This is a genomic window from Paenibacillus sp. GCM10012306 (assembly GCF_042649265.1).
Classification (GTDB): Bacteria; Bacillota; Bacilli; order Paenibacillales; family Paenibacillaceae; genus Paenibacillus_AQ.
The window spans coordinates 1-115343 of the sequence record NZ_JBHRYW010000009.1 but is presented as its reverse complement, the minus strand read 5'-3'; the positions used below and the strand labels follow the sequence as shown (position 1 = coordinate 115343).

Annotated in this window: 90 protein-coding genes, 1 riboswitch and 1 other annotated feature (1 of these 92 running past the window's edge); of the genes, 24 read left to right on the top strand and 66 right to left on the bottom strand. The window is 50.1% G+C overall.

Annotated elements, in window-relative coordinates; translation table 11 throughout:
- Positions 1-73, bottom strand: partial view of a co-chaperone GroES gene (gene groES / locus ACFORK_RS19675; RefSeq protein WP_175373947.1) — the 5' portion only. Its footprint begins 209 nt before the window's first position; only the first 73 of its 282 coding nucleotides appear in the window; the start codon lies at positions 71-73; its stop codon lies beyond the left edge, outside the window.
- 324 nt (positions 74-397) lie between these two features.
- The gene (locus ACFORK_RS19670) at positions 398-1288 is read right to left on the bottom strand and encodes a LysR family transcriptional regulator (RefSeq protein WP_379202083.1); all 891 of its coding nucleotides are present in this window, start codon (positions 1286-1288) and stop codon (positions 398-400) included.
- Between the two features lie 192 nt (positions 1289-1480).
- Between ACFORK_RS19670 and ACFORK_RS19665 the strand changes: the two genes are divergently transcribed.
- Positions 1481-2743 (top strand): MDR family MFS transporter, encoded by a 1263-nt coding sequence (locus ACFORK_RS19665; RefSeq protein WP_379202081.1) that lies wholly within the window; start codon positions 1481-1483, stop codon positions 2741-2743.
- Here the strand turns inward: ACFORK_RS19665 and tatC are convergent.
- The 4 genes from tatC to ACFORK_RS19645 form a co-directional block, all read right to left on the bottom strand.
- Positions 2724-3494, bottom strand: coding sequence for a twin-arginine translocase subunit TatC (tatC, locus tag ACFORK_RS19660; protein WP_379202079.1), 771 nt, complete (start codon positions 3492-3494; stop codon positions 2724-2726). The genes ACFORK_RS19665 and tatC overlap by 20 nt on opposite strands.
- Before the next feature lie 159 nt (positions 3495-3653).
- On the bottom strand, positions 3654-3896 hold the full coding sequence (locus ACFORK_RS19655; RefSeq protein WP_379202077.1) for a twin-arginine translocase TatA/TatE family subunit: 243 nt from the start codon (positions 3894-3896) through the stop codon (positions 3654-3656).
- Between the two features lie 139 nt (positions 3897-4035).
- Positions 4036-4521, bottom strand: a complete 486-nt coding sequence (locus ACFORK_RS19650) for a MogA/MoaB family molybdenum cofactor biosynthesis protein (RefSeq protein ID WP_020429419.1) — start codon at positions 4519-4521, stop codon at positions 4036-4038.
- Positions 4522-4607: 86 nt separating this feature from the next.
- Entirely contained in the window at positions 4608-5258 is a 651-nt protein-coding gene (locus ACFORK_RS19645; RefSeq protein WP_379202075.1) for a 5-formyltetrahydrofolate cyclo-ligase, read from the bottom strand.
- Between the two features lie 278 nt (positions 5259-5536).
- Between ACFORK_RS19645 and ACFORK_RS19640 the strand changes: the two genes are divergently transcribed.
- On the top strand, positions 5537-7495 hold the full coding sequence (locus ACFORK_RS19640) for an ABC-F family ATP-binding cassette domain-containing protein (protein ID WP_379202073.1): 1959 nt from the start codon (positions 5537-5539) through the stop codon (positions 7493-7495).
- A 558-nt stretch (positions 7496-8053) separates the two neighbouring features.
- Here ACFORK_RS19640 and ACFORK_RS19635 read toward each other — a convergent pair.
- The 7 genes from ACFORK_RS19635 to ACFORK_RS19605 form a co-directional block, all read right to left on the bottom strand.
- Positions 8054-9598: a 2-isopropylmalate synthase gene (locus ACFORK_RS19635; RefSeq protein WP_379202071.1), complete on the bottom strand. Its 1545-nt coding sequence runs from the start codon at positions 9596-9598 to the stop codon at positions 8054-8056.
- A gap of 1114 nt (positions 9599-10712) precedes the next feature.
- Positions 10713-11001, bottom strand: a binding site (T-box leader).
- 420 nt (positions 11002-11421) lie between these two features.
- Entirely contained in the window at positions 11422-12471 is a 1050-nt protein-coding gene (tsaD, locus tag ACFORK_RS19630; protein ID WP_379202069.1) for a tRNA (adenosine(37)-N6)-threonylcarbamoyltransferase complex transferase subunit TsaD, read from the bottom strand.
- Positions 12468-12992, bottom strand: coding sequence for a ribosomal protein S18-alanine N-acetyltransferase (rimI, locus tag ACFORK_RS19625; RefSeq protein ID WP_379202067.1), 525 nt, complete (start codon positions 12990-12992; stop codon positions 12468-12470). Before rimI ends, tsaD begins: the two co-directional genes overlap by 4 nt.
- Positions 12989-13867 carry a tRNA (adenosine(37)-N6)-threonylcarbamoyltransferase complex dimerization subunit type 1 TsaB gene (gene tsaB, locus ACFORK_RS19620; protein ID WP_379202064.1) on the bottom strand — a complete coding sequence of 293 codons (879 nt, stop codon included), beginning with the start codon at positions 13865-13867 and terminating at the stop codon, positions 12989-12991. Before tsaB ends, rimI begins: the two co-directional genes overlap by 4 nt.
- Positions 13857-14354: a tRNA (adenosine(37)-N6)-threonylcarbamoyltransferase complex ATPase subunit type 1 TsaE gene (gene tsaE, locus ACFORK_RS19615; RefSeq protein WP_379202062.1), complete on the bottom strand. Its 498-nt coding sequence runs from the start codon at positions 14352-14354 to the stop codon at positions 13857-13859. Before tsaE ends, tsaB begins: the two co-directional genes overlap by 11 nt.
- 474 nt (positions 14355-14828) lie before the next feature.
- On the bottom strand, positions 14829-15011 hold the full coding sequence (locus tag ACFORK_RS19610; protein WP_379202060.1) for an H-type small acid-soluble spore protein: 183 nt from the start codon (positions 15009-15011) through the stop codon (positions 14829-14831).
- Positions 15012-15049: 38 nt separating this feature from the next.
- The gene (locus ACFORK_RS19605) at positions 15050-15259 is read right to left on the bottom strand and encodes a hypothetical protein (RefSeq protein ID WP_379202058.1); all 210 of its coding nucleotides are present in this window, start codon (positions 15257-15259) and stop codon (positions 15050-15052) included.
- Positions 15260-15443: 184 nt separating this feature from the next.
- Here ACFORK_RS19605 and ku point away from each other — a divergent pair, with 184 nt between their 5' ends.
- From ku to ACFORK_RS19585, 4 genes are all read left to right on the top strand, one after another.
- Positions 15444-16514 carry a non-homologous end joining protein Ku gene (gene ku, locus ACFORK_RS19600; RefSeq protein ID WP_379202056.1) on the top strand — a complete coding sequence of 357 codons (1071 nt, stop codon included), beginning with the start codon at positions 15444-15446 and terminating at the stop codon, positions 16512-16514.
- Positions 16515-16525: 11 nt separating this feature from the next.
- Complete coding sequence (locus ACFORK_RS19595) at positions 16526-17488, top strand: ATP-dependent DNA ligase (protein WP_379202054.1); 963 nt, start codon at positions 16526-16528, stop codon at positions 17486-17488.
- Positions 17489-17632: 144 nt separating this feature from the next.
- Positions 17633-18517 carry a non-homologous end-joining DNA ligase gene (gene ligD, locus ACFORK_RS19590; RefSeq protein WP_379202052.1) on the top strand — a complete coding sequence of 295 codons (885 nt, stop codon included), beginning with the start codon at positions 17633-17635 and terminating at the stop codon, positions 18515-18517.
- A 196-nt stretch (positions 18518-18713) separates the two neighbouring features.
- Positions 18714-21050, top strand: coding sequence for an S-layer homology domain-containing protein (locus ACFORK_RS19585; protein WP_379202050.1), 2337 nt, complete (start codon positions 18714-18716; stop codon positions 21048-21050).
- Positions 21051-21252: 202 nt separating this feature from the next.
- On the opposite strand, the gene ACFORK_RS19580 is transcribed toward ACFORK_RS19585, so the two are convergent.
- A complete protein-coding gene (locus tag ACFORK_RS19580) occupies positions 21253-22200 on the bottom strand; it encodes a YitT family protein (protein WP_379202421.1) in 948 nt (315 codons plus the stop codon).
- A 117-nt stretch (positions 22201-22317) separates the two neighbouring features.
- On the bottom strand, positions 22318-23748 hold the full coding sequence (gene cls, locus ACFORK_RS19575; RefSeq protein ID WP_379202048.1) for a cardiolipin synthase: 1431 nt from the start codon (positions 23746-23748) through the stop codon (positions 22318-22320).
- A gap of 205 nt (positions 23749-23953) precedes the next feature.
- Here cls and ACFORK_RS19570 point away from each other — a divergent pair, with 205 nt between their 5' ends.
- Positions 23954-25255, top strand: a complete 1302-nt coding sequence (locus ACFORK_RS19570; RefSeq protein ID WP_379202045.1) for a M23 family metallopeptidase — start codon at positions 23954-23956, stop codon at positions 25253-25255.
- Between the two features lie 39 nt (positions 25256-25294).
- Positions 25295-25741 carry a bactofilin family protein gene (locus tag ACFORK_RS19565; protein WP_379202043.1) on the top strand — a complete coding sequence of 149 codons (447 nt, stop codon included), beginning with the start codon at positions 25295-25297 and terminating at the stop codon, positions 25739-25741.
- A 10-nt stretch (positions 25742-25751) separates the two neighbouring features.
- Here ACFORK_RS19565 and ACFORK_RS19560 read toward each other — a convergent pair whose 3' ends face one another.
- From ACFORK_RS19560 to ACFORK_RS19540, 5 genes are all read right to left on the bottom strand, one after another.
- Complete coding sequence (locus ACFORK_RS19560) at positions 25752-26540, bottom strand: ABC transporter permease (protein ID WP_379202041.1); 789 nt, start codon at positions 26538-26540, stop codon at positions 25752-25754.
- Positions 26533-27456 carry an ABC transporter ATP-binding protein gene (locus ACFORK_RS19555; protein WP_379202039.1) on the bottom strand — a complete coding sequence of 308 codons (924 nt, stop codon included), beginning with the start codon at positions 27454-27456 and terminating at the stop codon, positions 26533-26535. The genes ACFORK_RS19560 and ACFORK_RS19555 overlap by 8 nt, the downstream gene beginning before the upstream one ends.
- A 198-nt stretch (positions 27457-27654) precedes the next feature.
- A complete protein-coding gene (gene gltB / locus ACFORK_RS19550; RefSeq protein ID WP_379202037.1) occupies positions 27655-32250 on the bottom strand; it encodes a glutamate synthase large subunit in 4596 nt (1531 codons plus the stop codon).
- Positions 32251-32624: 374 nt separating this feature from the next.
- Positions 32625-34979 carry a YhgE/Pip family protein gene (locus tag ACFORK_RS19545; protein WP_379202035.1) on the bottom strand — a complete coding sequence of 785 codons (2355 nt, stop codon included), beginning with the start codon at positions 34977-34979 and terminating at the stop codon, positions 32625-32627.
- Between the two features lie 267 nt (positions 34980-35246).
- Positions 35247-35822, bottom strand: coding sequence for a TetR/AcrR family transcriptional regulator (locus ACFORK_RS19540; RefSeq protein WP_379202032.1), 576 nt, complete (start codon positions 35820-35822; stop codon positions 35247-35249).
- Positions 35823-36094: 272 nt separating this feature from the next.
- Here ACFORK_RS19540 and ACFORK_RS19535 point away from each other — a divergent pair, with 272 nt between their 5' ends.
- Positions 36095-37282 carry an MGDG synthase family glycosyltransferase gene (locus ACFORK_RS19535; protein ID WP_379202030.1) on the top strand — a complete coding sequence of 396 codons (1188 nt, stop codon included), beginning with the start codon at positions 36095-36097 and terminating at the stop codon, positions 37280-37282.
- A 119-nt stretch (positions 37283-37401) separates the two neighbouring features.
- Here ACFORK_RS19535 and ACFORK_RS19530 read toward each other — a convergent pair whose 3' ends face one another.
- From ACFORK_RS19530 to thpR, 3 genes are all read right to left on the bottom strand, one after another.
- On the bottom strand, positions 37402-38085 hold the full coding sequence (locus ACFORK_RS19530; RefSeq protein WP_379202028.1) for a metal-dependent hydrolase: 684 nt from the start codon (positions 38083-38085) through the stop codon (positions 37402-37404).
- A 74-nt stretch (positions 38086-38159) separates the two neighbouring features.
- Positions 38160-39080, bottom strand: coding sequence for a cell wall hydrolase (locus ACFORK_RS19525; protein ID WP_379202026.1), 921 nt, complete (start codon positions 39078-39080; stop codon positions 38160-38162).
- An 82-nt stretch (positions 39081-39162) separates the two neighbouring features.
- A complete protein-coding gene (thpR, locus tag ACFORK_RS19520; protein WP_379202024.1) occupies positions 39163-39768 on the bottom strand; it encodes an RNA 2',3'-cyclic phosphodiesterase in 606 nt (201 codons plus the stop codon).
- 81 nt (positions 39769-39849) lie between these two features.
- Between thpR and ACFORK_RS19515 the strand changes: the two genes are divergently transcribed.
- Positions 39850-40806, top strand: a complete 957-nt coding sequence (locus ACFORK_RS19515) for a D-2-hydroxyacid dehydrogenase (RefSeq protein WP_379202022.1) — start codon at positions 39850-39852, stop codon at positions 40804-40806.
- Between the two features lie 294 nt (positions 40807-41100).
- Here the strand turns inward: ACFORK_RS19515 and ACFORK_RS19510 are convergent, their stop codons facing one another.
- The 3 genes from ACFORK_RS19510 to ACFORK_RS19500 form a co-directional block, all read right to left on the bottom strand.
- The gene (locus tag ACFORK_RS19510) at positions 41101-42888 is read right to left on the bottom strand and encodes a methyl-accepting chemotaxis protein (RefSeq protein ID WP_379202020.1); all 1788 of its coding nucleotides are present in this window, start codon (positions 42886-42888) and stop codon (positions 41101-41103) included.
- A 123-nt stretch (positions 42889-43011) separates the two neighbouring features.
- Entirely contained in the window at positions 43012-43974 is a 963-nt protein-coding gene (locus ACFORK_RS19505; protein ID WP_379202017.1) for an MsnO8 family LLM class oxidoreductase, read from the bottom strand.
- Between the two features lie 36 nt (positions 43975-44010).
- Entirely contained in the window at positions 44011-45420 is a 1410-nt protein-coding gene (locus tag ACFORK_RS19500) for a deoxyguanosinetriphosphate triphosphohydrolase family protein (RefSeq protein WP_379202015.1), read from the bottom strand.
- A 404-nt stretch (positions 45421-45824) separates the two neighbouring features.
- Here ACFORK_RS19500 and ACFORK_RS19495 point away from each other — a divergent pair, with 404 nt between their 5' ends.
- From ACFORK_RS19495 to ACFORK_RS19475, 5 genes are all read left to right on the top strand, one after another.
- Positions 45825-46124 (top strand): hypothetical protein, encoded by a 300-nt coding sequence (locus ACFORK_RS19495; RefSeq protein ID WP_379202013.1) that lies wholly within the window; start codon positions 45825-45827, stop codon positions 46122-46124.
- Between the two features lie 44 nt (positions 46125-46168).
- Entirely contained in the window at positions 46169-46810 is a 642-nt protein-coding gene (locus ACFORK_RS19490; RefSeq protein ID WP_379202011.1) for a class F sortase, read from the top strand.
- Positions 46810-47940 carry an amidase domain-containing protein gene (locus ACFORK_RS19485; RefSeq protein ID WP_379202009.1) on the top strand — a complete coding sequence of 377 codons (1131 nt, stop codon included), beginning with the start codon at positions 46810-46812 and terminating at the stop codon, positions 47938-47940. The genes ACFORK_RS19490 and ACFORK_RS19485 overlap by 1 nt, the downstream gene beginning before the upstream one ends.
- A gap of 78 nt (positions 47941-48018) precedes the next feature.
- Entirely contained in the window at positions 48019-49506 is a 1488-nt protein-coding gene (locus tag ACFORK_RS19480; RefSeq protein WP_379202007.1) for an oligosaccharide flippase family protein, read from the top strand.
- Positions 49507-49604: 98 nt separating this feature from the next.
- Complete coding sequence (locus ACFORK_RS19475) at positions 49605-50372, top strand: polysaccharide deacetylase family protein (RefSeq protein ID WP_379202005.1); 768 nt, start codon at positions 49605-49607, stop codon at positions 50370-50372.
- 93 nt (positions 50373-50465) lie between these two features.
- On the opposite strand, the gene nikC is transcribed toward ACFORK_RS19475, so the two are convergent.
- The 8 genes from nikC to ACFORK_RS19435 form a co-directional block, all read right to left on the bottom strand.
- Positions 50466-51362, bottom strand: a complete 897-nt coding sequence (gene nikC / locus ACFORK_RS19470) for a nickel transporter permease (protein ID WP_379202003.1) — start codon at positions 51360-51362, stop codon at positions 50466-50468.
- Positions 51363-51372: 10 nt separating this feature from the next.
- Positions 51373-52377, bottom strand: coding sequence for an ABC transporter permease (locus ACFORK_RS19465; protein WP_379202001.1), 1005 nt, complete (start codon positions 52375-52377; stop codon positions 51373-51375).
- A 69-nt stretch (positions 52378-52446) separates the two neighbouring features.
- Positions 52447-54114, bottom strand: a complete 1668-nt coding sequence (locus ACFORK_RS19460) for an ABC transporter substrate-binding protein (RefSeq protein ID WP_379201999.1) — start codon at positions 54112-54114, stop codon at positions 52447-52449.
- A 104-nt stretch (positions 54115-54218) separates the two neighbouring features.
- Positions 54219-55211: an ABC transporter ATP-binding protein gene (locus tag ACFORK_RS19455; RefSeq protein ID WP_379201997.1), complete on the bottom strand. Its 993-nt coding sequence runs from the start codon at positions 55209-55211 to the stop codon at positions 54219-54221.
- Positions 55208-56197 (bottom strand): ABC transporter ATP-binding protein, encoded by a 990-nt coding sequence (locus ACFORK_RS19450; RefSeq protein WP_379201995.1) that lies wholly within the window; start codon positions 56195-56197, stop codon positions 55208-55210. The genes ACFORK_RS19455 and ACFORK_RS19450 overlap by 4 nt, the downstream gene beginning before the upstream one ends.
- A gap of 254 nt (positions 56198-56451) precedes the next feature.
- A complete protein-coding gene (locus ACFORK_RS19445) occupies positions 56452-57417 on the bottom strand; it encodes a helix-turn-helix transcriptional regulator (protein WP_379201992.1) in 966 nt (321 codons plus the stop codon).
- Positions 57418-57636: 219 nt separating this feature from the next.
- On the bottom strand, positions 57637-58329 hold the full coding sequence (locus ACFORK_RS19440; RefSeq protein ID WP_379201990.1) for a hypothetical protein: 693 nt from the start codon (positions 58327-58329) through the stop codon (positions 57637-57639).
- A 189-nt stretch (positions 58330-58518) separates the two neighbouring features.
- Positions 58519-59202 carry a M50 family metallopeptidase gene (locus tag ACFORK_RS19435; protein WP_379201988.1) on the bottom strand — a complete coding sequence of 228 codons (684 nt, stop codon included), beginning with the start codon at positions 59200-59202 and terminating at the stop codon, positions 58519-58521.
- Between the two features lie 199 nt (positions 59203-59401).
- On the opposite strand from ACFORK_RS19435, the gene ACFORK_RS19430 reads away from it, so the two are divergent.
- Both ACFORK_RS19430 and ACFORK_RS19425 read left to right on the top strand, forming a co-directional pair.
- Positions 59402-59869, top strand: coding sequence for a coiled-coil domain-containing protein (locus tag ACFORK_RS19430; protein WP_379201986.1), 468 nt, complete (start codon positions 59402-59404; stop codon positions 59867-59869).
- A gap of 52 nt (positions 59870-59921) precedes the next feature.
- Positions 59922-60626: an AIM24 family protein gene (locus ACFORK_RS19425; protein ID WP_379202419.1), complete on the top strand. Its 705-nt coding sequence runs from the start codon at positions 59922-59924 to the stop codon at positions 60624-60626.
- Positions 60627-60678: 52 nt separating this feature from the next.
- Here ACFORK_RS19425 and ACFORK_RS19420 read toward each other — a convergent pair whose 3' ends face one another.
- The 6 genes from ACFORK_RS19420 to ACFORK_RS19395 form a co-directional block, all read right to left on the bottom strand.
- A complete protein-coding gene (locus ACFORK_RS19420; protein ID WP_379201984.1) occupies positions 60679-61593 on the bottom strand; it encodes a methyl-accepting chemotaxis protein in 915 nt (304 codons plus the stop codon).
- Between the two features lie 22 nt (positions 61594-61615).
- Complete coding sequence (locus ACFORK_RS19415; RefSeq protein WP_379201981.1) at positions 61616-64102, bottom strand: EAL domain-containing protein; 2487 nt, start codon at positions 64100-64102, stop codon at positions 61616-61618.
- Between the two features lie 126 nt (positions 64103-64228).
- Positions 64229-65368 carry a response regulator gene (locus ACFORK_RS19410; RefSeq protein WP_379201979.1) on the bottom strand — a complete coding sequence of 380 codons (1140 nt, stop codon included), beginning with the start codon at positions 65366-65368 and terminating at the stop codon, positions 64229-64231.
- Positions 65349-68435 (bottom strand): histidine kinase, encoded by a 3087-nt coding sequence (locus ACFORK_RS19405; protein WP_379201977.1) that lies wholly within the window; start codon positions 68433-68435, stop codon positions 65349-65351. Before ACFORK_RS19405 ends, ACFORK_RS19410 begins: the two co-directional genes overlap by 20 nt.
- A gap of 289 nt (positions 68436-68724) precedes the next feature.
- Positions 68725-69180 carry a Dps family protein gene (locus ACFORK_RS19400; RefSeq protein WP_379201975.1) on the bottom strand — a complete coding sequence of 152 codons (456 nt, stop codon included), beginning with the start codon at positions 69178-69180 and terminating at the stop codon, positions 68725-68727.
- A gap of 411 nt (positions 69181-69591) precedes the next feature.
- The gene (locus ACFORK_RS19395) at positions 69592-71064 is read right to left on the bottom strand and encodes a potassium/proton antiporter (protein WP_379202417.1); all 1473 of its coding nucleotides are present in this window, start codon (positions 71062-71064) and stop codon (positions 69592-69594) included.
- Positions 71065-71261: 197 nt separating this feature from the next.
- Between ACFORK_RS19395 and ACFORK_RS19390 the strand changes: the two genes are divergently transcribed.
- Positions 71262-72467, top strand: a complete 1206-nt coding sequence (locus ACFORK_RS19390) for a GNAT family N-acetyltransferase (protein WP_379201973.1) — start codon at positions 71262-71264, stop codon at positions 72465-72467.
- A gap of 1012 nt (positions 72468-73479) precedes the next feature.
- Here ACFORK_RS19390 and ACFORK_RS19385 read toward each other — a convergent pair.
- The 21 genes from ACFORK_RS19385 to ACFORK_RS19285 all read right to left on the bottom strand — a co-directional run bounded on the left by ACFORK_RS19385 (position 73480) and on the right by ACFORK_RS19285 (position 101094).
- Positions 73480-76026, bottom strand: a complete 2547-nt coding sequence (locus ACFORK_RS19385) for a discoidin domain-containing protein (protein WP_379202415.1) — start codon at positions 76024-76026, stop codon at positions 73480-73482.
- A gap of 183 nt (positions 76027-76209) precedes the next feature.
- Positions 76210-77697, bottom strand: coding sequence for a glycosyl hydrolase (locus ACFORK_RS19380; protein ID WP_379201971.1), 1488 nt, complete (start codon positions 77695-77697; stop codon positions 76210-76212).
- 175 nt (positions 77698-77872) lie between these two features.
- The gene (locus tag ACFORK_RS19375; protein ID WP_379201969.1) at positions 77873-79492 is read right to left on the bottom strand and encodes a glycosyl hydrolase; all 1620 of its coding nucleotides are present in this window, start codon (positions 79490-79492) and stop codon (positions 77873-77875) included.
- A gap of 10 nt (positions 79493-79502) precedes the next feature.
- A riboswitch (cyclic di-GMP riboswitch) is annotated at positions 79503-79583 on the bottom strand.
- Positions 79584-79750: 167 nt separating this feature from the next.
- Positions 79751-81124: a sugar phosphate nucleotidyltransferase gene (locus tag ACFORK_RS19370; RefSeq protein WP_379201967.1), complete on the bottom strand. Its 1374-nt coding sequence runs from the start codon at positions 81122-81124 to the stop codon at positions 79751-79753.
- 1076 nt (positions 81125-82200) lie between these two features.
- Positions 82201-83541, bottom strand: a complete 1341-nt coding sequence (locus ACFORK_RS19365; RefSeq protein ID WP_379201965.1) for a UDP-glucose dehydrogenase family protein — start codon at positions 83539-83541, stop codon at positions 82201-82203.
- Positions 83542-83545: 4 nt separating this feature from the next.
- Positions 83546-84646: a glycosyltransferase gene (locus ACFORK_RS19360; protein ID WP_379201963.1), complete on the bottom strand. Its 1101-nt coding sequence runs from the start codon at positions 84644-84646 to the stop codon at positions 83546-83548.
- Between the two features lie 111 nt (positions 84647-84757).
- On the bottom strand, positions 84758-85903 hold the full coding sequence (locus ACFORK_RS19355) for a glycosyltransferase family 4 protein (RefSeq protein WP_379201961.1): 1146 nt from the start codon (positions 85901-85903) through the stop codon (positions 84758-84760).
- A complete protein-coding gene (locus ACFORK_RS19350; protein WP_379201958.1) occupies positions 85897-87090 on the bottom strand; it encodes a glycosyltransferase family 4 protein in 1194 nt (397 codons plus the stop codon). The genes ACFORK_RS19355 and ACFORK_RS19350 overlap by 7 nt, the downstream gene beginning before the upstream one ends.
- Complete coding sequence (locus tag ACFORK_RS19345; RefSeq protein WP_379201956.1) at positions 87077-87979, bottom strand: glycosyltransferase family 2 protein; 903 nt, start codon at positions 87977-87979, stop codon at positions 87077-87079. The genes ACFORK_RS19350 and ACFORK_RS19345 overlap by 14 nt, the downstream gene beginning before the upstream one ends.
- A 39-nt stretch (positions 87980-88018) precedes the next feature.
- A complete protein-coding gene (locus ACFORK_RS19340; RefSeq protein WP_379201954.1) occupies positions 88019-89407 on the bottom strand; it encodes a lipopolysaccharide biosynthesis protein in 1389 nt (462 codons plus the stop codon).
- Positions 89370-90866: an O-antigen ligase family protein gene (locus ACFORK_RS19335; protein ID WP_379201952.1), complete on the bottom strand. Its 1497-nt coding sequence runs from the start codon at positions 90864-90866 to the stop codon at positions 89370-89372. The genes ACFORK_RS19340 and ACFORK_RS19335 overlap by 38 nt, the downstream gene beginning before the upstream one ends.
- Complete coding sequence (locus ACFORK_RS19330; RefSeq protein ID WP_379201950.1) at positions 90863-91642, bottom strand: WecB/TagA/CpsF family glycosyltransferase; 780 nt, start codon at positions 91640-91642, stop codon at positions 90863-90865. The genes ACFORK_RS19335 and ACFORK_RS19330 overlap by 4 nt, the downstream gene beginning before the upstream one ends.
- Positions 91643-91670: 28 nt before the next feature.
- A complete protein-coding gene (locus ACFORK_RS19325; protein WP_379201948.1) occupies positions 91671-92984 on the bottom strand; it encodes an O-antigen ligase family protein in 1314 nt (437 codons plus the stop codon).
- Between the two features lie 10 nt (positions 92985-92994).
- The gene (locus ACFORK_RS19320) at positions 92995-93930 is read right to left on the bottom strand and encodes a glycosyltransferase (RefSeq protein WP_379201946.1); all 936 of its coding nucleotides are present in this window, start codon (positions 93928-93930) and stop codon (positions 92995-92997) included.
- A 25-nt stretch (positions 93931-93955) separates the two neighbouring features.
- A complete protein-coding gene (locus ACFORK_RS19315; protein ID WP_379202413.1) occupies positions 93956-94648 on the bottom strand; it encodes a sugar transferase in 693 nt (230 codons plus the stop codon).
- Between the two features lie 56 nt (positions 94649-94704).
- A complete protein-coding gene (gene galU, locus ACFORK_RS19310) occupies positions 94705-95595 on the bottom strand; it encodes a UTP--glucose-1-phosphate uridylyltransferase GalU (protein ID WP_379201943.1) in 891 nt (296 codons plus the stop codon).
- 42 nt (positions 95596-95637) lie between these two features.
- Entirely contained in the window at positions 95638-96279 is a 642-nt protein-coding gene (locus ACFORK_RS19305; protein WP_379201941.1) for a CpsD/CapB family tyrosine-protein kinase, read from the bottom strand.
- Positions 96263-97003, bottom strand: a complete 741-nt coding sequence (locus ACFORK_RS19300; RefSeq protein ID WP_379201939.1) for a YveK family protein — start codon at positions 97001-97003, stop codon at positions 96263-96265. The genes ACFORK_RS19305 and ACFORK_RS19300 overlap by 17 nt, the downstream gene beginning before the upstream one ends.
- Positions 97004-97302: 299 nt before the next feature.
- Positions 97303-97938, bottom strand: coding sequence for a response regulator (locus ACFORK_RS19295; RefSeq protein WP_379201937.1), 636 nt, complete (start codon positions 97936-97938; stop codon positions 97303-97305).
- 23 nt (positions 97939-97961) lie between these two features.
- Complete coding sequence (locus ACFORK_RS19290; RefSeq protein WP_379201935.1) at positions 97962-99608, bottom strand: sensor histidine kinase; 1647 nt, start codon at positions 99606-99608, stop codon at positions 97962-97964.
- Between the two features lie 631 nt (positions 99609-100239).
- Entirely contained in the window at positions 100240-101094 is an 855-nt protein-coding gene (locus tag ACFORK_RS19285; RefSeq protein WP_379201933.1) for an AraC family transcriptional regulator, read from the bottom strand.
- Between the two features lie 84 nt (positions 101095-101178).
- Here ACFORK_RS19285 and ACFORK_RS19280 point away from each other — a divergent pair, with 84 nt between their 5' ends.
- Positions 101179-103107, top strand: a complete 1929-nt coding sequence (locus tag ACFORK_RS19280; protein WP_379201931.1) for a beta-N-acetylhexosaminidase — start codon at positions 101179-101181, stop codon at positions 103105-103107.
- A gap of 371 nt (positions 103108-103478) precedes the next feature.
- On the opposite strand, the gene ACFORK_RS19275 is transcribed toward ACFORK_RS19280, so the two are convergent.
- Positions 103479-104555 carry a Gfo/Idh/MocA family protein gene (locus tag ACFORK_RS19275; protein ID WP_379201929.1) on the bottom strand — a complete coding sequence of 359 codons (1077 nt, stop codon included), beginning with the start codon at positions 104553-104555 and terminating at the stop codon, positions 103479-103481.
- Positions 104548-104886, bottom strand: a complete 339-nt coding sequence (locus ACFORK_RS19270; RefSeq protein ID WP_379201927.1) for a hypothetical protein — start codon at positions 104884-104886, stop codon at positions 104548-104550. Before ACFORK_RS19270 ends, ACFORK_RS19275 begins: the two co-directional genes overlap by 8 nt.
- 112 nt (positions 104887-104998) lie before the next feature.
- Between ACFORK_RS19270 and ACFORK_RS19265 the strand changes: the two genes are divergently transcribed.
- Entirely contained in the window at positions 104999-105943 is a 945-nt protein-coding gene (locus tag ACFORK_RS19265) for a hypothetical protein (protein WP_379201925.1), read from the top strand.
- 71 nt (positions 105944-106014) lie between these two features.
- On the top strand, positions 106015-106254 hold the full coding sequence (locus ACFORK_RS19260) for an NHLP leader peptide family RiPP precursor (protein ID WP_379201922.1): 240 nt from the start codon (positions 106015-106017) through the stop codon (positions 106252-106254).
- A gap of 16 nt (positions 106255-106270) precedes the next feature.
- On the opposite strand, the gene ACFORK_RS19255 is transcribed toward ACFORK_RS19260, so the two are convergent.
- Positions 106271-108187 carry an ATP-binding protein gene (locus tag ACFORK_RS19255; RefSeq protein WP_379201920.1) on the bottom strand — a complete coding sequence of 639 codons (1917 nt, stop codon included), beginning with the start codon at positions 108185-108187 and terminating at the stop codon, positions 106271-106273.
- A gap of 114 nt (positions 108188-108301) precedes the next feature.
- Positions 108302-110203: an ATP-binding protein gene (locus tag ACFORK_RS19250; RefSeq protein WP_379201918.1), complete on the bottom strand. Its 1902-nt coding sequence runs from the start codon at positions 110201-110203 to the stop codon at positions 108302-108304.
- A 258-nt stretch (positions 110204-110461) separates the two neighbouring features.
- Between ACFORK_RS19250 and ACFORK_RS19245 the strand changes: the two genes are divergently transcribed.
- On the top strand, positions 110462-111076 hold the full coding sequence (locus ACFORK_RS19245) for a hypothetical protein (protein WP_379201916.1): 615 nt from the start codon (positions 110462-110464) through the stop codon (positions 111074-111076).
- Between the two features lie 95 nt (positions 111077-111171).
- On the opposite strand, the gene ACFORK_RS19240 is transcribed toward ACFORK_RS19245, so the two are convergent.
- Positions 111172-112395, bottom strand: coding sequence for an MFS transporter (locus tag ACFORK_RS19240; RefSeq protein WP_379201913.1), 1224 nt, complete (start codon positions 112393-112395; stop codon positions 111172-111174).
- A 210-nt stretch (positions 112396-112605) separates the two neighbouring features.
- On the opposite strand from ACFORK_RS19240, the gene ACFORK_RS19235 reads away from it, so the two are divergent.
- Together ACFORK_RS19235 and ACFORK_RS19230 are read left to right on the top strand one after the other, a co-directional pair.
- Positions 112606-113313, top strand: coding sequence for a peptidylprolyl isomerase (locus tag ACFORK_RS19235; RefSeq protein ID WP_379202411.1), 708 nt, complete (start codon positions 112606-112608; stop codon positions 113311-113313).
- Positions 113314-113478: 165 nt separating this feature from the next.
- Positions 113479-115086: an S-layer homology domain-containing protein gene (locus ACFORK_RS19230; protein WP_379201911.1), complete on the top strand. Its 1608-nt coding sequence runs from the start codon at positions 113479-113481 to the stop codon at positions 115084-115086.
- Positions 115087-115343: the final 257 nt, after the last annotated feature.

Sequence of the window (115343 nt, the reverse complement as noted above, 5' to 3'; positions counted from 1 at the left end):
CGATTCCGAAAGAAGTAGTTTCCTCCTGCTCGCTCGGTTCTACCAATACGCGTTCACCTAAAGGTTTGATCATGAAAAATAGCCTCCTTTAAAATTATGTGATTGATCTTGAAAACAGAGATTAGGAATATCGCTACAGTCTAGAGACTGCGATATTTTGAAAAATATGAATCTGGCATAGAGAATGCTCGTCATTCCATATTTTTCAGCAGCATTAGCACTCGACACTCCGCAGTGCTAACAACAATTTTTATGATACTCAACTTGAGAGCGGATTTCAAGTCCTTTTACACAAATTCGTATTTTGTTTTCGGGAAAAAATGGTTTTATACGGTTGTCCGACACATACCCCTTTACATTCTATCCAGCCATCGGAAAAATATGCCTTCCCCCGCTCTCACCCACCCGTAACAGCATCTTGTCTGTGCTTTCGGATATAATCGAGGCTTAGTCGTATGAATTCGGCAGCCAGCGGCGGGATATCGAGGTCATTCTTGACCGCCATCACCACTTCCTGCATGAGTACAGGCGCAAAAGAAACAGCCGGTAGCTTGGCACCGAGTCTGGAAATATAGAACCGAGGCAGTATGGACAAGCCCAAGCCTTCTTGTACCATCGCCTGAATCGTATTGAAATCCTTCACTTCCATCACAACATTGAAGCCGGGATGACGAGATAGCAGCAGCTTGCGCAGATCCTCGTCCTTCGGCATAAGGAAGCATTGCTCTTTGATTTGCTCGAAATCCAGAAAGGGTTCCTGCCCTAACGGATGATTCTCCGGCAAAAGCACGACCATCTCATCACGGATCAGGGGCACACTATGCCACTGCGGGTCCGGGAACATCGTTATCCCAATATCAATAATGTCACTTGCGATCCATTCGTTGATCTCCTCGGATTCTCCCTCGAAAACCACAACCTCTGCGCCAGGAAAAGACTGCTTGAACGCCTCGGACAATTCTGGCACGAACCGGCAGGCAATATCCGGCGTAGCACCAATCCGCAGCGAACCGGCCTGCATTTGCGCGGCGAGAGCCGCTTCTTCCTTCATGACCTGGGTTGTATGCAAAATAAGACGGGCATGCTTCAACATCGCCTCCCCGTTCCCGGTCAGGACAATGCCTTGACGGCTGCGGTGAAACAGCAGAATGCCCAATTCTTTCTCAAGACTCTGAATCATCTGCGATACGGCGGATTGGGTAAAGCCAAGATCTTCGGCAGCCCGGGTGAAGCTCTTCGCTTCTGCTGCGGCCGCAAATACTTGCAACTGAAGTATGGTCATCTTCATCCCTGCCGGAAGCCGACAGAAGAATCCTCCCCTCTATAGTACATCTGAACATCATGCCCAAACCAGCCATTAGTAAAAACTAATATCAACATCATCAACCTTAATTTTACTAACAAAATAGCGGCATGTATACTCCAGTTGTGCAGATCAGGAAATGCACTAGCCGAGTGAAAGAAAGCGGGGAAACACCATATGTCAGCCAAAAAAATCAACCGATTATCATTCTTTCAGTCCTATGACGGAGCAGTTTGGCTTCAGTTCACAGGCACTATTCTCAGTTCATTAACAATGTTCATGATCCGGCCCTTTCTGGTCTTATACCTGCATGACCAAATGAACGGCTCTGTGCTGCTGCCGATCCTGATTGTCGGCCTACAGCCCGTATTTGGCATCTTCGTCGGAATCGGCGGCGGGAGCCTCAGTGACCGATACGGACGCAAGCCGGTCATGGTTGCTTCACTGCTGCTGCAGACTCTATCCTTCGCGGGCTACGCCCTGGCGGACGGAATTCTCTTGTTCGCAGCCGCCTCCATCCTGAATGGGATCGGCTCCGCCCTGTTCCAGCCAGCGGCCAGCGCCCAGATCTCCGACATTGTCCAGCCGGAAAAGCGGGCAGAGGTCTACGCGCTGCTGCACATGGCGCTAAATTTCGGCGCTGCCTTCGGTCCCGCTCTTGGACTCATGCTGTTCTCCTGGAACGTGCATATCGTCTTCTGGAGCGCCGCATTGCTGCTGGCCGCCTATTCAGGGCTACTCTGGCTTCGCCTGAAGGAATCGGCACCGTCCAGGCTGCGGGGAAGCGGACATTCGACTGGGCCAACCGTGCCTTGGCTGACAGCAGCCAAACAGCCAGAGAACCGGATGATCCTCTGGCTGACACTCTGCTATCTGCCTGTCGGCTTTCTGTATGCCCAGGTGGACTCTACATTACCTTTTCACCTGCAGACTCATTTCGATAACTATAAAGCCGTACTTGCTACGATGCTAACCTTCAACGGTGTGACGGTCATCCTGCTCCAGTTGTTGGTCGCCAAAGTGACGGCACGCTTCACCGCACGCCGTATGCTCAGCATCGCCTACCTGCTCTTCACTGCAGTCGCACTGGGCTACGGCTTCGCCCCCACACTTGTCCTGCTTCTGACCGCAGAGTTTATCTTCTCTGTCGGCGAGATGCTACATGGACCTCATGCACAGAAAGCCATCGCTGAGATGGCTCCAGCAGAACAGAGAGGTTATGCCTTCGCCATCTATGGCATGGGTCCTCAAGTCTCCAGGGCGCTTGGCCCACTGTTGGGCGGCATTATCCTGGATCTCTGGAACGGCACTGCCCTGTTCGTGCTGATTGGCCTGTTTACCCTGATCATGGGGAGGATTCAGTCAAGCTTGTTACGCGATGCTGCTGCTTCAGGGAAGAATCGCTCGACAAGCACTCCCGCTAATCCTCCTGTTGCTTAACATATCGCTCCTCCAGCTCCTTATCCGCAGCCAGTTGCTTACGGTAGACAAAGGCAGAGAGGAACACGCTGAATTCATACAGAATCAGCAGCGGAATCGCTACCAGAAAGTCAGAGATGAAATCCGGCGGAGTAATCACGATCCCGATAAAGACAAGGACGAAATACGCGTAACGCCGCAGTTTACGCAGGCGCAAAGGATTCAGAATTCTGATTTTCGTCAGGAACATCACTACCAGCGGTAGCTCAAACAGCAGTGCCATCGGTAAAACGAGGCTGAACATAAACTCGAAATATTGAGCAATACCATAGGTTTCTTCCAGTCCCATATCTCTTGTGATGGAGATCGTAAACGAAAGTGCCATTGGAAACACAATAAAATAAGCGAATAATACCCCAAGAATAAAAAGAATAAATACGTAAGGCACATAACGCAGTGCCGCTTTCCGCTCCACCTCACGCAGCCCTGGGCTGACGAATGCCCATAGCTGATAGATGATAAAAGGGACGGATATGGCCAGTGATACGGCCATGGCAATCTTCATGTACATCCCGATCCCATCCCAGAAGGAGAAGGCATGCAACACGAAGCCTTGTGCCAGATCGGAACGGATCAGATATTCGTAGATCGGCTTGCCGCAGAACAATCCGCCCACCAAACCCAGAACAAAAACAATTAGCACATAAATAATCCGTTTGCGCAATTCGGTGAGATGATCTACCAACGACATCTCATCACCCTTCACAGACATGACAGACACCACCCATGACACAAAATAACCCCACAAAGCATGGAGCTCGCTGCTCTGTCACCATACTTTGTGGGGTTTTCTGATACTAATTTACAAAAAGGGGGCGCTCTCCAAAGTCACAAGTCGACTTAAGAGAAAACCCCCGCCTTAATTGTTCTATTATTCCGGCAGACGTCTGTCCTGCGGAACATTGGTCGCTGCATTCTGCGGGGCTTCCGGCGCTTGCGCTTCGCTCTTCTTAGCCGGCTCAGAATCACCGACGATATCACGTGCACCTTCCTTGAACTCGCGGAAGGTTCGTCCAACTGCCCTACCCAGTTCGGGAAGCTTATTCGGACCAAAGAGCAACAGCGCCAGTATCACCAGCAAAATAATTCCCGGAGTACCAATTCCACTAAACATTGTTCATCCTCCTTGTCATTCTGTCCGTTCATGATATCGTTTACGTCGATTTAATAATACCATAACTTATATCACACATCCATCGATTTTCTTCGAGTGATAGGGTGATATGACAAGACAATGACCCGGAAAAACAACATTACTGGCGATACTGTCCAGTCACCATCAATAATGCCTCAGGAAGCTGGTCCATAATGGCCGCCAGATTCTCATGCACACCCTTCGGCGTACCCGGCAGATTCACAATCAGCGTACGCCCGCGTATGCCGCAAATGCCGCGGAACAGCATCACTGCGCGGTTCTTCTGCATAACCGTGCTACGCATCGCCTCCGAAAGTCCTGGTACCTCCCGCTCAATGACACGCCGTGTGGCTTCTGGCGTTACATCGCGGATGGCAAGATCCGTCCCCCCAGTGGTAAGCACCAGGTCCGCCTGAAAATAATCAGTCAATTCTATTAAAGCAGCAATAATCTCATCCTGCTCGTCAGGGACAATTCGATATTCAACAATCTCCCCTCCAAGCTCTTCCTCTACCAGCTCCCGGATCACCTGGGCGCTCGTGTCTTCCCGTTCGCCCCTGGCCCCTTTATCGCTGGCCGTCAGGATTGCTGTTTTCCACGCCATAGGTTCGCCCTCCCTCTCTTATATGCTATGTATCGTTATGCAGTGCAGCGCGCTTCTAGAGCTTCTGCACTTCTTGCTGTCAGGGGTTATCCCTTGAAAAATTCTCCACTATGGCAATCCAGCACGCCATGCTCCGTAATCAGCATGTCCATAACAGCATCATGATCATCCATCGGTACTTCTTCCACGATCTGCATGCCATAGGCTAGCCCGATCCACAACGGGGTGCTCATTCCTTTATAGAGATCGCCGGCCTCCCAGGATGAACGCAGACGGTCATAGTAACCCCGTCCATATCCGAGGCGTCCGCCCCGGGTATCAAATGCCAGTCCCGGTACGAATACTGCGGCCGGGAGTTTGCGGGAGACCATAGTCTCCGCATCTTCTCCGGCCGCTATCGGCTCCATGATACCATACGTACCGACGGACAGCTCCTCCCAGGAAGTGACCTGGTGCAGTGTCATGGTTCCGCTACTGGGAACAACCCGGGGCAACATTACCTCGCACCCTGCTTCCCAAGCGCGTGTAAGTAGCGGCCTGGTGTTCAGCTCTGAACGGAAGGATACATAGGCCATAATTGAAGACAGCGTCTCAGACTCGCCCCATGCCCAGGCATGGCGGCAGACCCTAGCGGACAGCTCACTGCGCTGCCCTGGGGACAGACTGTCCCGGGCGGTAGCCTGCTGCACCCGCAGCTCGCGCTTTCTTCGCGCGAGCTCTTCATGCAAGCCCGTCATAAGCTTCCGCCTCCCTCTTCTGTCCGTCGTTTCTCCTAGTTTGTAAGATTAGTTTACCACTCTTCTCCCCGGTTCGCCAAGATAGCCCGAAGACATGGTTTTGCGTACGGGCGTTCCCCGTGTCCCGGGCCCAGTTCGTGAAACGTTCGGGTCTTCTTTCCTTCTGACAGGCTCTCGCACCGGAAACGCTTTTCATGTAAACTAAGAGGAATACGTGATTATAGCGGCTGAGGCGACAGCGCCAAGGCGTAATATGCAAGGGTGGAGGTTTCATCATTATGCTTCTTCAAGCAACAGGAATTACGAAATTATATGGAATACAAAGCGTGCTGGACGGCATCAACCTTCAGGTTAACGAAAAAGAACGGGTGGGACTGGTCGGGGTCAACGGAGCCGGGAAGTCCACTTTTCTGCAAATTCTGGCGGGTGAACTTTCTTTTGACAGCGGGCAAATTCATAAATCCAAAGAAACGACAATTGGCTATCTGGCCCAGAATAGCGGACTGCAATCGGACAAGACCATAGAGGAAGAAATGCTGGCGGTCTTCGCTCCATTAATAGAAGCTGAATCTGAACTGCGGCGGCTGGAGGAACAGATCGCGGATCCTGCGCTCGCAGAGGACCCCAAACGGTACGAGGATCTGCTGGAACGTTATTCCCGTCTGTCCGACTGGTTCAAGGACCATGGCGGCTACGAGATGAATACCCGGATTCGCAGCGTTCTACACGGTATGGGTTTCGGCGACTTCGCACCGGATACTCGTATCTCCACCTTGAGCGGCGGGCAGAAGACTCGTCTTGCATTAGCCCGGATTCTGCTTCAGGCCCCGGACCTGCTGATGCTCGATGAGCCTACCAACCATCTGGACATCGAGACATTGACCTGGCTGGAGGATTATCTTCGTGGGTATTCGGGCGGCATTCTCGTGGTTTCCCATGACCGGTATTTCCTCGACCGGCTGGTGACCACGATTGTAGAGATTGAGCGGCACCAGTCCCGGCGGTACACGGGCAATTACAGCCGTTATGTAGATATCAAGGCCGCCGAATATGAAGCTAGGCTCAAGCAATATGAGAAACAACAAGGCGAGATCGCCAAGATGGAGGAGTTCGTACAACGCAACATCGTCCGGGCCTCCACAACCAAGCGGGCTCAGAGCCGACGCAAGGCGCTGGAGAAAATGGACCGAATCGACAAACCGCTAGGCGACCTGAAAAAGGCCAACTTCGCTTTTGAGCCAGACTTCATGTCAGGAAAAGAAGTTCTACAGGTGCGGGATGTGTCGGTTGCCTTCGGTGAAGATCAGCCGCCGCTATTCCGCAATGCCTCCTTTGAACTACGCCGGGGCGAGACCGCTGCGCTAATTGGACCGAACGGGATCGGCAAGTCGACGATGCTGCAATGCCTGATGGACACACGCGAGCCTTCGGCTGGAACGGTAAACTGGGGCACCAAAGTTAAAATCGGGTACTACGATCAGGAGCAGACACGCCTAAATCCGCGAAATACGGTACTGGAAGAGCTGTGGAGTGAATACCCGATGCTGGAGGAAGCCAGAATTCGTACAATCCTCGGCAACTTCCTATTTAGCGGTGAAGATGTCCTGAAGAAAGTCTCTGCACTGAGCGGTGGGGAAAAAGCGCGGGTAGCGCTCTCCAAGCTTATGCTGCGCGGCGCTAACATGCTCATCCTGGATGAGCCGACCAACCATCTGGATCTCGTCAGCCGGGAAGTGCTGGAGTCAGCCCTGATTGATTTTGAAGGCACACTGCTGTTCATTTCCCATGACCGTTATTTCCTCAATAAAATGGCAGAGCGTGTGCTCGAGCTGCACCCGGATGGCATTGACCCGTATCTCGGCAACTACGACGATTATATTGAGAAAAAGCGGGAGCTGGAGGATATCGCCCAGGAGGCCGCTGAACAGGCTGCGCTCAAGTCTGCCACCAAAAATATCGACAAAGAGCCACCTCCCGCCGAGAAAGGCACGGCCTCTTCCTTTGAAGCGGACAAACAGGCCAAGCGCGAGGAACGTAACCGCCAGCGGCGCATCGCTGATCTGGAAGAGAGCATCGCAACATTGGAAGAAGAGATTGCTGTCATAGAGAATGAGATGACCAAGCCGGAAGTTTACCAGGATTATATGGCACTTCAGCAGCATGAAGAAGAACTGAAGGACAAGAAGGAACGATTGAGTCAATTTTTTAGCGAATGGGAAATCCTTGCTGACGAATAATGTAAATCGACTTCAAAAATATATTTTAACAGTTCCCAATTTGTTCAAATATACTTATCCACAACTCTATCCCCAGTTTTCGTGCATAACTCTTTGTTAAAATCAGCCCTTCGGGGCTTTTTTTATGGATTAAATCGCCCTTTCTGTTGTCAAGGAAATATTATCCACTGAATTATACACATTATCCACAATTTCCACAGAATGTTCCCCCTCTTTCCAGCCTGATCAAATCCATTAAAAAAAGAGCTGGTATTGCTGATTTTACGCACTTTTTACACAATTCGGCCGGAATATGTGGATAACGTTGTCCACACCTTGACAAAGGGATTTCCCCTTAATATTTCCCGTGATTTTATGGCAAAAAAGAACCCGCTATCTCTCGATCAGACAGCGGGTCTAGTCAATATAAGACAGTTAAGTATGGGCGATACCCGCCCTTCAACCGAATCCTGAAGAACTATGGAGCTGAGAATCGCGGATAAAACGGCCCCCGGCGCGATCGTAAAGCCGATTTCTAGCGGCGATCTGCCGAACAGGTTGGCCAGCGCAAATCTTTAGCTATTCCGCTTCCACACTCCGTGCAGAGAGAAGCGCCGCGTTGCAGGCTGCAATGTAGGCCAATCCGGCGGCCATTACAATATCTTGGTGAATCGCCGTACCCCTGAATTTGACGCCGCCCCATTCCACCATCACAGCGGCCTCGGCCTGAGCATTCTCACCGCTGCCCAGCGAATGCAGCTCCAGCCCGGCAAAATCAATATCTTCCGCAATTCCCTGCCCGATTGCGGCAATAATTGCTCCGAGAGGGCCATCGCCGGTGCTGGTATGGGAGGTCTCACTGCCGCTTTGCAAGTGGCGCACGGTCACGGCGGCTACACGCCGCTCTGCGCTTCCAGCGAGCACCTGTACCTCGCCCAGTTCATAGACCTGAGCCTGCTGTCCAGTGGTGCTGCTCACCATCTGCAGAAGCTGTTCGTCGCTGACAACCTTTTGCCGGTCAGCAGTCTCTTTGAACGACTCGTACAGGGCATCCAGCTCCGCCGGTTCCAGTGTAATGCCGTATTTTGCAGCTCTGTCCTTCAGTGCATGACGTCCGGAGTGCTTGCCCAGGATAATCATACTGCGTGGAATACCAAGGCGTTCCGGGTCCATGATTTCATAGGTGCTGCGATCCTTCAGCAAGCCATCCTGGTGAATGCCTGACTCATGTTGAAATGCATTTCTACCGACGACCGGCTTATTGTAAGCAATGGGAAAATGCATTGCGCTGCTGATCAGTCGTGAAGACTCATACAGTTGATCCAGGGCAATCCCCGTCTCTGCACCCAGCACATCGCCACGGGTCTCCAGCGCCATCACCAGTTCCTCCAGTGCACAGTTGCCTGTTCGCTCACCGACACCGTTGACGGTCACCTCGATCTGTGTCGCGCCTCCCTCAATGGCCGCCAGACTGTTAGCCACAGCAAGCCCCAGATCATTATGACAGTGGGCACTGTAGATAACTTTATCTCCGCCTCTTGCCCCCAGCCGCACCCGCCGGAACATTTCGCCATATTCATGCGGCAGTGCATAGCCCACCGTATCCGGCAGGTTAATAATAGATGCGCCTTCTTCAATGACAGCCTCCACCATCTCAATCAGGTCATCAATGTTCGTTCGCGCGGCGTCCATCGCCGTGAACTCCACAACATCTGTGAATTGACGGGCGTATGCCGTCATCTCACGAGCTTTTGCCACCACCTCGGGTCTGCTCATCCGCAGCTGATGCTGCAAATGGATGTCCGAGGAGGAGATAAATAAGTGAATCCGCCGCCGCTCAGCATCACGGGTTGCTTTTACAGCGGCATCAATGTCACCTTTGACCGCACGAGCAAATCCGCAAATTTCCACGTTTCGAATCTTGCGCGAAATGGTCTCTACCGCGTTAAAATCACCAGGGCTGGACACAGGGAATCCCGGCTCCATCACATCTACACCCAGTTCGGCGAGCTTGTAAGCCAGCAGTATCTTTTGCTCTGGCGTCAGGCTTGCACCAGGCGCCTGCTCACCGTCACGCAGCGTAGTATCAAAAATCTGAATTCGTTTCTTGACTGGAATAATCATGGTAAATCCCTCCTGATTTATGTGTTTGATTCGGGTTTGTTTTGGGTTCGTTCTTGGGGTTCGTTCTTTGGTTCGTTCTTTGGTTCGTTCTTTGGTTCGTTCTTTGGCTCGTTCTTTGGTTCGTTCTTTGGTTCGTTCTTCGATTTGTTCTTTGGTTCGTTCTTTGGTTCGTTTTAGATTTGTCTTGGGTTGCTTCTTGTTCCCTCTGCTAACAGACACCAGAGACGTTATTTCCTCACCACCAAACGTTCCAGAAAATAACGGACACCAGAGACGCTATGAGCAGAAATTCTGTGTAAAATCAATGGTTTGGGAGAAAATAGCGCCCCCTGAGTCCGTTACATGTTCCAGAAGCGACTTGACGGGCAAATAACGACGATAGGGTCCGTTAGCCCCCATGCATGCGTGTCAACCTTCTGAAGCAGTGGTTTTGGCAAGCACTGATGATGATGTTGAGCCTAATTTATAAGGCTACTTCTCATCAACAATCGTAGAGAATGGCGTTTCTCAATAGCCTAAGATTATCCTGTTATTTCCACAAACTTAGCGTTTACAGCTAATTAGCAGGAGGATATCCTGTTAATTTTAGTGGTGTGGCTACGGCACTTACTCTGTACTTGCTCTGTACTTGCTCTGTACTTGCTCTGTACTTGCTCTGTACTTGCTCCACACTCTCTTTCGCCCTTCTGTACACCCTCTGCGCACTCCTCTGTATGCGCTCTTCACTTGCTCCACACTCTCTTTCGCCCTTCTGTGTACCCTCTGTGAGCTCTCTGTGTACCCACTAAACTTACTTTGCACTCGCTTCGTATCCAACTATGAAAGCCGCTTTGTGCAATGTGTATCCACTATAGTCTTACTTTGGACCTACTCTGCACTGCTGGTGTACCTACTGTTTACTCACTGTACATCCTTTGTGTGCCTTCGTTATGTTCATTGCACACAGCCGCATGTCGACTTGCGGCTATGCTATTCCCACCCACTGCTGCCGGCAGCTAGATGACAGTAGGAATTCCGCTGTTTACGCGGAACTCCTACTCTCTGTGCCCTGCGGACCTGGATGCAGCTACATGCCCCATCCGGTCCGTAGGAACGCAAAAACCCGCCGTCTCATATAAGAGACGGCGGGTTTCCCCTCCGCGGTACCACTCTTGTTGGCGCACAGTCGAACAGAATCATATCATCCGCTCGCTGAATTGCACCCAGCTCCTCTTCCCGGCAGAATGCTGATGTTCATCGTCATCCTGCGGGAAGGTCCGGTAACGGGGACGAACCGTAGCGGCCTACTGTTGTTCAGCCGCTCCGCTCCCGGGCGAGCTTCAAAGATTCTGGTGACTGCGTCGCACCTTACCGCAGCTCTCTGAACACCATCGTCTTTTACTACTCCCGTTCACAGCGTATATTTTTTAGAAAAAACCATACAAAAAAGCCTGCCATCTCATTCAAGAGACGACAGGCTGTTCACCTTCGCGGTACCACTCTTGTTGATACTCCTGATATCGGCTTATCTACACCGATACTGAAATATCCACTTAACAGCCAAACAAGCCAACTGGACATGATGTCCATCACTTTGCTTGACCACCCTCTCACGGAGGTTAACCGTAACGATGTACACAAGGACCCGGCGTGCACTGCCAGACAAGACCCATATTAGGGCATCCTTTGCTTCCACCGCTCCGCTCCCGGACGAGTTCAGGTCTCCTTCGACTGCGTTGCACCATCCCGCAGCTCTCTTAACCCGGAGTTTCCTTACTGCTTCCATTCATTGCGTTTGCGTCAATTTATAATTGAACTGATTATACCCAGACGACGAACTGAAGTCAATAGGCGGGAACGGACCATTTTTCCAGCGAAAATCCAGGGTCAGCCACCATATCGAGAGGAATGCCACCCTCATGCTTCCATTTTACATAGGCAGCCGCACCGATCATCGCCGCATTGTCAGTGCAATAAACCGGAGGAGGAACGATCAGCTCGATGCCTTCTTGCTCACAGCGGGCCGTCAGCGCTTCGCGCAAGCCCTTGTTCGCAGCCACACCGCCACAGAGCAGCAATTGTTTGGCACCGTTAGCCCGAACGGCCCGAACGGATTTTTCAACCAATACCTCTACAACCGACTCCTGAAAGCCCCGAGCAATTCCGGCCACATCCGGCGTCAGACCTTTCATCTTGCTCTGGTTGACTACATTCAGCACGGCAGATTTCAATCCGCTGAAGCTGAAATCATAAGAATCCGGCTCCAGCCACACTCTAGGCAGCGGCACGACTTCTTCGGCTTCCCGAGCCAAACGATCCACATGAGGACCTCCTGGATACGGGAACCCCAACGCACGCGCTACCTTATCATAGGCTTCACCCACCGCATCGTCGCGAGTACGGCCAATAATGTTAAAACGGCCTTCCTGCTCCATATGGACCAGCTCTGTATGTCCGCCAGAAACCACCAGTGTCATGCAGGGATACTGCAATTCAGCAACGAGGCGATTGGCATAGATATGCCCGGCGATATGATGTGTGCCGATCAACGGCTTGTTCCAGGCAAGCGCCAGACTTTTGGCAGCTACCACACCTACCAGAAGCGCCCCCACCAGACCCGGACCCTGCGTGACAGCAATGGCCGTCAAGTCCTCAGGTGTTACGTTTGCGGCCGACATCGCCTCTTCGATGACCAGCGTCATTACTTCCACATGCTTACGCGAAGCAACTTCAGGCACGACCCCGCCGAAGGCCCGGTGAGTCTCGATCTGGCTAGAGATGATGTTGGATAACACCTCACAGCCATCCTTAACGACAGCCACCGAAGTCTCGTCGCAGCTTGTCTCGATTGCTAATATAATCACAGGCTGAAGTGCACCCGTTTCAGTCTTCATTTATGGTCCACGCTTCCTTCCAAAATGCTTGGCTCCTCGTATGCCGGAAGTTCGGCCCACATAATGAGCGCATCTTCACGGTTATCGGAGTAATAACCTTTGCGGGTACCCGCCGAGCGGAAGCCTTTTTTGCGGTATAAATTTTGGGCAATTTCGTTGGTTACCCTGACCTCCAGCGTAATGGCCTGCATGCCCAAAAAAGCTGCCGTTCTCATCAGCTCGTCCAGCAGGCGCTCCCCCCATTTGCGGCCCCGGTAGGCCTCCAGCAAGGCAATGTTGGTCACATGGGCCTCATCCACGATCGCCCACATTCCAGCATAGCCGATAATATGACCAGCCAGCTCCATCACCATATATTTGGCAAAATGATTGTGTGTCAGCTCGTTCCGGAAGGCTTCCTCCGTCCACGGCATTGTGAAGGCTTCCCGTTCAATCACTAGAATATCGGGGATATCCTCCACCTTCATCAGGCGAAAAACAAGACCCTCTCCCTGCCCTCTTACTGACTCCGCTTCCGTCATCGTTTATTTATGCTCCCTTCTCTGCTTAACTGCAGATTGGCTTCCGCTTCCGAAAGCTGGGTATAGTTAGGTATAATGCTGTGCAGGTCATCACTGTCTCCTTGCTCCAGCCTTGCTTCGCCGAGCAGCCCGGCCCAGCGTCCCTCCAATTCATAAGGAACTGCTTCTAAGCGTGCAGATGCGGCCTCTTGCAGCGGCCGCAGTGAATCTTCGCTGGCATGCAGCGCCGTCTCACCGACAAACCAGAGCCTGCGCGGTTTGGTGCCTGAGGCGGCAGCTTGTTCCAGCCGCTCGCCGAGCCGCAGCACCCAGTCCGCCATCAGGCGGATGGCGTCCGGTTCCAGGCGCACCGGCGCACCGCTGTCAGCAGCTGCGAACAGCGCAGTATAGGCTTGCCCGCGGCGGGCATCCAGCAGCGGGATAATCCAGTCCGGGCCATAGGTACCGGCCCCGGACTCAGCCGGAACGCCGGCAACAGCATCGCTGGCGGCGTCATCCTGCCGGTTCGCCGCAGCCTCTCCGGCGAGACCGGCCTGCCAGCCGCCCCATGCCAAGGCATGCAGGCTGGATACACCGGCCACGGGCAATTTCCAAGCCCAGGCCAGTGTCTTGGCTGCAGTCACGGCAATACGTGTTCCGGTATAAGAACCCGGCCCAACGCCGACCGATATACCGGACAGGCTGGCAAAGTCCGTTCTCGATGCCTCCATTGCCTGCTGAATGATCGGAAGCAGGTGAACGGAATGATTCCGTTCGCCAGATGCATTGATCTCATGCAGCACAGCGCCTCCTTCTGTGACGGCAACCCCCAGTGTAGCCGTCGATGTATCAAGCGCCAAAAACCGCTTGCGCGGCTCTATATTTTCATTCGTCATTCTTCTTAACCCCGTTCTGTTCCAGAGTCCGGCACCATTCATCATAAGGCTCACCGGTCCCCGTTACCGTGATGATACGTTCGTTCGGGCCAACCGTCTCCATGCATATATGCAAATGTCGCGGAGGCATCAGCTCAGTGATGATACTACTCCACTCCACCAGGCAAACCCCTTGCCCGTAGAAATATTCATCCAGACCCAGCTCGTCTGCTTCCTGAACCGATATCCGGTATACATCCATGTGGTACAGTGGCAGACGACCCGCATACTCCTTGATAATTGTAAATGTAGGGCTGTTGACGATGCCCTCTACACCCAGATGACGGGCAAAGCGTTGGGAAAAAGCTGTCTTTCCTGCTCCCAGATCGCCGTCCAGTCCGATTACGGTACCAGGTACCGATGCAGCCGCCAGAGCAGCCGCAAGCCTCTCTGTATCCTCCAGGCTGTTGGAATGGTATTTGAGCACCGATTCGACATTATTGTCCAACTTCAATACCACCTTTGAATAAGTCCGTAATCGTCAGATTACACAAGAAATCTGTCGAAGTACAATACAATTAATTATATCGGTATGATTGTTTTACCGCAACAACGGTGTCATTTTTGAGATTCGCAAGTAGAAACGGTTTTGCCGTCCTTTGAGGGACGGTATCCGTTGCAGCGAGAAATATAAGGATAATTTATAGCGTAAAACATATAAATTCATATATTTACAAAAAGGCCCCTTGCCCACAAAATGAGCAACAGGCCTGCCGCAGATGATGCTGTTAAGACAGCATTATACTATTTTTTATTATCTCGTTCTTTACTACACAGTTCGTTACTACGCAGTTCGTTACTACGCAGTTCGTTACTACGCAGTTCTTTACACGTAGCTCATTACACGCAGTTCTGTACACACAGTTCTTTACACCTAACTTTATTACACCATTCTTTTGACGCTTTTCCTTGTATAGCCCGCTTAGCGCTTCTCTTCCAGCCGTTCCACGCCTACAGTATGTGTATTGGTCGGACGTGATCCCACCTGCACGGTAGCCATGCCGTTCTCGGCATCCACGTGCTCAATCCAGACCGGCTCACCGTCCAGCAGAACCGAGATCATTTCCTTGGAAGCATAAATATCCTGTGCCCGCCTTACATCCATGTTATATCCTCCTCACTTGTGGGAAAAATTAGATCGTATTATGTTTTATTCTTTTGCTTGATAACAGCCGGAACTTCGCCAATAGTCTGCTCTGCATCCAGCTTGTCTGCTTCCACACTCTCTTCATGCTCTGGCGTGCTCGTCGTGACGGCATTCCAATCAACTACCTCTGCAGGAATGTCCTGCTCACTCAAGGCGTCGCTCCACTCGTTCCACGATTTGTCCACCATTTCCCCTCCGCCGTTCACTTCATATCACCACGCTGATTGCTGAATTCCAATATCTTGCCTGGCCTTATTTTTTCCCATCGTTCTCAAAAAATGCATCCGGCTAGAAAAACGTATCCAGCCCAATACTAAGCCAAAGCAAATCCATGCCCTTATGCGCTTATAACACTAAAAGCAACAAGATAACCGTTCAGGAGGCGATATCATGCATACCGTTTGGAAAGGAGCCATCAGCTTCGGGCTTGTACACGTTCCGGTCAAAATGTTCTCCGCTACGGAGGACAAGGACATCTCGCTGCGTTACATCCATAAAGAATGCGGCAGCCCGCTATCGTATGTGCGCAAATGCCCAGTCTGCGACAAGGAAGTCGCCTGGGAAGAGATTGGCAAGGGTTACGAGTACGAGAAAGGCAAGTTTGTCACCTTCGATAAGGAAGAGCTGGACCAACTGAACGAAGAAAGCAGCAAGAATATTACGATCCTCGATTTCGTCGATTTGACGGAGATTGACCCCATTTATTTTCAAAAAACATACTATCTCTCCCCCGATCAGGCCGGAGGTAATGCCTACCGGCTATTGATGGAGGCCATGCGCCAGACGGGCAAAATCGGCATCGCCAAAATCTCCATCCGCTCCAAGAGCAGCCTGGCAGCTATCCGGGTGCTGGAGGAATGCATTGCCATTGAAACGATTTTCTACCCGGACGAGGTGCGTCCGGCTTCCCAGGTACCCAATCTGCCAGGTGCTGGCGCCGTGAACGACAAGGAACTGGAAATGGCCAAGCTGCTGATCTCTCAGCTGTCCACGCCGTTCGACCCGTCTAAATATACAGATGATTACCGCCAGCGGATGCTGGATCTCATCTCACATAAGATCGCGGGCGAGGAGTTCCATATCGCACCTACCAAGCAGGAGAGCAATGTGATCGACCTGATGGCCGCACTGCAGGCCAGCATCGAAGCCGTCCAGCATGTGCCGACAGATCCCGGACCTTCTATGTCCGGCGCCAAGAAATCAAAGGCTGCCGGTACGGGGAAAAGAAAAACGGCAAAGACCTCTGCGGCGGAACCTGCGGTCACGCCACTTGCAGGATCTGCAACACCTGTTGTGGCTTCCCCTATGGTTACGCCTCCGGCCGGTACCGTACCATCTGTAGGAACTTCTCCTGCCGTAGCACCTGCTACTGAAGGAGCTCCCAAGGTTGGCCCCATTCCGGTCATTGCACCGACTAAGACTAAGCGCCGCAGCGCCAAGTCCAAAGAAACGATTTCTTAGGGGACCGACTGATGAAGCTGAAGCCGGTGATTCCCTTCGAGCCCATACTAGCCAAACAGCTTCCACTGGGTGACCAATGGATCGCCCAGATCAAGTGGGATGGCGTTCGCATGCTGTCCTATTACGACGGAAGCAGCACCGAACTGGTTAACAGACGTGGTAACCGCCGCACGCTCCAGTATCCCGAGCTTGCGGATGCCACTGCTTATTGCAAAGCAAGCTCCGTCATTCTGGATGGCGAAATTATCGCCCTCAGCGGCGGCAAGCCTTCTTTTCACGAAGTTATGCGGCGGGATAGTCTGAGGACAGAAGGCACGATCCAATTTGTAAAGCAGCAGGTGCCGATCATGTATATGGTCTTTGACATCCTGTACTGCAATGGCTTATGGCTGCTCGACCAGCCGCTGCATAAGAGGCAGCAGCTTCTGACTGAAATGCTGCTGCCTTATCCTCATGTGCAGAGTGTTCCAAGTTATACCGATCCGGCAGAACTGTTCAATGCCGCTCAAAAGGGCGGGCTCGAAGGCATAGTCTGTAAGGACATCAACAGTACCTACGCCCTGAGTGGCAAGGACAAGCGCTGGCAGAAGCGCAAAATCATTCAGGATCTTGTTGCGGTTGCCGGAGGAGTCACCTTCCGTGACGGAATGGTCAACGCGCTGCTACTTGGTCTGTATGACGATGAAGGCGAGCTGCATTATATTGGCCATGCAGGTGCGGGCAAGTTGACCGTGCAGGATTGGCAGGAGCTTACCCGGTACGCACATGAAGCGCCAGCTCCAAGTATGCCTTTTGCTACGCTGCCCCAGCGGAGCAAAGCAGCCTTCTGGATCATGCCGCAGCTCTGCTTTAAGATCCACTTTCTGGAGTGGAATACATCTGGAACACTCCGCCAGCCTGTCATTCAGGCCCAGGTGGATATTCCACCACAGGACTGCCTGTTAAGTCAGCGGAGTGCAGCCGCGTTGACTTAAACAGAAAAAATAAGCGTTCTTCCGGAGCTGCCGGAAGGACGCTTTTCACATGATTATGGATTGATTATGATGAACCGTGCTGAAAATATGGCGGGATGTACACAATATTGCTAACGGGAGATAAAGCCTGAGGAGGAGTCCAGCATGCCCACTGCAGTCAAAGGTTCCATCACAATAGAGGGTCAAGAAATCGCCATCACGAATCCCGATAAGCCCCTATGGCCAGAAGTCGGCATTACGAAGAAAATGTATCTGCAAAAACTTGCCGCGCTCTCACCCTATCTGCTACGTTACTGCCGGGACCGGCTGCTGACTGTCATTCGCTATCCCCATGGGGTATCCGGTATGTCTTTTTATCAGAAAAATGCGCCCGAGCCACTTCCGGACTTCGTTCACACTTATAATCAGGACAACATCTCCTATATTACTTTACAGGGTTTGCCCGAACTGATCTGGCTAGGCAATCTTGCCGCGCTCGAATTTCATCCTTCCCTGCACTACGCCGGAAGCGTGCTACCCTGTGAATGGATGATTGATCTGGACCCTTCCCGCGAGGAGGAGCCTCGCATTATGGAAGCAGCCTCAATAGTAGGTAAGGTGCTGCAATCCCTTGGTCTCACCTCAGTTCCCAAAACTTCCGGAGCAACAGGCGTTCAAATTATCGTCCCGATTACCCCGGGTGTAACCTTTGACGACCTTCGAACGGTAGGCCATTTTGTCGGACGTTTTGTGACCGAGAAGCACCCGGAGCTGTTCACCTTGGAACGGCTGAAGAAGCACCGCGGGGATAAAATTTACTTTGACTATCTTCAACATTACGGCGGCAAAACTCTTGCGGCCCCTTACACCCCCCGAGCTCGCCCGCTCGCAACCGTCTCGACACCTCTTACCTGGGAAGAAGTTGAACGAGACGTCTCGATTACCGATTATCATCTGCTTAATATCGAGGAACGGCTGCGCCAAATGGGCGACCTGATTGCCAGCGTCCCCCCACAGCCGATAGAAGCGATTGTGCAGCAGCTTTCCTAAAAAGAACAGCATCCAGTGAAGTCCTTCTTATAAGGAGGGCTTCTTTTTGTCGTGCCATTATTATTTCAGCAATAGCTCTCCTATCAGCCACTGTCCAGAATCGGTTCAGTATCAAAATGTACAATCAGTTGTGCAGATAATGTCGATGTTTTGAGAGATATGTCATATGCAATATTTCCAAGGGGGAAAGTAGTCTATGGGCAAGAAACAATCGTTAAAAAAGAAATCTGTAACTATATTATCTACCACGGTGCTGCTTGGTACTTTAGTACCTCACGCATTCGCCTCGTCATCGTATACGGACATCTCTAACTCTTACGCCAAAGATGCGATATTGGAACTAACGAACAAAGGGATTATCAATGAAACTGGGGATGGCAAATTCAATCCGACCGGGATCATCTCCAGACAAGACTTTGCGATCATTCTGGCTAAGACACTGAATCTTGATTTAACTTCTCCGCCAGCGTTAGCTACGTTTAGCGATGTCCCAAGTAATTCCTACGCCTTTAATGCCGTGGAGGCAGCTGTGAAGGCAGGACTCGTGAAAGGACTGGGCGGAGGAAACTTTGGAGCAGCGAATACGCTGACTCGTGAACAAATGGCTGTTATTTTTATGAATGCATTAGCTGTTGATATCACCGGAAAAGGCCAGAATCTAACCTTCAGCGACGCCTCCTCCATCTCAGATTGGGCCAAAGATTCTGTCGCCGCTGCCTTGGAATTGAACTTAATGAGAGGTAATTCTGACGGCTCCTTCGGACCGAAGAAAAGTGCGCTTCGTCAGGAAGTTGCTCTGGTTGCTTCTAAATTCCTCGGCGAAAAATCAAAACAAGATATAGAGAACCCAAGTCAGCCAGCCACACCGGAACCTGTACAAGGGGTCGTTATTCCACAATCCACACCAATTGCAGGGGGCTCTAACCTGACACCAACACCTGAGCCAACACCGACGCCGGTACCATCGTCGACACCAACTCCGACGCCAGAACCATCATCGACACCAACTCCGACTCCGGTACCATCATCGACACCAACTCCGACTCCGGAGCCATCTTCGACACCAATACCGACACCGGTACCAACACCGGAACCAACACCAACACCGGTTTACGAGACATCATCTGCGTTTGCACTTAGTAAAAGAATTTACAATAGTAACTTCACGGAACAGCCAAAGACATTTACCGTTAGCGACGGTGTAAATACAGCAACGATCACAGCGGATCAAAACTATGAGGACATGAGAGATTTTGTGCGCGCCTTAAATACGGCTTTGACCGAAGGTCATGTGAACGCCAAGGCAGCGGTCGTTGATTTATTTAGCTTTAAAATTGTCTCAGATGTGACGGGACCGAATGCTGTTCTTTACATTGGGGGAGAAGATGCATCCCATGCATTTAACAAAGCGGAGTATCGCGGATCAAATCTATCTGGCGTAAACGAAGCTCCAACCATTCAGGATTTACAGATTATTTCACGAGATGAGCCTACTGTGGGAGATCAACTCCTTGCTGATTTTGACTATATTGACGCAGAGAACGATGAGGTTGATTCCTTGAATTATCAATGGTATCGTTCTGAATCCCTGGAGGCTTCCGACAAGACAGCCATCTCTGGAGCCACTAATCAATATTATCGATTGACTGACGAAGATCTTGGAAGCTACATTACACTTAAGGTTACACCAATAGCCAAAACAGGAACCAAAACAGGAACCACCGCTACCAAAACACTGAATCAGATTATCAAATCAAATGTGCCAACAGTCGATATCACAAAATTTGAAGTTATTGACAATTACAATAGTGAACAGGATCAAATCAGAGGCTTGGCTGGCGCGGTTAGTGAACCGGACACTGTAGTAAAGGCTTATCGCTGGGAGGATCTTAACGAGAACGGCATCGTGGATGAAGAAGACCGCTTGGGAAGTCCGATTAATCTTGGCTTAAGTCAGTCGGACGGATCACTCCCTGCTGCCAATATCGGCGATCTGGATGCAGGGGTATATAGCTATATCCTTACCTCCACGAATGATAACGACAACGAGTCTCCGCGCGATGCGGAACATGCGTTTACGTTCACTCTGCAAAAAGGAGTTCGTCCGGCTGTACCAACATTGCCTGCAATTAATTATGGTTTCAATATTGGAACGGATTTCATACACTCCAAGTTATATCAAACCGGATCTCTTCAATCCGTAATACGCCTTGACTATTTTACGGGGGAAACTTTTTCGAATGGAATCTTGGAAGTTACAATGGAAGGACTGACGTTCACCACTAATGACTATATAGCTGTAGGCGGGTGGAGGAATATAACAGCGGAGGAAATAAGCAATGGGGGGCATACCCTGACTATTAAGAACATATCAGGCTTTAAGCAGGACGTCGCCTTCGAGCTGTATAATAAACGAATTCCGGCTGTAGGGGATTACCTTATTCGCTTTAGAGCAGATGCCGATGGCATCGGAACCCAGAAGTCCTTTTCCGAAGAACAACAAATTACATTGAAATCGGTACAACCGCTATAACAACATTTTAACAATGCAAAAAGCGCAAGCCCCAGGATGCGGTATCCTTTCAGCTTGCGCTTTTTTGTATGCCTTTAATAAAAAATGCAGAAGGTATTCTATATAAGAATACGGCACATAAAGAGGGTTCTGCCGTATTTATTGACCGATCGTTCGTAAATATACCTTCTTTCAGTGAGTTAAAGCCCGTACTCGAGCTTTGCTAGTGGATGGATTTTTTCTTGAAGCGTCCACCCTTGACATCATGGATATTACCAATCGCAACAAATGCGTCAGAATCCCAATCCTCTACAATAGCCTTCAGCTTAGCTTCTTCCAGACGAGTAATGACCACAAAGATAACCTTCTTGTTCTCGCCGGAGAATCCGCCTTCTCCATCCAGATACGTAACACCGCGCCCAAGGCGCTCTGTCAGCGCTTCTCCGATATCCCGGAATTTCTCGCTGATAATCCATACCGACTTCGACTGATCCAGACCTTCAAGTGTAATATCAATCAATTTGAATGCTATATAATAGGCAATAAGTGAGAACATTGCATTATTCCAGCCGAACACAAAGCCTGCACCCGATAGAATAAACAGGTTAAAGAACATTACAACTTCGCCTACAGAAAACGGTAGTCTCTTGGCAACCAGAATCGCCACAATTTCCGTACCATCTAGCGATCCGCCATAACGGACAACCAGCCCGACGCCAACCCCTAGAATGATACCGCCAAATACGGCAGCCAGCAGTGGATCGGAGGTAAACGGCTTAACCGGATGCAGCAACTGAGTTCCAATGGACATCAGAACTACCGCAAATAAAGTGGATAAAGCGAACGTTTTACCGATTTGCTTATAGCCGATCAACAGGAATGGAAGGTTAAGCAGCGTCAACAGAATACCGAGGGGAATATCAAAAATATGCGACAGCATGATCGAGATCCCTGTAATACCACCGTCAATCATCTGATTCGGTACAAGGAATATCTCCAGTGCAACCGACATCATCGCTGCTCCTATAGCCAGCATAACAACTCGTTGTGCAAGCTTCGCCGTTTTGATCGCTCCGGACTTTTGCGTTTTGCCTTCTTTCGTCAACAGTTCGTGACTCACATTCATAGAACTCCCCCTACAATTACAGTATAATTTTGAAACATAAGATATGAGGTTCATGGCTTACATTTCTGTTTTGTACACTTTATTATATCATAAATAAACGTTTCATAATGAATGGTTCATGTAAAAAACGTTCAAGAATTTTGTTGTTTGTCACTTTTCCTGTCATAGGAGCGGTGATAACAGCTGACAAATGCCCTCGCCCAGCTTGACAAATCTGCTTCTCTCTCTAAATTGCTCTGGATTTATAAACTCACTGTGCTTCAAATCCCGCTGAAATCCATCCGCCACCGCTGAGATAGCTTTAAGGTCTAGCAGCAATGCTGTCAGCTCAAAATTAGAGTAAAAGCTACGCATATCAAGGTTTGCGCTGCCCACGGCCGCGAGCAAATCGTCGGCCACCATGATTTTGGCATGCATGAATCCTTTGGTATAGCGGTAGAATTTCACACCTGCATCCTGCAAATTCTCCAGATAAGACAAGGATGCATAATAGACGACCCAGTTGTCTGGCTTCGCTGGGATAACTATCCTGACATCAACCCCTTTGAGCACTGCATTCTTCAACGCCCGGCAAATCGCGGGATCAGGAATGAAGTACGGCGAGGAGATCCAGATTCGACTCTTCGCAGCGCACAGGGCTCCAAAATACATCTCTTGTGACGCATCCATCTGCCCATCCGGCCCGCTTGGCACAATTTTCACCGACTCCTTTCCCACGCAAGAATGAGCAGGGAATAGACGGGGGTGACTTACCCCTTCTCCGGAGGCCAGCTTCCAGTCCTTTAGGAAGACGTATTGTATAAAATAAACGGCGTCTCCCTCCAGACGCAGTTGTGTGTCGCGCCAATAGCCTATTTTGGGATTACGGCCGAGATACTCGTCCCCCACATTCATCCCACCAGTAAAACCCACTAGTCCATCTACGATCAAAAGTTTACGGTGGTTCCGATAATTGAAGCGTCCTTCCAGCAGCGAAAGCAGTGGCGGCAAAAAGAAATGCACCTCGACACCGGCTCTACGCAGCGTCCGGATATATCTGCGGCTCAGGGCATGACTGCCCATCCCATCGCACAGCAGGCGTACCTTAACCCCTTGCCGGGCTTTACGAATCATTACATCCTGGAATCGATCCCCGATCTCATCATCACGAAAGATATAGAATTCCAGATGAATATGCTCACGGGCGCCTTCCATTGCTTCCAGCATAGAGTTGTATGCCTCCTCTGTACTGGAGAGCAGCCTGGTGGTATTACAGCCGGTAATTGGACTTTTCGACAGCCCAGCCAGCAGGGACAGCAGCTCTCTTTGCTGAGCGAACTGCGGATTTCCGCACTCCTCCAGCTTGTTGACCACACGACTTTTGCCAGAGACATGAGCGTGAATTTCAGGCTGACGGGTAATGCACTTTTGGCTCACTGAGCATTTTCTCCGGAAATCACGACCTAATGCATAATAGAAAAGCAGCCCCAGCGGGGGACAGCAGAAAGTAAGGAACATCCAGGCTACCGCCCGCTGCGGGCGCCTAAATTCAAGCAGCAGAATTACAGCCAGCTGAACAATAAAGAGAACTAGAATTATGGCAAGCACCTTCATACAGCCGACTCCCCCTCAGTAATCAGAGCGCAGCCATCGTGGCCCAAGGCTCTTCTCTTCTTTTTTTCAACAAACCATTGTCATGTTCCCGAAAGATATCGAATACATAGAGTAATAGGACAAATCGGATAGAACTGCGGAACGATCCACTGCCTGCCCGCAGCAATACAGGAGCGGCTGCCTAAAGCCGCAGGAAGGAGACGCTATGAAAAGCCAGCCAGATCGTAGCGGCATCACACTGCTCGTTGTCCGGGATGCTGGGCGTCCGGTCCGACAGCTGCAGCTATCCAGGCCGATGGCGTTGGCCCTGCCGGCTGCAGCCGCTCTATCTATCTCCAGTCTGGTCACCTCCATGCATTTTCATGCATCGAAGACCATTGCTGAACTGGAAGCAGAAGCTGCTGCGCTATCTTTGACCAATCTTCGTATGGAAATGCAGGTCGCGGACAAGGACCAGACATTGCTCCACCTGCGCAGTCAGGTCACGGATTTGTCGGAGGAGGCCGAGAATATCAGGGACCGGTTGAAGAATGTAAGTGAGCTTGAGAAGCAACTGCAATCCCTTTTGAACAAAGAGAAAACAACACCAACTGGCGCAACGCCCGCTACGACCTCGGGAAGTCGTTCCGGAACGGATAAGGAAAACTCTGCTGCTTCCACGCTGAAATCTTCCTCTACTGCGGGCCAGAAAGGTTCTGTCTCAGCTGCAATTGCTCCCACCTCCGCATCTGCATCCAAAACGACTGCCAGTACAGTCAGTACGGCAGCTACCAGTAGTCAAGAGGATTCATCCACTACTAAGGCATCCTCGGTAATTTTCGTACCGGAGCCTGCTGCATCGCCCGCTTCCCCCGCTATCCGCTTCCGGATCGGAGCCATGAGGGGCATCATTGGTGATACCGTAACTCCACAGGTAGGCGGTGAATATATCGCCGTGCATCAGAACGATCCTTTTCAGCTAATTGAGGATACTAAGGACGATTTTGAGGAAATTCACAGTATTCTGGATGAAATGCTGAGCCGGATCTCCAACACCATTCATCAAGCTAAAGAAGCTAGCACCCAAGCTGCCCAGAAGCAGGCCAAACAAGTGGAAGCCCAAAAGCAAAAACTGGATTCTGGGGTAACGTGGCCGACGCTTTCCAAAGTCATTTCCTCGAATTTCGGCTACCGCTCTGATCCGTTTAAAAGTGTGTCTGCTTTCCATGCCGGCATCGACATCGCAGCAAAAACTGGAGATCCTGTCTTTGCCGCCCTCTCCGGCGAAGTCGTCGCTGTCGACCAGCAAAGCGCCAGAGGCAAATATATTGTCGTCAAACACCCGAACGGACTGGAGACATGGTACATGCATCTTAGTGGAATGAATGTTTCTCCTGGAGAAAAAGTAATCAAAGGACAAAAAATTGGTCTGGTGGGCAGTACAGGGCGCAGCACAGGCCCCCATCTTCACTTTCAAGTGGTCAAACAGAACAACCCGGTGAATCCGCTGACATATGTAAAGCCTTAAAACTATGTACTTAGTCCATATGGAACAGGAGGAAATAAAATGTGGAAGAAACGAGGAAAAGGCACACCTTTCAAGTCCACAGATTCATTAATCGGACATGGAGGAACCCTGGAGGGAAAGGTACATTGCGACACTAATTTACGAATTGAAGGAACCTTCAGCGGGGAGATTGAGTGCAGCGGAACAGTCACCATAGGGGAACAAGGAACTGTCCGTTCCAGTATTACCGCGGAAGAGATTATCATTGCCGGAAAAGTATACGGTGATGTTACCGCGAACCGCAGGCTCATCATGACGGGCAGCGGCCAGCTGCACGGCAATATTTCAGCCGCCACGCTTAACATTATGGAGGGCAGCTTCTTGAATGGTTCGGTAGACATGAAACAGCCCGCCCCGAAGTCAGCGGGCGGGCAAGAACAGAAGGCAAAACCGGACAAGGCCGCAGCACGCGCTGCCAAAGCGCAGAATGCACGTGAAGCCGGATAATCATTGGTTCCTAGGCCGCTACATCCCGCTTGCGGAACACAATCCAAGCAATCAGCAGGAACAGCATATAATACGCAGCCAGTACGGCTACTGAGAAGCCCAGTGTGGCTCCTCCTGGACCAACATTCGATGACAGGTATACCCGCAGGTCCATATGGGTGAACAGCAGATATTTCGCCCACTGATATCTGTCCGGGTTGAAGATGATCACAATCAGATTTTTGGCAAATATAATAAACAGCGATAATCCGATAGCCAGACCGCTAGCCCGGAATACACTGGATACCATAAAGGCCAGCGTCGCGGTCAAGAACAGCTCAATATAACGGAACAGCAAATCCATAAAGGAATAGGCTCCCGGACTCCAACCGGTCAGGGAAAGCATAACGTCTCCCGTCTGAGAAGAGAACAAGTACGCAGAGCCCAGACCAAACGCAATTAACACCCCTGTACTTAGCAGGCTGAATAATATCATGGAAATATATTTGGATAGCAGTATTTTGGAACGACTCCACGGGCGAATCAATAGCAGCTTGATTGTCCCCCAGGAAAATTCGCCCGCTATGGAGTCAGAGGCCACAACAACTGTAAATATGGTATTCAGGAAAAAGGCCACACTCACTGTCATCTGGAAGGTCTCCCAAAGTCCCATGAGATGGTTCTTGTCACCGGTTGAGAAGTAGAACAACACTGGCATCAGTGCACTCATGATCGCCAAAATCAACAGCATCACCCAGGTACGCACCCTGCTATAGATTTTGATATTCTCATTATGTATGAGTCCCGAGAATTTACCCAATGCCTTCACCTCCAGTCATTTCCAAAAATTGATCCTCCAGCGAACGGGACAAGGCTCTGATCCCGTACACCTTAACCCCACCGTTGACCAACAGCTCGTTCAAGGCCGGAATTTCCTCGCGGGTCACTTCCAGTACAAGCCCCCCATCCTTCAGAATCCCCCGATCAAGCAAAGCCATAGCAGTTTCTGCATGATCCACCTCGAACAAGGTTTCCACAGCTGCTACCACTGTGTCGCCTGTGTTCTTCAGCTGTCTGACATCCACCAACCGACCGTTTTGAATAATGGCTACACTGTCACACATCAATTCCATCTCGGAGAGCAAGTGACTGGATACGAACACCGTCGTCCCCTCTTGCTGACATAACCGACGCAGATAATCCCGCAGCTCGCGAATGCCCTGAGGATCTAGTCCATTGGTCGGCTCGTCCAAAATTAGCAGCTTGGGCCGATGCAGCAGGGCCTGGGCCACACCCAACCGTTGCCGCATTCCCAAGGAATAGGTTTTCACCTTATCATGGATTCGATTATCCAATCCTACCAGCTTTATTACCTCATCAATCCGCTGCTTCGTTACGCCGCTTACCATTCTCGCGTATTGACGCAGATTCTGATATCCAGTCAGGAATTTGTACATCTCTGGATTCTCAACGATTGCACCAACATGGGCCACGGCTTCTTCAAACTGATCTTTAATACTCCGGCCGCAGATCAAAATATCGCCCCGACTGATAGAGATTAAGCCTACCATCATCCGGATTGTAGTGGTCTTACCTGCACCGTTTGGCCCCAGAAAACCGAAGATTTGGCCTGCCGGGATATCCAGTGTCAAATCGCTTACCAGCGTCTTGGAGCCGATTTTTTTAGTCACACCCTGTAGCCTGGCAACCGGTTCGGCAAGTTCCGTCGTCAGCATAGTCTCACGTCCTCTCTTGTGTTGAAACAACTATTCTTTTTATTTAACCCGTCTAGTGTACCACATAACTCATTTTTTCTAAAAAATGTAATGCGATAGAGAATTATGAAAAAAGGGATTCGGCCCCTCCTCTGCATTGCAAAGCAGGACCAAATCCCTCTATTGTTTATTCCATCATTGCAGTGACCTGCGTTCCACTTAACCGCCTACACGGGCAAGCTCACGCATGTTGGCTTCAAAAGCGGCCATCAAGGCAGCTTCCCCGGACAAGCCGGTCTGCTCCACCTTGCGAATCTGCTGCATCATCCGTTTGTAATCCTTAGGAATGACACGGACAAACTTCGGCAGACTATCATTCCACTGCTCAAGAACTCGCGTACCAATCGCACTACCTGTCAGTTCTTTATGACGGGAGATCAGACTGAACAGTTCTTCAGCTTCCTCGGCCTCTTCTACCCGTTCAAGCAGAACCATTTCCAGGTTGCAGCGCTGGATGAAGCTATTGTCTGGATCGTAGACATAGGCGATACCGCCCGACATTCCAGCCGCGAAGTTGCGTCCCGTCTCACCGAGAACAACTACGCGCCCTCCGGTCATGTATTCACAGCCATGGTCGCCTACACCTTCTACAACAACATTCGCTCCGGAGTTACGTACCGCGAAGCGTTCACCGGCGATTCCGTTGATATAGGCTTCTCCGCTAGTTGCACCGTATAATGCTGTATTCCCGATGATAATATTATCCTCGGCTGCAAAGGTAGCCTGCGGTGACGGCTTAATGATCAGCTTACCACCGGACAATCCTTTGCCGACATAGTCATTGGAGTCCCCTTCAACAGTGATCGTGATCCCCTTCGGCACGAATGCTCCCAAACTTTGACCAGCGGAACCGGTGAAGTGTAGAGAAATCGTATCGTCTGGCAGACCTGCTGCTCCGTACTTACGGGTCAGCTCACTACCCAGGATCGTACCTACCGCACGGTTAACGTTCGTAATTGGCAGGGATGCTTCTACCACGGTACCATTCTCCAGCGCTGGAGCTGCCAGTTCAAGCAGCTTGGAGACGTCGAGCGTCTCATCCAGGCCATGGTTCTGATACTGACTGCGGTAGCGGGTGCTGCCTTCCGGAAGCTCTGGCGAATGCAGCAGACTGCTCAGGTCAACGCCCTTCTTCTTCCAGTGGTACGAAGCCTTCACAGCATCGAGACAATCGGTGCGTCCGACCATCTCTTCAATGGTACGGAAGCCGAGCTCAGCCATGATTTCACGTAGATCCTGGGCCACGAAATTCATGAAGTTAACCACATGATGTGGGTCTCCTGTGAAATTCTTGCGCAGATCAGGGTTCTGGGTGGCTACACCCACCGGACAAGTGTCCATTTGGCATACACGCATCATGATACAGCCAACAGCCACCAGAGGTGCTGTCGAGAAGCCATACTCTTCTGCACCGAGCAATACCGCTACAGCAAGGTCACGTCCGCTAAGCATTTTGCCGTCCGTCTCCAGCACTACACGGTCTCGCAGATTGTTGAGAATCAGCGTTTGGTGCGTTTCCGCAAGACCCAGCTCCCATGGGAGACCGGCATGACGGATTGAGTTCATCGGCGATGCGCCTGTTCCGCCATCATAACCGCTGACCAGAATGATATCGGCACGGCCCTTGGCTACTCCGGCCGCAATCGTCCCTACGCCTACTTCGGACACCAGCTTCACGTTAATACTTGCACGTGGATTGGCATTCTTCAGATCGTAGATCAGCTCTGCCAAATCCTCAATGGAGTATATGTCATGGTGAGGCGGCGGTGAGATCAAGCCTACGCCTGCTGTGGAACCACGAACCTCAGCAACCCAAGGATATACCTTGCGTCCCGGAAGCTGTCCGCCTTCGCCCGGCTTCGCGCCTTGCGCCATCTTGATCTGAATCTCATCGGCATTCACCAGATAGTTAGAAGTAACCCCGAACCGTCCTGACGCGACCTGCTTAATCGCACTGCGGCGGGAATCGCCGTTGCTGTCAGGAATGAAACGTGCCGGGTCTTCACCGCCCTCACCGGTGTTGCTCTTACCACCAATGCGGTTCATCGCGATCGCCAAAGTCTCATGCGCTTCCTTACTGATCGAACCGAAGGACATCGCACCGGTCTTGAAGCGTTTCATGATCGATTCTACAGATTCGACCTCTTCCAGCGGAACCGGTTCATAAGGAGATTTGAATTCCAGCAGTGACCGGAGGGTCAAATGCTTCTCACTCTCGCCTTGAACAAGCGCGGCATATTTCTTGTACATGTTATAGTCGCCACTACGCACTGAGTGCTGAAGAAGGTGAATGGTCTGCGGGTTGAACAAATGCTCTTCTCCGTCACTGCGCCATTGGTAGTCGCCGCCAGAATCCAGCACTTTGTCATTGCCGTCCTTCTCGGTGAAGGCACGGTTATGATGGGCCAGCGCTTCCGCTGCCACTTCCTCAAGACCGATCCCACCAATGCGGGAAGGCGTCCAGGTGAAGTAACGATCCACGAAGTCAGAATTCAGACCGACAGCTTCAAAGATTTGTGCGCCGCGATAGGATTGAATGGTCGAAATCCCCATCTTGGATAGTATTTTAACTACGCTCTTCGTCGCAGCTTTGATATAGTTCTTCACGGCTTTGGCATGCGAGATGCCGCGTAGCAAGCCTTGGCTGATCATATCATCCAGACTCTCGAATGCCAGATAAGGGTTCACCGCACTGACGCCATAACCGAGCAGCAGTGCATAATGGTGCACTTCGCGCGGTTCGCCGGATTCCAGCAGGATGCTAACCTTGGTCCGAGTGCCTTGGCGGATCAGATGGTGGTGCAGACTGGACACGGCCAAGAGGGCCGGAATAGCCGCGTTTTCACGGTCTACGCCGCGGTCAGACAGAATAAGAATGTTATGGCCTTTGGCAATGACCCGGTCAGCTGCCTCGGACAAACGGTCCAGGGCGACACGCATCCCTTCAGCACCCAGCTCAGCCGGGAACAAGGTAGGAATGGTCATCGACTTGAAACCGGCTCGACGGACATGGCGGAGCTTGGCGAAGTCTTCATTGGACAGAATCGGCGTCTCCAAGGAGATTTGCCGACAGCTTTCCGGTTCAGGCTTCAGCAAGTTGCGCTCAGGACCGATGGTTGTCGTCGTGGAAGTGACTAATTCTTCGCGAATCGCATCAATCGGCGGATTCGTTACCTGGGCAAACATCTGCTTGAAGTAATTGTACAGACGCTGTGGACGATCGGATAACACCGCAAGCGGAGCATCGTAGCCCATAGACGTAACAGCTTCTGCGCCGGTGGACGCCATTGGCTCAAGCACCTTACGAAGATCCTCAAACGTATAACCGAACGACTGCTGCAATTGCTGTACATTGTCATGCTTCGGATTAGGCAGCTCAGGCGCATCCGGAAGCTCATCAAGGCTAATCAGATGCTCATCCAGCCATGCACGATAAGGGCGTTCGGAGACGATGGCTGCTTTCACTTCCTCATCGGAAATGATGCGGCCTTCCTTCGTATCCACGAGCAGCATGCGGCCTGGCTTCAAACGGTCCTTGTATAGCACGTTCTCTGCTGGGATATCCAGTACACCCGCTTCAGAAGACAGGATGATCTTATCGTCTTTTGTAACGTAGTAACGCGCAGGACGCAATCCATTACGGTCAAGCATGGCACCGATCTGCACACCGTCAGTGAAGCCCATTGCTGCCGGTCCGTCCCAAGGCTCCATCAGGGTGCTATGGTATTGATAGAATGCTTTCTTCTCCTCATCCATGCTGTCATGATTGCTCCAAGGCTCAGGTACCATCATCATGGCTACCTGCGGCAGGGAGCGTCCGCTCAGGTACAGGAATTCGAAGGTGTTATCGAACATCCCTGTATCGGAACCATCCGGATTGATAACCGGCTTGATCTTGTCGAGGGATTCGCCGAACACTTCACTCTTGAACAGCGATTGGCGGGCATGCATCCAGTTCACATTGCCGCGCAGCGTGTTAATCTCGCCGTTATGAATCATGAAGCGATACGGGTGAGCACGTTCCCAGCTCGGGAACGTATTGGTGCTGAAGCGGGAGTGAAGCAGCGCGATGGCCGATTCCAGCTTCTCATCCTGCAGATCAAGATAGAATTGTCCCACCTGCTCTGTAGTCAACATTCCTTTATAAACGATCTTGCGACAAGATAAGCTTGGCAGATAGAAGGATTCTCCCTCTTCTGCACCGCTGTACCGGATAGCCAGCTCGGCTCGTCTGCGGATGACATACAACTTCCGCTCGAAGGCCAGCTCATCGGATACCGCTGCGGAGCGTCCGATAAAGACCTGGCGCACATAAGGCTTAGCAGCCTTGGCCGTCTTGCCCAGCATCTCGTCAAACGTAGGTACGTCGCGATAGCCGAGCACCTCTTGTCCTTCTTCGGCAATAATCTGACTTAAGAGGGCCTCATGGCGGCTTCTGATCTCCTCGTTATGAGACAAAAAGATCATACCCACGCCATAATGGCCTTGCTCAGGTAGTTCAAAGCCAAGCTTCTTGGCTTCGCCTACAAAGAAACGATGCGGGATTTGCAGCATGATGCCGGCTCCGTCACCGGAGTTCGGCTCGCTTCCCTGGCCTCCCCGGTGCTCCATATTGATGAGCATGGTCAAGGCATTGCTTACGATTTCATGGGACGGTACGCCTTTAATATGGGCAACAAATCCCATGCCGCAAGCATCTTTTTCGAACTGGGGATCATACAGGCCCTGTTTGCGGGGCAGTTCAGTGTGTCTCATCTTACGCAACCTTTCTATAATAAATTGGGGCGGAATCTCGAGAAAATTTGTCCTATTAAAACCTTAATAATTGTTCAACGCGGATTAGGTTTTACTAGTGTATCACTGGGGTTTATGCTGGGCAAATTACAGTTTTTTATGATGTTGATTAACTATAGTTTTTGCTGTACAGCTTTACTTAACCAAAGATTTATTTGCATTTCCATGTAGAGTAATACATATTATTTGCATTATTTTTTTTGCACTAAAAATTGTTTCATTAATTTTCCTAACTTCACCTCTTTTTTAACGAAAACTGTCATTGCTAAAGACACAAGAAGCGCTCCACATGGGAGCGCTTCTTGGTGTATAGACCAAACTAAACAGCCTATCGATTAAATTGTTATTGCTTTTTCGTTCTTCAAAAGAGCCTCTTGATCACGGCCGCGCGTCATGAAGTAAGCGAGGGTAAGGACCATGAAGACCACGCCATAGATAGCAAGTCTTCCCATATCTCCCCACATTGCGCTGTAATCTCCGGTAGAGATCACTGCCTTTAATCCAGCGACACTGTAAGTCATTGGCAATAGCGGGTTAAAGAACTGCATCCAGTCTGGAATCAATTCCAGCGGGAAGGTACCAGCGCTTGTTGTCAATTGGAAGATCAGAATGACAATGACAATGAAACGGCCCGGGTTAGCCAGCCAGGTTACAATCGCCTGGATGATCATCATGTAGGCAAGACTTGTGACGAAAGTGAACAGATAGAACAGAGGTACACTCTGTACTTCCAGACCCAGACCATACAGGACAATCATAGCCGCCAGCATCGACTGAAGCAGACTCATCATCGAGAATGTCAGTGTGCGGCTGATAAAGCGGTTGAACCGGGTAGCTTCTGCAACCTCCGATTCACGTGTAGGAATAACCAGTGTGCAGATCAATGCCCCTACGAAAAGGCCCAGCGACAGGAAGTATGGTGCAAAACCTGTACCGTAGTTAGGTACTTTATTGATTGCATGATCTTCGATAACAACAGGCTCAGCAAACATTTGAACCATAGCATCTGTCTTGTTCACTGCACTTGTCTTCTCGGCAGCTTCATCGAGTTTGGTAGCCAGTTCATTGGAACCGGATTTCAGATCAGCCATCCCGTTCTTAAGTTCTCCGGCACCGTCTGCCAGCTTCTTGGAACCATCTGCTACAGCGTTGATGCCGTTACCCAGCTCGCCAACCCCGTTCAGGAGCTTCGAAGTACCTGCGCCCAGCGCTTTGCCGCCATCAGCCAGCTTGCTGCCGCCTGCTGCTGCTTCACTCAGCTTCTCGCCGAACTGCTTCATACCAGCGGTCAGCTTGTCGCCGCCTGCTGCCAGCGCAGAAGCGCCTTGCGCCAGCTTCTGCTGTCCTTGCAGCAGCTGTGTGCTACCTGCGTTCAGCTGCTGTGCACCATCATGCAGTTGGCCTACGCCGCCTGCAAGCTGCTGCGAGCCTGCGTTTAGCTGTGCCGCACCTTGGGCCAGCTGTTCTTGGCCGCTATGCAGCGCTGTCGCGCCTTGAGCAAGCTGCTGCTGGCTTTGCTGCAGCTGCTCGCTGCCGTCAGCTACCGCTTTGCTGGCAGCCAGTAGCTTTTGCACCGCTGGGCTTGCTGCCAGCTGTGGATTCGACTGGGCCAGCTGCTGCAGGCCGTCAGATACTGCTTTTGCGCCTTCAGTTACTTTGGCGCTACCTTCTGCGGAAGCCTTCAGACCGGCTTCCAACTGCGCACTGCCATCTTTAGAGGAGTTCAATCCTGCCTGCAGCTTGCTGCTGCCGTCAACCAGGGATTGTGCGCCTGCTTGCAGCTTGCTAGTACCGTCTACAGCAGCCTTTGTTCCTTCTTGCAGCTTCGCTGTACCGGTAACGGCCTGCTGAAGGCCGCCGCTGAGTTGCTTGCTACCGGACGAGCTTTGGTTCAAGCCGTCTTGCAGCTGCTTCTGTGCAGCGGACAACTGCTGCAATCCACTAGCCAATGTGCTGGTACCTGATTCCAGGGCAGCTGCACCAGTGTTCAGATCAGTAACACCTTTAGTTAGGGGCTCTACGCCATCTTTCAATTTGCCTGTGCCATCAGTCAGCACAAGCAGGTTTTCTTTTAACTTCAGCGCGCCGTCATCCAGCTTGCCTGCGCCATCAGCAATCTTGCCTGCGCCCTCTCCTGCGTCGCCAAGACCGCTGGAGATTTCAGTGATTTTATCAAATACAGATTCGGTATAGGCCTCAGTAATCTTTGCCGATATTTTCGACTTGATTTCCTTTACAGCGGTTCCCCCGATTTGTCCAGCCAGGAAGTTGTAGCCTTCGTTCGGCTCAAAAATAATTTTGGCTGGCTGTGGGTCCTTATCCAGCAAAGTTGTTGCCTTTTCGGAGAAGTCCTCAGGTACGATAATGGACATATAGTAAGTGCTGTCCTTGAGTCCGGCATCTGCCTCTTCACGACTGACAAATTTCCAATTGAAGCCATCGGTCTTTTTAAGCTCCTCGACCAGATCACTACCAGCTGTTAATTCTTTGCCCTCGTAATTAGCGCCCTTGTCTTGATTCACTACGGCGACCGGCAACTCATTCATCTTGCCGTACGGGTCCCAGAATGCCTTCAGGAACAATCCGCTATACATCACCGGAATGAAGAGGACAACTATGATGGGGATCAGCACTTTAGGATTTCTAAGCGCCGCACCAAGGTCCTTGGTAAACACGGATAATGATTTCATTCTGGTTCTCTCCTTTTGATCATATGCTCTTTTTAAGTGTGTTTTTAATTATGCTTTATAAATGCTGTACATGTGAAACATTACTGTAACACCAAGTGACTGTTTTCCCCATTCGGTCAATCAAAGCCATAAAAAAAGCACCATCTTGGTGTTCTTGCAAAAAAGCAGGAAACCTTTTTATAAATTTGTGGCCAAACTAAGGTATAAAGAAGTAAATGGTAGGGAAAGCAATTATGAGGAACGCTATCCCTATGCTGATCCTAAACATTATTGTGCCAGCCCTTCAGCGAGAAACAAACGAAAGTAGTCCTTGATTTGCTCTTTGTCCAAAGGTGTGTGCGTTTTGTTCAGTTCGGCAGTCAGCACAATGTACAGCCTGAACATTACTACCGATACGATCTTCGGGTCGCAGGGCTTGATCTCCCCCTGTCGGATCGCGAGTTCCACCTCCCGTTCAATATATTCTAGTACTACACTCTCGATCTTATCGAGTCCTTCTTGAGCCTGCGGTGTTCCGAATTCGCGATTTTCCTGGGAAAGCTTGATGAATAGCTCGTGTTCGCTTCGAAATTCCAACAAGGCATCCAGCACGCGGTGCAGGTTATCAAAGAAGGGCTTATCGCGCCTGATCTCCCGCTCAGCAATCACCTTCATCTCAGTCATCATGTCGACCAGAATCTCATCAAACAGCTGCTCCTTGTTCGTAAAAAAGGTGTAGATGGTTCCTTTGCCGACATTCGCTATCTTGGCCACCTGATCCATCGTGGTCGCTTTATAACCGAATAACGAAAATGATTTGGTCGCGGCCTGAAGCACCTGCTGCCTTCGATCTACCACAGCCACCCGTACACATCCCTTCTCAAGAAATAATGGTTACCATTGAACTTCTGACCACTTTACTAATCCGGTCAATTGGTCATTTCCTACTTTAGCACTTTGCCCATATATTTGCAATACCTTGGAGCCAAACTTTTTATTTTTTTAATTTATTGCAGTGTTTTAACTTTCTATTTACGTCTTATTTGTATAATGTGAAAAGAGTTAGGATTTGCCACGTATATAGTATAGATCGATTGCCGCAATTCTACTCATGAAGGAAAGTAGCAGGTGAATTTATGCGAAAGAAAAGAGTATTGCTGTTTTCGGAAGGCTTCGGAACGGGCCATACAGGGGCAGCCTATGCTCTGGCCGAAGGAATAAAGCTGCTGAATCCGGATGTACAATGCCGGGTAATCGAGCTGGGCAAGTTTCTCAACCCCACGGTCGCTCCTTGGATTCTTTCCGCTTATCGAAGAACCGTCAGCAGCCAGCCCAAACTGGTCGGCATGATGTATAAGACCCAATACAACAAATCACTGAACCGGTTGACCAAACTAGCGCTTCACCGGATTTTTTATACTCACGCTGCACAGGTCATTGAGCAGCTCAAGCCTGACCTGATTATCTGTACCCACCCTATTCCGGCTGCCGTCATCTCCCGCCTGAAGCGACAGGGTCTTAATGTGCCACTCTATACATTGATTACAGATTATGACGCACATGGAAGCTGGGTGAATGACGAGGTGGACCGCTATCTGGTGTCCACTGCCCGCGTTGAGGCCATTCTTACTGGACGGGGTATTCCTGCCGAGTATGTGACCGTGACCGGCATTCCGGTACACCCCAAGTTCTGGGAGAGATCGAACAAGACCCTGCTTCGCAAAGAACTAGGTCTCGCCGATATCCCCACCGTATTGATCATGGGCGGCGGCTGGGGTCTAATGTTCGGCAAAGATGTCATGGCCTCGCTCACCTCACGGATGAACGAGATTCAGCTGCTCTTCTGCATGGGGAGCAATGACAAGCTCGTGTCCAAAATGCAAGGCGATCCATTGCTGAGTCATCCCAATATCAAGATTATCGGCTACAGCAAGGAGATCAACAAATTAATGGACGCGTCTGATCTGCTGATCACCAAGCCTGGCGGCATGACCTGCACGGAAGGCCAAGCCAAAGGTATCCCTATGCTGTTCTACAAGGCAATTCCTGGTCAGGAGGAGAAGAACTGCCAATATTTCGTGGAGCTTGGATTGGCCGAGGTACTGAACGCCAAAGTCGTGGACAAATGGTTCACAAGGCTGCTTCGGGAGAGAGCCTCACTGGAAGAGCAACGGAAGCGCCGACTGGCTCCTGATCGACATCAGCCCCGCCACTGCGCAGCCACGGTCCTGGAGATGCTAGGCAAGCCGGCAACTGGTCTGTCCGAGAATCGAGGAACGCGATCACAGTCTCGAGGCGAGGAAGCTGTTCTGCTGACGCCTTGAGCGGAAGTGACATCTGTCTGCTTCACTTAGCTGACTCGCGTATTCATAGAAACAACAAGAGGGTGCTCGGCAAGCCATTGGCTGCCGGCACCCTCTTGTTGCCTGTGCAGAAGCTGAATTTATATTTCGACACTCTCCCCCGGTTTAAGCGGAAATCCTGTGATCCCTTCCTGGCGCAGTCGATTGCAGAAATCGTCGCCGTCCTGAGCAATGGCTGGGAACGTGTTGTAATGAAGCGGAATGACCTTATCCGCCCGCAGCCAGCGAGCAGCCAGCAACGCATCATCGGGACCCATAGTTAGCATGTCTCCAATGGGCAATGCAGCCAAATTGATATCATTCCGCTCCCCAATCAGGCGCATATCACCAAAGAGTGCGGTATCCCCGGAATGAAACAGCGTCTTGCCGTCAGTGGTAAGCAGGATTCCTGCCGGTTCACCACCGTATATCCATGAATCCCCCTCTGCAATTGAGGAAGAATGAAAAGCCTGTGTGTATTTGACAGTAAACCCGCCATACGTATGACTGCCGCCAATGTTCATATGCTTGACCTCTGCTCCCTTGGAACGGCAGTACTCGGCCAGTTCATATACAGCAAAAATAGGGCATTGATTACGCGCAGCAATTTCCAGCGCATCGCCGAAATGGTCTGAATGGGCATGGGTAAGCAAAACCGCATCTACCGTAATTTCATCGGGAGCGATACCAGAGTTCGGGTTCCCTGACAGAAAGGGATCAAAGATGACTTTGCAGCTTTCAGACTCTACCAGCAGGGCTGAGTGTCCATAATAGGTGATTTTCATGACAGCTGTTCTACCTCCATGTTCATAATAGGTTACTTACCCTATAATGAGCCGAGGTTCCCCAAAAAATCAAATTATTTATAAAAAGTATGATTGCCGATGGTTTTGGCATACTTCTGCGTATGATGTACCGTCAAATCCTGCGCAAGTTTTAGCGACAAAAAGAAATAGGTGTCGTCTGTAACCTCCTTGACTCCCGATAGTGCGGCGTTAACAGCCTTGATACAATCCTCATTAGGCTTCACGCGATTAAGACGACCGTTCGCCACTGGACTGAACTGTCTCTTCTGATAGATTACATTATGCATCGTGTCGGGGAAATTAGCTGACCGTAGCCGGTTCAGAACAACGTTGGCAACTGCCACTTTGCCCTTGTACGGTTCGCCTTCCGCCTCTGCCATGACGATTTTTTGCAGCAGAAGCAGGTCTTCTCCGGAAACTGCGTAGCGCCAGGTTGCTTTGTCTTTCTGTTCCTGGCTTAATAGCTCCGTCCGAGAGAAGTACAATATGATGGGGGGATGTTGCTGAGTTGCCGCGACCTTTTTGACTTCGGTCTGACTCCCCTTTGATGCTGTTGCCTTTTTGGGCAGCTTCTGTTGAACCGCTGGTGTGACTACCGGTATAGCTGCAGCCTTGGTTTTGACGGCGGCTACCTTGACCTCAGCAGTTTTAACCGTGTCTGCGGCGGCAATGGTCTGTCGGTTCAACCACTCAGCCTTCTGTTGAAGACTCCAGTCCGGCTTAGGTTGAATCACAGCACTGTTGATCACCGGATGTATCTTACTTTGTATCGGTATCCTCGTATGGCTAGAATCCGTTGTCTTTGGTGCCAGCTCCAACGCCGAGGTAACTGGGGGCGCACTCAGCTTGCCCTGGACTTTGGTTAACTTCCCTTCTGTCGTTGGTTCGGAATGCAGCAAGTTTATCGCTGAGAAACTCACCAGTATCACGCCAATAAGCAGCGCAATATAGCGATTTTGTTTATAAATAACCATAATTCTCCTCCTATATCACGGCACATTCCTATTCTATGTAACCGAAAATGGAAGATTTGAAAACTGTCCTTTGTCGAATTTTTTAGAAAAATGTCATGTTTTCAACATTTTCATACATAGGAATGGCACACATTCTGGTAGCATACAACACAAGGCCATCTACCGTCCAGTGTCGAATTGAGGACAAATGTTCTCGTTTTTGCCGTAAAACCTCCGAAAATTCGACAAATTCGGCCTTATAAGGGACGTCACCGCGATATTTCCGGGATAGCGTCAAATGTGGCTTATAAGGTCTGTCTTCTGCCACAAAACCTAAGGGCCGTGTAGCCGTAGTTATCGCACTCTGCAGAGCATAAAGTTTCTCCAGTTCACCGCCCAGACCGGCCCACAAGACACGAGGTGAGGCCGGGTGGCCAAAGGTATCAAAGCCCTCCAGAGAAAGCTCAAAGGGGGCCGTGGAGGCCGCCACTTTTTTAAGAACAGCAATCAAGGCCGGGATGTCCTCCTTCGCTGTATCCCCCAGAAATTGCAACGTAACATGATAATCTTCCGGGTGTGTCCATTTGGCAAATGACATTTCAGCAGCCAGCGACTGGCATAGGTCTCCAAGAGCTTCACGAATCGCTGGGGGCACAGGAACTGCAACGAACAGACGCTCTTTATGGTAACTTTCCTTTTCATTCTTCATGGTCATTTCACCTTTCGCAGCAGATTTGTTATCCTTAAAAATATCTATTCGCACAACCATACATAACGGGAGGGAACCAACATGTCTAAATCCATTGTATGTCTTCAGCCCCTTACACCGAGCCAGCAGGCAAAAATCAGAGAAGCCGCTCCGGGGTATGCGCTTGAATTGGGAAGTGCCAAAGAACCCGATCTTCAGCAGCTCGCGGGCGCAGAGATCATTATCGGCTGGGCCAAAGGAATCGGAGAGGCGCTGCTAGAGAGAGAATCACAGCTGCGCTGGGTACAGAGCTGGTCTGCCGGCATTGATAAAATGCCGCTGCAACGCCTGCAAGAACAGGGTATCCTTCTAACCACCGCTAGTGGTGTACATGCCGAATCTATCGCAGCCGTAATCTTCGGCTTTATATTGAGCTTCACCCGAAATCTGCACAAGGCTGTGCTTAACCAGAGCAAGCGTGAGTGGCATTCCTACGGAGATGAGACCGAAATATCCGGCAAGACGGCTGTCATCTTTGGTACCGGAGCCATCGGCGGAGAAACGGCGCGGATCGCCAAAGCTTTCCGCATGAAGACCATTGGTGTCAGCCGCACAGGCAAACAGGCAGCGGAGTTTGATGAGGTCTTCCAGACCAGCCAATGGAAGGACGCGGTTAGCCAAGGCGATTTTGTGATCAACACACTACCGCTTACAGACGATACTCATCATTTTTTCAACGCTACCGTCTTCTCAGCGTTCAAGGAGGGCTCCTATTATATCAATATCGGCCGCGGAGGCACCACACATACCGGCGATTTGATCGACGCGTTACAATCAGGTCATATCCGCGGTGCCGGATTGGATGTATTCGAGACCGAACCTCTGCCGCAGGATCATCCGTTATGGGGAATGGAGCAGGTGATCATCACACCTCATTCAGCCGGAAACACGGATCGCTATACCGACCGGCTCGTTGATATTATTACTCAGAATCTGAGATCCTATATCGCTACAGGTTCACCGTCTCTCAATTTAGTTGACTATAGTCAACAATATTAAGTCTACACCCTCAATAAGCCCCTGCACTGCTCTTTACAAATTTCGTAAAGGGTGCGGAGGCTTTTTTTATAATGCTGTATAAGCCGAACAAAAGAAAAGTAACGAAAAGCGAGGAGGATCGAAGGGGGAAGTTTGGAACTGTAGGAGCGATAGCGACCGCCTTTGTCTCCGGATTTCAACCGCAAACAGCGGTTCAATAAAAAGAAATCTGGAGACAACAGCGGCCGGAAGTCCAAACATTCCACTGTAGTGACGATCGAGCCTTACGTCCGATCTTAAGCTCGTCTTATATAATTACGCTTGAAATCTGGAGACAGACTCCTCCAATTCACTAGATAAGGATTTCAGATATTCGACACCGGCAGCGACCTCACTTGTAGCGCTTACCTGCTGCTGGGCTGAAGCCGAAGTCTCCTCCACCGCAGCGGCCGATTCCTGTGACAATGCCGAGATGTGCTGGCTGAATTCATGCATCGTCTCACTAGACTGCTTCATCCGCTTCAGATCATTGCCTACTTCCTCCATCGTTTCAACCATTACCTGAACCGAATGAGTAATGTCCGACAGCGCAGCCCCAGTCTCCACAATCTGCACATTACCTTCCTCGGTCTTCACAACCCCGTCCTGCAAATATCTCACTACTTCCTTAGAGTCATGTTGAATCCCCTTCGTAATGCCGGTAATCTCCGTTACCGTCCGCTGTACCTCCTCAGACAGCTTACGCACCTCTGTGGCTACCACGGCAAAGCCGCGTCCGCTGTCACCAGCTCTTGCTGCTTCAATGGCTGCATTTATGGCCAGTAGATGAGTCTGCTCAGCGATACCGCGGATCGAACCCACGAGCCTAAAAATCCCCTCATTTTTCTTATTGAGCTCTTCCAGGGTGGCCATGGACTGCAATACTGCTTCTGTGATCTGCTTCATATATGTAACAGAGCTTTCCATTAGAACTTTGCCGCGTTCGCCTTTATGTTGTACTTCCAGTGAATATAGTCCCAATTCATGGCTTTTCCCAGTAAAATCGTCAATTAGCTTATTCAGGTTCTCCATCGCCATGGAAGCATCCACTACGGCTTCAGACTGACTGCCGGAAGCTGTCGCGAGCTCTTCCATCGTAATAGCAATCTGCATGCCTCCCTCTTTTGTCTCGGTGATGGAACGAACCAGTGTCTCACTTTCATCACCAATGATCTGCGATACACTACGGATTCTTTTAACAATTTCAAGTAGCGCATGATTCATTTCATTCACTGTACTCGCCAGCATCCCGATTTCGTCCTCACTACTAATCAGAGTATCCTCGGCCAGCAAATCTCCGGTAGCAATCCGTTTCAGATGCACCGTTACTTTCTTCAGTGGGGCAATCATCGACCGGTTGATGACCAGATTGATGATCCCGATCACTACAAGCACAAGCAGCATGGTTATGATCGTCACGATAACGGAGACCTGGAATATATTCACTGAAACCTTGTCCTTGGCGTTACCTTCTTCTATGCTGTGGTTGACAAGAGCGTCCATATCCTTCTGCATGTTATTAAAAGCGGAAATGCCCTTTCGAGAGACTTCCAGCGCTAACTGGTCATCGTTCCCCTGACTTAGTTTCAGAACCTGATCGTTGATCATCATGTACTCCGTCCATTTATTGCGCAAGGACTCAAAGTGCTTGGTCTGCTCCTCATCTTGCAGCCTATTCTGATAGCTCTTCATAGCAGCAGATACTTTACGGATGAAAACGTCACGTTCCTCCTCTAGTTTGCTCATCTCTGTGTCGTCAGAGCTTTGAATATGCTGCAAGGTAAGCGACATAATATGCTCCGTATAATAATTGATGCTATGAATCTCATTTAATTCGGGGATCAGCCCCCTAATGATTTCACTACTGTTTGTCTGCATCCGGTTCATTTGAAAGAGAGAAAGCACCCCGCTAATCACCACCAGCAGTGCCAGAGCTACATAAGCCGAGGTGAATTTAAAGCTGATGCTTCGTTTGCCCCTGGATATGACTGTTTTGAGTTTGCCTGCGGGCAAGCGGCGCGTCGAGGTTTTAATGTTATCCTTGAAATCTGAAGCATTGTTCATACCCTTGAGCCCCCTCATCTTTTTTCAACATTTTACATTGCGTTTACAATTCTTTCTTTTCATTTCAAAAATGACGAAAAAAAACGCCCCTTCCTATATTTTCGGCAGGTGGCGCGTATTAATTTATATGATTTTGCCCTGGGGTAATACACTTTCTGCAAGCAGGCGATAAGAAGCTCGCCGCTTCTCATAGTCCTTCAGCGGTGTGAAAATCAGCAGGTCTCCAGTGTTGCACCGATGGGCTAACCGCTGTAGTTCTTCCCTTAGCTGCTGCGGTGTTCCGCATAGCAATGGCGGCCCTGGCTTGTCTTCGCCAGAGCCAGTTCCCTTGTCTCCCGGTTCCGTACGATCTGGCCAGTTGCTCTCTTCGGCCAGTAGCGCAGCTTCCTCCGCACTGCTGGCGCATATCACGGCCACCGCAACCATCGTACGCGGCTCTGGTACGAGTAGCGAAGGTTCGAAATTCCCCCGATACTGTTCCAAAATCGGCTCAGCTTCTTTCTCACTCATGTAGCTGCCAAAGACATAGCCCGTTCCAAACCGTGCAGCATATTCCGCGCTGCGCACACCTGTACCGAGCAACCACGGCACAGGAGGTACGGCCGGCAGCGGCCGGGCGCTGACGGGCTGCCCTTCATAGGCATAACCATCTTGAAGCAATTCCATGACGGCCCTGATCGTATCGGGCAGCTCAGCCACGGCTTTCAGGAAATTTCCGCTCAGCGCCATCGATGCATGCGGCGGACCACCTGGTGCCCGGCCGAGGCCAAGCTCAATTCTGCCCGGACACAACGCTGACAGCAGATGGAACGATTCCACCACCTTAAGTGGGCTATAATGTGGCAGCAGCAACGCGCCGGAGCCAAGCTGGATCCGGGAGGTCAATGCACCAATATGACCTAGCAGCACCTCGGGCGATGGGCAGGCCAACCCCTGAATATCATGATGCTCTGCTACCCAATAGCGATGATAGCCCCAGGCTTCTGCTGATCGGGCCAGCAGCAGAGTTTCTTGCAGCGCTGTTTCCGCGCTGATCCCAGATAAGCGCGGGGCCAAATCAAGCACGCCAAGCCGCAGTGGTTCCATAGCTGCCTCTCCTTTCAAATACTCGGTTTCCTCTCCCTAATCAAGATCGTAAATCGATCCGACCTTGAGACCGTACAGTTCGTTATATATTTTCTCGGCAAAGGCATCTGTCATGCCAGCGATATAATCAATAACCATATGCTCCCAGGTCCAGATCGGCTTTGCCTGCCGCTGATCCTTCTCAAAGCGCTGTAACCAATCGGAAGGGATAATAGCTTTGGAGGTGTCCGGGTCCAGAAAGGCCCCCCATAGACGGCGAAGAATCCATTCACTTCTTTTCTGAAGCCGCTGCACCCGTAAATCGCGAATCATAGTGACCCATGCGAAGCTTTTCAGGACACTGACCGTACGCAGCATATCCGTATCCTCCTGCCCCTCTTTAATGAAGGTAACCTTCTTCCAGTCTCCATCGTCGATCACGCCAAGACTGGCCACAAAGGTGCTGACCCAGTAGGCCTTCACTTCCCGGCGGGTTCTCGAATAATCATTCTCGCAGGTCGGCAGCTTCTCTTTCCAGACACGAAGGAATGCACTGAGGACCTCCTCCACTTTAGCCCGGATTTTCTCCGTTTCCCAGCCCTGCCAGAAAAAATCCTCCAGCGTAGTGATCTTCTCGACAATCAGCTTCTGGATATAGTCATCATGCATGAAGTGTTCATGTACTTCGATCTTCCCAGCCTTGATGCCATCCTCCAGATCATGTGCAGAGTAAGCTATATCGTCGCAGAGATCCATAAGCTGGGCTTCCAGCGTTTTCTTGCCGGCCGGAATTCCCCAATCACTGCGGATCTCAGAAATATATTCCCATTCATGCAAGTACAAGCCCTTCTTCAAGATTGTACCGGGAAAAGGATATTTGTTGATCCCGAGCAGTACAGCATCAGAGAGATTTAAACCGTCGATGTTCTCCCGCTTCTCGAGGAACATAATCAGGCGGAAGTTATGGGCATTTCCTTCAAAATGCTCATAACGCTGCTTCATTTCATCCTGAATAAACAGCTTCTCCGCAGGATCGGCACCAGCCAGACGGGCTGCTTCATTCGTTTTATTCTCAATCAACTGCTCCAGAATGCTGTCCAGTACCTCTTCTCCTTTATGTCCAAAGGGCGGATGGCCAAAATCATGGGCAATCGCCGCACATTCCACTACCTCGGGATCAATTACCAGACCAGGATTGTCGGCCTGTCCGGTCGCCACCTCCGGATAGGATCGCAGCAGACTTCTAGCTGCCTCGCGAGCAATCTGAGCGACCTCCAGTGAATGAGTCAGGCGTGTGCGGTAATAATCACCCGTGCCTGCGCCGAAGACTTGAGATTTACCTTGGAGTCTGCGAAATGTCGGCGAATGAATCAGGCGGGAATAATCTCGTTCATAAGCAGCACGCGACGTCTCCAGGCGTGTAATCTCCGGATACTGCCGGTGTTCTCTTTTGCCAATCAGTGTCATGTTCCCCACCCTATCCTGAAATCTTTATTTAGTAATTTATTATAGAACATATTGCCCTGAACTTTCACCTATATAGGACGAACAAAAGAAAGTAACAAGAAGCGAGAAGGAACGAAGGGGAAGGTTTGGAACTGTAGGAGCGAAGCGTTCGCCTTTGTCGCCAGATTTCAACCGCTAAAAGCGGGTTTATAAAAAAAAAAATCTGGCGACAACAGCGACCGGAAGTCCAAACATTCACCGCAGTGGCGACGGAGCCTTTACTTTCGAGTTCGTCTTATATATTGAAATTCCGGACTTCAAATTTAGGAATTAACAACTGGAAACAATTTAACAATCTAATAACTATGCGAATTGGAGATATTACTTTGCAGGGGAAAAAAACATTTTGAGGAGGAAATACTTTTATGAAGAAATTAGCTGTTGCCGCCATTTCTGCCTGCTTATTGATGTCCGCTGTATCAGCTGCTAGTGCAGCTCCGGTTGAACCGACGAAACACGAGAAGAAAGTACACACTCAAGCCAAGCACAAAGCTAAAGCACACCATAAAGCTCATGCCAAAGGGACACATGCTAAGAGCCTAAAAGCCAAAAGTCTGGAACACAAAACTTTAAAAGCCAAGAGCCTGAAAACCAAGAGCATCAAGGCCAAAGCCACTAAATTGCCGAAAACAGGCTTCGGCGGCGCGAGCGAACAAACTGAGTAAGGAGGACGAAAGGGGGAGGAATACTCCCTCTTTCTCTTATAAACATGAAAAAATGGATTCTTGCCTTAATGCTCACCAGCATCGCCTTTTATGGCTGTGGTTGCGGAGCAACAACACCGTCACCTGCACCTAAAGAGAATCTCCATTCAGAATCAAAGCCGAATACAACCGTAATTGATACTAAAGTTGAACCTACCCAGAAACCGATACCGATCCATTCCGCTCCTGTGCTGCCTGAGAAACCATTTATGCCGACCCGACTTTCCATTCCTGCGATTGGAGTCACCACAGAAATAGAACCGGTAGCTGCATTGCCAAACGGGCAAATGGGCGTACCGGAGTCAACCGAACTGGTTGGCATTTCTTATCCAGGCATCCTTCCAGGCTCAAAGGGTAATGTGGTATTGGATGGACATGTGGACAGCTATACCGGTCCTGCCGTTTTTTTCAATTTAAAAAAATTAAAACCGGGCGACAGCATTGTTGTCTCGAATAACGTACACAAGCTTACTTATACCGTTGAGTCTGTTGAAATATACCCAACCAATGAGGCTCCATTAGAACGAATATTCGGGGATACCACGGAACACAGGTTAACCCTTATAACCTGCACAGGGAAATATAGCAGAAAGAAAAAAGAACATGAGAAACGGCTGGTCGTTTTTACGAAGCAGAAAGGTGAGTGATGATCGTGCTTAAAAAAACCAGTATTCTGTCCCTCATCCTTATCCTTTTTGCATCCTTTTCGTTGCCCGCTACTACGGTGAATGCAGAAGACAACAAACGAAATCAAGAGATAGATACCGCATTAAAGCAGATCTTCGCTGATCGCGCACAGACCTTGATCGACCAGCAAACACAGCGGCTAAAGGGCTTTTACCTGACGGAACAGACGTTAAGTAAGAATGCCTTTCATAACGAGAGCAATCGAACGGCTTATGTTAATGCATGGGCTGCGAAGAGGTCTGTTAAGCTGGTCAAAGCCAACAGCGGCATTCGGATTATCCGCAGGAATATTACTCAAGACACAGCTAAGGTGTCCCTTGTGCAATCACTCAAGCTCAGCTATGTGTATTTAAATGAAGTGATTCCGCCACAGTCCTTTGGCATCGGGACACGTCATTTTATGACCCTGAAGAAAATCAATGGAAGTTGGAAAATCGCCCGCGAATGGTACTTGGACCCGCTGGACGAGAATCCGGATAAGATTGCCGACAGTCCGGACGGATTGGCCCCCTCTGTTAAACCGACAGCAACAGTATCGGGTAAAAGTCGTCGTTACAATCGTTCACGCGCCATAGCCTATGCCGATAAATATGCAGGAACCGCATGGGGAGCTGGCAATCAGCATCGGTACAACCGCAAATATCTCGACTACACAGGTAAGGGGGGCGACTGCACTAACTTTGCCTCTCAAGTGGTTGGTGATCCTGAGGAAGGTGGCGGACTGGCGATGAAGTCGGGCTGGCGATACTTCTATCAGACCGGTGGCACTCAGACCTGGGTGCAGACCGATGCCTTCCGCAATTTCCTGCTGCGCTCCGGCTATGGCACTATGGTCTCCAAGGGTACCTATAAGGAAGTAGTAGCCCCTTCCAGAAAATATGCCAATGGCGCTATCTCCCAACTGCAGGCCGGCGACCTGATCGGCTATATTCTTCACCATAATGATACGGATCATTTTTCGGTCATTACAGGCTTTGATGAATATGGGTATCCACTGGTGAACTCCCATACAGCAGACCGTTACCGTGTTCCTTTCGACCTTGGGTGGGACAAAAACACTAAATATGAGCTGATTCATATCAGAGATTAAGCTTGTCAGCATAACGCCATTTCAATGTCATACAATTAAAGATCACGACATTGAATACGTTACGCTGGAGGTAGCGCTGTGCCCCATCTATTCAAGCAATCTGCCATTCGGGCAGCCGCCATGGTTGCGGTCAAGATATTCGGGCTGGCGGGACGGATCATCCTCACCAGAATTGCCGGCGCAGAAGGAATCGGGCTGTATCAGATTGCCTACTCCTTCTACGGCTTTATATTGATGTTGGCTGGAGGACTGCCCACGGCGCTTGCTCTGGAAACCGCCAGAAAACCCGCACAGGGCTGGCAGCTTCTAAAGATTATCTCTGTGCTCCTGATGTTTGGAGGCGGAGCCGTTAGCTTGGCCGTATTCCGGTACTCGCCATTCCTTTCTACGCTACTTGGTAATCCTGGTCTGGAGCATGCACTGCACAGTCTGGCCCCTGCCCTGTTTGCTGCTCCTTTGCTGGGACTGCTGCGAGGTTATCTGCAGGGACTTGGACGCATCGGCATAATTGCTATATCAGAAGTAACGGAGCAAGCTTTCCGTGTAACCTGCATGGTGCTGATCACAGCACAACTACTGCCGCTCGGCATGGGCCAGGCCGTAGGTGGAGGATTATATGGCACCTTTCTTGGCGCATTTATCTCATTTTCGCTGCTAACCATATATCTTTCTTTGGATACCCATTCCCCGCGCCCGCAAGGCCGCTCCGAAGTATTGCCCGTTACGCTATTCTTCAAAACTTCGCTGGTTATATCGGTGACGCGCATGTTCATTCCGGCTTCGGAATTTATTGACGCTCTGCTGGTTCCGAGTCGTCTGCTCGCAGCAGGCTATAGCACTTCCGAAGCAACGGCCATGTATGGCGTTATTTACGGGATGGCGGCTATTGTCGTCTATTCCCCTTCGCTCATAACAGGTGCACTGAGTCACACATTGACGGTACGGATCGCAGCAGAATGGCAGCAGGGCACTTTGGAAAAATTCAATCGCCTGGCAAGTCTGGCCTTGAAGATTTCCTGGTTGTGGGGAATCGCCTCCGGGCTGTTCCTGTTTATTCATGCCGACAAGCTTTCCATGCTCATCTTTAATACAACAGCAGCGACTATACCAATCAAATACTTGGCATCCATCCCGCTTCTGGTAGGTTTCCGCGAACTGACCACTAGCATTCTATGGGCACAAGATGTCAAGAAGGCTCCCTTCTGGGGTCTGCTCTCAGGACTGGCCTGCTCCACTTTCGCTCAATATATGCTCGTAGGCATTCCCGGCTTTGGCTATGCTGGAGCGGCAATTGCCATTATATCCATGGAACTTGTGTCTTCACTCTGGAACCTGAAAGCTCTGCATATCCACTGGGGAAGGCTTCACCGGACCCTGCTTTTGATGCTGTGTGACATCGGCTTTTTGTTCATGACTGCTGCCGGGTTATCACGTTGTCGACCGCTTTTGCAAGGGCTATTTTCTGAACTATGGGTCTTCCTGCTGGAGAGCAGCTTATTCTTTCTCGCCTCCGGTCTATATATTTATCTGCGTTGTTTTTACAGTGGCAAGTTCAGACGTTCCTGATTCCGCACAGTTTTTCCCAGTATGCCCTCCCTCTGCATATTTCCTCCTGCCAAAGGTGCATTCTATATAACTGAACCTAAGAAAAAGGGGGGGCATCCATGAAAAGAGCGTATAGGGTCATTTCGGCTGCATTAGCCCTGCTGCTCTGCTGTACGCCATCTACACTGGCCAGCCCGATAGTCAAGAACCGCTACTATTTTGAGAAACGGGGCGACATGATCTGGGAGGTACATACCAGTCAAAAGGTGATAGCCCTCACCTTCGATGACGGTCCGGATCCGGTAGAGACCGAGCTGATTCTGGATTTGCTGAAGCAGTACAATGCCAAGTGTACTTTTTTTGTAATTGGAAAACGAATTGCCGCTTATCCCGATATCGCCCGGCGGGTGGTTGCCGAGGGTCATGAACTGGCTAACCATACTTATAATCACGTGTATTTCAAGCGGCCGATCTCCCAAAAGCAGGTACACGAGGAATTGGAGCAAACGGAACAAGAAATCATCAAGATATCGGGGAAACGGAGTAACCTGTTTCGTCCGCCTGGAGGCATGTACGACGAGACTCTGATTAATGTGTCTAACCAGATGGGGCTCAAGCCCATCCTCTGGTCCTGGCATCAGGATACCCGTGACTGGAACAGACCTGGTGTTTATGCCATCTCGTCCAAGGTGATCCGCAATGCCCATAATGGAGATATTGTGCTTTTTCACGACCATGTCCATGGAAAATCCCAGACTCGGCAGGCGCTTAAGATCATTCTTCCAGAGCTGGAAAAGCAGGGTTACCGGTTCGTCACCGTCTCCGAATTGATCAAGCTCTCTGACACACAGCAAGCAGGTAAGCAGCAGGTTGGGCGAAATCCCTGATGGATAATAAAAAACCTTCTATTATAATAGGAAGCTTAATTTGAAAAAAATTAGCCCTTTCGGCATTGAGCGCCGAAAGGGCTAGCTTCATGGTTATTTTTTCATTCTAGGGTCCAGCACATCACGTAGGCCATCACCTATCAAGTTGAAGCCCAGCACGGTCAGCATAATGGACAGACCCGGGAAGATAACCGTCCACGGCGCTTTCTGAATAAACTGCCGAGAGTCGGAAAGCATCTTCCCCCACTCCGGATCAGGCGGCTGGGCGCCAAGGCCCAGGAACCCAAGTGCAGCGGCTTCGATAATCGCATGTGCGATACCGAGTGTACCCTGCACGATAATCGGTGTTAGACTGTTCGGCAAGATGTGGATGATCAGGATGCGGCTGTCCCTCATACCTATCGCCCGGGCCGCGGTGATATACTCTTCCGATTTTAGGCTGAGCACCTTGGCTCTCACCAATCTCCCATAGGTCGGGATGTTAACGATGGCAATAGCATATAACGCATTTTGCAAAGAGGGACCCAAAATCGCCACAATAGCAATAGCGAGCAAAATACTCGGAAACGCCAGCAGAATATCAAACATACGGGAAATCAACATATCGATCCATTTGCCGTAGAACCCTGCCAGCACCCCCAGGATGGTTCCGGCAATCATGGAGCCAATGACAGAGAAAAAACCAACCCATAAGGAAATCCGTGCTCCATAAATCACCCGAGTGAACAGATCTCGTCCAAGATCGTCGGTGCCGAGCCAATGCTGGGCTGACGGTGGCTTCAGACGGTTAACCAGTTCCTGCGCCTTGTAGTCATAGGGTGCAATCCACGGCGCCAGCAGCGCAATCATTACGAAGATTAGGATGATACCCAGTCCCAGCATCGCCGTCTTGTTCTTACGAAAGGCCCGCCACGCATCGCGCCAGGGGCCAAAAGCCTCTTTAGCAGGAACATTATTATGAGACGTTGCATGGATAGTTGGCTGTGACATAGATTCACCCTCACTTGTAATTAATGCGCGGATCAATAACGGCGTATAGCAGATCCACCAACAGATTAATGATTACAAAAATAAAAGCAATCACCAGAATCCCTGTCTGGATCACAGGATAGTCACGTGAACTGATAGCTTCAAAGATGTAACGCCCTACACCCGGCCAGGCAAAAATGGTCTCGGTGAGCACCGCACCGCCTAGCAGGGCGCCTGTCTGCAAGCCGATTACGGTCAGTACAGGAATAAGCGCATTCTTCAGCGCATGCTTGTACACTACCAGAAACTGCGATAAGCCCTTCGCTTTGGCTGTGCGGATATAATCGGAATTCATGACCTCGAGCATGCTGGAACGGGTCATCCGGGCAATAATCGCCATCGGAATCGTTCCGAGTGCCATACTCGGCAGGATCAAATGCTTAATGACGGTCCATAGCTGATCCCAGCGTCCTGCCAGGATCGTATCAATCACATAGAGATTGGTGATGCTGGTCACCGGATCGCGCTGGTCCATCCGCCCAATGGAGGGAAGCCAGTGGAGCTTCAGGGCGAATATCAATTGTTCCATGAGCCCGAGCCAGAAGATCGGCATGGAGACCCCGATGAGCGCAATAATCATGGCGCTATAATCAAACCACGAGTTCTGTCGCCAGGCACTAAGAATACCCGCATTCACGCCCACGAAGGTCGCAAACAGCATACTGGCTGCCGTTAATTCCAGTGTTGCTGCAAGATAGGGCAAAATCTCCTTGGCAATCGGCATTTTAGTACGGATGGAGGTACCGAAATCCCCCTTCACCAAATCTCCCATGTAATTCAGATATTGCTGCAGCCAAGGCTTATCGAGACCGAGTTGATCGCGCAGCGCCTGCTTGGACTCTTCTGTAGCCTTTTGGCCGAGAATCGTCTCGGCCGGATCACCAGGAATGGCATGAATAATAGAGAAGACAATAATCGTCATCCCAATTAATACAGGAATCAAAACCATGATTCTTTTTAATAAGTAGGCATTCAAAGTCGGCTCACCTTCCAAAGGTGTAATGGTACCCTAAAGGCAGTCAAAACCATGCACAGTTTAATACGGCTATTCAAAGTACACTTCGCTGTAATATTCCGTACCTGTCGGACCTGGTACGAAGCCCTTCAGATTAGCTTTGCCGGCCAGAAGCGGCTTCGTGTGTACCAATGGAACCCACGGGGCATCAGCTTTAATAATTTCCTGTGCCTTCTTATATAAGTCAGAGCGCTTGCCCTGATCCGTTTCCTTCTGAGCGCTGGTTAGCAGGGTATGCAGCTCTTCATTAACATAGAAGGTCCGGTTATTACTTGGAATCGCGTCCTTATCGAGCAAAGTGTAGATAAAGTTATCCGGGTCGCCATTGTCTCCGGTCCAGCCGAGCATATAAATATCATCCTTCTCGCCCGCCTTAGTATCATCCAGATACGTAGCCCATTCCGGAGATTCAATCACAGTTTTCACACCAATTTTCTCCCAATCAGCCTGAATGGCTTCTGCCACCTTCTTACCATCAGGCATATAAGGACGAGGCACAGGCATCGCGTACAAGGTTACAGGATCAGGCAGACCATTTGGATACCCAGCTTCTGCAAGAAGCGCCTTGGCTTTGTCCAGATCAAATTCATAATCCTTCACACTGTCGTTGTAGCCCCACAGTGAAGGCGGCAACGGATTCACGGCCGGCTGGGCCTGACCAGAGAAGAATGCATCAATAATGGCTTGTTTGTTCACTGCATGATTCAGCGCTTGTCTAACTTTTACATTGTCAAACGGCTTCTTCTTGAAGTTAAAGCCTAAGTAAGAAACGTTAAACGGTGGACGCTCAATTTTTTGCAGGTTACTATTGCTCTCAAGTGTGGACAGGTCATCCGGACTGAGGTCTTCCATCAGGTCAATCTCGCCGTTCTGCAAGGCTGTGAACCGGGCCGAGTTGTCCGGGATGGAACGCACGATAACTTTGTTCAGCTTCGGCAATCCCGATTTCCAATAGGCGGCATTCTTCTCCAGTGTGATAGAATCATTGCGTTTCCATTCCTTGAAGACGAACGGCCCCGTGCCAACCGGCTCATTCTTGAAGTTTGCCTTCTTCTCCTTGATTGCTGTAGGACTAGCAATCCCAAAGGAGGTCATCGCGATGTTCTGCAGGAAAGGCGCCTGCGGCTGGTTCAGAATAATTTGCACCGTGCCTTCATCCACGGCTTTGACTTCCTTAATAACACGGCTACCGTCTGGACCGAACATAGAATCATAATAATCGAACGAGTCGCCTTCGAATTTGAATTCACTCTTCGGATCATTCCAGCGTTCGAAGTTAAACACGACAGCCTCGGCGTTAAAGTCGGTGCCGTCATGGAACTTCACCCCAGGATGCAACTTGAATGTGTAGGTCAAACCATCAGGAGTCACTTCCCAACTGTCGGCAAGGGATGCCTGCACTTCGGAAGTACCGGGCTTATATTCCAGCAAAGAGTCGAATACCTGATGGGAGATCTTCAGGGACTCGCCATCAGTGACAATCGCCGGATCAAGCGCAGCAGAATCTCCGCCCCGTCCCAGGATTAACGTATCCTGAACCTCTTTGGGCTTGTCCGTTGCTTCTATCGGAGCATTGGTTGCCGCTGCGTTGCCTCCAGTGTTACCATCCTTGCCCGCATTGTTGCTGCCTCCGCAGCCGCTTAGCGTGAATGCCAGGCTAAGCGTTAAGACCAGTACAAGATTACCCCATTTTTTCATCTCATCGAAAACTCCCTTCTGCTAGTGAAAGTATTAAAGCGTTTATATAGAGCTGTGCCAAAGCGCAGCCATAAACCGATATCTATGCTTTCTAAGCTGTCAGATTAAGCGAGCTGTGAATGGGTTGTTCTGTCATGCAAATGACAGGCGGTAAAATGGGCGGTGTCCGTCTCTAGCAGCGGTGGCCGTTCCTTGCGGCAGACCTCCATCACATGAGGACAACGGGTATGAAAAGAGCAGCCAACCGGCGCATTCGCCGGGCTTGGCACCTCGCCCTGGAGAATGATTCGCTCTTTGCGGATATCAGGATCAGGTTCGGGAACTGCAGATAACAAAGCCTGGGTGTAAGGATGCTGAGGGTGGGAGTATAACGAGTGCTTGTCCGTGATTTCAATGATTCTGCCCAGATACATTACGGCAACCCGGTCGCAGATATGCTTGACGACACTAAGGTCATGGGCGATAAAGAGGTACGTCAATCCAAATTCACGTTGTAAATCCTGCATGAGATTAATGACCTGTGACTGTATGGATACATCGAGCGCGGAGACCGGCTCATCGGCCACAATCAGCTTGGGCTGAAGGGCAAGCGCCCGAGCAATACCGATGCGCTGTCGTTGTCCGCCCGAGAACTGATGCGGATACCGCTGCAAATGGCTCTTCGTAAGTCCCACCACATCGGCAAGCCTGTCCACGGCAGCACGGCGCTCCCGGGCATTACCCGTACGATGCACAATCATGGGCTCCTCCAGAATTCGCTGTACAGTGTGACGAGGATCAAGTGAAGAGAAGGGGTCCTGGAACACCATCTGCATCTCGCGGCGTTGCTTGCGTAGTTCTTCTGCAGAGAGCTTTGTAATGTCCCGTCCTTCAAAAAGAACCTCACCCGCCGTCGGCTCCATGAGCCGCAGTAGCGACCTGCCTGCGGTCGATTTGCCGCAGCCACTCTCCCCCACGAGTCCGAATGTCTCTCCACTGCGGATCGTGAAGGAGATATCATCGACCGCCTTCACGAATCCCACTGTCGAATTAAGAAATCCTTTTTGCACCGGATAATACTTCTTCAGTCCTTTGACCTCCAGCAGATTTTCGCTCATACCGCATCCTCCTGACTTCTTTCATGCAGCCAACAGCGGCAGCTATGCTGTTCCTCCTGCAGTGTGAGCTGCGGAAGGGACTGAAAACAGATCTCCATGGCCTCCGGACATCGCGGTGCGAAGCGGCAGCCCTGCATATCTGTGCTGAGTACAGGCACATTTCCTGGAATGGAGTACAGACGCTCACGAGTCTCGTCCATTCTCGGTACGGATTGTATCAGACCACGGGTATAGGGGTGCATCGGGTGTTTAAAAATATCGTGCACGCTGCCCTCCTCCACTACCTTACCTGCATACATAACGGCCACACGATGGCACATCTCTGCGACTACACCCAAATCATGGGTGATCATCATCACAGCCGTTCCCTGCTCTTCATTCAGCCTACGGATCAAGTCCAGTATCTGGGCCTGGATCGTCACATCAAGCGCCGTAGTAGGCTCATCGGCAATCAACAGCTCCGGATTGCAGGAGATTGACATGGCGATCATGACTCTTTGGCGCATACCGCCCGACAATTGATGGGGATATTCGTCAATAATGGACTCCGGTCTCGGAATGCCGACATTACGCAGCATATCAATGGCATGATCCCGTGCTTGTTTCTTGGACATTCCCCGGTGCAGACGTACAGTCTCAATGATTTGCTGACCGACAGTAAACAGTGGATTAAGCGAGGTCATCGGTTCCTGAAAGATCATCGAAACCGCATCTCCGCGGATCTTGCGCATCTCTTTTTCCTTGAGTGTTACCAGATCCTGGCCTTTCAGAAAGATCCGGCCTTCTACAATCCTGCCAGGAGGATTGGGTACCAATCTCAGCACAGACAGCGAGGTCACGCTTTTGCCGCAGCCGGATTCCCCTACTACACCCAGCACCTCGCCAGGATTAATGTAAAGATCAACGCCGTCGACAGCCGGAATTTCACCTCGATCGGTAAAAAAGTGGGTATGCAGATTCTCAATTTTTAAAATGGGCTCAGACAAAGAATAATACCTCTCTTCTGTTTAAAAATTGAACAAAGGTCAAATGAAGGTGTGCAAAACTAAGGAGGTTGGGAAGCTAGGGTAATTGTAGTTAACACTTTGTGGAAGTATAGAGCCTTATGAGGTTATTTATTCTAATTAATGTATAACATTACTATATAAATCCAAGGTGTACAAGAAAAAATTTATGATATAAACTAACCTTATAAAATTAGTCAGAATACAACTTATGCAAAAAAAGAAAAAAGACTGCGCTATTTATACAGCGACAGCCCTTTTTCCAATTGATGCCGCATAACTTCACGGTAATACGAAGGTTCCACGATTTCCGCTTCTTCCTCAAAACTGAGAATCCAGCGGACAAACGTAAATTCCTGATCCACTGACACTTTGAAATGAAAAAAGCGATTTTCATGATCCACCTTGGCGGGCTTCAGCAACATCCCCTCTCTCTTGATCCGCTCCATGGACCATTCGGAAAACTTAATTTTAAAATCCACCTGCAAGCTATCCTTGTCCAGCGCCCATTTATGTTTCATAAAAGCCTGCAAATCAAAATCGTCTTTGGTAAATCCGTATTTGAGCGGTTTAACATTAGAGAGCCCATTGATATAAAAGGTACGCATTACGCCAAAACGATGACAATAACCAATTAAATAAAATCGATTTTCCAGCAGGATAAGATAATAGGGATCAATATCGATCCCCTTCTCTTCGAGCGAATTCTCACTATAATCGGCTTGTATACTTTTCTGCTTCAGCATGGCGACGAACAACTCAATCAAAAAAGCAGGCGAATCCGGCGACAAGCCGCCTCTTTCCATCCAGGCAGCCCCCACTTCCCTTCCAACGCTCTCCAACTTCTCTTCCTTTTCCGTTCTATGCTTATATTCAGCCGCCATTACTTTCTCATAGGCACTCTCAAAGGCCGGAGGCAATAGCGGTTTGATATCATCCATAAGGTTGCGAAGCTGGCCAAATGCCATCGCTTCATCGTCTGACCAGTCCAGGGGGTACAGCGCAAAATTCCCGATAAAGGCATATCCCTTCCCATGACCCAAGTGCGTGATCGGAATATGCATAGCACTGAGGGCATCCATATCCCGGTAAATCGTCCTTTCACTGTTGCCGCATCGTTCGGCTAACTCCCGGGCCAGAATGCCCGGTTTGGCCTGAACCAGCGTAATAATACGCATCAGCCGGATTAATCGGTCTGTCATATTCAGTTCTCCTTGATTCATGGTAAAATAGACCCATTATTTTTAAATTAATTAGTCGTATATATCTAAAAACCAAGGAAGTAATTACCGAGATTAGGAAAATATAATGGAACTATTTTACTATTTTACCGCAATTATATATCACATTCCCGGTTTTCTGTTCTTGCAAACATGATAATTAAGGCTATTTATGTATAGGTTGTTTTTCGTGTATATGCATTATCTATGTCTTGTCTCGACCATTTTTTCCTTAGGCTGCAGTTCTCTGTCACTCTGTTTGTACAGTGCTTCCGCTTCCTTGAGCAGAGACAAGTCTCCGGATCTGGCGGACAACAGCAGCAAATTATCGGCATGACGGCGAAGGCGCTCTGCAGCCTCGATAAACTGCCCCTTGTCCTTTAGAAGAGTGATTTCATCAAGCACGGTCGGGAATTTCAACAATTCCAGGTGTTTCTCTACATGAAAGCAGACGGTGTCTCTGGCTACAGCTGTGTGACGACTATAATCCAGGCTTAGTTTTTGCAAAGGCAATTCACGGATTCGCCCTCCTGGCGGTTGTTTATAAAACCACTGCACCCATAGGGCATCATGTCTACCAGCCGGCATGGCGGTTGTGGAAAATTCAAGTGCCAGATACTTGTGCTGTCCGCAAAAAATATTCCCCAAGTTCAGCAGCAGTGAGCGTCCTTCTCCTGCTTCTGCCTTGCATCCATGGCATGTGCTGAGATTCAGGTAGGGTTCAAGCCATATTCGCAGTTCGATGTCACGTGCGGCTATTTTATGGCTTCGTTTTCGAAGTTGATCTATCTTTACAATACCTCTCCACTCCACCAGCAAAACAATATTATGGGTCCCGCCTGCAAAAATATGTTCTTGACTCCAAGTAAATATCGGCTGAATACTTGCTTGCATATTTCCACCTCTTTCTTTTTCTGGTTCTTCTATTAATGTACCAATAATGGCGGACAACTCCTTGTCATGGAATATATGTTCGCGTTATAAAATCGACAAAAAAAGAGCCAACTCCGTCAAAAAGACAGGTTGCCCCTTAAAGGTTAACTCTCACATGTCGATATATGTAGAAAAATATACATCCTGCCGCTATCCTCTTCTGCCTGTTCGCACCTGCTGGGCTTTAAAGAAAAATTCCAGGGCCCATTTCGCACACAACAGGGAGAACATAAAGAACAACGCCGCCCAGAAAAACGCTGGGACTCCCGTCAGCCGTGCCAAGTTGCTGGCATCACCGGCTCGGGAAGGTGACGTCACCGATGCGGTGACCAGATAGAGTGTCCCGGTTACAGATTCCTCCAGCGTAAGAAAGGCCAATAATAGATAGTAATACTTGCTGACCTTATCCCAGAAGAATAGCATAACGATGTTCAAGGCGATAAATCCACCCAGCCACAACATTCCGAAACTGCTCCGGACATACAAAAGCAGCATAATTAGCGCTACGCTAGTGGTCAGTCCCAGACCCCAGCTTATCCTTCCTTTTCCATAGAGAAAGAACAGCAGCAGCGCAAACAAAGACGCCAGCGGGTACCCCGCCAATGCTACTCCAATCGCCCGGCCTCCCGCCTGGATAGCCGAATAGGTTACTCCACTATGATCCGCATACAGCTCAATGCGCAGCACCTTACCCGATAAGAGCAGCGTGACCAGCGCATGGCCGAATTCGTGAATCATCGTGTCCAGATTACGGAACAAGGACGAGAACGGAATGAACCGTGTCAAAAAGGCCGATCCGGCCAGGAATAGCAGTGTCTTCACCCATTTATTCATCATGCACCTCCTCTTCCCGTCCACAGTATACGATAAACCCGGTCCGTTCTCAATGAAGGATACATAACCAGGAAACGGTTATCCTCACTATGCGTATTATCGTTTAGCACCTTTGCCTGCCCTTGCTACAAGCTGTCGAACACTGTAAAGCTATGGTAAAATAAAAGGAGAACTAGCCTATTTAGGTGGTGATGCAACAATGAGAAAAAAGTTAACACACTCAGGATTTAAACTGTTATGCTCAGCCCTGCTGTTGCTCGGAATATTCGCATGTCTTCCGGCTCCTTCGGCGCAGGCTAATTATTTCAGCGATCTATATAACGGATTCCAGAAGTTCTCCGAGCTTCCTGGAGAGGTCAACAAGTTGCAAGAAAGCTACCGCCAGACGGTGGAAGAGCTTGAGCGGACCAAGAGCGAACTCGACAAAGCCAAGGATCAGCTGGGTGATACCGTATCACAGAATGCTGCCCTCCAGGAGCAGAACCGCCAGCTCAGCCAGATGGTCGATGAGTTAAGAGATGACCGCCAGGCGCGCGAAAACAACTTCAACCGAATTAAGGTTACTATCATTACAGGGCTAGGCCTGATCTTGGGCTATTTCCTGCTGATCCGGTTAGTCCGCCTAGGTATGCGTAGTCGCTCCAGAAGAAGTGACCGCCTCCGGTAAAACAGGAATGGAGAGCATATAGATAATGACACAGAAAAAGGGGGCAGGCTGGATGAATATTGACGTTCAGGATGAAGGCAACAATACCAGTGGACAAGCCCTGTCCTTCTCCGTTGGTGAGAATGAAATGGTGCATGTGCTGCATCCGCAGCAGATTATCGCTTATCAAGGGCCTTCGTCAGGCCGGGCGGACCGCCTAATGGATGTAAAAGGGATCTATCGCAAGCGCAAGCTGATCCGTTCCGATATGTCCGGCCCCTGCCGCTTCGTGGCGGCACTGCCCCCAGGCTACCGGGTCAAGACACTCGAGCTTACGGGTAATAATGATCTGCTCTACGATTTCAGACATCTCTTCTACTACAGCGAAGGCATAACTATGCAGACTCGCGTGCTCAGTATGAAGAACATGTTGATTACACGCGACATTGTTAAGATCAAATTCTCCGGCAAAGGAAGCATCGGCATTCTCACGGAAGGCACGGTATGCGAAGTCGAGCTGCACCCTTACGAGCCTCTGTATGTAGACGCGGGCAGCATTATTGCTTACCCTGAGAACGCCAAGCTGGAGCTTACCGTATACGGCAATCATCTCGCCAGCCAACATATGAGCTACCACTGGAAAATGACGGGCCATGGCCCTGTTTTATTTCAGGCTGGAACCCAAAACCGGCGTTTCGAACGGGACAACAACGATGACGGAATTATTAAGCGCTTTTTACGGGAAGCCCTGCCATTCGGAGGCGTCTTTATTAAGTAGTCAGGGAGTTGGGGCAATTCATATGCAATTGTGCAGAGCGGGTCGTGATTCTTTAGACCATATGAGTCACATCACCCGCCTTGGCATCCAACTGCCGCGCAGAGGACAGAATGTTGCTAAACTCATTCATGGCAACCTCAATCTGCTGCTGACTTAAGCTCACGTAGTGCTGTACCTCCGTCGTCCCTTTGGAGATTTTTATTATTTCCCGCGCAATCCCCTCAACACTATCCCTGATCTCACTGATGGACTCGTGGGCCCTATTCGACAGTTTCCTCACTTCCTTAGCAACTACATCGAAGCCCCGGCCGTATTCTCCGGCATGTGCGGCTTCAATAGCGGCATTCAGTGACAGCAACTGTGTTTGGGAGGCAATGTCACGAATCGTCTGCGCCACCCCCTGTATGGATTGTGCTTGTGCCTGCAAACCTGCCAGTGTTGCTATATTATTGGCGGATACGCCAGCAATCACAGAGATACTGTCTAGCAGTTCCTGATTGCGTTCAATCCCCTGTTCGGCACGAGCATTCAGACTAGTGGACATCTGCTTCAGCTCCTCTACAACCGTGGAGATATGATTTTGACGGTTCGTAATATTGGTCGCAATCTTGCATACTCCCAACATGTGCTCGCCAGCATCATCATAGATTGGCATGTACGTGGCCTCCAGCCATATAGGATGACCTTTGGCATCTCTACGTTCAATCTTGTCCTGAAAGCTTGTACCACTCATGATGCTATCCCAGAATTGTTCATAAGCAAGACTTTCCGTGAATTCGGGAAAGCACAATTCCCGGTGTAGCATACCTTGCATTTCTTCTGGTGTATATCCCATCGTCTTCGCGAAAATTTCATTCACATACGTGACCCGGCGCTGCAGATCGAATCGAATCATCGCCAGATTAAGTTCCAGCGCCTTGATTACATTGGTATCCTTGATTGGATCCTTCAGATGTTCTATGCTCATCTTCAACCTCTTCCTCCATACCTCAAGACAAAATGGTTTGTTGGTCTCTGCGCTGCTCCATAAATTCAGACCCTTCACGGCGAGGAACGAAAAACTGTTGCTCCACATCGTCAGCCGACAAAGGGCGGCTGTAAAAATACCCCTGAACTTCATTGCAATTCTGTGCGGTCAGTATGTCCAATTGTGCTCTGGTCTCTATCCCCTCTGCAATTACGTCCATATTTAACTGTCTAGCCATCGTAATGATCGTGGAGACAATCGCTTTGTCATTTGAATTCACAGCCAAATCCTGAATGAAGGAACGGTCGATCTTCACCTTATGAATCGGGAACATTTTCAGATAGCTGAATGAACTGTAGCCTGTACCGAAATCATCCAGACTGATCCGAATGCCATATTCGGTCAGCTGATTAAGAATATCGAAAGATACCTTCGCATCCATCATCATACTCTCCGTAATCTCCAGTTCAAGATATTGAGGCAGAAGCCCTGTATCCAACAAAATGCGCTTGATCTGTTCTACCAGATTAGGTTGATGGAACTGCTGGGAGGACAGGTTAACCGCGATCGGCACCATCGGCCCACCAGCTTGATGCCATTCATACATTTGGCGACAAGCTTCATACAGCACCTGATTCCCCAGCTCCACAATCAAACCCGTTTCTTCAGCCAGCGAAATAAATGCATCGGGTGGCAATAACCCGCGCACCGGATGATTCCATCTTACCAATGCCTCTATGCCGATCATGTGGACATCACCTGTCCGAATCTGCGGCTGATAGTGCAGCACAAGTTCTTTGCGCTCCAGCGCTTTTCTCAGATCGGCTTCCAGTTCGATCCGTTCCTGTAGAACGGCGTACAATTCGGTTGAATAAAACTGATGGCCGTTTTTGCCGTTCTTCTTGACTTCATACATCGCTGTATCTGCATTCTTCAACAGCTGTACGACATCTTGACCATGGTCCGGGAAGATAGCAATTCCAATACTAGCCGTGACGTAAAATTCATTATCCTTCAAATAGTAAGGTTGTCCGATCTCCTGAATGATCTCATCGGCCAAATCAGCAGCATTCTCCACATCCGCATCCGGATAAAACAATACCGCGAATTCATCTCCTCCCATGCGCGCCAGCATCACCTGCCCACTATCCACGATTTGAAGAATCCGGCTGCTTACTTCCTGCAAGAAGAGATCACCGTAGATATGACCCAGTGAATCATTGATCATCTTGAACCGGTCAATGTCCATAACCATCACGGCGAAGGGTTGCTGATTCTGACTTCGGGCTTTTATCATCTCTGATAAGGTCTGATTGAACTGACGACGGTTAGGCAGACCTGTCAGTTCATCATGGAACGCGAGATGACGATGCTTCTCCTCAGCCCGCTTCTCTTCAGTAATATCGCGCAGAATAATGTAGTTGCCCACTACCTGCTCATCCACAAAGACAGGGGCCAGTACTACACTGACATGAATTCTGCCCTGACTGCCATGCCTCAGAACGGTCTCATAACGTATAGCTTCTCCATCAATCGTTCGCAGAAAGAACTCCTTCATACGCCCCTGCTCCTCTTCGACAACCAAAGGCAGGAGCGATGCTACGGGACTGCATCTGAATTCCTTTTCCCGAATGCCGGTTATCCGCGCGGCCGCAGGATTGATACCGATAATCTGCCGATGCAGGTCGATTGAAATGATGCCGTCCTGATTGTGCTCATAGAGCGACCTGTACCACTTCTCATTCTCCTGCTTCTCTAAGGCCTGTTTGGAAAAGAGTCTCGAGATGTACAACCCGATCAACGACAAGCCTAGCGTAAACAGAGTCCCGGCAGCGATGATATAGCCTAACTTTTTCTGGTCCAGGATCTGGCTTAGAGGCGCTAGCATTCGTTCCGTAGAGGTCCCTGGCTCAAAATGGGCTGCCAACATCCCGGTATAATGCATTCCAGCAATCGCCGCCCCCATGATCAAAGCACTGCCAATTTTCTTGATATAACCACTGCGTGTACCCTGCTGAACAAAATATAAGGATAGCCATAATGCAGTAATGGACGCCACAAACGCAATCAATATAGACAGAGCTACATAACCGATGTCATAAGAGATATTGACTTGCATGGCATACATGCCTATATAATGCATGGCTGAAATTCCGAATGCGAATAATGAGGCCCCCCCGAGCAATTGGCCCCTGGATAGCTTATGCCTGCTCAGAACTAACAAAGCCACAAACGATGCCACAATCCCCACTACTACTGAAAGAAGCACGACCAACAGGTCATAATACACAGGGAACGGTAGATTCATAGACATCATGCCGACAAAATGCATGGACCAAATCCCCATCCCCATCACAATGGAGCCGAAAAATTTCCACAGCCACCGCCTTCGTCCCTTAGTATTGTTTATCCGCCCAGCCAAGTCCAAGACATTGAATGAAGCGGCCACGGCAATCAGATAGGAAATGATCACCAGCATATAATCGTGCGAACTGTGAATATGATTCATCATTAGGCCTCTTTTTTCTTAATAATTACGAATATTATAAGTGATCGATTTGAAAGATTTCTGAAATTGTATCATGTCAAATAGACCCGCTTGCCCAGCAAGCGGATCTAGAGCTTGATGTATACACTATTTCGTGTCTGCACTTCCTGGACCTTCCTCTTTCCACGCCTCAAACCATCGCTGCACCTTCGGATGTGGCACCATATCCATATCTCTGCGCAGCATCCGAGCCAGCAATTCATATTGGTATTCAACCGAACGCCGCTCCCCCATTACGTTGTAGAGCTGCATCAATTCGAAGTAAATGCTCTCTTCATTCGGCAGCACCCGTTGGACTTTAAGATACAGGGCTACTGCTTCCTCATTCTGCTGTGTATCCATATAGTAACCTGCCAGCAGACGGATGTGCCGGACCCAGAGGACACGCAATCTTGTCCGCTCCATCTCAGCCCATTCAAAAGCATACTCACCGAAGTAGTCTCCCTTGTACAGCGAAGCAATCTGCAAGTGCGTAGCCAGTGTGAATTCATTCAGAGCAGGCGCCACGGCCAATTGTTTTTCCCAAGTCTCAATATCCACTACAGCGCCGTTCAGCTCAAGCATATATCCTTCCTCCAGATTGGAAATCTGGATATTGATATACTCAGCCTGCAACTGTTTGCGAATCTGATATATGGCCGTATAGAGCTGGGTTACACCGCGCTTCCACTCGACCCCCGGCCACAACCGCTCCAGCAGCACTTCCTTTCGAACAGGCTTACCTCTATTTTGAAGCAAAAAACAGAACAGCTCCTGGGCCCTGAATGTCTTCCAGCGCACAGCCGCCTTAGGCTGCCCGGCTTGTTCAAATTTCAAACAACCGAAGCAATGAATTTTAAATACCGGGTCTGTTGCAGGTACTGTACCGGTTGCGGCAGAGTTCAGCCGCGAAATCGTCTTGGCCAGTCGCTCGGTCTGGAGCGGCTTCAAGAGATAATCCAAAGAGTTCAGCTCAAAGGCTTTGACTGCATAATCATCGAAAACCGTGACAAAAACAATGTGTGTATTCGGAAGCTGCTGCAAAATATGCTCGGCCAGTTCAATTCCGCTCATCTCGGGCATCTCAATATCCAGAAAAACGACCTCAGGTTGTTCCTGGAGAATATGCTTTAATGCCTGTTTCGGGCTTCTGAACGTTCCGATAACCTCAATTTCACTTAAATGCTGCAGTTCCTCCGCCAAATGTGTCAGAGCAAGGGGTTCATCATCAATCAATATGGCTCTCATGGATACCCACCTTTTCGACCGGAAGTCGGATTTGAATTTCTGTGCCCTTATCAAGCTCGCTGTGGATGAGAAGACCGTATCCGAACAGCTGCTTGAGTCTACGATCGATGTTGCGGATGCCAATGCCTCCTTCTCTGGAGGCCGTGTCCAGTATATTCGCCACCGTTTCCGGGGTCATCCCTACCCCATCATCCTTGATGGAGATCCAAATGTACTCAGTGTCACCACTGACCACAATCCCGAGCGTCCCGCCCTCAGCCCGGCGCATGATTCCATGCCGCACTGCGTTCTCCACAAGCGGCTGAATCGTCAACGGTGGAATCCGGAATTGGGTGGAGGTGAGAAGCTCGATCTCGAAATTCAGCCAATCCTCAAAACGGACCTTTTCAATATGAAGATAGGATTGTACAAGCTTCAGCTCCCGTTCAAAAGGCGTCAGCGGCTGTGAACTGTCAAACCGGAAACTTTCCCGCAAATAATGACCCAATTCGGCCAACAACTGATTCATTTGCTCTGGTCTACGTTTACTCAGTGCAGCGATAGAATTTAGAGTATTGAACAGAAAATGCGGCTTGATCTGCGCCTGTAGGAAGCCCAGCTCCATCCGGATTCGTTCAGTCACCGAGCGTTTCATCTGCACAAGAGTGCGAACACGTACACGCAGCTCGGAAGCCTCAATCGGTTTTTTCAAAAAATCATTGGCCCCAGCCAGACCCGCTTCTATCGCTTGATCCGCATGTCCCGGGGAAGTCAGCAGGAGAATCGGCAGTTCGAACAAGGTATACTGCTCACGAATGGCGCGGCATATCCTTGCCCCCGAGGTGCCTGGCAATGTGCGGTTCACGATCACGAGATCTATCTTGGATAACTCGTGGATTCGATCCCTCAACTGCTCGGGTGTTCTGATTACGGTAATCTCATGCTGATCCTGAGCAAGGATAGCCTGAACAATTCTCAAATTCAGCACATCATCATCGATCACAAGAATGTTGCCTTCAGAGAAATCCATATCGCTATCCCGATTCTGCTTATGTACAGCCCAGGGGCTATCCATCAAAACGATGTCGTTCTTAGAATGAAGCTTAGGCAACCCTGAGACTAACGTATCAACTTCATGCCTCCCCACCGACGGAAACGTGACAATAAACGAGATTTCTCGTTCAAATTCCGTAACAACCCTTGACGTCCCCTGATGCAAATCAACGAGTCTTTTGATCAGGAACAGACCGAGTCCGTCATTGCTCTGCATGAATTTGGAATCCGCCACCTGGCTCCATATCTCCCTGACCAAGGATTGCTGTACAGTGGTGATGCCTTTGCCATACAGTTGAATGCGAATTTCAGTAAAATCCTCGTAGGAAATCCCATCAACGGTAATGGCGCCCTCCATCATAAGCTTGATTCCCTGCTGAAGAAATCCCGTCAAAATCTGATACAGCCGCTGCTCATCCGCAATCATCGGAGACATCGTCTTCTCAATACGATTGGTCATCATAATCGAATCGTTATAGATCATATAGCGGGTACGCTCAATAACCTCATCCATAACTGCGTACAAATCCACTGGACGAAGATGTAGTCTGATCTCCTGCTCCTGCAGGCGAGAGAAATCCAGCAGATCATCAACCAGCCGCCGCATCGTCCACCCTACTGATGTCACGAGCTGCAAATCTGCCCGTTGTTCTGGGGTCAGTCCCTCATCCGAATGCAATCTGGCGTCTGTGATACTAATGACCGCATTTAACGGTATCTTCATCTGTTCCGATACGCTCGCAGTGAATTCATTCTTTATCCGTTCCATCCGTTTGATCTCAGAGGTCAGCATTTTCAGCTTGTGATAAGCTACCAAAAATTGATGCATAAACATCAGTACGAAAAAGCTCGTGAACAGGAGAACCTGCAGGAAATACCAGAGGCCCATATGATTAAGTCCAACCTGCATCAGCATGTTAGAAAAACAATGCGCAGCAAATAGAAAAAACGATAAAAATTGATAAATACTATATCGGTCTCCATGCTTCATCGCGCGCAAAAGAACAATGAGCACATATCCAAACACAGCTGTCCCCTCCAAAATTAACACCGGAGTAAACCGGGTTAATATAGATAACGGAGAGCCCAGCATGAGGCCAATAAGGATGATATTAAAAACAATGATTCCACGCTTAACCCACTTACATGTCCGCATAGTCTCCTGCCTGCACACGAACATAAACATCCAAAAGGTGACGCTAAGCATAGACAGCCAATAAAGGATCACAATCAGGCGGAATGAAATTGCTGGCCAAATCGTAAATATCCATCTTGTCCCTTGGAACAAGGCAGGGAAAATCAGGCTTAGGAAAAACAGAGAAATATAGATCCAACCATTCTTCGGGGCTTGAAAGTGCATAAACCCAAAGAAAAAACTTAGAAAACCAAAGATAACAACTATGCCAAATTCCAAAGCGGCGTCACGCTGCCCCCCCTTGTACAGGGAATCCACCGTCCCGATCTGAATGGGTAGAACAATTCCCCCACTGGATGCAAAATCATAGTTAGCCACCTGTACATACAAATCAAGAATGCCACCCTTATATTCAGTACGTGATATGTATGGTTTGACTCCGGGCCTGTAGTCTTTGCTATCTGCAGATACACTGCCCTGTGAGCCAACCTCCCGTCCATCTATGAACAAACGGTGAGATGTGCGAATAAGTGGAACCCGAAAGCCAATCTCATTCGCTTCCTCTTTCAGTAGGACCTGCAGGCGATATGTTCCATATCCTAATGCGTTCTTGTGAAAAATAGGTTCGATGGCATTTCTCCAGTTGCCAGGCACCTGAATGAAACGCATTGTGGAGCCACTCGTCTCTTCCTCCGCTCCGGTTAGGAGTTGTTCAGGGTAGAACATCCACTCCCCCAGCAGAGCGGTGCTCCCACTGTTCATACTTTTTCCTGAGCGCAAATCCAGTACGCCCTGTCGGGCCTTGGGCTGACCTGTGGATTGGAGATAAGACAGGGCTGTCAGCCCAATAAACACCGCAACAACAATCACTATAAACCATATATATTTTGTACGACTCAATAGGCTAACCCCATCTAGTAAAATATGTTTATCGTATGTTTGCGTACTTATGAAGGTATCGTAACACAAATGAAGGGCCTGTTCATTAATAGGCTGAACCAAATACACTGCGACGGCTCTCAAAGCCCTGTCCAGATTAGGTTTATTACCAATAAATTAACTTCTATAACTTTATTGTAGTAGTCATCGACAATTATATTATTCACCTGGACGCAGCAAAAAGGCGCCCATGCGCATGAACCTGCGCAGGGCGCTTACTTGTTAATATAGGATTACAGCATTAGCAGGCTTAACCAAGATAAGCGTTCAGCATCCAGACATGCTTCTCTACACTGCTTCTGATGCCAATCAGCAGGTCCGCTGTAGGCTGGTCACCAAGTTCTTCCGCAGCGCTAATCGCTTCCTTGGTCTCTTCGGCGATGGAAGTAAAGTCCTTGACTAGCCCAGCTACCATATCATGAGCACTCTCGCCGCCACGTGCTTCTTTCAATCCGGAGAGGGCCAGGTATTGCTTCATCGTCGAGGCAGGTTGTCCACCAATGGACAACAAGCGTTCCGCCAATTCATCCACATATCCGCCAGCTTCATTGTAGAATTCCTCAAATTTCTCATGCAGGGTAAAAAACTGTGGTCCGCTCACATACCAATGATAATGATGCAGCTTCACTCCGAGCAATGTCCAGTTGGCGGTCTGACGGTTCAACGCAGCTTGCAGTTCCGTTTGATTCTTCAATTGTGTACTCATTAATAAAACCTCCCAAAATCATTTATTATATTTAGACTCGTTCTAAATCTATATTTAATTTAACACATCTTTAACACTTTTGCAATCTATTCTCCCAATCAGACCAAACGTAGCATAACTACCTGTCCAACGCATATTATTTGCGTCACACTAAAGAAAAATTCTTCCATTTTCAAAGTAAACTGGGAGAAAGCTACTTAGTAAGGTTGTCACTCTGGAGAAGGTTTAGACTTTCGGAAGCTATTGTCTCCAGATTTCTTTAACTTGTATCGCTTATTCACAGATAAATCCGGAGGGCTTACGCTTCCGATACGGTCCTGCCTGTGAACTGCTTTTTTGCGGTCACTATCGCTCCTTCAGTTCCAAACTTGATCTTTATTCCGTTCCCCTTATATTACAATTTTGTTCAGTCTATACCGTACGCTCCCCTGCCGCCCTTCTTGGACCACACCGGAAAAGGGCCCGCATCTCCTCCCGCTTGGCCTTCGGACTCAGCACATACACCGTATCTCCAGGTTGGATCGTCGTGCTGCCATGTGGAGTCACGATGTTCTTGTCACGGATAATCGCCGTAAACAGAATATCCTCCGGTAGCCCCATATCGGCGATCTGCTTGCCGGCAATCGGCATCAGCGGGTTGATCCCAATATGATTGAACTCGCAATCCGTTCTTCCTAAGGCCACCAGTTCCATAAGCGACGGCTGTGTGTTATCGTCCTGTCCGATCAGCTTTAACCGTGAGGCCAGCGGAGAAATCGTTGTCCCCTGGATGACCGCTGAGGTCAGCACAACGAAAAAGACGACATTGAAAAACTGACGGCCATGGTCAAGGCCAGCCAGCAGCGGATAGGTAGCGAGCACAATGGGGACAGCCCCGCGAAGACCCGCCCAGGAGATCAGCGTCTTCTCCCGCAAGGAGAACTTGGCGAACATCAGGCTAAGGAATACCCCGATGGGCCGGGCAACAAGCATCAGAATGACGGACAGCAGGAGACCCTGCCAGGCGATAGCCGACAAATCCTGCGGGAATACGAGCAACCCCAGCAGAATAAACATGGCGATCTGCATCATCCAGGCAAACCCGTGATTGAAATTCATAATGGTCCGGTGATACACCAGCTCGGAGTTGCCCAAGGTGAGACCCATGACATAAACAGCCAGCAGACCACTGCTATGCGTCAATGCCGCGACTCCATACGTAAGTACAGCGAAGCCGATGGCCAGCACCGGATAGAGCCCGGAGGAGTCCAGGTTAATCACATTGATGAGATAGATGGCCAGCCTACCGAGCAGAATCCCTAGCAGCAGACCCAGCCCCATTTCCCATATAAAAGAGAAGATCAGGCTCCACCACGCCCCACTCGGATGCTGAATCCAATCAATCAGTGTGACCGTCAGGAATACGGCCATGGGATCATTGCTGCCTGATTCTGCTTCCAGCGTAGAGGTTAGACGTTTGTCGATATTTTTGCCGCCAAGTACGGAAAAAACAGCGGCTGCATCCGTGGAACCTACAATGGCTCCGAACAGCAGGCTTTCCGGCCAGGGAACATCAAGGACAAATCTGGCAAATACGCCGACTACACCGGTAGTCACCAACACCCCAATTGTGGATAACGACAGGGCCGGCCAGATCACTGGCCGAATATCCTTCAGATTCGTCTGCATGCCGCCCTCGAACAGTATGACAACCAAGGCAAAAATACCGGCCACCTGCGTCAGTGACGCATTGTTGAAATAAATGAAATGGCTCAGGACCATTCCAGCGGCAATAAAAAGCACCAGCGCTGGCATGCCGAAGCGGGAGGAGAACTTGGTAGACAGCACCCCAACCAGCAGCAGCGCTGCCAGTAACATAATAACTTGATCCGCCAGATGACTCATCGTGATCTTCACACCCTTTCTATATCGGGGTAACGCCGCACGGCTGCGGCCGTATCCTTCCATTATTACCCGAATTCCCGTCTACCTAAGACACTTGGTAGTATGGACAAGACTGGATATTAAATCTCACTGTCCTTATACTTTAATTATTAAAATTGTTCCGACTACTTCATTTCATACCGGGGGGCAAACTATAAATGCAACTAAGATTAATCAGAAATAACGAGCTGGATCAAGCCGCTGCACTGGCAGACGACATTTTTCGAAATGAAGGTGACCTCTCCATGAAGCAGCTCTTCCCGGCGATTTTCCAGCCGGGAACCAGCCATTCTTATGGTGCTTTTACCAGTGACGGGACACTGGCGGCGTTTATGGGACTTGTCCCCTCTGTCATTCAGACCGAGGAAATCCTGCTGGAGGTCTTCTCCATCGGGGCGGTGTGCACTGCCCCGGCTTATCGGGGAGTCGGCTTGGCCGGACAGCTACTCAAGCTGTGCCAGGCCCATGCGGCCAGAGCGGGAGCGTCGTTGATCTTCGTGTCCGGCGACCGCTCGCTGTATGAACGGGCAGGCTGCGTACCCTTCGGCGCAGCCGTGCATGCCGAGTTGACCCAGAACTCGGCACAGGCCCTTGCCGCTGCGGCTGGAGACGCTTGGAGTCTGCGGCCGATGCAGCCGGGCGACCTGCTCGCGGTCAACCGGCTGCTCCTGTCCCGGCAGGCCGGACATGTCCACAGTCCGGCCGAGCTGGGTCTGCTGCTGGGGGCCGCGGCGTACGCGGGGGTGCTGGGCTTGCCCCAGCGCACCCTCGTCGCGGAACGTGACGGCAGCATTGAGGGCTTCGCCGCCGTTGCGGTGCAGCCAGCGGCGGGCGATGACGCCGGAGCCGGGCGGCCGGCGGCGGGCGATGACGCCGGGGCTGGGCAGCCAGCGGCGGGCGATGACGCCGGGGCTGGGCAGCCAGCGGCGGGCGATGGCGCCGGAGCTGGGCGGCCGGCGGCAGAGAGTGACGCGCCGAACCAGGGGACGGCGCTGGAATGGGCCGGGCGGCCGGAAGCGGTAGCTGCGCTACTGGCCAAGGCCGCCCTCTGCACCGGCACCAGCACGTTGCAGGTGCCGGTGCCATGGCAGGAGCGCAGCCTGCTGTCGCTGCTGCGCGATGCCCGCGCCGCCATGACGAGCGGCGCGAACAGCGGCACGGTCTGCATCGCTGACCGTGAGGCCTTGCTGCGGCAGACCGAGGCGTTCCGGACAAGCCGGAACATTGACCTCTCCGCCGCAACAGATGACCGTGAGCTGATCTCGCTGCTCTTCGATCCCGCCAGCCCGCTTGCCCCGGCCGGAACTCCGGAAGGGGACGCTACGCTGCCCCTGCCTTACATGGCCGGGCTGAACTTTATTTAATCCGGGACAAGGGTCGCCGACCCCATTGTCCCTTCAATCATTCCACCGTGCTAAATGCAGCACGGTGAGAAATGAATAAGCCTCCGACCCGCTTAATCTACGGGTGGAGGCTTTTTAATAATATATAAAACGCATTTAAAAACACAATGTCATTTCGGAAATAGACATCGGCATCTAAATAACACGCTCTGTTATCCTAAGATATAAAATGAGCCCTTGATTTACAAGAATTCCATTCCTTCAGGTGGCAATTACACCGACAAGACCGCTTTACTCCATAGGGCATGGGAATAGCGGGAATGATTCCTGTTATATTGATTAAATCCTCTTCTTTTTTAAGAACAACTGGAAAAACTCAGACTGTTGAGAAAGTAGTTGTTTTGAGAAAATCCATAATTAAACCCTTGATTAATGAACCTATCTCGAAATCAGGACTTGCTTCTTGTTCCATCTGGTAACGGACCCTAGAGACGCTATTTCCTAACACCTGACCATTCCAAAAAATAACGGACTCCATAGACGTTATGAGCAGAAATCCTGTGTAAAATCCACGGTTTGGAAGGAAATAGCGGCACCTGAGTCCGTTACATGTTCCAGAAGCTGCTTGATGTGCAAATAACGACGATAGGGTCCGTTAGCCCCCATGCATAAGTTTCAACCTTCTGAAGCAGTGGTTTTGGCAAGCACTGATGATGAATTTGAGCCTGATTTATAAGGCTATTTCTCGCCAACAATCGTAGAGAATGGTGTTTCTCGACAGTCTAAAAAACTCCCGTTAAATACCTTTTATCTATGCAATGACGGAGAAAAGAGGCTTTTTAACGGGAGAAATTCTCTTTGTTTATTACAAATAAGGTTAAATAAAATAATTAAAGGTATATTTCCCTGTTAATAAAGCCCCACTTATTCTCGAACGTAATCCCTCAAGTTACACCCTTGTATATCAAGAGTTTCCCCTATCCAGGATGTTAGACTTTTAAGTTCGTACTATATAGAATAATTTCACGTTGCTTTAATCTCTCGAATAAATCTGCAGCTCGTGAATCGACCAGTAATTGCCGCCGCTCCCTGTCTGCAAAATCTTCACATAGCGCGCCCGGGTCGGAGCAAAAGTAATAGTGGTTGCTTCCGTTCTGCCTTTCCCCGAAGCAATCCTGCTCCAGCCCACCCCATCTTCCGAGACATAGATTTCATAACCTCTAGGGTAATCATAGGCAGACAAGGTGTTGTCAAGATCCATCCTCTCAATCCTGTGAGCCTCGCCCAGATCCACCTGATAATACTCACCCGAGACTTGATGTTTGCCGGTGTCCCAGCGGGTTCGGCGATCGCCGTCAAAAGCGCTGCGTGGATTAGAAGTCTCGCCACTTGCGTTGGAGGAGGCCTGCCATCCACTACGATCCAGCGGCACCAATCCGGTAGCTGTGATCTGTACGGGTTCCGACATTACCGTGGAGCCGGTGGCACGTACCCTATAGGTATAGAGGGTACCCTCACGTAATTTAACATCCTTATACTGTGTGCTCTGAACACCGGAAGCGATGACCTGAAGCGCACCACCAGAGCCTTCGCCCCGCAGCACTTCATAGCTTGCACCCGGCGCTTCCAGCCAGTTCAGCTGAACGGCCGGGCCTTTGAGCGCAGCAGCCTTCAGTTTCTGTGGCGCTGACATTTTCACCTCGGCTGAGGGCTGTAAAATATATTGCACACCCTCCCCAGGCGCCAGTGTCTCCTTGAAGGACAGCACTGGAGAAGCTTGTTTCCCCGTTACATAACTACGTGCTTCTTCATAGGTATTTCCGTTGCCGAACCGCTCTCCCTCATAGACCTCCGCCTTCGGCATGGTTACATTCACGGACACCGTCTGCACCGTGTTCTCGAAATTCACCAGGTTCACCAGCACCTTGTTCGAGGTCGCTCCGCTGCCGGCAAGCGGGTCCAGTGTGGAAGTATCCACGGCACGGACATAGACAAGCTTGTCAGCCAGAGCTGCTTTATTCGTAACTTCATAGGTCAATGGAGCCCCATGGGTGGCATAGGCCAGACTCAGGCGACGCATGATGCTGACCCGGGAATCCTCATTATTTTTCGTATAATAAATCTCCGTCTTGGCGGGGTCATGCTCCTCAAGATTAAATCCGTATTTGAACAGGCTGAAATCCTTGAAAAACGCAGCATGCTGGATGAACATATCCGCATAACCGATATGCGCCCGCATAATCCGGTCGAATACGGCAGCCGTCCGCTCGGTTGCACCATACTGGTAGGCATCCACATGACTATCCGAGGTGCCAAATTCGGTGGTCAGCATTTTTTTGGCCAGACCGTCTGCAGCCCCACCAAAGGTTTTCAAATTTTCCGTAAAGCTGCCGCCGTTGCTGAAAATATAAGAATCTCCATAAGAATGTCCATTCGTCAGATCCGTTACTTGTTCCAGCTCCAGCCGCTGCTCGGGATCACGCTCCCACCCATCCGGGTCTCCGCACTCACGTACGCCCCCCTTCTGATTACCGCAGGAATTCTGCTGGTACTCCGGCCAATAGGCCCAGCCTGGGGCTACCGTCTTCAGATACGGCGCAATCTCTTTCCCCTTGGTATTCAGCCAATGGGCGACAGCCAGGTTAACAGCCTTGGAACGGTTGAACAGCCCCGGCTCGTTGTCGACTTCATAGTATTGAAAATACGGGCTATACTTGCGGAAATAATCCGTCAATTTCTTGGCCGCCTCATCAGATAGGGAACCATCGTCCTTCAGCTTGATGTCGCCGGTGTATAAATAGAGGGCAACTGCCTGCATGTTATAATCCTTGAGCACCTTGTAGTACTCTTCCATGTTGGAGCAGGACCGACCAACGTCGCTGGCGCAGCTGGCACGCATAATATTGCCGCTGTAGGCCACCCCGAGCCACTTCATAACATAAGGCAGATGCGCAACTGCACCCTCGTCAAAATAAAAATGCTTATTGTTCACCATCGTTCCGGTAAGGGTATAGCTGCCGTGAATCGGTTCTTTGATCGGCTCGTTTAGCGACTCCAGACTAAGATCATCCCAAGTCCACCAGTTGAACTTATCCTCGGCACTGGAAGAATACAGTCCTCGGGTCACCTGAAGCTTCAGCTCATTGCTCCCGACCTGCAGCTGCTCCTTCGGGATGTACAGTTCATAGGTTTTGCGAAAATTGTATTGATCTTCCGCTCCCGCGACACCGGCAATCTGGATAATACCCGATAACTCCCGATTGGAAAACACACTCATCTGCGGTACAGATTTATAGGCATCCAGGATACTGACGCGAAACAAGACCCCGTTCACCGGGATCTTGTCCAGTTGGTAGTTAATGCTAAGTTCAGGCTCTGTCGTCCCGTCCAGACCGGAAGGGATGCTTTTAAGCAACGTTGACTTCACTACGGGAGAAGCCACTTGAAACACCTTTTGGGCATCGGATGAACCGCTGACGGCAAATTCACGTGCTGAACCGTCATGCTGGCCAAATCTCCAGATTAAGGTACCGTGGGGAATAACAGGACCCGTATCATTGGCTGCGGTAAGCTTCGACATATCTACCTCCACTTCACCGCTGCGTGTACCGTCCTTTCCAAATACAGAGACAGACAATAGAAACAAGACTGTCAAGGCAGTAAATTTTAGTGTGGCAAGTAAAGGTTTGCGGGCTGATCTTATTATGCTCATTCCCTTGTCCTCGCTTTCTTAAGGTGATTTGCCCTGAAAGCTCTGCTTCCATTATGGTAAGAACAATGCATTCTGCGGTACAACGGCTTCTTTCAGGTGCGGTCCCGCCCACTTCAGAGAGATGCTGGCATCTCCGCGATTCTCATAATACTCCACCTTAATATCATATAAAGTATCTTTTCGCAGCTTCATGCTGCCGGTCCGATCCATTCCACTCCGGTTCTCCCAGCTGTCTATGATCAGCTTGCCGCCAACCCAAAGTCTGACTCCATCGTCTGCGGACACCGAGAAGGTGTAGTCTCCACTGGATGGTGGTTTGATTTTCCCTTTCCAGCGCACAGAAAAGGTATCGACGCCAATACCTGCCGCCGGAGAGCCCCCATGCCAATTAAAATCAATCAGACTGTCATGACGGATAAGCGCCGGTTTTCCCATCAACTCTGCGTTGTTAAAGTACTCTCCAGTCAGACCGTTTGTCGCAGTGATCGCCTCGGACACTGAGGCAACGCCTACCGTACGTATATAGTCACCTCTTGATACCGTATACGGACTACCCATAAAGCTTTGAATCTGCTGGGCACTGTTGTTTCCAGTCAGCATTTTGCCCCAGGTCATCATATATACCCAGCGGCTTTGGGTCTTGGCTAGAACCTCAGGGTCCGGCAGCTCGCCGCTTTCACCGATGCCGATCGGCTTGCTTCCAGCAAGCTCTAGCAGACCATCGTAGTAGGCTTGCTTATAGTCATTATTATAAATATCGGCCGCAAGCACATCGACGGTGTCGCTGCCTGGATAATACTCGCTGTAAGGGCCAGCAGTTGGACCCGGCGCGTTCGGATTCCATACCCACAATAGATTATCCAGCTTGTGGATATGGGTAAAGCGGTCGTAAACCAGATTCCATAGCGCGGCAAAATTGCTTTTGTCCCCCCACCAGAACCAGTCTCCATTCATTTCGTGATAAGGCCGCCAAAGAACGGGTACCCCGGCATCCCTCAATTTCCCCAGATACACAGCAATATCGTCTAGCTCTGCAATCAGGCTGTTGTATTGAGAAGTACCCGGGGTAACGTAGGCGTTGAACTGCTCTTGGCTTAGCTTCATGGAAACATTAGACCATATCGGGGAAGTTCCCGGCAGGTTCTGATGAAAGGTCATAGCGACAATGCCGCCCCCTTCATACCACTTGATGGCGCTGTCCACTACAGCCTGACGCTGCTTAGCAATCGTCTTCGGTGACTGATGGTTTAGAGCTCCTAATTCATAGCCATGCAGCAAAGCATATTTTCCACTGGCCGACTTCAGTTTATTATTGAATTCATCTGGGTTTTCCAGATAATCATGTTGCCCAGAGATGATTCCCTGTCCGCTAAGCTCCGTCAAATATTGCAGCAATCGGGAGGCCTCTGGCGAAGCCGAAGGATTAACCGGGTCTATTGCCGCTTTGTCCTTGGGATTATCCCAGGAGAGCAGGAGAGACAGTAGTAGAAGAACCGGAAACAAGGTCGTAAGCAGCCGATAATTACAGGATGGCTTCATGTGTCATCTTCCTTTCAGTAGTCAGGCTCCCGGTCCGGTAGAACCAAGCTGATCTCCGTCAAGGACAATTGTCTTCTTATCCCGGGAGCCTATAGTTCAGTAGCCCTGCCAAAGAGCAGGGCTACCGATCGGCTGAAAAGAATCTCATTGCTGTGATCCGTTAAATGCGTAAGGACTAGATAACGTAGTTCTCAGTTCCGTCCACGCTCGCGAACAATGCGCTGGTCGGAACGGCTTCCTTCACCTGACTAGGGCTTGCCCACATCAGGCGCACTCGGGCATCACCCAGATTCTCGTAATACTCCACTTTGATATCATACAGCTCCCCGGCATTCAGGGCGATGCTCCCCTGATGCTCAGTCCCGCTTTGATTATTCCAGCTGTCAATGATCGGCAGCCCGTTGATCCACACCCGAATGCCATCATCGGATTCAGTGTAGATCTGATAATTCTCGCTATACAGCGGTTTGATTTTCCCCGTCCAACGGATAGAGAAATTATCAACACCCAGCAAGGCTACATCCGGTGAACCCTGCCTCCAGTTATAATCAATCGCTGCATCATTCCGGGTAAGAACCGCCGTACCGGAAAGCTGCATATTGTTGAAGTATTCCCCCGTTAACCCATTCGCCATCGTATGCTTTCCCCCTGTTCCAGTATTCCCTGTTGGTGCAGCAGGAGGTTTCGGTGTGTTTGATGGCGTAACAGCGGGTACTGGAGGAGCCGGTGGTGGCGTAGGTGCCGGTACCGCTCCAGCCGCAAATTTGTCTCTGGTTACCGTGTAGCTGTTGTTCATAAAACCTTTAATATCATCAGTGTGGTTATTATCGTATAGCATTTTTCCCCAGGTCATCATAAAGGTCCATTTGCTCTGGGTCTCTCTCAGCTTGGCTACGTCTGGCATTTCCCCGTTCTCTCCGATACCGATCGGCTTCCCGGCCGCCAGCGCCAGCAGACTGTCGTAATGGCTTTGTTTATAATCGTTCTCATATATATCTGCAGCGAGAATGTCTACTTTATCCGCACCCGGATAGGTCAGAGCATACGGATCCGCCCAGGCATTCGGGGCATTCGGACTCCATACCCACAGCAGATTATTCAATTTATGAACGTTAACAAAACGGTCATACATAATATTCCAAAGTGCAGCGAAATTATTTTTCTTTCCCCACCAGAACCAATCTCCATTCATTTCATGGTACGGCCGCCATAATACAGGTACCCCTGCATCACGTAAGCTTTTCAAAGGTATCGCCACTTTATCCAGTTCGGCAATCAGGTTGTTGTACTGTACCGTCCCTGGTGTAACGTACTTATTGAATTCCGCTTGGCTGAGACTTCTGGAGACATTGGACCAATCATAGCTGGTTCCCGGTAGGCTCTGATGGAAGGTCATGGCGACTACTCCGCCGCTTTTGCTCCAACTGATGGCGCTGTTCACTACATTCTGACGATACCAGGCAACCTGGCTCTCATTCTGCCCGCTGATAGCGCCCATCTCGTAACCGTGCAGTGCGGCATATTTACCGCTGGTATCTTGCAGCTTGAGATTGAACTCATCGGGACTCTCCAGGTAGTCATGCTGCCCTGCAATAATTCCTTTACCGGATAAAGAGTACATGTAGTTAAGTAATTTTACAGCTTCGGGCGAGGCAGCGGGATTCACCGGAGTACCGGAGCCTGCAGCTCCTGCCATAGACGGAACGATTCCCACGCTCAGTGGAAGGGTCGTCAGAAACAGAGCAACGGACAGGAGTGCGCGCAACAAACGATACTTACGGTAAGCTTTCAACATACATCTCCCTTTCGGTAGCCAGGCTGCCATTCTTGCGAAAGGCCCTATAGCTTTGCGTCCCTATCTTTCGATAGGTTTGCCGTTTTCGTTATTGAAGGATCTATCCCTCTTACCGTAAATATCGACGCTATTTAATTATTTTTTAGTGCATTTATGAAAAAAATATCATTTTTGAGTCTTTATACCTGTTTTAAAAGCTTCGCATTTGGTTAAATAGATAGTTTGTTCTACTAAATTCCCCTACGCTCGAATCCGGTCCTAGGAAATAAACTGATGCAGCTCAATATCATCCCAATTCAGGGTGATACGGATATTATCTTCCTCTACCAGTTCAGAGCCTGTCTGCACTTCAATAAACTCCACGTCCGTTAAAGCCAGAATGGCATGCTTGGTGCCTTCCGGAATGCGAACCACATCGCCCGCCTTTACGTTATACATTTTCTCATTCAAAACAATGCTGGCTTCCCCGCTGATAATGGTCCAGACCTCACTGCGCTTGCGGTGCAACTGATAGCTGATATTCTTCCCTTGTGAGATGCAAATCCGTTTCGTCAGCACCTCATTGCCTTCTTCATATTTCACATAGTCAATGACACGATAATGACCCCAGCGACGTTCCTCGTACATTGGGCGCTGATCAAACGACTTCAGCACTTCTTTGATCCGTGGGCTTTCCGCTTTATGGGTTACGAGAATTCCGTCGGGACTGGCAGCGATAATTAGATCTTTTGCACCAATGACCGTAATCGGAATATCCAGTTCATTCACGAGGCAGGTGCCTTCGGAATCAGCCGTAACAACCCCTTTGCCGACATGATTGCTGCTCATCTCTTCCGTCAATGTATTCCACGTGCCCAGGTCCTTCCAGAATCCATCATACGGCTGCACAACAATCCGTTCTTCCTTCTCTACCACTTCGTAGTCAAAACTGATGGAGGACAGCAGTTTATACTGCTTCTGCAGTTCCTCATAGTTGAGAGGCAGCCCTTTACGCTGCAAAATATCCAGCAAATAGCCAAGACGGAAAGCAAACACACCACAGTTCCACAGCGCATTGCGACTGATCAGCTTCTCCGCCTGCACGCGATCCGGCTTCTCCTGAAAATGGCTTACCTGCATAAAGCCGCTCGCCGCAGGCTCATCGGAGGTCGGGATGATATATCCGTATTTCTCCGAAGCATGCTCAGGCACCACACCCATCAGCGCCAGATTAGCGCCGCTCTCCTCCATCGTATGTTCAAGCTGGGCTACCGTTTCAAAGAAAGCAGCCTCAACATAAGGGTCCACTGGCAAAATAGCCACCGTCTCGGCAGGCGACACGCCAGCCACGGTATATAAATAGGCTGCTGTCAGCGCAATAGCCGGGAAGGTATCGCGGCGCTCCGGCTCAACGATAATCGGCACATGGCCTCCCAATTGGCTCTGAATCATTTCTACCTGTCCACGGCCTGTAGCCAGATAAGACGAATCTGCGAGTCCAGTCTCTTCGAGCTGCCTCCACACCCGCTGCACCATCGATTCCGGCTCACCTTGCGGGCTTTCCAGTACCTTCAGAAATTGCTTCGAACGTGAATCATTGGACAATGGCCAGAGCCTCTTCCCTGAGCCGCCTGATAAAAGTACCAGTTTCATAAGTGAACCCTCCTCATTCATATGGTAAAACGTAGCCATCCCTTGCTTGCTATATATGCGATATAGAAGGCCAATTGGGCTTCTATAAAGTAATCCCGGTAAAACAGACTCCAGCACATCAATCACTTAAAGCGAGCCTGCATGATGAATCTCTCAACGCCAAGATCGGTCTAATCCTCCCTTCCTGTCACCTGTATTCCATAAGCGAATAAACAGGGGAAGTTCACAAGGAGTGTTAGGATAAACATATTGGCGGGTAAAATTAATAGATAGTGATGATTTGGACGTACTTGCTAGTGCTAATCGGATAAAGTGTCGTTTGGTCATACTTGCTAGTGCTAATTGGATAAAGTGTCATTCGGTCGTACCTACTAGCGTTATTCGGACAAAGTGTCATTTAGTCGTTCTGGCTAGGTCCATTCAAACATAGTTTTTCGCTATTAAAATTCAAACAGAAGAGCAGGCGTGGTTTTGGTGAAGTTAGGACTTTAGAGCACAACTCTGCCTGCCCCCTCCCTTCCTCCGTCTTTTTTACTGTGAAGAAAGGTTCCTTCAATTAAGTGCATTTTTGTATCTTGTATTCCTCTAAAATAGGCAAATAAGGGAATTAAGAGCATTTTTGTACCTTATTTTTTAAAAAATCACTCCAAAAGGGCTATTTCGGAATATTTAAGGTACAAAATTGCCTTTAATTACTTCTAACTCTTAGCTACAGAATATTTAGAGTACAAAAATGCCTTTAATTGCACTTCGGGAATGATAAGTATGAGCTCTCACTAGCGGTTCTCCTGTACATCAGCTAATCACGAACTGCCTCTAGCGGGTCTCCTGTACATCAGCTAATAACGAACTGCCTCTAGCGGGTCTCCTGTGCATCAGCTAATACGAGCCCTCACCAGTGTTTACCCTGCATCCGCCGATATGAGCGCATACTAGAGTTCCGCCCTATGCGTCAGCCTCATCGACTCTAGGACTGCACTAGCCTAGCTAGTGCAGTCACACAGTCTCGCCACTTTAGCATAGCTAGCGCAGCCCCCTGCCTTACCAAACCGGCCAAGCTGGCGTAGCTCCTTAGCTTATACCGCGCCAGCGACGCTTGGCGAGTAGCCGCTCAAGCCGCCCATCTGGGGACGGCCTACGGAGTGGTACTCCAGGCCGGTACCTTCGATTTGCTCCTTGGAGTAGACATTGCGGCCATCGATCAGGACCTGGCGGCGCATGCTTTCCGCCAGTCGATGCAGATCGATATCCTTGAACACACTCCAGTCTGTCAGGAGGCAGATTGCATCGCTACCTGTCGCTACTTCCTCCGGCAGTCCGCACCAGCGGAGCTGCGGATGATCGTACTGCTGCCGGAAGTTGTCGGCGGCAATCGGATCATACAGCTTCACGGTAGCCCCCTCGGCTACCAGTGCTTCCACGATCTCTCGCGCCGGAGCCTCGCGGACGTCATCGGTGTTAGGCTTAAAGGCCAGCCCCCACACGCCGATGACAGCCCCACGCAGGCTACCAAGCGATTCATGCAGCTTAGAGATGATCATGAACCGCTGCCCTTTGTTGACTTCGACAACGGATTCCAGCAGCTTGAATTCATAATCAACGTTGCCGGCGATTTGGATCAAGGCATTGGTATCCTTAGGGAAGCAGGAACCACCATAGCCGATACCAGCTTGCAGGAAGGAAGAGCCGATTCTGCGGTCCATACCCATGCCTTGCGCGACTTCAGTGACGTCGGCGCCCACTTTTTCGCAAATATTAGCGATCTCATTAATAAAGGAGATTTTCGTTGCCAGAAAAGCGTTGGATGCATATTTGATCATTTCCGCACTACGGATATCCGTCACGAAAATGTTATCCGTAAAGCCTTGGTGCAGCTCGCGCATAAGCGGCTCCAGCGCAGCATTATCCAGGCCGATAATGATCCGGTCCGGGTGCAGGGTATCCTGGATCGCCGAGCCCTCGCGCAGAAATTCAGGCGCAGACACAACATCGAACGGATGCCGCGTATGCGTAGAGATGATCTGACGGATTTTCTCGTTCGTTCCCACCGGTACAGTCGATTTGGTCATGATGATTTTATAGCCTTCCATCGCCTGACCAATCTCTGCGGCGGCCCCTTCGATATAACGAAGGTCGGCTTCCCCTCCTGGCAAGGAAGGTGTTCCTACAGCAAGGATGACAATATCGGAGCGGCGCACCGAATCCCGGAGATCTGCGGAGAAGGACAGTCTGCCCTCCTGCGTGTTCATCTCGATCAGCGCTTCGATGCCCGGCTCGTAGATCGGGGATTCCAGTTGGTTCAGCTTGCCTATTTTCTCCGCATCCTTATCCACGCAGATGACTTGATTTCCATTGAGTGCAAAGCAAACGCCAGACACGAGGCCTACATAACCGGTGCCGATTACTGCCAGCTTCATACAATCATCCTCCTTTTAGAAAATTGACATATGCCTGTTCCACATACTGCTTGAACCGGGTCATAAACGCCTGCTCATCGAATTTCTGGGCATGACCGATAATCCCGTCGATGTTCCAGGCATGGTCCTCCACCTCGCCTATGGCTTCCAGCAGATCCTCGACCTCTTGATGGCGGAAGAAAACGCCGTTGACATAAGGAACAATCGTATCCAGCGCTCCTCCAGCCTGATAGGCAATAACTGGTCTTCCCGCAGCATTCGCCTCCAGCGGCGTAATCCCGAAATCCTCTTCCCCAGGAAAAACGAACGCGCGGCACTGTGCCATCAGCCCGGTAACCTCTTCATCCGCGAGCCGTCCCAGGAAGGACACATTGTCCTTCGCCATGCCTTCCAGACGCTTGCGGTCCGGCCCGTCGCCAACAATATACAGCTTCAGTCCGTTCCGGTTGAAGGCTTCCACTGCCAAATCAATTCGCTTATAGGACACCAGCCGGGAGACGATCAGGTAATAATCTCCGATAGCATCCGAGCTTGAGAAGCGGGACGTATTGATCGGTGGAAAAATCACATCCGCTTCGCGGTGGTAATAATTCTGAATCCGTGTCTTTACAACGGAGGAATTGGCGACGAATTGATTTACATTTTTGGAGGTCCGCTGATCCCAGGTCTTGAGCTGTTCCATATACACCTTGAGCAGCTTCTTGAACAGATTGGAATTGGACTCCCGTTCCATGTAAGTATCGTAATCCCAGGCGAACCGCATAGGCGTGTGGCAGTAGCACAGGTGGAATGTCGCCTTCGGCACCTCAATGCTTTTCATAAAAGCACTGCTGGAGCTTACAACGATATCGAATTCACTGAAGTCCAAATCGCGAACAGCGATAGGATACAGCGGCAGCACATTTTTGAAATTGCTTTTCACGCCCGGGATTTTCTGCAGCCAGGAAGCTCGGATGTCGGCATCTTTGAGGTTATCAGTCAGACGGCTTCCATTAAAAACCGTGGTGTATATCGGAGCTTGCGGATACATCTGGTGGAACACCTCCACCACGCGTTCCGCTCCCCCCATCTGAATCAGGTAATCGTGCGCTATCGCAATTTTCATGTGAATCATCCTCAAAGTTTTATGGAGCATCATGATCAGAAAGTCAGCTCATCATCAAATTGTCAGCTTCATGGGTTCGCTCCGGTCAAAGCCGAAGATTGATCAGGGGTGTCAGGTGCCTGCGACTAGACCTTTGTAGTAATCTACAATATCCTTCACCGTGTTCTCGATCACAAAATGCTCCTTCACACGCTTCATGCCGTGTTCCGCCATCACTCGTCTTTCATCCGGATGATTCAGCATCCAGGTAATGGCCTCGGCCAGAACGACCGGATCTCCGGGCTGAATTAACAACCCCGTCTGACCTGGAACTACGATCTCCACCGGACCGCCTTCATTGGAGGCAATTACCGGCAGGCCTGCTGCCATGCCTTCGACAATAACTTGGCCGAATGGCTCAGGGGTCACCGAGGTGTGAATCAATAAATCCGCTTTGGCCATGAGGCCCTGAATATCCTCTACATGACCTAACAGGCTCACATTGGACAGCTTCTCGCGCTCGATGGTCGTAATCAGCTCATTCTTATATTCCGCTTCACCGAACAGCGCATCGCCCGCCAGCCAGAACTTCACCCGCTCGTCGTGTTTGAACGCCTTCGCAGCTTCTAGCACAATGTGCTGACCTTTCCAGTGCGCCAGCCGACCAACCAGCAGAACATTGAAATCCTTGACATCCTTGCGACCGATTCCGATCCCGCTGCCGATGGCTTTGGCAAAGGCCGAGTAGACCACCAGCGTCTTCTTCGATTTCGGCAACTCCAAAGCGCTGAGGGTGGAGTGAGAGTTCGCGATAACGCCGTTCGGGAGCAGACGTGACAGCAACCGGATGGCTTTGGCAACCACTGGCTTCAAATATGGAGTACCGATATGATCACGGATATGCCAGATCAGCGGGATTTTCGCCTTCTTGGCGGCGATGGCTCCATACAGTGCCGACTTCAGCGAATTGGTATGCACGCAGTCCACCTTCTCCTGCTTCAGGATCGGTGCCAGCTTGCGTCCATAAGTCAACAGACCCAGCGCGGCGGCCGGAGCACCCAGATTCACTGCATTGCGGCCCCTTGTACGAATGCTCTCATCGAGCGGAATTATCCGCACATCAATTCCCTTTTCCCGCAGCCGATCGGCCAAGGTTCCTTCTTCCGCCAGAATCACCAGCGGCTCAATCTGTCCACCGATATTCGTAAGGATGTTGAACAGCGCGACTTCACCACCGCTCCACTTGGCGGTATGGTCGATGTAAGCAACTTTTAGCATCCTGCTGCCACATCCTTTTCGATCGCTTGCTGGAAGATGGATTCAACCTCATCCGCCACATGCTCCCACGTGTATTTCTCTAGCGCATGTTCCCGGCACTCCTCCCGGCTCGGGAGCAGCTTGCGATTCCCCAGCATGTGGATGATGCCTTCCGCCATATGCTCACTGGACGGACTCTTGAACAGCAGCTCTGGCCGGAAGCCCTGCAGAATTTCCCGATTGCCGCCGATCGGGGTCGCCATGACCGGTAGTCCGGTGGCCAGCGCCTCGACGGTGATCAGACCGAAGCCCTCCAGCGCCTGCGAGGGCACCACGAACATATCGGCAGCTTGGTAATAGGCAGCCAGGTCCTGATCGGGAATATAGCCAAGCAGACGAACCTTGTTGTTCAGTCCATAGTCAGCTATTTTCTCTTCCAGCTCTCCGCGCAGCGGCCCCTTGCCGCCGATCAGCAGTATTGCGTTCGGAAAGCGCGCCGAGACCTGCTTCCAGGCATCCAGCAGCTGCAGCAGCCCCATCCGGTTCACCAGCCTGCGCACGGTAAGCACCGTAGTAGCACCCTCCGGCAGGTTCAGCGCCCGGCGGATCGCCAGCTTATTGGTCGGCGGATGGAATCGCTCCACATTGGCTGCTCCGGGGATGATGACGATTTTATGAAGCGGAACCCCGTGCAGTTCATGCAGAATGTCACGGAACGTCTCGCTCAGCACGATGAATTTATCTGCGAGCTTATAGGCTTTGCGTTCGATGGATTTGGCGAGTGTCGTTTTGACCCGGTGCTTGATGCCCCGGCCTTCGATCTTCATCTCTTCATTCCACGGACCGTGGAAGGTCATGATTACCGGAATGCCGCGTTTCTTCGCCTCAATTGCTGGACCGAGACCATAGGGTGCAAAATGGGAGTACAGCACATCCACTCTTCCGCTGCCGCTACCCATCAGTTCCGCTGCCTTGCGTTGGAATGCATCCCTACGCTTCCATATACTGTCCTTGGGATCACCGGCATTGTGAATAATGAGCTGACCCTCAACCTGCGGTGTTTCCTGACTGCATATCAGGGCATGCACCCGGTTGCGAGAGGAGAGCTGCTCACAGATGGATTTGAAGTACGTATTAAGTCCACCAGGCTGTAATGACGGCCAGCTAAGGCCTGTTGTCATAATGTTCAATCCGTCATTGTACGGCATAACTTCTCTCCCCCTTCTTATCTTTCTCTGCCTGGGTCTGAGCCTGAATCTGCGCCTGGACCTCGACCAGTGTTTGATTCTGTGCCAGCTCATTATGCTTTGCCAGCTTTTTTGCGTTCTTTAATTCGTAATGCTTGAAGGCAACCATGAATTCATACATCACCCAAAATACGGATACGGCGAAACCCGCCATTCCCTTCTTGAACAGTCCATGTATAAAATATTTCTGCAGAAAACGCGCCGGAGGTCTCAGCAGCAAATGGCTGATCCGAAACGGCTTGCCGCTGTCATGGGCGCTTTGCGCCTCAAGGTCGGTATACTTGTTGAACCGGGCCACATGGTCATTAATGCTGCGGAAGCCCTGATGCCACAAAGTTCCTTTTAAGCGGACGGTATCCTTCTCGGACACATCCGGCATTTCATGGACCAGGCTGTTGCGGATGCCATATTGTGTGCGATTGTATAGCCGCACCAAGCGCTCCCCGCGATCTAGCCATCGACCCAGGAAATCCCCGATGCGGTATAACGAATAGGCCACGCCGGGATCGGATAACCCGGGCTTGCGTTCAAGAATATCGGCAGCCAGTTCGTCGCTGACCACTTCATCGGTATCAATAAGAAAGACCCAGTCATGGACGGCGCGTTCCACTCCGAATTCTCTTTGCTTCGCGTATCCGGGCCATGGATTAACGAACACCCGGCAATTCAGGCTCTCGGCAAGCCCTACTGTTCCGTCTTTGCTGCCTCCGTCGATGACTACAACCTCGTCGGCAAAAAGTCTGCAGGACAGAATGGCCTTGGATATGCGAGTTTCGTCGTCCTGAGCGATAATGACAGCCGAAATCGGGTAACTGCCCGGTCTGCCAAGCACGCTTGTCACTGAATCCATGGGGGGGTTCCTCCTTCTATTACTTAAGTTCTCTTGCCCTTAACTTTGGGCATCCGCAGGTTTCTTGCGAATGTAGGAATTCATCGTCGTCTTCATCCAGCGGATATCCTGCCTATTAATCAGCAGCCGCGGAATCTTGACCTTCAGGCTGTAGCGGATATTCAGAATGATGAAGCCAAACCGCAATACAGCCGACGAAAGCATTGCCGCACCGGCACCGAACAATCCGAACCGCGGCACCAGGATGAACAGCAGGGGAATCACCAGCGCCAAACCTACGCCTTGAAGAATGGAAACGAATTTCGGTTTGCCCAGCGCCATGAACGCCTGTGCAAGAATCAGAATGCCACCGCTGAGCGTAACTTCCAACAGCAGCAAGCGGAACACGGTTAGCGCTGTATTGAAGTCCTTGCCGTACAATAGCGGAATCACGATCGGGGCTACAAGCATCAAGAACAGCGACGCCAAAAGGGTGAACGTTGTGCTGATGCGGAAGGCCCTGAATGTCAGCGCGATAGCTTCATCCTTGGACAGCTCGGATGCTTTGGGGAACAGCACGATCGTAATCGAGGTCGAGAAGAAATTAACCATTCTCGACAGGCTGACCGCCACCGCATACAACCCCAGATCTGCTGGTCGCAGCAGACCAGCAATGATAATTTGGTCAATATAGTACGAGAACTGACCCAGCAGATCGTTACCGTATGAACCCATCCCATAGGTGAACAATCGCTTGAAGTTCAGGTAAGCATCTCTCATCTTCACCTTGTAGGCACGAAGCAGCGAGATCGTAATAAAGATGTAGATCGGTACAGCCGGCAACAGATAAGCCGCTGCTGTAGTAAAGGGACTGATGGTATCCGTGAAGATCAGAATTCCGATCATCACCAGGGTGAGCAGTGGAACCAGATACCGCATCCAGTTGAAGCGCTTATAGTCGCCTCTGAACTGGAACGTCGCATTGTTGATCTGCGAGATCACAATCAGTGGACACAGAAGCATGGACCATTGTGCGAAATGGACTACTTCCGGGCTGAAGGATTTCAGCCAGTAGGGCAGCACCACAACACCAACCACTGTTGCAGCTGCGCCAAAACAAAGTCCGATCAGCAGTGACATTCGGTACAGGATGCCAGCATCTTCCGGGTTCTTCTTGGCATTGTAGATCAATGCCGATGGAATGCCGAAGCTCATGCTGAACGCGAGAAATTGCGACCAGTTCACCATCGCAGTCTGCTCCCCGCGGCCTGACGGGCCAAGATAGCGGGCGGTTAGTACACCCGTCAGCATGTTCAGCACCAGGATCAGAATGCTGACGAACATGGTTTTCACAGCAGCCGAGCTATTGTCATTGCTCTTGATGAACTGCCGGACGGAGGACCATATCGAGCTAGTCGGAAGTGATTTTGCGTTCAATTGCTGCTGCATGTGGTGCTCCCTTCTTTCTGCTCTCTATCATCTCTTTGCCGCTGAGGCCAAGGCCAATCAGCATCCAGATCAGGTATCCCTTGAGTCCTGGGAACCCGTTATCAGACATCAGCGAGGCGATGGCTCCCATCCAAGCCGCCAGGGACAGCCGGGCGTACGGTTGCAGGCTGTCCCTGCTGGCCACCCTGGCAATAATCTGCTTCAGTACCGCTCCTAGTGCCCAGAAGAAAAACAGTCCACCCAATGCACCAAAGGTCAGCAGCAAGGCAATAAAGCCGTTGTCCATGTTGCCGTACTCACCTAGCTCACCGCCATTGCCGATCTTCGTTCCTTGCCCTACACTGCCGATTCCCTGCCCTACCGGATTAGAAGCAACCATTGGAACCATACGCTGCCAGAGGTCAAGGCGCTCATTATAGGAATGGTCTTCCTGAACAGAGCCTAGGGTCTCCATCCGTGCCACCAGCCCTTCTGCACCGGGAAGCTTGGGAACAATCCAGAAGAGCGCTGCGGCGACGAAGATTAGCTGGAGCAAGGTCTTCCATTTCCCCTTGGAAGGAGAAGATGCAATGTAGACGAGTAGCATGACCAGCAGAACCAGCCAGGCTGCACGGACCAATGTCGTCAGTAGGCATACTACGACGAGCATGACGCCGACCCAGCGGAATGTTCCCTGCCAGCGTTTCTCCAGGATCATCGGCACCAGTGCGAAGACGAGAAAAGCTGCAGCCGGACCGGGAGAATTCAGTGTGGAGAAAACCCTGATTTCCAGCGGAACCGGAAACCCGATCGAGATCATCTCGGCGTGATTCATCCAGAAGGCATCCCATGGCGGAACTACCAAATACTGCACGATCCCGTAAATCGAGACCAGGACAGCTATATTCGCGTAGTCGTACAACAGTCGGTCGATGTCCTTAGCGGTGAAACGCATGACTGCAAAGTAAGGAATCAGCATCAGCGGGATCAGGTAGTTGGCCAGATCATAGACTGAACCCATACCGTTCTTCGCGAGTCCAATCAAGGTTCCGTAAATCAGCGCGGTTCCGAACAGGAGAATGATCCGTGCGGATGGCTTGCGAATCTTGTGAACCTCCCGCAATACCGGAATGGCCAGTGTCGCCCCTGTCAGCAGCGGGGCCAGACTTAGCAGGGATACGGAGTTATACACACCTTCCGACCAGTCAGAGATCCGCCGCAGCTCCGGGGCGACTGCCCAGATTAGCAGCGTGTAGGCTAATAGCAGACGTGGCTTCAACAGTGCCAGGAGGAAGGCCGGGAATAATATGCCCGCCAGAATCGCTCCCTGCAAGCTGCTGGTGGGACTCAGCTTGGCACTGGCAAAGCCAATGACCAGTGGAAGCACAAGGCAGATAGCAGCTAGTGCCCAGGTGTTCCCGGCCGTCTTTAAGGTCGCCAGTGAAGGCAGGATTAGGCTATTCTCATTCCGGCTCATCATGTTTGTCTCCCCCTGCCTCCCTTAACCTTACCTCGCTTCCGCAGCTCCTTAAGGAGCAGGACCAAAAACTGTGCATCATCGACCAGATATCTTTTCCACAGCCGCCTTGGCTCCTGGCTCAGACGCCAGAACCATTCAAGGCCCGTGCGCTGCATAAAGCTGGGTGCCCGTTTCACCGAACCGGAGAGAAAATCGAAGGTTGCACCCACACCGATCGAGATCGGTGCCTGATAAGAGGTGTAATGGCGATAGATCCACTTTTCCTGCTTGGGTGCGCCTACCCCGACGAACACAATATCCGGGCGGCTCTCGGTCAGCATTCTCACAATTCGCTCATTCTCTTCCTCGTTATGCTCAAAGCCATAGGAAGGAGAGTAAGAACCGACAATATTCATGCCAGGATAAGCCGCCTTCAGGTTACGGATCGCTTTCTCCGGCACACCTTCGGCAGAGCCGAGCAGGAACAGCCGGTATTTCCGCTGCTCAAAGGCATTGCCCAGCCGACTGAACAAATCTGCGCCCGACACCTTCTGCTTAAGCGGCTTGCCGAGCATTTTCGAAGCCCAGATAAGCGGCATTCCATCTGCTACCACCGCACCCGCCTCTGAGTACACATTCTGAAATTCCTTGTCCTTGCGCAGCTTGATCACATGATCGACATTGCAGGTCAGGATGTAGGATTGACTCCGTTCCTGGATCGTCTTGTCAATGTAATCGAGCAGATCCATGAAATCATAATTATCAAAATTGACATCGAACATATTTACTTGATTCATCGTATCACTTCTTTTTGTGGGGATCGGCCTACCGTGAAGATCGATACAGGCAGTTCAGGTACCAACAGAACGGGATAATGAATTGGACCGTCGACAGCGTGTTGTCGGAGAACGAATAGATCAGAAACGCTGCAATAAAAAACACATAGTACGGTTTGACCGGCGGTGCCAAAGCTCTGTAAACCAGAAGAAATACAGCCAATAAGGAGAGCATCAACAGGCTGACGCCGATATACCCGCCATCAAAATAAAACCGGATGTACTCGTTGTGAGGAACGACAAAGCCTTTGTACAAAGAACCGTCATTCGCCACTGTCACTGCTCCCAGTCCTCTTCCTGCCCAAGGGGAATCCTCCGCCTTGTTCAGAAAATAGGTCCAGGCCTCTGTCCGCCCTGACAGATCCACTCCTGTCTCCGTCGTCCGTTCAAAAGAACGCTTCTTGAGATTGTCGAGCTGCATATATACAGCGGCAAAGATCAGGAGGAACGAACAGAGCAGCGGAATCAGGTACAGGGTTTTCCCTTTCAAATATTGCTTCAGAATATCGTAGAAGTAGTAAAGGACCATAAGGCCCAGGGCCAGAATCGGCCCCCGTGTTCCTGTTCCGATCAGAATGAAGAAGTTCAGACCTAGCAGGGTGTAAAAGAACTTGGCACGCTGCGGACAGCGTTTGATCTCAATAAACGGGATGGCGACTCCCAGAAAGGCCAACATCGCCAGATGCGAAGGAATGTTGGCACCCTGCACCCGCACCGCTCCTGTGAATTCAACATCAAAGAAGGAATGTAGATGTGCAGCTTGCAGCAGCGCTCCGGCCAGCAAGCTGACCAGCGGCAGCAGGCAAATGATACGAATCTGCTGCTCGGCGACTTCCTTTTTCCAGTTGATCAATAGAAACACAAAGGGAAGCGACAGACCGATAAACGCCTTGACAGCGATGGATGAGGTCATCTGCGGCAACCAGATCGAGAACCCGAAGGTAATGAACACCAGTGCGAGTAAGGCCCATAAGGGCTGACTCAGCTTGAAGCGCAGACCATTCACCAGAATACACGGCACTAGCAAAGCCAGAATGGCCAGCTTGTAGAGCGACAGAATCTCTATCCCGAACAGGCTACCCTCATACAGAAAGTTGACAGAGATTGCTGTTGTCAGCAGTACAAAATAGCTGATCCATTCCGGACGCGCGATCGAGATTCCCAGCAGAATAATCAGCAGTACAACTGCGGCTGCAAGCACCGGCTGGTAGATTACCACTGTTCCCAAAAGCAGGGCGGAGATGAGATAGAGCATCCCATACGGCACAGCGCCTGCTTTGAAGCCCCATCCAAAATTAGTCATGTCCTTCCCCTCACCCCGCTGCGGATTCTCTCTTCCGATTCCAGATCATGTGCAGGGTTCCCCGGATGCTCTCCAGTCTGCACTTGTTCAAAAGTCGTCTTCCCCGGCCCCGGGAAAGAACCGAATCCACCATGATGTACAGCACTTTCGCGGCTGTTGTTCCCAGCAGAACCACCCGGTCCTTCAAGCTTTCGCTTTTCATCGCATTGGAAATGCCCTGGCTATAATAGCGTTTCAGAATCCAGTCCTCGGTCAAACGACTCTTCGGCACAAAATGGTCCACCGCCATGTCCGGATGGTACAGGATCTTATGCCTTTGACGCTGAATTTGCCCGAACAACCAGGTCTCCTCACCGGACAACAGGGATTCACCCTTGCGGCCCAGATCCAGTGGAAACAGACTGATATCAAAGACTGTCTTACGCATAGCCATATTGGCTCCGCAGGGATGCAGGCGGCCCGGATACTCCTTCATCCTGTTGCCGAGATCGACAATGGTGTAAGGTAGCTCGAACGGCTTGATTAGCCAGTCCGGCCGGTCTGTCTCGAAGATCGGAGCAATTTTACCTCCCATGGCCATTACTTCCGGCCGTTCCTCAAAGGTGGATACAATCGTTGTAATCCACGCCCGGCATGGAATAGCATCATCGTCCAGAAAAGCAATGAGGGAGGATTTGGAGGCCAGTATTCCTGTATTTCGAGCAGCTGACAACCCTTGCATCGGTTCGAAAATGTAGCGAATATCCATCTCTGTCCTGTAATCTTCGATAAACGTCCTGACCAGGGACGCCGTATCATCCTTTGAGCGGTTATCCACCACGATGATCTCTGCTTGCTCCAGATTCTCCAGCGGTACCAGAGAATGGAGGGTCTTGATCAGTAGAGCAGCCCGGTTATATGTGCAAATGATGATGGAAATCTTGGGAGCGACTCCGTGTTTACGCATCGGCATTCACCTAATTTCCACAAGATTAATAAGCGTCTTTGGACCCCAGTAGCATGAGGCCGGTCTTCAAGATAATTTTCAAATCCAGCATCGTGCTGCGGATATGAATATAAGTCAAATCAAGCTGCACCATCTCGTCGAAGCCGACACTGTTGCGGGCATTGACTTGCCAGTAACCTGTGCAGCCCGGTGTGACGGTAAGGCGCTGTTTGTCATATTCCGTATACTGCGCCACTTCTTCCGGGAGCGGCGGACGGGGACCTACCAGGCTCATATGGCCTAGCAGCACGTTCCACAGCTGCGGCAGTTCATCGATGCTCGTCTTGCGCAGGAATCTTCCTGTCCGTGTGATCCGCGGATCGTTCTTGATCTTGAACATCGCTCCGCTTACCTCGTTATAGGCCAGCAGTTTCTCCTTCAACTCCTCGGCGTTAGATACCATGGATCTGAATTTGTACATTGGAAACTGCTTTTCGTGCTTGCCTACACGGTACTGCCGGAAGAATACTTTCCCCTTGGGGTCTTCCAGCTTGATCATAGCAGCCACTACCAGGAACAGCGGCAGCAAGACGAGAAGGCCAAGGGCAGAACCGACGATATCGATCACCCGTTTCATAACCAGATAGGAATCGGAATCTTTCGCTTCCTCCTTGGCATGCAGCATGTAAAGTTTCGGCAGGACGTAGTCATAGTCTTCCGGCAGTTTTTGCATGCTCAACACTCCTCATGTTCAGAATTTTGTTAGCTCCGCCGGATCATTCCGGCGGGTTCGGCTTATCCTGTCAGGGTGGTCTGTCCGGCTTTGCTAAGCCATTCCGCCATGGCATCCATCACGGGGTAGCGCAGATCCTCGTTTTGTAGCGCGAATTCCAAGGTAGTCAATATATACCCAAGCCGTTCGCCAACATCATATCTTGTACCGTCGAAGTTATACGCGTACACGCGCTCACTCTGGTTCAGCTTCTGAATGGCATCCGTCAATTGAATCTCGCCACCAGCACCTGTTTCCTGCAGATCCAGGTACTTGAAAATCTTCGGTGTAAACACGTAACGACCCATAATCGCCAGATTAGAAGGGGCGGTGCCCAGCGGTGGCTTCTCTACAAAGTTGTTCACCCGATACAGCTGCCCATCCTGGAAATCAGGCTCGATAATCCCGTAGCGGCTCGTTAATTCTTCCGCAATTTCCTGCACGCCGATTACCGAATTCTGCGTCTCTTCATACTGGTCAATCAGTTGCTTCAAACATGGAGTTCTGCCAGTGACAATATCATCGCCTAGCATTACACCAAAGGGCTCGTCACCAATGAAACGTCTGGCACACCACACCGCATGGCCCAGGCCCTTCGGTTCCTTTTGGCGGATATAATGTATCTCCACCTTGGCAGAACGCTGAACCTCCTTCAGCAGCTCCAGCTTACCGTCCTCCAGCAGGCGGGACTCCAGTTCAAATGCATTGTCAAAATGATCTTCAATGGCTCTCTTCCCTTTACCGGTAACAATGATGATGTCCTCAATGCCGGAGGCAATGGCTTCCTCCACGATGTACTGAATCGTGGGCTTATTAATAATGGGAAGCATCTCCTTAGGCATGGCCTTCGTGGCAGGAAGAAAGCGCGTACCCAGACCTGCTGCAGGGATAATTACTTTTTTCACCTTTTTCATCGCACTCTACCTCCTAAAAGTTTGGATAGCCTGAATGTATCGTTATTTACTCTGGTTCATGGTAATACCGAGAATCTTGGAGCCAGTCTGCTCCAGCAGCGCCTTCAACTTGCGTAATGAATCACGCTTGGTCTTTCCATACTTGGCGACAAGGATCACTCCATCTGCCTGGGGTGCCAGAATGCGGGCGTCACTGTACGCAACGGCTGGGGGCGAATCTACCAGAATGAGATCATGACTGTCTTTTAGCACCTTCAGCAATGCGGCCAGCTTATCACTGCCCAACAGATCTGGTGGACTAACTACGGCGTACCCTGCCGGGATGACAGTAAGATTATCGAGCTTCCCCAGAACAGGAATCTCATCCGCTTCCTTCAGCCCATCGAGATAAGCCGCGAGCCCTTCGCCGCCGTCTACCCCGAATACGGTATGAAGTCCCGGATTTCGTAGATTACAGTCGACCACTGCCACTTTCTTGCCATCCTGCACAAAGGATACCGCGAGGTTCGACAGAATTGTTGTCTTGCCTTCGCCCCTCTCTGCCGAGGTAAAGAGCAGCACTTGGCCACCGTTTTGGTGCAGTAATCCAAGCTGTCGGATATAGGTGCGTAGTGAACGGAATGATTCCGAAATATGTGAAGAAGGATTAACGTCTGCAATCAAACTGCTATTTAGCGGCAGCATAGGTGCCCTCCCCTACTTTCTCATTGACGCCGACACCCTTGGTCAGATCGCGCTTGCGAATGGCCGGGATGCTGGCGATGACCGGAAGACCAATCTCAATCTCTGCTTCCTTCTCCGAGCGGAGCGTGCTGTTCAGCGTCTCCATAAGGAGAATGATGCCGAGCGCTGCCATGAGCGAAACGACAAAGCTGATGACAATATTCATCAGGAATCCTGCATTCGCTGCAATTGGCTTGTTGGCCGGATCAGCTGGTGTCAGAAGCGTCACATTATCCAGCTTCATCAGTGATGGCAGGCTGTGGATGAAGGTCTGCGACACAGCATTTACGATGCCGGCAGCTTTGGTGTAGTTCTCATCCTCCACACTGAGATTAATCACCTGGCTTTTGTCCGATGATTTGATCTCCAGCTTCTTTCTCAGCTTCTCTTGCGTCAGGCCGAATTCAGGATGGTCCGCCACAACCTCCTTCAGGATCGTTGGAGATTTGATGATCTCCTTGTAGCTCTCGATGAGATTGAGACTGAAGTTCAACTCGTTGAGATTGCTACCTGCGGGCACATTTGCAATGTTGTTAACAAGCAACTGTCCGGAGGCGGAGTAGACGGGTACAACGAAGTTCTTGCTAACGTAGAGTGTTGTGGCACAGGAGATCAATACAAATACCGTAATCAGCCATAACCTTTTCTTGATCAAGTGAATATAGTCCAGAATCGTCTTTTCCACAGTAACCCTCCTTCCGCATAAAATGCTTTGAAAGCATCCATGAAATTTTCAGTTAACTTACTTTTATTCTACCGATCACTTCTTGTCCCCACATGGGCCATATCTTTACTTTCCGCTTCACTTTCGGATAAGGTTGTATACACCTTTAGAGGGGGGAGTGGTATACTTTAGTGCCATATCGCTAAAATAAACCACTGTTCAGAAATTGTTCAGCTTATGATGCTACGCTTTGTAGGCATAAAAAAAACACGGACCCGGTGTCCGTGTTCTTCTAGCAATCCCGCCTGAAGCGGGATGCCTTAATCATATGACATTTCGAATTTCGTCAATCCAACCGCATTGGCAAACAGCGCCGCCTGTGTACGGTCGGCAACCTGCAGCTTCGCCAGGATTTGGCTGACGTGCTTCTTCACTGTAAATTCACTGATAAAGAGCCTTGAGGCAATCTCCCGGTTGCAGGCCCCCTGCCCAAGCTCAATCAGTACTTCCTTCTCCTTCGGCGTCAGCTCGTCGGTCGGGCTGCTGCTCGTCATCCGCATCTTGTCCTCCATCAGCCCGGGATCGTAATACTTCCTCCCCTTATGTACCAACTGGATGGCGAATAGCAATTCCTCCGGCAGTGCTTCCTTCAGCACATACCCGTCGACGAGCACCTCCTCTGCCTTAAGAAAGTCTTCCCTGCTTGCAGACGAGGTCAGTAAAATAAATTTGCTGGTAATCCCGCGAGTACGTGCCGCCTTAATCACATCCAGTCCCGACTCATCGGCCAGCTTCAGATCGATCAGCACAAGATCCGGCTGCGTCTCCTCAATCACGAGCAGCGCTTCTTGGCCATTTGTAGCCTCGCCTGCAAACTGCACATTAGGCTGCATCGAAATGACCGCTGCCAATCCTCTTCTCACCAAGGGGTGATCATCTACAATGACGATTTTCACTCAAACGACCTCCTGCCTAAAATTCATGCATTTTTCAGTTCCGCCACGCCGACAGGTATCAGGATCAATATTTTGGTACCTGTATTCCTACTGCTTGATAATTGAAAATCGCCGCCTAGCGACTGGGTTAGATACTGCATATTTTTCATGCCGAGTCCGCCAGTGCTCTCTTCGGATTCTGTAAATAGCAGAGCTGTATCGAATCCGATCCCATTATCAGAAATGGCCAATCTGATCCATTTGGGCTTCAGAGACAGTTCCACCTCCACTCGGCTTGCCGTCCCATGACGGATGGCATTGCCTGTAGCTTCCGAGATAATTCGGAACAACGCCTTATGGTAAGGGTAAGGAAGACTGAAGTCGTCCCCCGTTATTTTAAGTTCAATTTCCACATCATTCAACCTGGATAAGCTTTTTAGGTGCGAACGAACCATACCCAGCCAAGTAGGCCCACCGCTTTTCTTGGAACTGAGACTGTAGATGGTCATTCGCAGCTCCTTGGCCACCTTGGTGGCTGATTCATGAATCAGGTCTATCTGCTCCTCCAGTTGATAATCGGGCAGCTTCCTCCAGGTCTGCTTCAGAGAATGCGTCGCGTAGACGATGCCGAATAGGCTTTGCGACACACTGTCATGCATCTCGTCGGCAATTCGATTCTGTTCATTCGTGATAATTAGCCGGTTCTCGATGACGCCCAGTTCATGGCGCTCCAGAATGATTGCACTCAGCTCCGACAGGAACATCAGCTGCTGAATATACCATCTTCGCCCTTCCAGACCCTCCGCAAATTCCAGCTTCACGCCGATCATGCCTACAAATCGGGTACTCATGCGGACAGGCATCAGCAGAAAATCACCCAGTCCGGGCAGACTCTTGAATACAGGATCACGCTGCAGCCGCCACTCATGTTCATGCTTCTCTAGTTCTGAGAAGAGAAACAACTCATCCTCCTGATGCCACCCCGTCTGCCGACTCTCCGGCGCAGGCTCCCCGCTTTTTTTAGCAAACCAGAACAACGCCTTATCCAGCTTCGTCAGCTTCACCACATAGTCCGTAATCACCTGGCCAATATTCATAAAATCATGCTGGCTAGAAGTCTCAACGATATGGTATAGCGACTTGATTTGTTCGAGCGTTTCTTTGGTCCTAGCGTTGGCTTCCTCTCGCTGACGTTTGATTCGGGCTACCATTTGCATTACGATAAGCGTAAGTACTAGTGCCAGAAAGAGATTTCCGTTCTCAAGAACGGCTGATGCGAAAGACTTATTCGCAGAATTGAGAAAAAGGTAACAAAAAGCAATAACTATGCCGATATAACTAAGAAGCAGGCTCCAGCCAAAATATAAGGACAATGATCCTGCAGCAATGAGTACGGGATTAAGTACATAGAGCCTAAAAGGGCTATCATAGCCCCCGGTAAGTAAAGTAAGCAGAATAATCAGTGCCATCTCCGCGCTCACAGCCAGCATTAGAATCCGCGGTCTGTTTCGAAGCCTTCGGTAGCCCATCACGAAGCCTTGGGCCAAAATAAATAACAGAATGATGATAAGGGATTTGTATAATACGGAAGGCCCCGCCGGTTTAAAAAGAAACATCAATGACGTGAGCGACAATGAGAAGCATCGGTAAAAGGCAATCATTTTGTCTTCCGCAGTTGATTTAATATTCATTCCCACCACCCTGTTCCCCAGTTTTGTGGAAAATGCCAGCTATATTTGTGCTTTGTTAAAAGCATCATACATGAGAAAAATCACAATAACAAGTTGACAGCATTAATGTTAGCGTTTACATAACAAATAAATAACATGAAAACGCCCCTCTTTTCTGGTGGATAAGCTATTTATAGCTAAATATCGAAAAGAAAGCGAATTCAATGTGAAGAATATGTCAGATTCCCATCAGAAACAGCCCACCCACTTTGTGGATAGGCTGTTTTAAGCTTATTTTCAATCATTTCCCAAAAATATTACTTACCATCTGACTGTTATTCCGATGATTTGGAACAGCATCATACGAATTAGAGGAATCACATATACAAATCTGATAACGCTGTCCCTCCACAATATGATATCCCGTGGAAAGAATACGCAGTGATGATGCTCTGGTGTCTACACTATGGAGATTGTGACAACGGATGCAGTAAAATTCCCTCATGACCTTCATCTCCGCTAATAGTACGTAAGCACTAAAGTGAACTCACTTATATAAAACAAACAGTAACATTGTTCTATAAAAAAAGTCAACAATAAACTGCAATTTACGACAAAGCTCAGAGGAACAAACGGAATTAATGTCGTTTTATCAGACATTTTTACGACATAACAGTGGTGAAATGCCCATGTACTTTTTAAATAACCGGGAAAAATAAAACGGATCGCTATAATGCAGCAGCCCGGCTATCTCCTTCACCTGAAGTGAGGTATTGAGTAGCAGATGCTTCGCTTCGGCCATCTTCAGTCTGTGGATATATTCCTGCAGTGGATACCCACTGCTGCGGCGAACCAGGCGGCGCAACGTAGACATAGAGATGTGGTGCTTCGCGGCAATTTGGTTCAAGTCCATCGTGCCATAGACACAGAAATTTAGGTCCTCCCTGATCTGGGGCATAGGGTCAATCTGGGATGGCCGATTTTTTTCTTCTATTATATATGAACACTCCAAAAGCATCCGTTCGAGACCCAACGCTGCCCGATCGGCGTCCTCCGGCGCGCCCCCTTCCATCTGTCCAAGTACAGTTTCGAAAACCTCCTGCAGTCCCTTGACGCCCTCCGCCTGGAAGACAATACCTCCCGCAATAAGACCTGACTCCAGCCATTCGGCAATACGTGTCCCGCTAAAGTTGATATAGTATTCATCCCAACTCCCGCCCGGAGCGGGGCCGAAGTTGTAGGTACATCCCGGCCTAAAGAAAAACAGACTGCCTTCGCGTACCTGCTGCGCCTTGCCTCCGTTCTCCATATAAGTTCCGCTGCCGGAGACAATATACACAATCGCCCATAGCTCGAATACAACCTCTGAACGAAACAGCGTTCTTCCCGGCAAATGACCCACCTGCCCAACCCGAATAGGCTTCAGCTTCAACCGGGAAGCATCGACCTTGGGATCGATGATGACAATTGGGTAAGGGCTGATCGTATAATCCATGAGCTTGGGCATCGTATGCATTCCTTCCTTGGTTTTCTGGTGTTATCGTAAAAGGGAAGATGATCATATTCTACATGAATTAGAGGTGGCTATGCTATGACTGAATTTGTCTCCCTACAGCTTCTTCCCCATCCCAAGTCCCTGAACGTGTCCGAAGGGACCTATGTCCTTCCGGCCAACGGTCGAATCGTTATTACTGATCCCACACCAACCGGGATTCTGCCAGCTGCGCGTAAACTTCAGCTGTTGATTACACAATCCTTGAATTTCGAGTTGGCTTTGTCCATTGGCACCCGGTCGACGGTTCAACCGTCCTTCGTATTCAACTATGATCCTGCTCTCCCCCCACAGGCATATGAGATTCATTCCGGAGTAACTGGTGTCAATGTGACTTACAGCTCTCCGCAGGGAGCTTTCTATGCCGTAGCAACATTGAAACAAATTGTGAAGCAGACCGGAAGAAGCTTTCCGTTCCTTTCGATCCGGGATGAACCGGACTTTGGCGCACGGGGGCTCATGATTGATATCAGCCGGAACAAAATTCCGAAACTTGATACCCTGTTCAAGATCGTGGATCTGATGGCAGATCTGAAGCTTAATGAATTGCAGCTATATATAGAAGGCGCGCCTTATGCCTACGAGTCTTTCCCTCAGGTCTGGGAGCTGGAAACTCCAATCAGTGGCGAAGAAATTCTCCAGTTGGATGCCTACTGCAAGGAGCGTTATATCGAGCTTGTGCCTAATCAGAACAGCTTCGGGCATATGGAGGGTTGGCTGACTCGGCCGGAGTTCAATCACCTGGCTGAGATCCCGGAAGGCTTCTCACTACCTGAGAGCATGTACTACAGTGAATTTTATCCAAATGGATTGCCTATGCATCCTGGAACCTTCAATACGGAAGACCCTGAAGTATTAGAGCTGCTGGAGAAAATGTACGACGATCTGCTCCCCTACTTCAGCTCATCCAAATTCAATGTAGGCTGCGACGAAACCTACGAGCTCGGGCTTGGCAAAAGCAAGGCTTTGGCGGAGGAGCAAGGCAAGGGGACGTTGTACCTCTCTTTCCTGCAAAAGATTCAGGAACTGGTGGAAGCCCGCGGCAAAACCATGCAGTTCTGGGGTGATATTATTATTCAGCATCCCGAATTAATCCCACATCTGCCGAAGAATATCATCGCTATGGAATGGGGCTACAGTGCGGAGCATCCATTTGAAGCAGATACACTGAAATTCCGGGAGGCAGGCATTCCCTTCTATGTCTGTCCAGGAACAAGCTCCTGGAACTCTCTCACCGGGCGTACCGACAACATGCTGGCGAACTTGCGTAATGCCGCTGTTCACGGCAAAGCCAATGGCGCTATCGGCTATCTCATTACAGATTGGGGCGATCATGGACATTGGCAGCAGCTTCCGGTCAGCTATGCTGGATTTGTCTACGGTGCAGCAGTTGCCTGGAGTGTTGACGATAATCTGGAAGCACATGTTGCGGAATATCTGAATCAATTCCTCTTTGCGGACCAATCCGCAAGTATTGGACAGCTCCTGCTAGATCTCGGCAACTACTATACGCTGGAAGCAACCTATCACGGCAATGATTCTGAATTGTCCATGCTGCTGCGCAGCGATTTGGAAAATCTACGGATTATCGGGAAGCTTACTGCTAAGCATTTCGACAAGCTGGAAAGCTATGCTGGAGAGCTCACAGCACGGATCGAAGGACTGGCGCTCCAGTCCGAGGATGCTGAGCTCGTGCTGCGGGAGCTGCGCAGCGGGGTACACTTCATAAGCCATGCGGTGCAGCTCGGTAGACTGAAGCTCCAGCTGGCAGCGGGCCGGGATCAAGTGGACCGCGGCCTGCTCGCCGCGCAGATCCATGATCTGGATCTGCTGCTCCACGAGTACCGGTTGCTCTGGACGGAGCGCAACCGGCCGGGCGGCTTGGCGCTAAGCACCGCCAAGCTGGTCCGCCTGCGCGGCCAGTACGCAGCGCTGGCCGCAGACCTTGCGGAGACGGCACAAGTGTAGCCGTGCCGCATGCCACAAGCTGTGCCTGAAGCTTCGGCACAGCCATACAAAAAAGCAGGCCAGCCTCCCGTGTTCGGAGGCTGGCCTGCTTGTGCAGCTGCAAAGCTATCTTGCTGCGCAGATGCGCTTTTGTACCGCTGCACAGCACCATCTGCCTCTACTTTCAGCAGATGCGCTTTCGTTCCGCTACACAGCGCCATCTGCCTCTACTTTCAGCAGATGCGCTTTCGTTCCGCTACACAGCGCCATCTGCTTCTACTTTCAGCAGATGCGCTTTCGTTCCACTGCATAGCGCCATCTGCCTCAGCTTTCAGCAGATAGCTTGCTTCATAGACTGCCGCAGCGCACGGCAGTCAAACTGCAGCTCAGCCTTACAATGCCCAAGGCTGAGTTACAGAGGTCACAGCTGTGCCCGTGGCGACAGCCTGATCCAGCAGCAGGGACAAGTAATGATCCTGGCTGCCTTCGGCCAGGCTGTAGAAGGACGGGCCGCCCCGCACATAGTCGGCCATCCGGGCTAGGCTCTCCGCAATCGCGATCTCATCATCCGTGAGCCGGGCCGGGATAAAGGAATTGCGGTACAGCCATTCTCCGTCTGCCGCAATTCCTTTAAGATAAAAGCCTTCCAGGTTCCCGTTATGTCCGGCATCGATGCGGCGCAAATTGGTATATAGCGGGTTGTCAAAGCTCTCCAGCCAAGCAACTTCATGATTGACGATCTCCCCGCGGTCACCACGTACAAGCATCCGGTTACTGCGGATCCAGGAGAAATATTGCTCGCCTGTGAAATCGAACACGCCCAGCTTGTTCCCGAAATCGAAGAAGGCGATCTTCTGGTCCGCTTCCACCGTCTCTTCCGCTGCCGGAGGGCCGCTACGTTGCGGTCCGTTGATAATCGGAGAACGGAATTCCCGGCCGCTGATGGTGACATTCTGAAAATCTATGCCCAGCAGCTGCCGCATCAGACTAATGCCATGATACCCATGTGCGGCAGAGACCTGAGCCTGACTGATCTCCCCAAGCCGGCCGGAGCGGGCCAGTGCAATTCTGGCTGCATGCATCGGCTGGAACAGATATTGCTCCGCAACCTGGATTTTGGCCGCAGCCCCGCCTACCATCTCCCAAAGTTCGATCAATCCTTCCAGATCTGTCGCAGGCGGTGTTTCCGTTAGCACAGGAATCTGTGCCGCAGCAAGTCTTCCTATAAATGACGGAGCAACCTCCCGGCTCAGAGAAACTACCGCGAAGGAATATCCTCCTGCCGCGATGAACTGCTCTAAATCTGTATATACAGTAACACCCCAATCCTTGCTCAAAGCCTCAGCCTTATCCTGATTACGGACATACATGGCTCCGACCGAGAAATGTTCCGGTAGCGCTTTCGCAATTCTTAAAAAAAACTCAGCTCGCCAGCCGCCGCCAACCAATCCAAATACAACCTTATCCATGTTCCCCACCTCTTCCTTTATTCTCTGTTCCGTTACGCCGCTGCATGAGATATTCCCAGCGCAGCTCTTCGTATTGATTTTCAAGCATTACCCTTTCCTTGCGCTCCACTGCTTCACGCTTTTCGGCCTCTTCCCCACCCTCATCATCTTCTTCAATCCTCCAGAGATCGGTGAAGAGATAATCCCGAATCTCTACAATTTTACCGTCCTGGCGGCCTCCCCTCCAGAACAATCCTGCGGAGGAACGCCATAGGGTTCGTCCATCGGGTGTCATGGCTTTCTGGCCAATCCGGATATTCATTAGCATTTGCCCGAAAGTATACCATTCCATGGTCCTAGTGTCTCCTAAATTAAGATTGAAATCACCATAACAGAAAGCTATAATCAGGACAAACGTCCCATTTTATTACATAATATTTAAATTTATTACAGGGGGTGTGCCTATGGACTGGCTTTATGCTTATGAAGATGAGCTTCGCATGGTATTTGAGGACAGCAAGCGTACCATCTCTGCATTTCCAGAGCCGCTACAAGGACAGGGCATGTCCTACCTTGACCATTTTAACGTATTTACTGCCGGGAGTCACAAGAACTATATCTGTTATCTACTGCCCTTCTGGCTGCGGGATGGCTACGGTCTACCAGTAGAGGTTACCCGCCAGATGTCACGGGGCAATGTGTTCCTCATGCTCTACTTTTTTATTCAGGATGACCTGATGGACAGTCATGAATTCTCCGCTCGTTTGAATTTGCCGCTAGCCAATTTATTCTATGTGGAATTCCTCAACATTTACCGACACCTTTTCCCAACAGATTCCCCTTTCTGGTCGTTTTTTAGCCGCTATATTTCCGAATGGGCCGACAGTGTCAGCAATGAACGCACAGGTGATTACTTCAACAACAATCGGGTAAAAATCTCCCATAAAGCCAGTCCGCTCAAGCTCTCCAGCACCGCCGCCCTGCTTCTGACCGGTCATGATGAGATCGTGCCTGCATCCGAGGCGATGATCGATGATGTATTGTTCACCCTGCAAATGCTGGATGACTACGAGGATTGGGAAGAAGATTGGACAACTGGCAGCTATAACTGCCTGCTCGCCCTCGCGCATAGGCACCGATCAGATGCACAGAACGAGCTCACCCTCGGGGAGGTCAGGAACTTCATTTTTACGACAGGGGGAATGGAGATCTTCGCTAATATCGCAAGGGCTACCGACGACAGACTTTCAGCCTATGCGCTGAATGCTCCTCATCTTTATGCCTTTCATCAATTGTTATCTGAAAGTTTAGACCAGATTTCTGCCGCAATCGAGGAGGAAAAACGCCTTTTGCAGGGCGGAGGACTCTCATACTGGATCTCCAAAAATATGACAGATATGCATAAATAGTCATAGAATTAGAGTAGGCCCTATGCTATACTGGTGAGGAAAATATAACCATTTTGGGAAGGGTGATTATTTTGTCAGAAGCTATTCTTAGAAGTCAAGTGATTCAAAAGGCATGGGAAGATCCGGGTTTCAAACAAAGACTGCTTAGCGATCCAAAATCAGCTATCCAAGAAGCTCTCGGCATCATCATCCCTGACAGCGTTACTTTAAAGGCAGTAGAGGAAGATTCCAATGAATTTTATCTGGTCATTCCTCCAAATCCGGCTTCCGGTGCCTTAAAGACCGACGTTAAACCACTTGGTTCCTGGTAATTCACCAAGATCAACTTCATAAGGAGTGGGAAGCATCCGGACGTTCTGCCAGCGGCAGTGTCGTAATGGATACGGTTCCCGCTCCTTTTTTGCTAGAGAACACAATGTCCCCCTGCATGGCCTCAATAATACGAAAGGTTACCATCAGCCCAAGTCCAGTTCCCTTCGTCTTGTTAGAGAAATACGGCTCTCCCAACCGGCTCAGCACCTCAGACTCCATTCCCTCCCCATTGTCCTTTATATGAATGTGCACCTGGTTTCCTTCTCCGTATGCCATGATCTCGATGTGACCATCTTCACCCATAGCCTCGATACTGTTCTTGATAATATTGATAAAGGCCTGCTTGAATTTAGAGGAATTCCCCTTCACCCACAGCTCACCATCGACGTTCAGATCCATCTTCCCGTTACTCAAATGGCATAGAGGCAGCATGATGCTCTCGATATGTTGAAATTCCTCGTTCAGATTCAGTACGCTGACCTGTTCGAATTCCGGCTTTGCAAAGGTCAGAAAATCAGTAATGATATTGGAGGCCCGGTCCAGCTCACTGATAGCCATCGTCAAATATTTCTTCTCGGACCCGTGCGATTTCCCGTTAAGTAGCTGGAGAAATCCTCTTGTTACCTGAAGTGGATTGCGCACCTCATGTGCCACAGAAGCTGCCAGCTCACTGATGATTCCCAGTTTCTCCGAACGCTGCAGCTCATTGTTGAACAACTCTAGCTCCTGCGAATATTTGATTACCATTTGGTGATTCAGCATCAGCCGATAACCCAGAATGACAATCAGAGACAGAATAAATACGACTAACGCCCACTTCCAATAAACTAAGTCATAGTCTCCCCTTTGGACATAATACCAGATCAGTTCAACTACCCCGGTAAGCGCCGCTGTACCGAAACCAATGGCAAAAATAATAGCTTCTTTATTACCCTTGGCCGAATAGATGATGACACAGGCAATGAGCAGGATAAACTGAGTAATGAGAATAAGTCCAACAATATCTGTGGAGATAAAATAATAGAACTTCACAAAGCGATTCCCGGATAGCTCATTGATCACAAGCCAAGCCAGGCAGAATAGAGAGTAGACGACCTGAAATTTGCGAAACCGCCGGATTATAGCATACTTGCCACTTCCGAAGATTCTCTCAAACAGGAAGGTCAGCGAAGGAAGCAGTGATAGGAGAGCCACATCCAGCATAATGATACTTACATTACCGAGATAGCTGTAAAAGGTATAGATAAACGGAGAATAGGTAATAGATAGCACACCTGTGGAGGAAATTACGATGGCCAGGGCCACGATCGTTGAGAAATACGTCCGGTTCAGATAAAACGCACATACAAATAGAACCATTGCTACAAAAATAAAAGCGCTGCCCAAAATAACATCCAGCAGTCCGTTCTTGACATAATTGTCGATCAGTTCGCTGTGTTCAGCAATGATCACTTTATTCTTGATGCCAATTCGGTCCTGCAGCGTCTCCGTCCATATATATAACATCTTCCCGCTGTCTCCACTGCTTAGCGGTAGTAGCAACGAATAGTTGTCCTTGATAAACGAGCGGTCTCCTTCAAAAATAAGCCGGTTATCCACGAACACCTTGACATGCAATGCATACAGAGTGTCAATGTAGATCGCAGGCGAGGTAAAATGCAGCTCCGGGATGATCATACGGCTCCAGGCAACGGAAGTACCCGGCGGCTTCTCCATCCTGTTTTGACTACCATCCACGGTTTTCCAGTGTTGGCTATCTGTGATTTCCGAAGGTACTTCTGTCCCTGGGTTTGGTGCACCCGCTCCACTTTCCCATTTCATCTGCCACTTGGTAATCTCATACGGTGCTCCAGAATTTGCCGCAGATGCCAGCAGAGAACTGCTGATCATCAGAAGCAGGCAAAGTGCTGCTGTTATATGAAGACTTTTCACAAAGACTCGCATTCAAGCACCTCGCGGGAAATAATGAGAAACTCATTTTTGTTCTTATTTCTATTTCGCGTAAGCGGCCGCCCAATCCTTTAAATATGGAATAAAAAAATACAATTATTCCGGTCCGGCCGCTGGAAATTTAATAATCACTTCTGTGCCCTCGCCCTTCTTGCTCTTGAATTCCAGAGTTCCCTGCATCGCCTCAACAATACGGAACGTTACCATAAGCCCAAGTCCCGTCCCCTTGGTCTTGTTAGAGTAGTATGGCTCGCCCAGGCGGGTCAGTTCATTGACCTTCATCCCTTCCCCATTATCCTTCACACTGATCAAGATTTGATTTCCTGATCTCCAAGCCGTGATGACAATCATTCCGTTCTCGCGCAAAGCTTCAATGCTGTTCTTGATGATATTGATAAAGGCTTGCTTGAATTTAGAAGAACTACCCAGCACAGGGAGACAAGGCTCCAGCTTCAGCTCAATTTCCCCTCCCTGCATGTGGGCGAGTGGAAGCAGAATACCCGACACATGCCTGAGCTCAGCGGAAACATCAAGCTGGACTACCGTCTCCATGCTCGGCTTCGCGAAAGTGAGGAAATCCGTAATAATCAGCGAGGCACGGTCCAGCTCTGCCACCGCCATTTGCAGATATTCTTTCTCTTTCTTACCGGAGCGTTCCCCTAGAATCTGCAGGAAGCCTCTGGTCACCTGCAGCGGGTTACGCACCTCATGTGCCACCGATGCAGCCAATTCGCTAATAATCTCCATTTTCTCGGAACGCTGTAAATCGTTGTTGAATTTCTCCAGCTCACGTGAATACTCCACCGCTTGCTCATGGTTTCTGGCGAACCCTCTGCCCAGAATCACGATCAGCGAGATGATGAATACCACTAGCCCCCATTTCCACCAGTAGAAATGATATCTCTCATTCGTGGCAAAGAATATGAGCAGCTCTGTCAATGAAAGCAGGGCAAAGACGGCGAACCCTGTAGTGAAAATGATGGCATCCGAATTGCCGCGATACGCATAAATCACCGCCAGGGTCAGTAAAAAGACAAACTGAACAATCATCAGGATTCCGACAACACTAACCGTCATGAACCGATAGATCCCATCCAAGCGAAAAGATGTGGCTGCATTCAATATCCAAAGTGACAGACTGAACAAAGAGTACCCGATCTGAAATTTCCGGAAGGGAACAATGAATCTGTTCTGGTTGCCCTCGAATATCCGCTCAAAGTAGAGTGTAAATGTCGGAAGCAGCGTAAATAAAGCCAGATCAAACAACAGCTCTGTCAGCCGACTCTGGCTGCCAAGCACAGTTGGCAAGAGTGGTGAATACACCACAACTAGAATTCCGCAGGATAAAATAATCAGCACGAGCAAAAAAGCGCTGGAGAAAGGCTCCTTCTTGAGAAACAGAGCACACACGATCAAAACGGACGCGATGAAGATAAGCGCCGTACCAACGACAATATCCATAAAGTCCTGTTTGACATAGTAATCCAGCAGTTTTCCATAGTTGCCGACCAGAATATGGCCCTCAATTCCGAGCCCTTTGCTGCCCCCTCCACTGCTCCACAAATATAGCTGCCCACCGGAGGTTTCTCCACTCAGGGGAATCAGAATTTTGTTCCCGCTAAAGTTATTTTTTCCTTGCAATTCATAGACAAGTTTATTATCGAGGAAAGCCTTAATTTCCTCTCCGAACACTTTATCAATTAGTAGTGCTGAATTCTCCGTCAGCTGTGGGACGGTCACCCGTAACCATGCCGCATGGATTCCCTCCGGGGCCGTTGGCCTTGGCGTTTGTTCGATAACTTCTATCCATTCATCGCCCCTGGATGCCGCTGCTTTCATAGCATCAGGTGCAGTTGTATTCTCCCATTTCAGTTCCCAACTAGGCAAAGCTTTGCCTGATGGGCTACCCCATTCCAGGGCGATCCCGATAGGAACGATGGCCGTAATCAGCAACAGCACAAGAACCACCGCCGCTGTCTTTTGTAGTGACAACTTCATCTCGGCACCTCTGTAAGTCGATAGTTGTATGTATAGCTCGTATTCTTCTTAATTTCGACAGCCTTCGAGCTATCCCTCCCTCTGCCTGCAAATAACCTCGAAATTAAACGATTTTACCCCTAATCCGGTTAATCGTAGGCCAGAATGAATATATTATGGATGGAGCTGTCCACCTGTCGGATCACGATTCACACCCTCATGGTAGGGTAAAAAATATACATTGGTATCTCAAACCATGTTAAGGGAGCTGAAAATGGTATGGGCAACGAATTCAATAAGACAGAAGCCGACTTCGCCTACGAGCGATATCGTATAAGCCGTGATACCTATCCAGAAGAAGACATTCCTACAGACGTTATTCGTCCTGTTGGAACTATAACCACGCGGAACAACAACGGAGAGTCTACCCCTAAAGATCGGGTGGCGCTGGAATCGGCGCTTGCCACCCACAGCCGCATCGGGTCCATCCCCGTTGACTTTGATGGGATCGTCGACGAAGGAGCAGACCCCGTATTGGTCGGGGATGAATATTTGGCCGCGGATATTGGCCTGAACGTTCCTGAGTCGGAACTTCCCCAAAGAGTAAGTCGGGAGCGCCAGATTATAGCCTCTCCAGCACCAGAGCGGGATGATCTGCTGGAATCCGACGCTGTGCAGGCGGCCAGCGCTGCGGGCTTGACCGGAACAACCATTGATTATGCCCATGAGAACAAGGCTTCAGCGGAGATCGACTACGATGAAGAGGAACCGCTGCAAGACATCCCGGACGCAGATGATCTGGAAGCGGGAACACCTATCGATCCTGTCTCTCCCTCTCTCGATGCCATGCCTGGCATCGATGTATTGAATGGTTCACAGGGAGAAGAAGACTAAGCATTCTTATCTCCATGAAAACCAAACGCCGCCAGACTCCCTGTCTAGGCGGCGTTTATAGGATAGGCAACCTATTTCCATCACACTTCATCTAATTATTGCGGTGAAGCGGAAGTTCGCGGGTGATGAGCCTTCGACAGCTTAGCCTCCAGTCTACGTGATTTCACTAACAGCGCTGCGCCCAGTAGCATCAGCCCATTAATAACGAATACCCAGCGAATCGGAATAAGTCCGCCTAGTAGACCACCAACAATCGGCCCTGCCATCGTCGCCAGCTGCGAAGCAGACTGGTTCAGTCCGAACGCCCGGCCACGGAAGGAAGACTCCGTCACCTGTACAATCATGGCGTTAATGGAAGGCAGCACTCCAGCGTAGAATAAGCCGTAGGCAAAGCGCAGCAGGGCAAATTCTACATAACCCGAGACGAAAAACTGCAGGATATTGCCGATTCCGCCGCCAATCAGGCCGATGAACAGGATCGTCCCGAAGCCCTTGCGGCTGCCAATCCGTCCCCACTGTGGCGCCATCAGCACGGTGGCAATCCCGACCGCGGAGAAGACAATTCCGGAGCTGAGAGACGCATGGCTCTTGGATACGCCCATGCCGAGCAGATAGATCGGGATGAGTGGTTCCAGAATCATCACGGAGAAGGTGCTGATTCCTCCTAGGATCAGAAGGGTGATAAACAGCTGGTTGCTCCTCGCTTCCCTGATATCGTCCCGCACATGGGATCTTGGGGCAGAGCGGTCAATGCTCCGCTCATGAGCAAAAAAGGTGGCCGTCAGCGCCGAGACCAGAACCATCACTGCTGAGAACAAGAATGCACTACGGTTCCCGGAGTAATAACTGACCACACCACCGATCAGCGGCCCGATGATGCTACCAGTCGCCCCTGCTGTAGACATGATACTGAGTGCATACCCCGTCCGCTCTTCAGGCGTATTGGTCGCAACCATGGCGATGGCCGCTGGAATGAACCCCGCTAGCAGCCCCTGAAGGATACGCACAAGCAGAAAAACGTATGGATCATGGACAAAATAATTAATCAGATACAACGCGGCCAAACTGAATCCTGAACGAATCAGCATCGGCTTGCGACCGTATTTGTCGGCCAAAGAACCCCAGTACGGTGCGATCAGAGCACTGGCCAGAAATGTAATGCCAAAACTGAGACCAGACCAAATCTCCAAATGATTACTTACGCCAAGCTCATCGGATAGAAAAATAGAGAGGAACGGAATCGAGATCGAATATGCCGTACTACAAAAGAAAACTCCTACCCAAAGCACGACCAGGTTCCGCTTCCATGAAAAGTTCATCCGGTACACGTCCTTTCAGCTTTTTCCTTGGAAGCATCCTACTATTGTAAACCTCTTTGCAACAGGTGCCAATCCCCAGCCTGGGACAAGCATTTTTTTGCATGCAGCGGGACAAAGAGGTTATGATAGGCTAAGACAATGATTATTCAAACTAAAGGAGAGAACGAACAGGTGAAGTTGACAAGAAAGAATCCCGCTATCCTTCTGGTAATGCTATCTTTGCTGTTGATTGTTGTATCCGGTTGCGGCTCGAAGCCAGCAGGCAATAATAGTGGCAGCGCTTCTGGTAATCAAACGGGGAATCAAGCCAGCAATACATCGCAGGAAACAGCAGCTCCACAGGAAACCAGCACTCCGCAGAACAATGCCGAGGGCAGCGGGCTTCCCTCCGACACGGCGAGCCATCCTGTAGTCACCATCGAAATGGCTGACGGCGGCATCATCAAAGCCGAGCTGTACCCTGAGGTTGCTCCCAACACCGTCAACAATTTTATCTCCCTGATCCAAAAGGGCTTTTATGACGGAACCATCTTCCACCGGGTCATTCCCGGCTTTATGATTCAGGGTGGCGACCCTGACGGCACCGGTATGGGCGGACCTGGTTACAGCATCGCTGGAGAATTCTCCGGCAACGGGTTTAATAACAACCTGCTGCATACGGAAGGTACCTTGTCGATGGCAAGATCGCAAGACCCGAATTCCGCAGGCTCCCAGTTCTTCATCATGACAGCTGATGCTCCACATCTTGATGGAAGCTATGCTGCATTCGGCAAGGTCACAGAAGGTCTTGAAGTGGTAGATGCCATCGTGAATCTGCCCCGCGACAGCTCTGATCGGCCAGAACATCCACCAGTCATGAAGAAGGTTACGATCGATACCCTTGGTGTCACGTATCCAGAACCACAGAAAGTACAGTAGTAATCTTTTAATCTACAACATACCCGGCAGTTCGTTAGCGGTAAATTACCGTGAGCGCTGCCGGGTTTCTTCGTTATGGGACATGTAATCTACCAATATCTCATCAATGAATAACGATTCAATCTTTGATACAATTTTAGAATTGATATCAATAGGGGGAATCTCGTGAAGAGCATATTCAGTAGATTCATACTTGCAGCCGTCGTTATCATTTACGCAATAAGCTCCTGGAGCCAGCCTATGTTGGCCGATAAACTGCCACCTTTTGATGATATAAGTACCAGCTATGCCAAAGATGAAATTATCGATTTATATAATAAAAAGATTATTACAGGCACCTCGCTAACAAGCTTCTCACCGGCAAAATCTATTACTAGAGCCGAATTTATAACGATACTGGAACGTTTGCTAAAGCTTGATCCCGTGGCCAGTCCAGTAACATCCTTCACAGATGTAGCGAAGAACGCATGGTATTACGGCTCTATTCAAACAGCTGTCCAGCTGAACCTGGCTACTGGAACCTCAGCCACTACCTTTACCCCCAACCAAGCAGTAACCAGACAAGAGGCCGCTGTATGGATGGCAAGAGCCTTGAAACAAACCAATGGGAATTCTAGTAATCTATCAGCCTATAAGGACAGTAATCATATCGCTACCTGGGCTAGCAGTTCTGTTGCCGCCGTTAGTAAGCTAGGATTAATGAAAGGCGATGACACCGGATATTTCCGACCTACGGAAGCCATAACCCGGCAGGAAGCCGCTGTACTGATTTATCGGGTGTTGCAAAATAAAAACTGGGCTGCAGCACTTGAGCATGCACCAAATGAAGGAATCGTCATCGGTTGGCAGTATGGAACTACCGCAGAATATGAGCGTGATATTTTGAGATCCAATGTGAACACCTTGTCGCCGCGTTGGTATTTTGTAGGGAAGACTGGTGTCGTATCGGATTTAACGGAAACACCGCTGATTTCATGGGCAAAAAGTAATCATAAAAAGATTTGGGCAATGGTCGGTAATCGCTCCGATCAAGAAGCTACACATCAAATGTTGTCCAACACGAACTCCAGAAATACAGCCATTACGCAGCTAGTAGCTATGGTGAGTAAATATGGGCTGGATGGGCTTAATATTGATTTTGAAAATGTAGACGGTGCTGATCGGAAGTATTTTACCGATTTCATTACGCTATTGGCAGAGAAGCTGCATGCCGTAGGGGCTACGTTATCTATAGATGTATCGCCTGATCTTGGAACCGATTGGACCGAGGTATTCGATTATGCTGCGCTTGGCAAACAAGCCGATTATATTGTCATAATGGGGTACGATGAGCATTACGAAAGCAGTCTCTATCCAGGTTCTAATGCTTCGCTTCCCTATATTACAAATGCAGTAGATACTCTACTGAAGGTCGTTTCTAGCAAAAAGGTCATATTGGCGATGCCCTTCTATAATCGGGACTGGACGCTTCAGCAAAATGGAACGGTATCTTCATCACAATATATTACGTTTCCTGAGCAAAATCAGCGGATCAGCACCTATTCCATGCGACCGGTGTGGAATGATGTCTTGGGTCAATATGTTGCCAGCTATACAATAAACGCGATCAAACACACGATTTGGCTGGAAGACGGGCGGTCTCTAACTGCCAAGTACCAAGTTGTTGTTAATAAAAAATTAGCCGGTGTTGCCTATTGGTATATCGGCGGGGAAAGTGCAGATATTTGGACGAGCCTGCGGAATGCAGAGAAATATTATGGTTATGCCTTCTAAAGGTACGAATCCAGAGGGTGGTAGCTGAACTAAGTCGCTACAGGGCGAGGCTTCTTTCGACCACTGTTAAGACCTGATGTCTGGTGAGTTCGAAGTGTAATTAACGACATTTTTGTACCCTAAATCGTCTGCAGCTACGGGTTTGTGGAAATTAAGGACAATATTGCAATTAGAATAAATAGTGGACACCCGTTAACGGACAGACCGATAATGAAATCAGTGGAGGTGTGTTCACTTGGGAGAACAAAGACAACGAT

Bases quoted from the DNA above. Each gene is read 5' to 3' on its own strand.
- ACFORK_RS19235 (WP_379202411.1), top strand. From the start codon at position 112,606: ATGCTATCTTTGCTGTTGATTGTTGTATCCGGTTGCGGCTCGAAGCCA.
- ACFORK_RS19490 (WP_379202011.1), top strand. From the start codon at position 46,169: ATGAAAAAATGGATTCTTGCCTTAATGCTCACCAGCATCGCCTTTTAT.
- ACFORK_RS19530 (WP_379202028.1), bottom strand. From the start codon at position 38,085: ATGAAAATCACCTATTATGGACACTCAGCCCTGCTGGTAGAGTCTGAA.
- ACFORK_RS19460 (WP_379201999.1), bottom strand. From the start codon at position 54,114: ATGAAAAAATGGGGTAATCTTGTACTGGTCTTAACGCTTAGCCTGGCA.
- ACFORK_RS19645 (WP_379202075.1), bottom strand. From the start codon at position 5,258: ATGACGGGCTTGCATGAAGAGCTCGCGCGAAGAAAGCGCGAGCTGCGG.
- ACFORK_RS19485 (WP_379202009.1), top strand. From the start codon at position 46,810: ATGATCGTGCTTAAAAAAACCAGTATTCTGTCCCTCATCCTTATCCTT.
- gltB (WP_379202037.1), bottom strand. From the start codon at position 32,250: ATGAGACACACTGAACTGCCCCGCAAACAGGGCCTGTATGATCCCCAG.
- ACFORK_RS19545 (WP_379202035.1), bottom strand. From the start codon at position 34,979: ATGAAATCATTATCCGTGTTTACCAAGGACCTTGGTGCGGCGCTTAGA.
- ligD (WP_379202052.1), top strand. From the start codon at position 17,633: ATGCCCACTGCAGTCAAAGGTTCCATCACAATAGAGGGTCAAGAAATC.
- ACFORK_RS19445 (WP_379201992.1), bottom strand. From the start codon at position 57,417: ATGACAGACCGATTAATCCGGCTGATGCGTATTATTACGCTGGTTCAG.
- ACFORK_RS19585 (WP_379202050.1), top strand. From the start codon at position 18,714: ATGGGCAAGAAACAATCGTTAAAAAAGAAATCTGTAACTATATTATCT.
- ACFORK_RS19635 (WP_379202071.1), bottom strand. From the start codon at position 9,598: ATGATTATTCCAGTCAAGAAACGAATTCAGATTTTTGATACTACGCTG.
- ACFORK_RS19425 (WP_379202419.1), top strand. From the start codon at position 59,922: ATGAATATTGACGTTCAGGATGAAGGCAACAATACCAGTGGACAAGCC.
- ACFORK_RS19435 (WP_379201988.1), bottom strand. From the start codon at position 59,202: ATGAATAAATGGGTGAAGACACTGCTATTCCTGGCCGGATCGGCCTTT.
- ACFORK_RS19505 (WP_379202017.1), bottom strand. From the start codon at position 43,974: ATGGAACCACTGCGGCTTGGCGTGCTTGATTTGGCCCCGCGCTTATCT.
- ACFORK_RS19280 (WP_379201931.1), top strand. From the start codon at position 101,179: ATGACTGAATTTGTCTCCCTACAGCTTCTTCCCCATCCCAAGTCCCTG.
- ACFORK_RS19555 (WP_379202039.1), bottom strand. From the start codon at position 27,456: ATGCTGACGACGGAACTTGCCGAACCGGTTGCCAGGCTACAGGGTGTG.
- ACFORK_RS19665 (WP_379202081.1), top strand. From the start codon at position 1,481: ATGTCAGCCAAAAAAATCAACCGATTATCATTCTTTCAGTCCTATGAC.
- ACFORK_RS19415 (WP_379201981.1), bottom strand. From the start codon at position 64,102: ATGAATCATATTCACAGTTCGCACGATTATATGCTGGTGATCATTTCC.
- ACFORK_RS19455 (WP_379201997.1), bottom strand. From the start codon at position 55,211: ATGAGCGAAAATCTGCTGGAGGTCAAAGGACTGAAGAAGTATTATCCG.
- ACFORK_RS19245 (WP_379201916.1), top strand. From the start codon at position 110,462: ATGGGCAACGAATTCAATAAGACAGAAGCCGACTTCGCCTACGAGCGA.
- ACFORK_RS19475 (WP_379202005.1), top strand. From the start codon at position 49,605: ATGAAAAGAGCGTATAGGGTCATTTCGGCTGCATTAGCCCTGCTGCTC.
- tatC (WP_379202079.1), bottom strand. From the start codon at position 3,494: ATGTCTGTGAAGGGTGATGAGATGTCGTTGGTAGATCATCTCACCGAA.
- ACFORK_RS19365 (WP_379201965.1), bottom strand. From the start codon at position 83,541: ATGAAGCTGGCAGTAATCGGCACCGGTTATGTAGGCCTCGTGTCTGGC.
- ACFORK_RS19270 (WP_379201927.1), bottom strand. From the start codon at position 104,886: ATGGAATGGTATACTTTCGGGCAAATGCTAATGAATATCCGGATTGGC.
- ACFORK_RS19375 (WP_379201969.1), bottom strand. From the start codon at position 79,492: ATGTTGAAAGCTTACCGTAAGTATCGTTTGTTGCGCGCACTCCTGTCC.
- ACFORK_RS19250 (WP_379201918.1), bottom strand. From the start codon at position 110,203: ATGAAGTTGTCACTACAAAAGACAGCGGCGGTGGTTCTTGTGCTGTTG.
- ACFORK_RS19400 (WP_379201975.1), bottom strand. From the start codon at position 69,180: ATGAGTACACAATTGAAGAATCAAACGGAACTGCAAGCTGCGTTGAAC.
- ACFORK_RS19335 (WP_379201952.1), bottom strand. From the start codon at position 90,866: ATGATGAGCCGGAATGAGAATAGCCTAATCCTGCCTTCACTGGCGACC.
- ACFORK_RS19500 (WP_379202015.1), bottom strand. From the start codon at position 45,420: ATGACACTGATTGGCAAAAGAGAACACCGGCAGTATCCGGAGATTACA.
- ku (WP_379202056.1), top strand. From the start codon at position 15,444: ATGCATACCGTTTGGAAAGGAGCCATCAGCTTCGGGCTTGTACACGTT.
- cls (WP_379202048.1), bottom strand. From the start codon at position 23,748: ATGAAGGTGCTTGCCATAATTCTAGTTCTCTTTATTGTTCAGCTGGCT.
- nikC (WP_379202003.1), bottom strand. From the start codon at position 51,362: ATGTCACAGCCAACTATCCATGCAACGTCTCATAATAATGTTCCTGCT.
- ACFORK_RS19570 (WP_379202045.1), top strand. From the start codon at position 23,954: ATGAAAAGCCAGCCAGATCGTAGCGGCATCACACTGCTCGTTGTCCGG.
- ACFORK_RS19655 (WP_379202077.1), bottom strand. From the start codon at position 3,896: ATGTTTAGTGGAATTGGTACTCCGGGAATTATTTTGCTGGTGATACTG.
- ACFORK_RS19345 (WP_379201956.1), bottom strand. From the start codon at position 87,979: ATGGATTCAGTGACAAGCGTGCTTGGCAGACCGGGCAGTTACCCGATT.
- ACFORK_RS19380 (WP_379201971.1), bottom strand. From the start codon at position 77,697: ATGAAGCCATCCTGTAATTATCGGCTGCTTACGACCTTGTTTCCGGTT.
- ACFORK_RS19410 (WP_379201979.1), bottom strand. From the start codon at position 65,368: ATGAGAGCCATATTGATTGATGATGAACCCCTTGCTCTGACACATTTG.
- ACFORK_RS19275 (WP_379201929.1), bottom strand. From the start codon at position 104,555: ATGGATAAGGTTGTATTTGGATTGGTTGGCGGCGGCTGGCGAGCTGAG.
- ACFORK_RS19325 (WP_379201948.1), bottom strand. From the start codon at position 92,984: ATGACTAATTTTGGATGGGGCTTCAAAGCAGGCGCTGTGCCGTATGGG.
- ACFORK_RS19390 (WP_379201973.1), top strand. From the start codon at position 71,262: ATGCAACTAAGATTAATCAGAAATAACGAGCTGGATCAAGCCGCTGCA.
- ACFORK_RS19510 (WP_379202020.1), bottom strand. From the start codon at position 42,888: ATGAACAATGCTTCAGATTTCAAGGATAACATTAAAACCTCGACGCGC.
- ACFORK_RS19610 (WP_379202060.1), bottom strand. From the start codon at position 15,011: ATGGATGTAAGGCGGGCACAGGATATTTATGCTTCCAAGGAAATGATC.
- ACFORK_RS19285 (WP_379201933.1), bottom strand. From the start codon at position 101,094: ATGCCCAAGCTCATGGATTATACGATCAGCCCTTACCCAATTGTCATC.
- ACFORK_RS19565 (WP_379202043.1), top strand. From the start codon at position 25,295: ATGTGGAAGAAACGAGGAAAAGGCACACCTTTCAAGTCCACAGATTCA.
- ACFORK_RS19340 (WP_379201954.1), bottom strand. From the start codon at position 89,407: ATGCAGCAGCAATTGAACGCAAAATCACTTCCGACTAGCTCGATATGG.
- ACFORK_RS19320 (WP_379201946.1), bottom strand. From the start codon at position 93,930: ATGCGTAAACACGGAGTCGCTCCCAAGATTTCCATCATCATTTGCACA.
- ACFORK_RS19355 (WP_379201961.1), bottom strand. From the start codon at position 85,903: ATGCTAAAAGTTGCTTACATCGACCATACCGCCAAGTGGAGCGGTGGT.
- ACFORK_RS19350 (WP_379201958.1), bottom strand. From the start codon at position 87,090: ATGCCGTACAATGACGGATTGAACATTATGACAACAGGCCTTAGCTGG.
- ACFORK_RS19265 (WP_379201925.1), top strand. From the start codon at position 104,999: ATGGACTGGCTTTATGCTTATGAAGATGAGCTTCGCATGGTATTTGAG.
- ACFORK_RS19330 (WP_379201950.1), bottom strand. From the start codon at position 91,642: ATGAATCAAGTAAATATGTTCGATGTCAATTTTGATAATTATGATTTC.
- ACFORK_RS19495 (WP_379202013.1), top strand. From the start codon at position 45,825: ATGAAGAAATTAGCTGTTGCCGCCATTTCTGCCTGCTTATTGATGTCC.
- ACFORK_RS19395 (WP_379202417.1), bottom strand. From the start codon at position 71,064: ATGAGTCATCTGGCGGATCAAGTTATTATGTTACTGGCAGCGCTGCTG.
- ACFORK_RS19240 (WP_379201913.1), bottom strand. From the start codon at position 112,395: ATGAACTTTTCATGGAAGCGGAACCTGGTCGTGCTTTGGGTAGGAGTT.
- ACFORK_RS19535 (WP_379202030.1), top strand. From the start codon at position 36,095: ATGCGAAAGAAAAGAGTATTGCTGTTTTCGGAAGGCTTCGGAACGGGC.
- ACFORK_RS19640 (WP_379202073.1), top strand. From the start codon at position 5,537: ATGCTTCTTCAAGCAACAGGAATTACGAAATTATATGGAATACAAAGC.
- ACFORK_RS19385 (WP_379202415.1), bottom strand. From the start codon at position 76,026: ATGTCGAAGCTTACCGCAGCCAATGATACGGGTCCTGTTATTCCCCAC.
- tsaD (WP_379202069.1), bottom strand. From the start codon at position 12,471: ATGAAGACTGAAACGGGTGCACTTCAGCCTGTGATTATATTAGCAATC.
- ACFORK_RS19440 (WP_379201990.1), bottom strand. From the start codon at position 58,329: ATGCAAGCAAGTATTCAGCCGATATTTACTTGGAGTCAAGAACATATT.
- ACFORK_RS19595 (WP_379202054.1), top strand. From the start codon at position 16,526: ATGAAGCTGAAGCCGGTGATTCCCTTCGAGCCCATACTAGCCAAACAG.
- ACFORK_RS19370 (WP_379201967.1), bottom strand. From the start codon at position 81,124: ATGAAACTGGTACTTTTATCAGGCGGCTCAGGGAAGAGGCTCTGGCCA.
- ACFORK_RS19650 (WP_020429419.1), bottom strand. From the start codon at position 4,521: ATGGCGTGGAAAACAGCAATCCTGACGGCCAGCGATAAAGGGGCCAGG.
- ACFORK_RS19670 (WP_379202083.1), bottom strand. From the start codon at position 1,288: ATGAAGATGACCATACTTCAGTTGCAAGTATTTGCGGCCGCAGCAGAA.
- ACFORK_RS19290 (WP_379201935.1), bottom strand. From the start codon at position 99,608: ATGAATATTAAATCAACTGCGGAAGACAAAATGATTGCCTTTTACCGA.
- galU (WP_379201943.1), bottom strand. From the start codon at position 95,595: ATGAAAAAGGTGAAAAAAGTAATTATCCCTGCAGCAGGTCTGGGTACG.
- ACFORK_RS19515 (WP_379202022.1), top strand. From the start codon at position 39,850: ATGTCTAAATCCATTGTATGTCTTCAGCCCCTTACACCGAGCCAGCAG.
- tsaB (WP_379202064.1), bottom strand. From the start codon at position 13,867: ATGACGAATGAAAATATAGAGCCGCGCAAGCGGTTTTTGGCGCTTGAT.
- ACFORK_RS19305 (WP_379201941.1), bottom strand. From the start codon at position 96,279: ATGCTGCCGCTAAATAGCAGTTTGATTGCAGACGTTAATCCTTCTTCA.
- ACFORK_RS19420 (WP_379201984.1), bottom strand. From the start codon at position 61,593: ATGAGCATAGAACATCTGAAGGATCCAATCAAGGATACCAATGTAATC.
- ACFORK_RS19360 (WP_379201963.1), bottom strand. From the start codon at position 84,646: ATGAAAATTGCGATAGCGCACGATTACCTGATTCAGATGGGGGGAGCG.
- thpR (WP_379202024.1), bottom strand. From the start codon at position 39,768: ATGAAGAATGAAAAGGAAAGTTACCATAAAGAGCGTCTGTTCGTTGCA.
- ACFORK_RS19525 (WP_379202026.1), bottom strand. From the start codon at position 39,080: ATGGTTATTTATAAACAAAATCGCTATATTGCGCTGCTTATTGGCGTG.
- rimI (WP_379202067.1), bottom strand. From the start codon at position 12,992: ATGACGGAAGCGGAGTCAGTAAGAGGGCAGGGAGAGGGTCTTGTTTTT.
- ACFORK_RS19430 (WP_379201986.1), top strand. From the start codon at position 59,402: ATGAGAAAAAAGTTAACACACTCAGGATTTAAACTGTTATGCTCAGCC.